Genomic DNA, 112,132 nt, shown 5'->3' on the forward strand with positions numbered 1-112,132 from the left:
TTTCACGATGATTTCCATCACCACCACCGGCTTTGGCGATATTGCCCCGGTCAGCGACCGCGCCCGCCTGATCGAGGCGGTGATCGTCACCCCGATCCGGCTGGCAGTGCTCTTCATCTTCGTCGGCACGGCCTACAACTTCATCATCAAGCGCACCTGGGAGAATTGGCGAATGCGGCGGATTCAGGAGCGGCTGACCGGCCATGTCGTGGTGCTGGGCTTTGGCGTCAGCGGATCGCAGGCCGTGGGCGAACTGATCGAGCGCGGGACTGATCCCGGCACCATCGTCGTGATGGACGGCAGCGCCGAACGCCTGGCCGAGGCCGAAGCGTTGGGCTGCAACGTGATCCAGGACGACGCCAGCCGTGACGAGGCGCTGAAGGCGGTGCGGATCGACAGTGCCGGCACCGTGTTGGTCTCGGCCGGGCGCGACGATACCTCGATCCTGATCGTGCTGACGGTGCGCCACCTCGCCCCGAACGTCCCGATCAGCGTGGTGGTGCGCAACGAGGACAACGAAATTCTCGCCCGGCAGGCCGGGGCCGACAACGTGATCAACCCGGTGCGCTTTACCGGGCTGCTGCTGGCCGGATCGGCGCAGGGCAGCCACGTGGCGGATTACCTGGCCGACCTGGCAACCGCTTCCGGGAACGTCCAGCTCGTGGAGCGTCCCGCCCTGCCCGAGGAAATCGGCCGGAGCCTGAACGAGTTGCCCCACTCCGTGCGCGGCCTGCGGATCAATCGCGGCGGGCGCGAAATCGGCTTCTGGGAAGCGGATGCGGGCCGGATCGAGGCTGGCGACGTGATCGTGGCGGTGGTGCCGACCATCGCCTGACCGGCGCTACCCCAGCAGAAAGAACACCCCGCCCATCGCCAGGTAGGCCAGCAGGAAGGCCCCGCTGTCCTTCACTGTCTCCGCGCGTGGCGTGCCGGTGCGGGACTGGCTGATCCACAGCGCAGGGATCACGAAGGCCAGCGCCAATCCGCCCGACTGCATGAAATAGAGCCACGGCTTCACCGCCAGCTTGTCCGGCCCGATCCGGGCGAGCGCGTGGCCCAGCATCGCGGCGGACAGCAGCATCCCGGCCAGCGCCGCCACCGGTGACGTCCCCCGCCGCAGCGCCAGCACGATCCCCGCCGCGACCAGCGCCGCCGCCACCACGCCCAGCCAGTTCATCGGTCCCATCACGCCTGCTCCCATTCCAGCAACGCCACATGGCCTTCGCCAGCGGCCATCCATTCGCGGGCAAAAGCGCCGAGTCCCTCGCGCACGGCCTCCACCGCCCCTGCCGGCATGGCGGGCATGGGGACGTGCGATCCCGCGCAGGCCGTTTCCGCCATCGCCAGCAGATCAGCCGCTGCGCCGCTGCCGCCGCTCCACAAGTCCGCCTCGAAACACTCGACGATCCGTTCGGCCTGCAGCAACTGCACGATTTCCGGATCCGGCAGTCCGGCCCGCTTGGCGCTGGCGTGGCCGGCCGCCTTGGCCAGTTCCTGCAGCGCTTCGGGGTGCAACCCGCCTGCAACCATGCCCCAGAATCCGCGGTCCAGCGCGAAGGCGCGCTCCACGAACCAATGGACTGCATCGTGCGGAACCGGTCCCTTGTGCGGCAGGCGCGTGTCGGCGCGGGTGCCGTCGGCGCGGGCAATCGCGATGGCATCGGCGCCGCGCCCCTTGGTGATCGCGATCTTCATGCGCGCAGCAGTAGCGAAATCCCCGCAATCCGTGTAGGGGCCGCGCCCATGGCAATCGAGATTCCTGAAGCCCGTAAGGTCGGCATGGTCAGCTTGGGCTGTCCCAAGGCGCTGGTCGACAGCGAACGCATCCTCACCCGGCTGCGCGCCGATGGCTATGCCATGAGCGCGGACTATGCCGGGGCCGACGTGGTGCTGGTCAACACGTGCGGGTTCCTCGATTCCGCCAAGGAGGAAAGCCTGGCCGCGATTGGCGAGGCGATTGCCGAGAACGGCCGCGTAATCGTGACCGGGTGCATGGGGAATGAGGCGGAGCTGATCCGTGCAAAGTTCCCCGATGTGCTGGCCGTCACCGGCGCGCACCAATACGAAGCCGTGGTCGAGGCCGTGCACGAAGCCGCGCCCCCATCACAGGGCCCATTCGTCGATCTGATCCCGCAGCCGTCGGACGCGGAGATCAAGCTGACACCGCGCCATTACAGCTACCTGAAGATTTCCGAAGGCTGCAACCACGCCTGCGCGTTCTGCATCATCCCGCAGCTGCGCGGCAAGCTGGCCAGCCGCCGGATCGACGCCGTGCTGCGCGAGGCGGAAAAGCTGGTCGCGGCGGGCACCAAGGAACTGCTGGTGATCAGCCAGGACACCTCGGCCTATGGCGTGGACGTGCGGCACGAGGAGCGCGAGTGGAAGGGCCGCAAGGTCCGCACCCACATGACTGACCTTGCCCGCGAACTCGGCCAGCTGCGCACGCCCGAAGGCCACGCGCCGTGGGTGCGGCTGCACTATGTCTATCCCTACCCGCACGTCGATGCGGTGATCCCGCTGATGGCGGAGGGGCTGATCACGCCCTATCTGGACATCCCGTTCCAGCACGCCGCGCCGAACGTCCTGAAAGCCATGAAGCGCCCCGCGAACGAAGCGAAAGTGCTCGAACGCCTGAAGGCCTGGCGCGAGATCTGCCCGGACATCACGATCCGCTCCAGCTTCGTGGTCGGCTTCCCCGGCGAGACGGAGGAAGATTTCCAGTACCTGCTCGACTGGCTGGACGAGGCGCAGCTGGACCGCGTCGGCGGCTTCCGGTTCGAACCCGTCGCGGGCGCGGCGGCGAACGATCTGCCGAACCCGGTGCCCGAAGCGGTCAAAGAAGAGCGCTATCAGCGCCTGATGGAAAAGACCGCCGCGATCAGCGCGGCCAAGCTTGCCGCGAAGGTCGGCCGCACGCTGCCCGTGATCATCGATGAAGTGGGCGAACCCGACGAGGATGGCGACATCGGCGCGACCGGGCGGTCACAGGCCGATGCCCCGGAAATCGACGGTGCGGTCTATCTGCGCAACGTCCCCGCCAGCCTGAAGGCGGGCGACATCGTGCAAGTCGAAGTGGAAGATGCCGACGCGCACGACCTGTTTGGCGTGATCGTCTGACGCCGGGGGGCGCAGGCCGCGCCCCCCGGCCCGATCAGAACATCTTGGTAAGCGTGTAGAACACCGCACCCACCGCCGCGCTGGCGGGGATGGTGATGAACCAAGCGGTCACCACCCGGCCCGCCACGCCCCAGCGCACGGCGCTGGCCTTGCGCGCGGCGCCGGTGCCGATCACCGATCCGGTGATGGCGTGGGTGGTCGATACCGGAATGCCCAGCGCGCTGGCCCCGAACACCACGATCGAACCCGCCGTCGAAGCACTGAACCCGGTGTGATGGTTCAGCTTGGTCAGCTTGGTGCCCATCGTCTTGATGATCTTCCACCCGCCCGACATCGTGCCCAGCGCGATCGCCGCATAGCAGGAAATCACGACCCATTCCGGCACGTGGAATTCACCGTTCAGGTGACCGGTGGAATAGAGCAGGACCGTGATGATCCCCATGGTCTTCTGCGCGTCGTTGCCGCCGTGGCTGATCGAATAGGCCGCCGAACTGACCAGGTGGAGCGATTTGAACACCCCTTCGGCCCGGCGCGGCTGAAAGCCCTTGAACAGCCAGCTGGTCAGCAGGACCATCAGCATGGCCAGCGCAAAGCCGATCATCGGCGACAGGAAGATCGCCACCACCGTCTTGGTCGTGCCCGAACTTTCAACCACGGTGAACCCGCCGTGCGCGATGCCCGCGCCCAGCAGCCCGCCGATCAGCGCGTGGCTGGACGAGGACGGAATGCCCTTGAGCCAGGTCACGACGTTCCAGAACATCGCCCCGACCAGCGCCCCGAACACCACTGCCGGGGTCACCGCATCCTTGTCGATGATCCCCTTGCCCACGGTTTCGGCCACGTGCAGCCCCACCAGCCAATAGGCCGCGAAGTTGCCGAACGCGGCGAACAGCACCGCCACGACCGGAGAGAGCAACCGGGTGGAGACCACGGTGGCGATGGAATTGGCCGCATCGTGCAGCCCGTTCAGAAAATCGAACGCCAGCGCGAGGGCGATCAGGCCGACGAGCAGCGGAAAGGCAAGCTCATGCATTGCCGGTATCCTTTGTCAGGCGCCCTCAGGCGTGGTCGATCACCAGGCTGTCGATTTCGTTCGCCACGTCCTCGAACGCGTCGGCGATGCGTTCCAGCCGCTTGTAGAGCTCGCGGGTGACGACGAACGCGATCGGATCGGGATTGATCTTCTGCGCCTGAAACGCAATCTTCATCCCGCTGTCGTGCAGGCCATCGACCTGCCCTTCCAGCTGGACGATCCGGCCGGTCAGCTCGTGCAGGCGGTGGCCGTTGCGCTCCACGTCGCGCAGCAGCGGCACCGCTTCGGCGATCAGGCGGCTGGCATCCAGCGACAGCTGGGCGATTTCCTTCATCGCCGGGTCGAACTGCGTGATTTCGAACAGCTCGATCGCCGACGAAGCCGCATTCATTTCATCGATGGTGTCGTCCATCGCCCCGCTCAGCGCGGTGATCGCCCCCCGGTCGAACGGAGTCAGGAACGTCTGGCGGACTTCGTGCAGGGTCTGGCGGATCACTTCGTCCGCCGCATGCTCGAAATCGTGGATCGCGCGCAGGTGGGCGCTGCGGTCCCCTTCGCCGTGAGTCAATTGCACAAGTGCTTCCGCCGCACCGACCATGCTGGCCGCATGACGTTCGAACAGCACGAAAAAGTCGCCAGACTTGGGCAGCAGGCGCTGAAACCAACCGAACATTACAGATGTTCCCCCTCAGGAATGTGACACGCCTATGACACCGAAATGACAGATTCGACAGCGCTAATCGCGCATGTCCACAATTGCCGGGTTGCGGGTTTGTCCCTAGCCTGCGCCGATGCTTCGCTTGCCCCCTGCCCTGACCCCTGTCCTGACCCTTGCCTGTGCCGCGCTGTGCCTGTCCGTACCAGCCGCCGCACAGCCCCTGACCCCGGCTGAGCGGGCCGCGATCGAACGCGCCGTTACCGGCACCTTGCGCGAAACGCGGGTACCTTCGGCGCAGGTTGCCGTGGTGCGCGATGGGCAGCTGGTGTTCGAGGGTGCGTGGGGCAAAGCGGCGGAAACGATCCCGCAGGCGCGCCCCGACCTGCCCTATCAGATCGCGTCCAATTCCAAGCAGTTCATTGCCGCGCTGCTGCTGCTGCTGGAAAACGATGGCCGGCTCTCGCTGGATGAGCCGGTCGCGCGCTGGTTGCCGGACATATCGGGGGCAGACCGGATCACGCCGCGCCAGCTCCTGTCGCACACATCGGGCCTGCCGGATTACTGGCCGCACGACTTTGCCTTTGCCGCCACGGCCGAACCGGTGACCCCGGACCAGATCATCGCCCGCTGGGGCCGCCAGCCGCTGGAATTCGAACCCGGCACGCGCTGGGAATATTCCAACACCGGCTATGTCGTGGCCGCCCGAATCGCGGAAATGGCGGGCGGTGCGCCGCTGTGGCAGCAGCTGGACCAGCGCCTGTTCGCCCCGCTGGGGATCAAGCCGCTGCCGCTGGACGACACCAACGCCGCAGGCTTTCCGCAGGGCTATCACCGCTATGCCACCGGCCCGGTCCGTCCGGCCAGGCCAGCCGCGCGCGGCTGGCTGTGGGCGGCAGGGGAACTGTCGATGACCGCAGCGGACCTGGCCCGCTGGAACATTGCCCGGATCAACCGCCAAGTGCTGCCGCCCGAGGACTGGGAGCAGATGGAAACCCCGGTGCGGCTGGCCGATGGTTCGCGCACGACATATGGCCTGGGCGTGGCGCGGCGCAGCGCGGGCGGGCGCACCCGGATCGAGCACGGCGGCGAATCGGTCGGCTTCCTGTCGCAGAACGCCGTGTGGCTGGACCAGCGCACCGCGGTCACCGTGCTGACCAATGCCGATTACGGCGGCGCGGAGAACGCGCTGACCAACCGGATCGCCGCGATTGTGCTGCCCAAGCTGCCCCCGGTCCCGGCCCGCGTGGCGGATACGGGCGGGCGGGTCGATGAGATCCGGCACGTGCTGGCCGCGCTCGCCGCCGGCCAGATCGATCCGGCGCGCTTTACCCCCAACGCGCAGTATTACTTCATCCCCGGCGCACTGGCGGATTACCGCGCCAGCCTGTCCACCCTTGGCGCGCCGCTGTCGATCAGCAGCACTCGCTCACCCTGGCTGCGCGGTGGTTTCGTCGGACGGGCCTATAGCGTGCGCTACAAGGCCCAGCGCTTTCGCCTGTCGACTTATGCCGAACCGGGCGAGAATGGCCGGTGGGAGCAGTTCATCCTTTACGCGGATTAAAGCCAGCCGATCCGCTTGAACCGCACATAGAGCCCGCCGCAGATCGCGAAGATCAGGCCGAGAACCGCCGGATAGCCCCACGGTTGACGCAACTCGGGCATATAATCGAAGTTCATGCCGTAAATCCCGGCAATCGCGGTCGGCACCGCCAGGATCGCGGCCCAGGCGGCCAGTTGCCGGGTCATTTCGCCCTGCCGGTGCTGTTCCAGCAGGCTGGCGGTTTCCACGATGCTGGCCAGCGTTTCCATCAGCCCCACCATCCGCCGCATCGTCCGCCGCACGTGGTCCTGCACGTCGCGGAACCAGACCCGCGCGGCCGGATCGATCACCGGCAGCTCGACCGTGGCGAGCCGTTCGCACATTTCCTCCATCGGGCCGACGATCCGCTGGAACCGGCGCAGCTGGCGGCGCAGGCGGAAGATGCGGCGGATGGTGGATGGTTCGGGGAACGTGTCGATCGCCCGCTCCTCCATGTCCTGCACCGCGCTTTCCAGCTTTTCCATGATCGGCTGATAGCCGTCGACGATATAGTCGAGGATCGCATGGGCGACATAGTCCGGTCCTTCGGCCAGCCGCTGCGCATCCGCTTCCAGCCGGGCGCGCAGCGCGGCGTGCGACCGGGTTGACCCGAACCGGACCGAGATCAGGAAATCCGGCCCGAGGAACAGCGCGGTCTGACCATAGGCGATCTTTTCGCCCTCCTCGATCATCGCGGTGCGCGCGACGATGAACAGGGTTGGCCCATAGGCTTCGACCTTGGGCATCTGCATCGGGTTCAGGGCGTCTTCCACTGCCAGCGGGTGCAGGCCGAACTGGCGCCGGACCAGGTCCATCTCCGCCTCGTCGGGTTCGGCCAGTCCGACCCAGTCAAACGCGCGTGCGGGCACTTTTCCGCGCGGCTGGCCGGTCAACGCCAGGGCGGTATCGACCGGCTGACCGGCGGCATAACGGCGGGCTGCGATGATTGCCATTGCATCGCAGTGCCAAACCCGCATGATGCTGGCAATCCCGCGCGTCTTGCGATACGTACGGCAATGAAACTTACAACAATGTCAATTTACCGGGGGAGAGCCCGAGCATGAATGCCATTACGCCGATCGAGGCCACTGCAACTACCGAGGAATGCCTCGACGTCCTGATCGTCGGCGCCGGGATTTCCGGCATCGGCATGGCCGTCCACTTGCGCAAGGACTGCCCCGGCAAGAGCTTCGCGATCCTCGACCGGCGCGAGCAGCTGGGCGGCACGTGGGACCTGTTCCGCTATCCCGGCATCCGGTCGGACAGTGACATGCACACGCTGGGCTTTGCCTTTGCCCCGTGGAAGCATGAGAAGTCGATCGCGGATGGCCCGGCCATCCTGGAATACCTGAACGAGATCACCGACCAGTATGACCTGCGCAGCCACATGCGCTTTGGCCAGAAGGTCGTCTCGGCCGACTGGGACAGCGAGACCGCCCGCTGGACCGTCACGACCGAGGCTGCCGACGGCACGCTGAGCCGCGTGCAAGGCCGGTTCCTGTTCCTGGGATCGGGCTACTACGATTACGACGATCCCTATGACGCCGGCTTCAAGGGGCGCGAGGACTTCAAGGGCCAGATCATCCACCCGCAGTTCTGGCCGAAGGATTTCGACTACACCGGCAAGAAGGTCGTGGTGATCGGCTCTGGCGCGACCGCGGTGACCATCGTGCCGTCGATGGCGCATGGCGGCGCGGCCCACGTCACCATGCTGCAACGCACGCCGACCTGGATGGTCAGCCGCCCCGCGCGTGACAAGTTCGCCAATACCCTGCGCAAGTTCCTGCCGGAAAAGGTCGCTTATGCGCTGACCCGCGCCAAGAACATCTTCCTGCAGGACCTGATGTTCAAGCGCGCCCGCAACGCGCCGGACAAGGTGAAGGATTTCCTAACCACCCAGCTCCGGCAGACCCTGGGCGACAACTACGATCCGCAGGCCTTCACCCCGCCCTACGATCCGTGGGACCAGCGCCTGTGCCTGGTGCCAGACGCCGATTTCTTCACCGCGATCAACGAAGGCAAGGCCTCGGTCGTCACCGACTATGTCGAATGCTTCGACGCCACGGGGATCAAGCTGCAATCCGGCAAGCATCTGGATGCCGACGTGATCGTTACCGCGACGGGCCTGAAGATGGTGTTCGCGGGCAAGATCGCGTGCAGCGTGGATGGCCAGCCGATCGATTTTTCGAAGACGTTCTATTACCGCAACTGCATGTTCTCAAACGTCCCGAACATGGCCGGAGCGTTCGGCTATCTCAACGCGTCGTGGACGCTGCGGGTGGACATCATCGGCGATTACCTGACCCGGCTGCTCAATGCGATGGACGCCAACAACGTCCAAATCGCCGTGCCCGCCCTGCCCGACGATCAGCGCCCGGATGAGGACGACGTGTTCGACTTCTCGTCCGGCTACATCCAGCGCGCCAAGCACATCATGCCGCGCAACGCGCCAACGCTGCCCTGGCGGCTCAATCAGGAATATCGCAAGGACCGGGTGGACATGCGCCAGGCTCCGATCGACGATGGCGTAATGCAATTCCGCCGCGTCCGCGCAAAAGTTGATGCATAAGTAAGCCGAAAGGCCCCTTGCGTAATGGCGCGGTTGCCGTAACGCTTGGGGCCTATGGCTGAAACCGCACGCATCTGGACCGCCGCCCTGCTTGTCATCGGGGACGAGATTCTCTCTGGCCGCACGCAGGACAAGAACGTGGCGCAAGTCGCCACCTGGCTCAACGTGCAGGGCATTCGCCTGCGCGAAGTGCGGATGGTGGCCGACGACATGGACGCCATTGTCGAAGCGGTGAACACCCTGCGCGCGCGCAACGACTACCTGTTCACCACCGGCGGCATCGGCCCGACGCACGACGACATCACCGTGGACGCCATCGCGCAGGCGCTGGGCGTGGGCGTGGTGATCCATCCCGATGCCCGCGCCATTCTCGAAGGGTATTACGCCACGCGCGGCGGGCTGAACGAGGCGCGGCTGCGCATGGCCCGCGTGCCGGACGGCGCCAGCCTGATCCCCAACCGGATGTCCGGCGCACCGGGCATCCAGCACGGCAACATCTTCATCATGGCGGGCGTGCCCAGCATCACGGCGGGCATGCTCGACGCCCTTACCGGTACGCTCGAAGGCGGCCTGCCGGTGCTCTCTGCCACGGTCGGCTGCTGGGTTGCTGAAAGCGAGATCGCCGACCTGCTGCGCGAGACGGAGCGCCTGCACGACGATTGCCAGATCGGCAGCTACCCCTTCTTCCGCGACGGGCGCGTTGGCGCGAACTTCGTGATCCGTTCGACCAGCGCGGCCATCCTCGAGGACGTCAGCGCCGCGCTCACCACGGGTCTGACCGCACTGGGCCGCGAAGCGGTGGCGGGTGGCATCTAGGGTCATTCTGGCGGCGCTGGCGCTCGGCTCTTGCGCCGCACCGCCAGCGAACGTGCTGGACCGGTTCGAGGCCACCCTCGCCGCGCAGGACAGTGCCACCGCCGCACTTGGCGCATGGTGCGCCGCACGTGGGATCGCCGCACCCGCGCGTATCAGTGCCGAGGTGCTGCCCGGCGGAATGCGCACCGACCCGGCGGACCTGCCCGCGCTGCTGCAACTGGAGGCACCGCCCGGCTATCGCCACGTCCGGCTGAGCTGCGGCGAAGCGGTCCTGTCCGAAGCCCATAACTGGTATGTGCCGCAGCGCCTGACCCCGGCCATGAACGCCGCGCTGGCCACCAGCGACGTGCCCTTTGGCAAGGTTGCCGCACCGCTGCGCTATAGCCGCCAGCGCCTGTCCAGCCAGCGCGGGGCCGGGCCGGGCTGCCCGACCGACACGATCCTGACCCACCGCGCGCTGCTGCGCCTGCCCGATGGCGCGCCGCTGGCGCTGGTGACGGAATGCTACACCCCCGCCAACCTGCGGCGCTGATGCGCGCCTGATGCACAAAACGCCAGATCCGCATAAACGAAAGGGCCGGGAAGGTTTCCCCTCCCGGCCCGTTCATTGCGCGTATCGCGGCTGGATCAGGCGCCCTGCACTTCCGTCAGGTCAACCTTGATGCCCGGGCCCATCGACGAGGACAGGCCGATCTTGCGCACGTACTTGCCCTTCGAACCCGACGGCTTCGCCTTGACGATGGCGTCGACGAACGCGTCGAAGTTGGCCTTCAGCTGTTCGTTGGTGAACGACAGCTTGCCCAGACCGCCGTGGATGATCCCGGCCTTTTCGACGCGGAATTCAACCTGGCCGCTCTTGGCCGCCTTGACGGCGTCGGCGACGTTCGGGGTCACGGTGCCCAGCTTCGGGTTCGGCATCAGGCCCTTCGGACCCAGCACCTTGCCGAGACGGCCGACCAGACCCATCATGTCCGGCGTGGCGATCACGCGGCCATAATCCAGGTTACCGGCCTGCATGTCTTCCAGCAGGTCTTCGGCGCCAACCTTGTCCGCACCGGCGGCCAGAGCGGCTTCGGCCTTGTCGCCGCGCGCGAACACGGCAACCTTGACGTCCTTGCCGGTGCCCGAGGGCAGCACGACCATGCCGCGGACCATCTGGTCGGCGTGACGCGGGTCAACGCCCAGGTTCAGCGAGACTTCCAGGCTCTCGTCGAACTTGGCGCTCTTGAGGTCCTTCAGCAGCTGGATGGCTTCTTCGACGCCATAGAGCTTCTGGTTGTCGCCCAGCTTTTCAACGAGGGCCTTCTGCTTCTTGGTCTGCTTGGCCATGTTCTCAGCCCTCCACAACCTGGAGGCCCATCGCGCGCGCGGAGCCTTCGATGATCTTGGTGGCGGCTTCAATGTCGTTGGCATTGAGGTCAGCCATCTTGGTCTGGGCGATTTCCGCCAGCTGCGAACGCTTGATCGTTCCCGCGCTGACCTTGCCCGGCTCCTTCGAACCCGACTTCAGGCCGGCGGCCTTCTTGATCAGGAACGAGGCCGGCGGCGTCTTGGTGACGAAGCTGAACGAGCGGTCCGCATAGACGGTGATCACCGTCGGGATCGGCATGCCCTTTTCCAGTTCCTGCGTCGCGGCGTTGAACGCCTTGCAGAATTCCATGATGTTGACGCCGCGCTGACCCAGCGCCGGACCGATCGGCGGCGAGGGGGTGGCGCTGCCAGCTGCGACCTGCAGCTTGATATAGCCTTCAATTTTCTTGGCCATGGGTGGCCTCCTTTCTTCCTGTTGGACCGGCTGGGCCGGCCCGCAGAGTGAGCGGTCAAACGGTGACCCGAAGGCCCCCTTCCGCACGGAATCGCCCCGGCAAGGCCAGAGCGAAGCGGCGCGCGTAGGCGAATACGCGCGCCATTGCAACTGCCGGGTTGCCCCGGCAGGTGGTTACTTGGACAGTTCGACCTGTTCGAAGTCGAGTTCGACCGGCGTGGCGCGACCGAAGATCGAGACCGACACCTTGACCCGGTTCTTGTCGAAGTCGAGTTCCTCGACCACGCCGGTGAAGCTGTTGAACGGCCCGTCGAGCACCTTGACCGAATCCCCGATCTCGTAATCGACGCTGACGTGCTTCTTCGGCTCGGCCGCGGCGGCATCGCGCGCGCCGAAATAGCGGGCGGCTTCGCGGTCGGTGATCGCCTGCGGCTTGCCGTTCGGCCCGAGGAACCCGGTGACCTTGGCGGTGTTCTTGACGAGGTGATAGACGTCGTCGTTCAGGGTCAGCTTGGCCAGCACGTAGCCGGGCATGGTCTTGCGTTCGACCTGGACCTTCTTGCCGCGCTTCACTTCGGTCACGGTTTCGGACGGAACCTCGACCGCTTCGACCAGCGCTTCAAGGCCCAGGCGCTCCGCCTCGGCCAGGATCGAATCGCGGACCTTGTTCTCGAAGCCCGAATAGGCGTGGATGATATACCAGCGAGCCATGTGTCTCTCGTAACTTTCGAAATCAGGCCAACGACAGCAGCCAGCGCACGATCGCGCCGAACAGCGAGTCCACGCCAAGGAAGAAGACGGCGAGGATCACCATCAGGATGCCCACGAAGATCGCGGTGGTGACGGTTTCCTGCCGCGTCGGCCAGACGACCTTGCGGGCTTCCGCCTGAACCTGACGCATGAATTCGCCGGGATTGAACTTGGCCATGGCTACTCAGCCCGTGCTGTTGAACGAAAAAACTCAAACCGTCCGCCGCGCCGGGAACAGCACCGCCCCGGCGCCCTCAGGAAGGGCTGCCGGGGTGGCGAATGTTCTCCGATGTCGGAAGACACTCGCGCACTTAGCTATCGCGCGGCGGTTTTGCAAGCTTGGCCAGGAAGGTGCCCTGCGCGCGCTTCACGATGACCGCGCCCTCGGGCAGGCTGACCGGATCATCCCGCCCGATATACCACAGCCAGTCCGCCTCGTGCGCGGGGCCATACTTGGCCAGTTCGATCGGCCGGCCCGGAAACCGCAACAGGCGGTGATAGGGATCGCGGTAAAAGGGGCCGCCCTGCTTGATGGTGATCATGTGCACCTTGGGCAGCGCGAAATTGGAATTGTTCAGCGCATCCAGCCGCACGATCGACCAGGCGCCGACATGCTCCTGCGGGTTATAGCCCCACTCGCTGCGCTCGGTCACGACCAGGCTGGCCACTTTCGCGCCGCGCGGCAGATCCTCGATCATGGTCAGCAGCCGCGCGGTGTGCTGCGATTCGCGGTACCAGTCCGCCGTGGTCAGCCCCAGCCGCCCCAGGAACAGCAGCGGCGCCAGCAGCAGCAGCCAGCGCGGCGTGCGCCAGGCCAGCGCCAGGCACCCCACCATCAGGCCGGTATAGATCATCCGCGCATCGACCAGGTCGCCACCGAAGATGTGGCGCGGCATCACCACCGCCAGCCCCAGCATCGCCACGGCCGCCCAGCCCAGCCGCCCGTCGAGCCGCCGGAAACACAGCGACAGGAACAGGATCGCACCGATCAGGATCGCGCTGGCATAATCCAGCCACTCGATCTGATCCTTCATCGCCTGCTTCCAGATCGTCCACTTGTAGGTCAGCGCGTTGGTGCCATAGGATGCCAGTTCCTTGGTCCCTTCCCCCGCGAACAGCGTGGTCAGGAACGGCGCCATCAGCGGCCACGGGGCCACGAAGGGGCGCCAGCTCTTTTCGCGGTGCCATTCATAGGCAAAGACCATCACGCCCAGCGCGCCCCAGCCCGACACGTGGCACAGCCACACGCCCAGCCCGATCGGCACGAACAGCGGTTCGCGCCAGCGCTTGCCTTCCAGCCGCACCCACAGCGCGAACGCGAACAGCGCGCCGGCCAGCGACAGGCCGAAGTTGAGGAAACCCAACAGCATGGCCGGGGACCAGACAAAGCACAGCGCCAGCATCGTGCCGACGCCGATCCGCCGCCGCAGCGTCCATTCGACCGCGATGATGCCAAGGCCGGTGGACAGCACGGTCAGCATGACCACGATCCGCCCCGCCGCCTCGATCCCGAACAGCTTGGCAAACGGCCAGATCAGCAGGTCCGCCCCCAGGTTGCCCATCAGGTGCCACTGGAAGCCATAATATGCCTTCAGGAACGGGCTTTCCGCGCGGTCGAGCATGATGTGGTAGCGCGCGAGGTGCGCGGCATAGTCCACCATCTGCGGATAACGTGCCACCAGCACCGGCAGGCAGGCCAGCACCGCCAGCGCGATGGCGATCCACAGGGTCTGGCGCGGGGTGAATTCGCCCGACAGCCAAGATCGGCGGCCGCCCTCCGTACTGACCTGCTCGGCAAGAGGTTCGGCGGACATCGGCTCAAATCTGGCTGGGGGGATGGGCAGCGCTGGCAGGAGTGGCAGGATTCGAACCCGCGGCCCTCGGTTTTGGAGACCGATGCTCTACCAACTGAGCTACACTCCTGCAGGCGGAAGCGGCCACTATACCGAGTTTTCACGGATGGCAAGGCGCGCCGCGCATTTATTCTCCCGGTCCGCCACCGGCTCTGCTAACCTGCCGCCGTGCACGCCCCCGTAGCCCCGCAACCGCTTGACCCGGACCTGCTGATGCTGGCCTATCGCAGCGGCGTGTTCCCGATGTCCGACGCGCGCGACGATCCGGATGTGTTCTGGGTGGAACCGCGCCAGCGCGCGATCCTGCCGCTCGATGGCCTGAACGTGTCGCGTTCGCTGGCCCGCACGTTGCGCCGGGGCAGGTTCCGCGTGACCTGCAATGCCGCCTTTGCCGAGGTCATGGCCGGATGCGCCGCCCCCCGACGCGAAACGGACGATACGTGGATCAGCGGACGGATCACCGCCAGCTACCTGCTGCTGCACCGGCTAGGACACGCACATTCGATCGAATGCTGGCAGGGCGATGAACTGGTCGGCGGGCTCTACGGCGTGGGGTTCGACCGGGTGTTCTGCGGCGAATCGATGTTCAGCCGCGTGCCGGATGCGTCAAAGGTCGCGCTGTGCTGGCTGGTCGCGGCGCTGCGCCATGCGAACGCGACGCTGCTGGACTGCCAGTTCATGACCGAACACCTTGCCTCGCTGGGCGCGGTGGAAATCAGCCAGGCGGAATATCTGGTGCGGCTGCGCGCCGCTCAGAGCGCGACGGACGGCGCGGGTGCGGCGGCGCTGGGCGATGGGGTGGGCGATGCACTGGCCGACGGCTTGGGCGTCGGCGCGGGCGTGGCGCTGCCCGATGGCTTTGCCGCGCTGCTGGCAGCGGCGGCGGCGGCGGGATCTTCCTCCTCGCCGGGGAACTTCATCGCGCAGTCCTTGACCCAGACGTCATAGACCGGGTGCTCAACCACGTTGAGCGAGGGCGAGTTCTTGAACAGCCAGCCCGAAAACACCTTGCGCCACTGCAGCGCCTGATCGGCTGAGGCCCGCTCCTCGATGAACACCTGCACGAAGGCACCGGTTTCAGGCGGGCTTTCCCACGGCAGCGTGCGTTCGCAACTGGCGAGACGGACGATCACGTTGCCCACGCGGCGCGATTCGCCCGGCTTCATCACCAGGTCCTGGGTCAGGTTGTTGCGCTTGTTGAGCAGGCCGATCGTGGCCACCCGGTCCCTCACCGGGGTGCCATATTCGCTTTCCACCACCGGCGCGGCAGCCTGATCGGCCACGGCCTTGGGAATGTCGGTGGGGGCAGGCTGCGCATCGTCGCTACCGCCCGAACAGGCGGCCAGCAAAAGCAATCCGACAGGGGCCAGCGCCCGCTTCACGCCTCAGGCGTCCGGGGTCCAGGCTTCGTAGTCGCCGGTTGCCGCCGCGCGCTTGCCGCCGCGCTCCAGCGCGCCCTGCGGGCGATAGGCAGCCTGCGTGCCGGTAGCGTTGGGCGTGAAATCCGCTTCCCAGATACGCGGCGGGGGCAGGAAGCTTTCAGGCACGCCGTCATAGCTGCCGTGCAGCCAGCCGTGCCATTCGGCCGGGACTCGGCTGGCGTCGTTGGCGCCGTTGTAGATCACCCAGCGACGCTCGCTGCCGCCAAAGGGCTGGCCCGCGGCGCGGCGCTTCTTGGCGCGATAATACTTGTTGCCCTGCGCGTCGGTGCCGACGTGTTCGCCGGTGAACGCGCTGTTGAGCATGGTGCCGATGGTGGCGCCGTCCCACCAGGTGAAGATCTTGCCGAGGATTCCCATGCGCGCCGCCTAGCCCAATTGCGGCGCGGGGGAAAGGGGCCGGTGCAGGCTTTTCCGCGCCCGGTGCATCACCAGTTGACCTTGTCGCCCGGCATTAGCCCCAGCTCTGCCGCACGGCCCCCGTTCAGTTCCAGCACCGCGATCACCAGCCCGACCGAGCGCAGCGGGCTTTCGTCATAGGGCACGGCATTGGCGGCAATGTTGCTGATCCGTCCGTCCACGCCCACGAAGATCAGGTCCAGCGGGATCACCGTGTTGCGCATCCAGAAGCTGGCGCCGCGGGGCGGGTTCATCGGGAACAGCATCCCCTCGTCCGCGCCCATGGCCGTGCGGAACATCAGCCCGCGGGCCTGTTCCTGCCCCGTGCGAGCCAGTTCGACGCGAAAATTGTGGACCCGGTCGCCACTGGTGACGGTTAGCGGCACAACCGCCAGCCCCGATACCGGGTGCACGGACGGTGCGGCCTGGGTCGATCCCGGCGCGGCTTCGGACGCGTTGGGGGAACAACCCGTCAATGCCAGGCCCGTCAATGCCAGGATTTTGGCCGCGATCAGGCACTTGCGCATCATTCTTCACCATCCAGTTCCGCCGCCCAGCGTTCGGCGGCCGCGATGCTGGGGGCATTGACCAATTCGCGCGCGCTGTCCAGCGGGTGCCCGGCCCGCAGCATTGCCGCCAGCTGCTTTTCCCGCAGCGCCCGGTCCGCGCCGTCCGGCCCGAACGGCCCGATCCGCCGCTTGCGGGCCAGCGCCAGCGCGGCGCGGCGCTGTTCGGCAGGGGCCGCGCGCACTTCCGCCCGTACGTCCTCGGCAATGCCGGCCGCGTCCAGCGCCTGCCCGATCCGCCGCACGCCATAGCCGCGCCGCAGCAGGCTGCCGGTGCGGGCGCGGGCGAACACGGCATCGTCAATATAGCCCGCCGCCACGAACCGCGCGACGATCTCTGCCACCGGGGCCGCGCCCTCCCCGTCCCAGCCGCGCTCGCGCAACTTGCGGCGCAGATAACCCTCCAGCTTGGCCGCGCTGGTGGCAAAGCGGGCGACATAGGCCAGCGCCAGCTCCTCCAGCCGGGGGGCGTCAAGCGGCCGGGGATTGCGGCGGGTCTGGGTCATGGTTGGCCTTATTCGTGCCATAGTATGCGGCAAATGGGGAGGCTGGACCGCGAAGTTTGAGGGTTTCGCGCAGGACTTGAACATGGGAGCGATGCTGAAATGCAGCACAAATCCCTGAAAAACAAACGGGTTAACGCACGATGATTGATGCCGCCACAACCGTGACGAATGCATCCGGCCAACTGGTCCCCACGCCGAACGAGGACGATCATCCGCGCCGGTTCGCCGATTTCGCCACCTTTGGCGAAGCGCTGGACTATGCCGCGCAGGGCAAGCGCGGGTTCAACTTCCACGATCCGCGCGGCAACCTGGCCCGGGTCTATCCTTTCAGCGAGTTGCGCAGCGATGCGCTGACCATGGCCTATCGCCTGATCGCCCACGGCGTGAAGAAGGATGACCGCATCGCGATGGTCGCCGAAACCGGGCCGGAATTCGCCGCCCTTTTCTGCGGCGCGATCTATGCCGGGGCCTGGCCGGTGCCGCTGCCGCTGCCGACCAGCTTTGGCGGCAAGGACAGCTATATCGACCAGCTGGCCGTCCAGTTGCAGAGCAGCGATCCCAAGATCCTGTTCTATCCCGCCGAGATCGCTGAAATGGCCGGAGCGGCCGCCGCGCGTCAGGGATGCGAAGGGATCACCTGGCAGGACTTCGCCATGGCCCCCGCGCCGGAATGCACGTTGCCCGCTGCCCACCCGGACGACATCTGCTACCTGCAGTATTCCAGCGGCTCGACCCGGTTCCCGCATGGCGTGGCCGTGACCCACGCATCGCTGCTCAACAACCTGGCCGGGCACAGCCACGGGATGAAGATCCAGCAGTCGGACCGCTGCGTCAGCTGGCTGCCGTGGTATCACGACATGGGCCTGGTCGGCTGCTTCCTGTCGCTGATCGCCAACCAGATTTCGGCCGACTACCTGAAGACCGAGGATTTTGCCCGCCGCCCGCTGGCCTGGCTGGACATGGTCAGCCGCAACCCCGGCACGACCTGCAGCTATTCGCCGACCTTCGGCTATGACATCTGCGCCCGGCGCATTTCCAGCCAGAGCAACGTGGCCGAACGGTTCGACCTGTCGCGCTGGCGGATCGCCGGCAACGGCGCCGACATGATCCGCCCGGACGTGATGCAGAGCTTCGTCAACGCCTTTGCCTATGCCGGGTTCAAGGCCAGCGCGTTCCTGCCCAGCTATGGACTGGCCGAGGCGACGCTGGCGGTCACCCTGATGCCGCCGGGCGAAGGCATCCGCGTCGAGCTGGTCGAGGAAGAGCGCCTGTCCGGCACCCCGCGCGACCTGTCGCGTCCGGCCCGCTATCGCGCCATCGTCAACTGCGGCAAGGCCGTGAAGGATATGGAGCTGGCCATTCGCGGCGAACATGGCGAAAGCCTGCCCGATCATCACATCGGCAAGGTGTGGTGCAAGGGGCCGTCGGTGATGCACTCCTACTTCCGCGACCCCGAAAGCACTGCCGCGTGCCTGGTCGATGGCTGGCTGGATACCGGCGACATGGGCTACATGGTCGATGGCTATCTGTTCATCGTCGGCCGCGCCAAGGACATGATCATTATCAACGGCAAGAACCACTGGCCGCAGGACATCGAATGGGCGGTGGAACAGCTGCCCGGCTTCCACCAGGGCGACATTGCCGCGTTCTCGGTCGAAAACGACAGCGGCGAGGAAGTTCCCGCCGTGCTGGTGCATTGCCGGGTCAGCGATCCGGCCGAGCGGGTCAAGCTGCATGACCAGATCAAGGACAAGGTCCGCTCGATCACGGGCATGAACTGCGTCGTCGAACTGGTGCCGCCGCGCACCCTGCCCCGTACCTCGTCGGGCAAGCTCAGCCGCGCCAAGGCCAAGAAGCTGTACCTTTCGGGCGAAATCGCGCCGTTCCAGCTGGCGGCCTGAACCGTCCCCATCACCACGACCGCCGGCGCTGAACGGAAAGGTAAAGCCGTTCACCGCCGCGTCGTCTCGGGTGAGCCCGGTTAAGCCCTGTTTGCCGTACCTGTTAATCCGGAAGTCAGCAAAACTGGCGCCTTCCGGGCCTGACCGTCGGCGTTGATGCCCTGCATCGGCCGGTGGTCCGGGTGACGCAAAGCGGCAGTTCCAGGATTTTTCCTGCCCCGTCGCGGCGCGTCGACAACGCAGGAGAAAAACAATGATCAAGCTCTTGTCCGCCACTGCCGCGATTACGCTGGGTGCCGGGATCGCGGTCGCGCAAACCACCACTGAAACCCCCGAAGCTGCTGTCGGCACTGGCATCGGCGCAGATGTCAGCGTCATGGCCAAGGCCCAGCGCGATGGCGAAAGCCGGGGCATTGGCACCGAGGTTTCGGCCATGGCCCAGGCACGCAACGCCGTCCGTGCCGAACAGCGGGGCGACGATGTTGCCGAAGACGCCGAAGACGGCACCGAGACGCGTGGCAAGGCCGCCCTCGCCGCCGATGTCGCTGCCGCCCGCGGCGAAAACCTCGCGGTGCGGGTCAACGCCGGAGCCGTCGCCGATCTGCGCGCCGCCCGCACCGGAGCGGCAGACGCCCGCGCGACGGGTACGGCCGCGCGCGAATCCGCCGCATCGGTCCGCACCGCCGCCATGGATGCGCGCGCAAATGCCAGCGCGGTGCGCGATTCGGCCAAGGCCATCCGCGAAACCGTGCAGGCCGTGCGCCCCGGGCGCGGCGGCTGACACCGGACGCGCAGTAGCGGAACGGAGCCGGGCGCAGACGGCTCCGTTCCCGTGCGCTCGCATTCAAACAGGGAGAATTTCCATGCGCCATGCCTTGCGCCCCACCTTCGCCGCCGTCTGCGCCGCGTGCGCCGGACTTGCAGCGGCCTCACCCGCACTCGCCCAGTCAGAACTGGCCGCCGATCCCGCCCCCGATACCCAGCTGTCCTTCACCACCGGCCTGGATTTCTCCGAAGGGGACTATGGCGCTCCGCTCGACACCAGAATCCTGGTCGTTCCGTTTTCGGCCCGGCTGAAAACCGGCGACGTCCGGATCACTGCCAGCGTGCCGTGGCTGCGGATCGACGGGGCCAACATCGTCGGTGGCGGGGCTGGCACCCCGATCGTGATCGATCCGGCCGCGCCGCGTTCCGTGCGCAGCGGACTGGGCGATGTTTCGCTGGGTCTGGCCTATGTCATTCCCGAGGACCGGCTGGGTATCGGCATCGATCTTTCCGGCCGGATCAAGCTGCCCACTGCCTCTGCCGCCAAAGGCCTGGGCACCGGCAAGGCCGACTTTTCGGGATCGGTGGAACTGTCGAGAACATTCGGCACCGTCACGCCGTTTGCCAGCGTCGGATATCGCCTGCCGGGCGATCCCGACGGGTTCGACCTCAAGAACACGCTGTTCGCCTCTGCCGGGTTCAGTGTTGCCGCTGGCAAGACGGTGCTCATCGCGTCCTACGATTACCGCGAAAGCCCCACCACGCTGGCGCAGGACAGCCATGAGTTGTTCGGCGCAATCAGTGTGCCGGTTTTGTCCAGGCTCGACCTTACGTTCTACGGATCGGGCGGGTTGAGCAAAGGCGCCCCCGATTACGGCGTGGGCGCGATGCTGACGCTGAAGGCTTTCTGAATCGCGGGCGGCAGGCGGGGGCCGTGCGGTCCCGGCTTGCCGCCCGTGTCTTATCCCGCTAATACAGCTTGCACTGCCGCGCATGTCACCCCATGTTGCAGCAAGAACCTGATTACCGGGAAGAACCAATGGCCACCACGCCCACTGCGACCGAGACCCCCACGATCACGCTGACCCCGCCCGATCCGGTGCCGGTGGTCGCGCCCGAACAGGCCGTCGGGCTGGTGCCCGTCGCGCCGGAAGCGAAATCGAAGCTGGACGCCAAGGTCGAGGCGTTCATTGCCGACCTCGTCGCTTCGGATGCCAACTCGCCCGAATTCGGCCAGAAGGTCGATCAGATCACCAACATGGGCCGCAAGGAAATCATGGCGGCGGCGGGGATGTCGAACCGCTTTCTCGACCGCCCGGTCCGCGCGATGGACAAGGACAACGGCGTGGGCGCCGACCTGGCCGAGCTGCGCCGCACGGTCGAGGAGCTTGATCCCGGCCGCAAGGGCAAGCTTTCTTCGGGGCGCAAGATCCTGGGCATCATCCCGTTCGGCAACAGCCTGAAGAAGTATTTCGACAGCTACCAGTCCAGCCAGGGCCACATTCAGGCGATCCTCGCGCGGCTCTCGTCCGGCAAGGACGAGCTGCTGATGGACAACGCCGCGATCGACGTCGAACGGCAGAAGCTGTGGGAAGCGATGGGCGCGCTGGAGCAGATGATCCACATCAGCCGCAGCCTTGACCAGCGGCTGGAGGACAAGGCCGCCGATCTGGACGCGACCGACCCGGCCAAAGCCAAGGCGATCCGCGAAACCGCGCTGTTCTATGTCCGCCAGCGCACGCAGGACCTGCTGACGCAGATGGCGGTAACGGTGCAGGGCTATCTCGCGCTCGATCTGGTCAAGAAGAACAACGTCGAACTGGTCAAGGGCGTAGACCGCGCCAGCACCACCACCGTCGGCGCGCTGCGCACGGCGGTGACCGTGGCGCAGGCGATGACCAACCAGCGGCTGGTGCTGCAACAGATCACCGCGCTGAATGAAACGACCGCCAACATCATCGATTCCACCGGCACGCTGCTGCGCGACCAGACCGGCAAGATCCACGAACAGGCCGCGTCCAGCACGATCCCGCTGGAAACGCTGCAACGCGCATTCCAGAACATCTATGACACAATGGACAACATCGACACCTTCAAGCTGAAGGCGCTGGATTCGATGAAGCAGACGGTCACCACGCTGACCAGCGAAGTCGAAAAGTCGAAAGGCTATATCGCCCGCGCCGAGGGGGCCGCGCAGGCTGCCAAGACGGCGGACAAGCCCAGCCTGTTGAGCCTGGAGGGCTGACTTGGCCGGAGAATCCACCAACTCTGACCTGATCCTGCGGCAGGCCCGCGCTGCACTGGTCAACCAGCGCGCGGGCGGGCGGCGCGCCGGGTCGATCGGCCAGCGCTCGGCCGCGCTGAAGCGCGAATACCGCCTGCGCAAGCTGATCCGCACCGGCATCGCGGTAACCGGCATCCTCTTCGCGGCCATGGTTGCCGGGTTGGTGATCGACGGGATCGGCGTGGTCGGCGTGATCGTCACCGCGCTGGCGATCTTCACCGCGATTGCGCTGTTCAGCACGTTTCCCAAGCTGAAAGTACCCGAAATGCGCGACCTGAGCGGGGGCGACGTGAAGTCGCTGGTCGGCCGCACGGAGCTGTGGCTGGAAAGCCAGCGCCCCGCCCTGCCCGCGCCCGCCGTCCAGCTGGTGGACCAGATCGGCGTGCAGCTGGATGCGCTGGGCCTGCAGCTGGACGGACTGGATGACAAGCAACCCGCCGCGGTCGAAGTGCGCAAGCTGGTGGGCGAGCACCTGCCCGGCCTCGTCAACACCTACACCAGCATCCCGCGCCATTTGCGCACCGAGCCGCGCGGCGGCCGCACCCCGGACGAGCAACTGACCGAAAGCCTGGGCAAGATCAGCGTCGAGATCGATAGCGTGACTCGCCAGCTGGCTGCCGGCGCAATCGACAACCTGGCGATCCAGACCCGTTATCTTGACTACAAGTACGGTGCGGCGCTGGACGAAGGCGAAAAGACCCCCTGATGCGTCTCACCGTTCCCCACACCCTTGGCCGCGAGGCCGCCGTCGCCCGCATCCGCGCGCGCGAGCACGAAATCGCCGACATCATGCCCAGCATGGCGAAAGTCACCACCGCGTGGTCCGGGGAGGACCGGCTGGACCTGCGGGTGGAGGCGATGGGCAAGACCATCCATGGCGCAGTTGAAGTGGGTGACGAAACGGTCAGCTTCGAATTCGATCTGCCCGCCGCCCTGTCCTTCGCCGAACCGATGATCCGCGCGGCGGTCGAACCGAGAGCGCAAAAGCTGCTCGCCTGATTCCTCCCCCTTGGGGAAGGAAGTCAGAGATCGCGCTCCAGCTCCAGCAGGCTGCGCGGGATGCGCAACTGGGAAGACGCCACCCGCGTTTCGGCCAAGAACAGCATCAGCGCCCACATCAGCAGGCCGATCGCGATCAGGAACAGGCCAGCCGCCGCGAATTGCAGTCGCACCGCCACGAATTCTTCGAGGAACAGCACCGCCACGGTCACGCCGATCGTCAACCCGCTCAGCACCATCAGAAAGATCGCGCGCGTGATCAGGTGGATGCGCCGGGCGATGGCGCGCATTTCGATCACCACGGCATCGTGATCCGGACCACTCGTGGCGGTATGCCGTTCCTGCAAGTGGCGTGACCGGTCCACAATCCGGCCCAGCCGGGTCGACAGCAGGTTCATGATGTTGCCAATCGCCACCAGCACGAAAACCGGGGCAAGCGCGAGCTGGATGGTCTGGGCGATCATGCCCCTTGCATAGGGGCGAACCGTGCCCAGATTCAATGCCCGAACACCCTCACGGAAAACGACCCGCCATGTCCGCACGAATTGCCAAGCCACTGCTTCTTGCCACCCTCGCCGGAGCCGCCCTGCTGTTATCGGGCTGTGCCGCGCTGGGGCCCAAGCACCCGGTCGGCAACGCGGCTGTGCCGCAGCCGGCCAAGGCGGTGGAACTGCCCCGCTATCTGGGGCGGTGGTATGAAATCGCCCGCTATGACCAGTCCTTCCAGAAGGGCTGCGAAGCGGTCAGTGCGGACTATGCCCTGCGGGAAGACGGCAAGATCAGCGTGCGCAATTCCTGCCGCAAGGCCGACGGCAAGGTTTCCGTCGCGAACGGCAAGGCCAAGATCGTGGACGCCGCCTCCAACGCGAAGCTGAAGGTCAGCTTCTTCGGCCCGTTCTATGGCGATTACTGGGTGCTCGACCGCGCGGACGACTATGCGTGGGCCATCGTTGGCGAACCTTCCGGTCGCTATCTGTGGCTGCTCGCGCGCGAGGCGACCCCCGCCCCCGACAAGGTCGAGGCGCTGATCGCCCGCGCCCGCGCGCTGGGTTATGATACGTCGCTGCTGATCCGCACGCGCCAGCCGTAAGGCCAATCAACGCCCGGCGCTCAGCGCCCGCTGGTCAGCAGCGTATCCACCACCGACGGATCGGCCAGCGTCGAGGTATCGCCGAGGTTCGAGGTGTCCCCTTCGGCGATCTTGCGCAGGATGCGGCGCATGATCTTGCCCGAGCGGGTCTTGGGCAGCGCGGGGGCGAAGTGGATCACGTCCGGCGTGGCGATGGGGCCGATTTCCTTGCGCACCCATTGCACCAGCTCCTTGCGGGTGTCCTCGCTCGGCTCCTCGTTGGCGTTGAGCGTGACATAGGCATAGATGCCCTGCCCCTTGATCTCGTGCGGCATCCCCACCACCGCCGCTTCGGCCACGCGGGCATGGGCGACCAGTGCGGATTCGACTTCGGCGGTGCCCATGCGGTGACCGGACACGTTGATCACATCATCGACGCGGCCCGTGATCCAGTAATAGCCGTCCTCGTCGCGGCGGCAGCCGTCGCCGGTGAAATACTTGCCGCGATAAGTGGTGAAATAGGTCTGGAAGAACCGCTCGGCATCGCCCCATACCCCGCGCATCTGTCCGGGCCAGCTTTGCGTGAGGCAGAGATTCCCCTCGGTCGCACCGTCCAGCACTGCGCCATCGGCATCGACGATCTGCGGCACCACCCCGAACATCGGCCTGGAGGCGGAACCGGGCTTCAGATCGGTCGCGCCCGGCAGCGGCGTGATCATCGCCCCGCCGGTTTCGGTCTGCCACCAGGTGTCGACAATCGGGCAGCGTTCATCGCCGACCACGCGCCAGTACCATTCCCAGGCTTCGGGATTGATCGGCTCACCCACCGATCCCAGCAGGCGCAGGCTCTTGCGGCTGGTGCGTTTTACCCAGTCATCGCCTTCGCGCATCAACGCGCGCAGTGCGGTCGGCGCGCCGTAAAAGATGTTGACCTGATGGCGGTCGACGATTTCCCAGAAGCGGCTGTGATCGGGATAGTTCGGCACGCCCTCGAACATCACCGTGGTCGCCCCGTTTGCCAGCGGGCCATAGACGACATAGCTGTGGCCGGTGACCCAGCCCACGTCCGCCGCGCACCAGTAGATTTCGCCGGGGCGGTAATCGAACACGTAGTGGTGTGTCATCGCTGCCCAGGTGAGGTAGCCGCCGGTGGTGTGCAGCACCCCCTTGGGCTTGCCGGTGGAGCCGGAGGTATAGAGGATGAACAGCGGGTCTTCCGCGTTCATTTCCTCGGCCGGGCAATCGGCGGACACGCTCTCGCGGTGATCGTGCCACCAGTGATCGCGCCCGTCGGCCATCGTCACAGCGTTGCCGACATGGCGCACGACCAGCACCGAGCTGACCGACGGGCAATGCTCCAGCGCGGCATCGACGTTGGCCTTCAGCGGCACCTGCTTGCCGCCGCGCATCCCGGCGTCGGCGGTGATGACGATGCTGCTGTCGCAGTCCTGGATTCGGCCCGCCAGCGCTTCCGGGCTGAAACCGCCGAACACGATGGAGTGGATCGCCCCGATCCGCGCGCAAGCCAGCATTGCCACCGCCGCTTCGGGGATCATCGGCAGATAGATCGTGATCCGGTCCCCCCGCCGCGCGCCCAGCGCCTTCAGCGTGTTGGCAAAGCGGCAGACATCGGCGTGGAGCTGGCGATAGGTCAGGCGGCGCTGGTGCTCGCTGTTGTCGCCTTCCCAGATGATCGCGACAGTATCGCCACGCTCGGCCAGATGGCGGTCAAGGCAATTGGCCGAAACGTTCAGCGTACCATCGGAAAACCACTCGATCCCGAAGTTGGCCTCGTCGAAACTGCACTGGCTGAGCTTGGTCCACGGCTTGATCCAGTCCAGCCGATCCGACTGTTCGCGCCAGAACGCTTCCGGCTCCGCGATGGAGCGGCGATACTGCTCCGCATAGGCGGCTGCATCTACGTAGGCGCGGCTGGCCCATTCGGCGGGGACGGGATGCAGGGTGGCCATGTGGTCCTCTCTCGGATTCGTGCTTTGGCCCAGTTAGGAACCGGAGGGCGCGCCAGTCAATCTTAAGACCCGTCAATCGTACCAGCGTTGCCGCCAGCCATACGTGGAGGCCACGGGGTTGCCTTGCGCGTCAGTCGCGGGCTTGAAGCGGAAGCGTTGCAGCGCCAGCGTGCACGTGATCGCATTGGCCTGCGCGTCCTTGCTGGGACGATGGATGCGGCAGGCGGTGGGCTTGCCCTCGGCGCTGACGGTGATGGCGATGATGACGTAATCGTCCTTGCGCAAGTCGCGCGTGTCGCGGGGATAGTCCTTGGCGGAATTGATCTCGCCCGCGATCTTTTCGACCTTGCGGGTAAGCCCCCCACCCGTGCCCGTGCCGCCTGTCCCGCTGCCGGTGCCGCTGCCCTGACCGCCCGCGCCGGTTCCGGCCCCGGCATCCTTCGCGCCGGACGAATTGGCGCTGCCGGTGCTGGCCGCCTTGGGCGCAGGGGTTTTGGCAATGTCCACCTTGGGCTTGTCGGCCTTCACCTCGCGCGCAACAGCCTTCTTGCCTGCTTCGGCAGCGGCTCCGGCGGGCTCCGGCTCCTTGCTCGGCTGCGGCGCGGGCGGCGGGGTCACCACCGTTACCGAGAACGTGGAGAGTACCGTCCGGGTCACTTGCGCGGTGAAATCGGGCGCGAACGCGCGGATCAGGCCCAGCAGCGCCGCCACGTGCAGCACCACCACCAGCACGACCACCCCCAGCCGGGTGCTGCGCGCGGTGGACAGGTCTGCCGGTTCATCCCCCATCGCTCAGTGGTGCCGCTTGCCGTGCTTTTCGCGGCGGAAATGGGTGTAGCTGTCCAGCACCTTGCGCATCGCCTCGACCGCCTTCTGCCGTTCCCGCTCGTCCTCGATCCGCGAGAGTTCGCGCTTCAGGCCGGTGACGAATTCGGCGTAGCTGTTCTGCCAGTCGCGCCCCAGCGCCTCGGTCAGGTCGGTGCGCCCGGTCTTGATCCGCCGCGCCGGGGCGGCGGGCGGCAGGACATAGCTTTCGCCGATTTCCGGGGTGACGATGGTGCCGCCCAGTTCGCGCGACTGGGCGAGCTGGCGCAAGGCTTCCAGCGCGCCCTGCTCGCCGTGGACCAGAAACAGGCTGCCCGCGATGGGCGCGCGGGCACTGATCCAGTCGAGCAGTTCGCCCTGATCGGCATGCGCGGAATAGCTGTCGATCCGGCGGATCGTGGCGCGGACCATCACGTCCTCGCCCGAAATGCGCACCCGCCCCGCCCCTTCCAGAATGACCCGGCCCAGCGATCCCGCCGCCTGATAGCCGACGAACAGCACCGTCGCCTCGCGCTTGTGCAGGTTGTGGACCAGGTGGTGGCGGATGCGGCCCGCCTCGCACATCCCCGACGCCGCCATGATGATCGCACCGGACACGGAATTGAGCCGGATCGATTCCTGCACGCTCTCGACGAAGTGAAACCCCGGCTGCTTGAAGGTCTGCTCGCGCGTGAAATCCTGCAGCTCCGCCGCGTGCTTTTCGAACACCCGGGTCGCCTGGCTGGCCAGCGGGCTGTCGATGAACACCGGCACGTTGGGGATTGCGCCCGCGTGCATCAGCTCCGCGATGTCCAGCAGCAGTTCCTGCGTGCGTTCCAGCGCAAATGTGGGGATCACCAGATTGCCGCCCCGCGCCAGCGCGCCGCGGATTTCCGCTTCCAGCACCTTGCGCCGCCCGGCAATTGTCATCGGTTCGCGCGCGCGGTCGCCATAAGTGCTTTCGCAGAGCACGTGGTCGAACCCCGACGGGCCTTCGGGGTCGGCATGGAAGGCCTTGTTGTCTGGCCCCAGATCGCCCGAACACAGCACCCGCACGCCGCCCGCTTCCAGTTCGACCGAGGCCGAACCCAGGATATGCCCCGCATTCCACAGCCGCGCCCGGATGCCGGGGACGGGTTCGAACCACTCCTCCAGCTCCACCGGGCAGGCCTGCCCCCAGGCGGCGATGGCGTCAGCCTCGGTATAGAGCGGGTCGAACGGGTCTTCGCCCGCACGGTCGCGGCGGCGGTTGCGCCGCGCGGTGTCGGCCTCCTGGATGCGGCCCGCGTCGGCCAGCATGTATTCCAGCAGGTCGGCAGTCGGCTGGGTGCACCAGATCCGCCCGGTGAAGCCTTCCGCCACCAGCCGCGGCAGCAGGCCGGAGTGGTCGATGTGGGCATGGGTCAGGATCACCGCGTCGACCTTGGCCGGATTGAACCCGAACGCGCCGGCGTTCAGCCCCTCCAGCGTGCGCGAGCCCTGGAACAGCCCGCAGTCGACCAGAATGCGCCGGTCCCCCAGCGTGAATTCATGGCAGGAACCGGTCACGGTGCGCGCGGCCCCGTGCAGCGTCAGGGTCAGGTCCTTGGTCATGCCCGCAGACTGCTCCTCTTGGCAGCCGGGAGCAAGCCTGCATCCGGTCAGGCGGCGCGCAGGCCCGATACCGCCTTGGCCCCGCGATCCTGCGCGGACAGCCCGTCGAACACCGCATCGATGATCCGCGCCAGCTTGTCGGTGGTCAGCTTGGGCATGATCAGTTCCATGGCCGCGATGTTGACGTAGACATTGACCATCTGGTTCACGAGGCTGAGCGCCTCGTCGACTGACAGGCCGGCGAAATGGCCCTCGCCCATTGCCTCGCCGATGATCTCCGCCAGGTAGTGATCGCCAAGATCGACATAGCTGCGGATCAGTTCAAAGTGTTCCTTGCCCAGTTCCACGTGCAGCGCGAAGGCGACGGGATCTGCTTCCCACTCCGCCTTCATCAGCGCAAAGCGGCGGGCAAAGAATTCGTACATCTTGCGGCGCGGCGGCAGGTCGCTGGCGACGACTTGTTCCATGATGTCCAGCTTGGGCTGGAACCAGCGCCCGGCCACGGCCTCGATCAAGGCCTCCTTGCTGTCGAAGTAGCGGTAGAGGTTGGCGGGCGACATGTTCGCGCGGGCGGCCACTTCCGCCACGGTCAGGGCAGCGGAGCCGCGTTCGTCGATCATGGCCATGACCAGATCGATCAACTGCTCCCGTCCGGCTTCGATATCGCTCTGCGGACGCGCCATTGATCCAACTCCCGGGTTGTCTTTCCGGTAAATATAAACGTGAAGGCCTGGAATTCAAGAAACTGTCTTATTCGCACAATACGCAACGGTGCCGCCCCATTGCCCCGCGCATCTGGCCGACCTAGGAACGCGTCATGATCGAATCCCTTCCGCGCCGCCGCCATCTTGCCCGCCTGCTGCCCGTGCTGCTGCTGCCCGCGCTGGCGGCCTGCGGCGCGCAGGGGCGCGTTGCCTCGACCGCCCCCGCCGCTGCACCGGTCACCGTGGGGATCATCGCGCTGAACGACTTTCACGGCGCGCTGGAGCCGCCGCGCACGGCGGTGCTGGTGCCCGATGGCAAGGGCGATGCCCGCCCGGTTCCAGCGGGCGGCGCAGCCTGGCTGGCAAGCGCGGTGGATTCGCTGCGCGCGCAGTATCAGCATTCCGCCACCGTCGCGGCGGGCGACCTGATCAGCGCGTCGCAGATCGCCTCGTCGCTGTTCCTCGATGAGCCGGCGATCGGGGTGATGAACCGCATCGGGCTGGATTTCAACGCGGTCGGCAACCACGAATTCGATCACGGCACGGATGAGCTGCTGCGCAAGCAAAGCGGCGGCTGCGCCCAGCATACCGCGCGCAAGCCGTGCCAGGTCGAACCGTTTCCCGGCGCGAAGTTCCGGTTCCTGTCGGCCAGCACCTACAAGGCGGATGGCACCACGCTGTTCCCGGCATCGGGCCTGCGCAGCTATGGCAAGGGCAAGCGCCGGGTCGAGGTGGGCTTCATCGGCCTGACGCTGAAGGGAACACCCAGCCTGGTTGCCCCCGAAGGCATTCGCGGGCTGACCTTTGGCGACGAGGCCAGCGCGATCAACGCCGAAGCCGCGCGGCTGCGGCGCGGCGGCGCGGACGCGGTGGTCGTGATGATCCACCAGGGCGGCTATACCAGCGGCTTGCCCAACCCCGACGGGTGCGCAAACCTGACCGGCGAAATCCGCCCGATCCTCGACCGGCTGGAAGGCGGGGTCGATGTCGTCGTGTCAGGCCACAGCCACTGGGCCTATGTCTGCGAATATGGCGCGATTAATCCGGAGCGGCCCGTCCTGCTGACCAGCGCCGGGGTCTATGGCCAGCTGGTGACCGACATCACGCTGGAAATCGACCCCAAACAGGGCCGCGTCGTGGCCCGCCGCGCCCGCAACGTGGTGGTGCAGAGCGATCCTTATGTTTCGCCGCGCGGCCCGGTGGAAACCGCCGCCGATCTGCCGCGCTTTACCCCCCGCCCGGATGTGGCTGCCTATGTCGGCAAGTATGTCGATGCGGCCAGGGACTATGCCCAGCGCCCGGTCGGACGGCTGGGCGGCCCCGTCGCGCGCGGCGAAGTGGCGGGTATCGGCAACCAGGGCGGATCGCTGGGCAACCTGATCGCCGATGCCCAGCTCGCCGCAACCACCGGAGCCGGGGCGCAGATCGCGTTCATGAACCCGTTCGGCATCCGCGCCTCGCTCAATCCTGCGGCGGATGGCGCGCTGACTTTCGGGGCGATCTATGCCTCGCAGCCGTTCAACAACACGCTGGTCACCCAGTCATTGACCGGGGCCGAACTGAAGGCGGTGCTGGAACAGGGGTTCGACGATGACGGGCCGCATCAGGTGCTGGCCCCGTCGGCGGGCTTCACCTACCAGATCGATCGCAGCCGCCCGATCGGCCAGCGCATTACCGCGATGGCGCTGAACGGCCAGCCGATCGATCCCGCGGCGACCTACCGCGTCACCACCAACAGCTTTCTGGCAGGCGGCGGTGACAGCTTTACCGTGTTCACGCGCGGGCGGGATTCGGTCAGCGGGATGCCCGATATCGACGCGCTGGAAGCCTGGCTGAAGGCGGTGCCGCCGCGCCCGGTCCCCAGCGAGGAGCGCGTCACCCGCGCCGACCGCTGACCCGGCTGGGGGCAGAAACGCAGCCGGATCGCGGCGCACCTGCAACGGGTGCGGACAAACGACTCGCCTTTCCGCGCGAAACCGGCTAGGCGGCCTTCGCACTTGCGGCATAAACGGCCTATCGCGAAAGTTCAGGTCACTTGCCGTGCAAGGCTGTATACCAATCCCCTTGGACAGCTTCCTGACCTGTGCAGGCCATGCCTGCTGACTTGCGAGATATATGACTTTCAACGGAATTCCCGACGCCCTGAGCCAGGCATTGACCGGCCATGGCTATACCGCCCTGACCCCGGTCCAGTCGGCGGTGATCGAAGACGAAGCGCGCGGGCGCGACCTGGTGGTTTCTGCCCAGACCGGTTCGGGCAAGACGGTGGCCTTTGGCATCGCCATGGCCGACGAACTGCTGGCCGAAGGCGGCGTGTTGCCCCCCGCTGGCGCACCGCTGGCGCTGGTGATCGCGCCGACGCGCGAACTGGCCCTGCAGGTCGCGCGCGAGCTGGACTGGCTCTATGCCGGCACCGGCGCGAAGATTGCCGCCTGCGTTGGCGGGATGGACCCGCAGCGCGAACGCCGCACGCTGAACTATGGCGCGCATCTGGTGATCGGCACGCCCGGCCGCCTGCGCGACCACCTGGAACGCGGCGCGCTGGACCTGTCGGCCCTGCGCACCATCGTGCTGGATGAAGCGGACGAAATGCTCGACATGGGCTTCCGCGAAGACCTTGAGGAAATCCTCGACGCGACGCCGGAAGGCCGCCGCACGCTGCTGTTCTCGGCCACCATGCCAAAGCCGATCGTGGCGCTGGCCCGCCGCTACCAGAACGAGGCCGTGCGCATCTCCACTGTCGGCGAAGATCGCGGGCATGGCGACATCAGCTATCAGGCAATCACCGTTGCCCCGGCAGACATCGAATCCGCCGTGGTCAACCTGCTGCGCCTGCACGAGGCTGAAACCGCCATCCTGTTCTGCGCCACGCGCGACAACGTCCGCCGCCTGCACGCCACCTTGCAGGAACGCGGGTTTGCCGCCGTCGCGCTGTCGGGCGAGCATAGCCAGAACGAGCGCAACAACGCGCTGCAAGCCCTGCGCGACCGCCGCGCCCGCGTGTGCGTGGCGACCGACGTGGCCGCGCGCGGGATCGACCTGCCCTCGATCACGCTGGTCGTGCACGTGGAAATTCCGCGCGATGCGGAAACGCTGCAGCACCGTTCGGGCCGCACGGGCCGCGCCGGCAAGAAGGGCACCGCGGTGCTGATCGTGCCGTTCCCGCGCCGTCGCCGGGTGGAAATGATGCTGCGCGGCGCGCGCATCCCGGCCGAATGGGTTGAGGCACCGACGCCCGAAACGATCCGCGCGGCGGACCGTGAACGGCTCATGGAAAAGCTGCTGGAGCAGGTCGAGGCCGAACCCGACGATCTGGAAATCGCCCGTGCGCTGCTGGAACAGCGCAGCGCCGAAGACCTCGCCGTGGCGCTGGTCCGCTCGTATCGCGCCTCGCTGCCGCAGCCGGAAGAACTGATTGCCGGCACGCCCGACGCCCAGCGCGCCGCGCAGATGGACAAGCACCGCCCCGGCTTTGACGACGTGGTGTGGTTCAAGATGGACGTGGGTCGTCGCCAGAACGCCGATCCGCGCTGGATCCTGCCGGTGCTGTGCCGCCGCGGGCATATCACCCGCAACGAAATTGGCGCGATCCGCATCGCCGCCAATGAAACCCACTTCCAGATCCCGCGCGCCATCGCCGACCGCTTCCTGCAGGCGGTCGAGCGCACGGCCGATCAGGATGGCGAGGACGAAAGCGGCATCCGCATCATCGCGTCGGAGGAAAGCCCGCGCGAAATGGCCCGCACCAACCGCCACGCCGGTCCGCGCGAGGGCACAAGCCGCGACCGCCCGGCCCGCGATGCGTGGCCGCGCAACAATGGGCCGCGTGAGCACGCTCCTCGCGAGCGCGCACCGCGTGAACATGCGCCGCGCCCTGAGCGCCGCGAAGAATATCGCCGCGAGGAAACCCCGCGCGAGGACGCCCGCCCCGCCCCGCGCAAGCAACTCGCCGCGCGGCCGTTCAGCGAGCGTCCGCAGGGCGACCGGCCCAAGCCGCATGGCGCAAAGCCGTTCGGCAAGGGCCGCGCCGGCCCCGGCGGCAATTTCCGCAAGGGTCCACCGCGCAAGGGGCCCCGCCCCTAAGGATCAGATTGGCCGGATCGCCGTCACTTCGATGGCATCCGGCTGACCGCCGAAATCGGCGAAGTCCCCCGCCTCGCAGCCCAGCAGGGCGCGGGCGAGCGGGGCAGTGAAGGCAATCCGCCCCTCGCCCGCATCGGCCTCGTCATGGCCGACGATGTCCAGCACGCGCGGGTTGCCGTTCAGGGTAAAATCCACCCGGCACCCGAACGCGGCCACCGTGCCATCCGGAACCGGCACGAGCTGCGCCGTCGCCAGCCGCTGCTGGACATAGCGCAAGTCACGCTTCGCCGCGTTCAGCGCGGTTTCCTCGGTCTGGGTCGCCACCAGCGCCGCCAGTTCCGCCTCGCGCGACTTCAGCAAATCCAACCCGCGCGCGGTGACCAGGTTCGGTCCCGGCGGGATCGGCACCTCGAACTTCGGCTCAAGGTGCTCCTCATCCCCGTCGCGGCGAAAGGCGACGCTCATGCCGTGGCCGCCTGCGCCGCTTCCAGCGCCTCGCCCGCGTCGAGCCAGGCCAGTTCCGCCGCCTCCAGCTCCGCCGCCACCTTGCCGCGCCGGATCGACAGTTCGCCCATCTTCAACTTGGCCAGATCGGCCCGCGCACCGGCGGGATCGAACATGGCCCGATCAATCTCGCTCAGCAGCGCCTGTGTCTTGGTAAGCTGCGTCTCGGCCTCGGTCAGCTTCTTCTTGAGCGCGCGCAGTTCCTCGCGCGCCTGGGCGCTGGCGCGGCGGTCCTGCTTGCCGCCTTTCGCCTTGCCATCACCCGCAGAGGCATCCTTCGGCTGGTTCCGGCCCAGCACGAAATCGATGTAATCCTCGATACTGCCGGGATATTCCTTCGCCGTCCCGCCATCGACCAGTACCAGCCGGTCGGCGGTCAGCTCCACCATGTGCCGGTCGTGGCTGATCAGGATCACGGCGCCGGTATAGCTGTTGAGCGCCTGCACCAGCGCCTCGCGCGCATCGACATCCAGGTGGTTGGTCGGCTCGTCCAGGATCAGCAGGTGCGGCGCATCGCGCGTCACCAGCGCCAGCGCCAGCCGCGCCCGCTCTCCGCCAGACAGCGTGCCCACCTGCGCGGTCGCACGGTTGCCGGAAAAGCCGAACCGCCCCAGCTGCGCGCGCACGGCAGCGGGACTGGCCCCCTCCATCGCGCGGGTCATGTGTTCCAGCGGGGTGGCGTCTCCGGCCAGTTCCTCCACCTGATACTGCGTGAAATAGCCGATTTGCATCTTGCCCGATGCGGCCAGCGATCCTTCCATCGGGGTCAGCTGCGCGGCCAGCAGGCGGGCCAGCGTGGTCTTGCCGTTGCCATTGCGGCCCAGCAGCGCGATTCGATCATCCGGATCGATCCGCAAGTTCAGCCGCCGCAGGATCGGGGTGTCCGCCGCATAGCCGACCGAGGCCAGGTCCAGCGTGATCAGCGGCGGGCGCAGCTCGGTAGGGTTGGGGAAATCGAACGCCAGCGACGGGTCCTCGATCAGCGCGGTGATCGGCTGCATTTTGGCCAGCATCTTGGCGCGGGACTGCGCCTGCTTGGCGGTGGAGGCACGGGCGCTGTTGCGCGCGACATAGTCCTGCAGCTTCGCCCGCTGTGCATCCTGCGCGGCCTTGGCGGCGGCGAGCTGCGCCGCACGCTCGGCGCGCTGGCGTTCAAAGCTGTCGTAGCTGCCGGGGTAGAGCGTCAGCTTGCCGCCCTGCAGGTGCAGGATATGATCGACCACGTTGTTCAGCAGGTCGCGTTCGTGGCTGATGACGATCAGCGTGCCGGGATAGGACTTCAGGAAATTTTCCAGCCACAGCGTCGCTTCCAGGTCGAGGTGGTTCGACGGCTCGTCGAGCAGCAGCACGTCGGGCGCGGAAAACAGCAGCGCGGCCAGCGCGACGCGCATTTTCCAGCCGCCCGAAAAGCTGTCGAGCGGGCGGCCCTGCATCTCCTCGTCAAAGCCCAGCCCGATCAGGATGCGCGCGGCGCGCGACGGGGCGCTGTAGGCGTCGATTGCCAGCAGGCGTTCGTGAACATCCCCCAGCCGGTCGGGATCGGTGCAGGTTTCGGACTCTTCCAGCAGCGCCAGCCGTTCCACATCCGCGGCCAGCACCGTGTCGAACGGGGTGGCGGTGCCGCTGGGGGCTTCCTGCGCGATATAGCCCAGCCGCATGCCGCGCGGCATGTCGATCTCGCCCTCGTCCGGTTCGATCTCGCCGATGATCGCTTTCACCAGCGTGGACTTGCCCGCGCCGTTGCGGCCGATCAGGCCCACTTTCCCGCGCGGGGGGATCGCCGCGCTGGCGCGCTCGATGATATCGCGCCCGCCGAGGCGCACGGTAAGACCCTGGATCGTCAACATGGCCGCGCGCCTAGCAGGTGCGCGGCCAAAGCCCAAGCCGCCAGACGGAAGTCGGACGCTGTTTCAGCAACCCTGAAACAGCCGCGGCACCGGCCTGCTTCAACCTGAATACAATCAGAAGCTTTTCGGCATCCCCAGCACGTGGGTGCCGACATGGCTGAGGATCAGGTTCGTCGAAATCGGCGCGACCTGATAGAGCCGGGTTTCGCGGAACTTGCGCTCGATGTCGTATTCCTCGGCAAAGCCGAACCCGCCGTGAGTCTGGATGCACATGTCGGCGGCGAACCAACTGGCTTCGGACGCGACCATCTTCGCCATGTTCGCCTCGGTGCCGCAGGGCTGGCCGGCTTCGAACTTGGCGGCGGCATCGGCCACGACCAGCGCGGCGGCATTCATCTGGACATAGGCGCGGGCAATCGGGAACTGGATGCCCTGGTTCGATCCGATCGCCCGGCCGAACACGGAGCGTTCCTTGGCATAGGCGGCGGCGCGGTCGATGAAGAACTTGGCATCGCCGATGCACTCCGCCGCGATCAGGATGCGTTCGGCATTCATGCCCGACAGGATATAGCGAAAGCCCTTGCCCTCTTCCCCGATCAGGTTTTCAACCGGAACCTTCAGGTCGTCAAAGAACAGCTCGGTCGTCGCATGATTCAACATCGTGCGGATCGGGCGGATGGTCAGGCCATTGCCCACCGCTTCGCGCATGTCGACCAGCAGCACGCTCATCCCGTCGGACGACCGCGCGCACTCCTCGCGCGGGGTTGTCCGGCACAGCAGCACCATCAGGTCCGAATGTTCGGCCCGGCTGATCCAGATCTTCTGCCCGCTGACGACGTAATGATCGCCTTCGCGCCGGGCAAAAGTGCGGATGCGGGTGGTATCGGTGCCGGCGGTCGGCTCGGTCACGCCAAAGGCCTGCAGACGCAGCGAGCCATCGGCCACGCCCGGCAGGTACTTGGCCTTCTGCTCCACGCTGCCATGCTTCAGCAGGGTGCCCATCGTGTACATCTGCGCATGGCACGCGCCGCCATTGCAGCCAGAACGGTGGATTTCCTCAAGTATCGCGGTTGCCGCGCCCAGCCCCAGACCGGAGCCGCCGAATTCTTCGGGAATCAGGACAGAAAGGAACCCGGCCTCGGTCAGCGCGCGGACGAATTCGGTCGGATAGGTCCGGTCGCGGTCCAGTGCCTGCCAGTAGCTGCCGGGAAAATCGGCGCAGAGGCGGCGCACCGCATCGCGGATTTCAGGGAAGGTCTCATCGCTCATCGGGATCATCCTCTTAAGATTCGGTGGCCAGCGCGGCGGCCAGATCACGCAGCGCGCGGCCCAGCGCGCGGATCCCCTCCGCATCGCGCGAACCGGCAAACAGCGAGGCCGACAGACAGAACGCGATCGGCTCGCCCGGAATGACACAGGCGATGGAGCAGATGCCCGCGTGGCCGAACCCGTCATCCACAGCATACCCCGCCGCGGCGGCCGCGCCGACCTGCACCGCGTAGGCCGGGAAATCGAGCGGGCGCTGCCAGCGCAGCGCGGCATAGCGGCGGGCCAGTTCACCCTCGTCGATGCGCTGCGCCGCTGCCAGCGCGCGCCCGGTGCTGCCCCCGCCGAACGGCTGGCGCTGGCCCACGACCATGTGGATGCGGGTGGCGGAATCGCTTTCCCCCAGCGCGACCAGTTCCAGCCGCTCGCGTCGGTCCAGCCGCCACAGGCCGGTCGCGGCGTCGTGGGTCTGGGCGAACCGGTCCAGCAGCGGCTGGGCACGGGCGATCACGCGGGCCTGCGCGGTATCGAGCAGCGCGGTCAGCCCGTTCCATTCGGCAGCAAGGCGATAACGCTTGCCGTTTTCGGCCTCCAGCGCGCCTTCGGCCACCAGCGTGCGCAGCAGGTTAAGGCAGCTGGACAGCGAGAGGTCGGTCGCGCGGGTAATTTCGGAGAGGGTCAGCGCGCCGCCATTCTGCGCCATCAGGCGCAGGATCGTGAATGCCTGCGAAACGGAGCGGACGGGACCGGACATGGCCCCTTCCTATTTTTCAGGATAGTGAAATGCAATCCTGAATGATGAAAATTGGCCGACTGTTCCGCGCTCAGGCCCGCCCGGTGCTGCTAGACAGCAGCGCGGGATCGACCCCTTCGGCCTGCCACGCGGCTTTCCAGCGGGCCGAAACGGGCGTGTCGAACACGATTTCGGGCCGTCCGGTCGCGGCATACCAGCCGTGCGCCTGCATTTCGGCTTCCAGTTGCCCCGGCGCCCATCCGGCATAGCCCAGCGCGACGATCCAGCTTTCAGGCCCTTCGCCAGCAGCAATCGCCTGCAGCACATCCCGCGAAGCGGACAGCGCGCCCAGCGGTCCGGCCTGGATCGTGCCGGGCCCCTCCCATTCGGGCGAATGCAGCACGAACCCGCGCTGCGGCTCCACCGGGCCGCCTTCGTGGATCACGCGGTCCGGGGCCATGCCGGGGGCGATCCCGACATCCTCCAGCAATTCGTGCAGGCGCAAGCCGTGCTTGATGCGGCCCACACCGATGCCCAGTGCGCCATGAATGTCATGCACGCACAGCGCGATCACGGCATGGTCAAAGCGCGGATCGCCCATGCCGGGCATTGCCAGCAGCAAGCGCCCGGCCAGGTACTCGGATGTCATCATGCGCGTCAGGCTATCGCGCCCGACGCGAGTCCCCAAGAGCCATTGGCGCGGTTCGTCGCAGCTTTCAGTCGCGTGGCAGCAGATGCTTCTGGACTTTGCCCGATGCGGTGCGCGGGATGCTGTCGGTCAGCACCACGCTGGCGGGAACCTTGAACTTGGCCAGCCGCGCGGTGCAGTGCGCGATGATCTGCTCCTCGGTCAGCGTTTCGCCCGCTTTCACGATGATGAAAGCGCGCCCGACTTCGCCCCAGCGTTCGGACGGCACCCCGATCACAGCTGCTTCGGCCACTTCCGGCAGTTCCGCCAGCGCGGCCTCGACCTCAGCCGGATAGACGTTTTCCCCGCCGGAGATGTACATGTCCTTCTTGCGATCAACGAGATAGAAGAACCCGTCCGCGTCCATCATCGCGGCATCGCCGGTCTTGAACCAGCCGTCCTCGAACGCCTTGGCGGTCAGTTCCGGCTGGTTCCAGTAACCCTGCGTCACGCTGGGGCCGCGCACCCACAACTCGCCGGTTTCGCCCTGCGGAACATCGTTGCCCGCATCGTCGACGATCCGGGTCTGCACCCCGATCAGCGGCAAGCCGCAGCTGCCCGCCTTTTCCAGCAGGCGCGCCTCATCCAGCACTGGCATGGCGAAGTTCGATCCCGTCTCGCTCATCCCGAAGCCATCGGAAAAGCGGATGCCGGCCTTGGCAAAGCGTTCGACCTGCGCCTTGGGATTGGGCGCGCCGCCGGTGACATAGAGCTTCAGCCCGTGCAGCTTCTCCGGCGTGAAATCGGGATGCTGCCAGATCACGGTCGCCATCTGCGGGACCGAGAAATAGTGAGTTACCCCAAGGTCCCGGTCGGCCATGCGGGCGATGGTCCTGGCCGCATCAAACCCGGCGCTGATCCACACTGTCCCGCCGCACAGGATCGGCACGCGCGCCGCTGCAAACAGGCCCGCGGTATGGAACAGCGGCATGTCGCACAGGAACACGCTGTCGTGGCCGACCAGGCTGCCGTGGATGAAATTGGTGGGGCCCCAGAACGCGTTCGCCTCACTGATCATCACCCCCTTGGGGCGGCCGCTGGTGCCGGACGTGTAGAGCAGCGTCGTGGGCTCCTCCCACCCGCGCCGGGCGCTGGCGGGCGCGCGGGCACCGGCGCTGCCCAGCGATTCCAGATCGGCCAGCAGGTGGCGCGGCGCGGGATCGTCCGGCACGGTGAATTCGGCATCGTGGAAGATCAGGCTTGGCTCCGCATCCGCCATCAGCGCGGCGATTTCGGCCGTGGCGAGCCGCCAGTTGTAGGGCACGAAGATCGCGCCCGCGCGGGTGCAGGCATGTTGCAGCACCAGCATGTTGGGATGGTTGCGGGTCAGCGTTGCCACGCGCTTGCCGCTGGCCGCACCCAGTTGCTCCACCAGCCAGGCCGCGGCCCGGTCAACCGCGCGGTCCAGCTCCGCCCAGGTCCAGCGCCGCCCCGTCTCGCAGCAGCCCACCGCCAGCCGCGTGGGCGTGGAAACCGCGTAAGTGCGGATCGAATCGATGATGATCGACGACATAGGCGTGGCTCTCCCAGGGGTTCGGCATATGATCCGTTACAGTGACATAGCTGGAAAAATGCTATGGTCAATAACAATAGCCGTGGTAGCGTATCCGTGGAACGGACTTGCGCCGGACTCGATATTTTGTATGCATTGCCTACTAAATAACATAGAGTGAAGACAACCAGAATCGCCTTTGGAGAGAGGGATCACCATGAACGACATGACCACGATCGATCGCACCCAGCGCGCCTATTCGGCCGCCGCGCAGGCGTTCCTGGCGCGCAAGCCGGCGCTGTTCATCAACAACGAATGGGTATCCTCCAGCCACGACAAGACCATTCCGGTCGAAGACCCCTCCTCGGGCAAGATCGTCGGCCATGTGGTCGATGCCTCTGACAAGGACGTGGACCGCGCCGTGGCCGCCGCGCGCGCCGCGTTCGACGATGGCCGCTGGTCGAACCTGCCGCCGATGGTGCGCGAACGCACGATGATCCGGCTGGCCGACCTGATCGAGGCCAACGCCGACGAGCTGGCCGAGCTGGAAGCCATCGACAACGGCAAGCCCAAGACCATGGCCGGCGCGGTTGACGTGCCGGGCGCCGCCGCGCACATCCGCTTCATGGCCGGCTGGGCCAGCAAGGTCAGCGGCGAAGTGACCACGCCCTACACCATGCCCGGCGGCACGGTGTTCGGATATACCACTAAGGAGCCGGTCGGCGTTTGCGCGCAGATCGTGCCGTGGAACTTCCCGCTGCTGATGGCCTGCCTGAAGATCGCCCCGGCACTAGCCGCAGGCTGCACCACCGTGCTGAAGCCGGCCGAACAGACCAGCCTGACCGCGCTGCGACTGGCCGACCTGATCGCCGAAGCGGGCTTCCCCGCGGGCGTCGTCAACATCATCACCGGCAACGGCCACACCGCCGGGGACCGCATGGTCAAGCACCCCGATGTCGACAAGGTGGCCTTCACCGGCTCGACCGAAATCGGCAAGCTGATCAACAAGAACGCCACCGACAGCCTGAAGCGCGTGACGCTGGAACTGGGCGGGAAATCGCCGGTGGTGATCATGCCCGACGTCGATGTTGCCACCGCCGCCCCCGGCGCGGCAGGGGCGATCTTCTTCAACTCCGGCCAGGTCTGCGTCGCCGGTTCGCGGCTCTATGCCCACCGCTCGATCTTCGACCAAGTGATCGAGGGCGTTGCCGCGACCACCCCGTTCTGGGCTCCGCGCGCCAGCCTTGATCCCGAAGCGCACATGGGCCCGCTGGTGTCGAAGGAACAGTTCGACCGCGTGATGGGCTATATCGAGGCAGGCAAGCGCGACGGCGCCAGCGTGGCCGTGGGCGGCGATGCAGCTGCGGCCGACGGGGGCTATTACGTCAACCCGACCGTGCTGGTCGACGTGAACCCGCAAATGAGCGTGGTGCGCGAGGAAATCTTCGGACCCGTCGTGGTCGCCCAGCGTTTTGACGATCTGGACGAAGTGGCCAAGTCCGCCAACGACACCTGCTTCGGCCTGGGCGCGGGCATCTGGACCAAGGACGTCGCGACAATGCACAAGCTGGCGTCCAAGATCAAATCCGGCACCGTGTGGGGCAACTGCCACGCCGTGATCGACACCGCGCTGCCGTTTGGCGGCTTCAAGGAATCTGGCCTCGGCCGCGAACAGGGCCGTCAGGGCATCGAAGCCTACATGGAAACCAAGACGGTCATCATCCAGCTGTAATCCGGCGCGCGGGGCGGCGCTAACGCTGCCCCGCGCGGTTCGGCCCGCCATTTTCAAGGAGCACACCCGTGGCAATCGACCTGTCCAAGATCAAAGCCATCGACGTTCACGTCCATGCGGAAGTCAGCTGCCACGATCCCGAAGACCCGGTAATGGGCCAGTTCTTCGATGCCGCCAGCGCCTATTTCAAGGCGCCGCGCGAACGGCCCAAGATGCCGGAAATCGCGGAAATCTATCGCGAACAGCAGATCGCGTTCTGCATGTTCACGGTCGACTGCGAAAGCGGGATCGGGGCCAAGCGGGTATCGAACTACGAAGTGGCCGAATTCGCCGCGAAGAACGACGATATCTGCATCCCCTTCGCCTCGATCGACCCTCACAAGGGCAAGCTGGGCGCGCGCGAGGCCCGCGATCTGGTCGAAAACTGCGGCGTGAAGGGCTTCAAGTTCCACCACATCATGCAGAACATCGAACCCGCCGCGCAGGTCGGGTACGCGATTTACGAGGTGATCAACGAGTACAAGCTGCCCGCGATCTTCCACACCGGCCATTCCGGCATGGGCACGGGGATGCGCGGCGGCGGCGGGGTGCGACTGAAGTATGGCCAGCCGATGCTGGTGGACGACGTCGCGGTCGATTTCCCCGACATGAAGGTGATCCTCGCCCATCCCAGCTGGCCGTGGGTCGATGAAAGCCTGTCGATGGCGCTGCACAAGGACAACGTGTTCATCGACCTGTCGGGCTGGTCGCCGAAGTATTTCCAGCCGCAGATCATCCAGTACGCCAACACCCAGCTGCGCAAAAAGATGCTGTTCGGCAGCGATTTCCCGCTGATCCACCCGCAAAAGTGGCTCGATGCGGCGCGGCAGGTGGGCTTCAAGGAAGAAGTCCTGCCCGGCATCATGAAGGACAACGCCGCGCGCCTGCTGGGTCTGGCCTGAGGCCAGCAGCATGGACTTCACCGGCCGCCATGTCGTCATTACCGGCGCGTCCACCGGGATCGGGCGGGCAACGGCGGACCGGATCGCCGCGCTGGGCGGACGGGTCACGCTGATCGCCCGGCGGGCGGCGCTGCTGGAGGACGCCTGCGCGCAGCTGGGCGCGTCTGCGCAATGGGCTGCCGCCGACGTGGGCGACAAGGCCCAACTGCTGGCCGCGCTGGACAGCGCCGCCGCGCAGAACGGACCGATCGACGCGCTGTTCCTCAACGCGGGCACCGGCGGGGCCTTCGCGCCGGTGCAGGATTATGCCGACGCCGTGTTCGATGCCGTGCTGGCAGTGAACCTGAAATCGCCGTTCTGGGCCATCGCCCATGTCCTGCCCGGCATGGTGGAACGCGGGCGCGGCAGCATCCTCGTCACCGGCAGTCTGGCCTCTGAACGCGGGATGGCGGGCAATGTCGGCTATGTCGCGTCGAAGCACGCGGTGCTGGGCCTGGCCCGCGCGGTCGCGCTGGAGGCGGCGCCGCATGGGGTGCGCTGCAATTGCATTGTCCCCGGCTTTATCGAGACGCCGATGCTGGACGCGCTGCCGCCCGATGCGCTGGCGACGATGGCCGCCGCCACGCCGCAGGGCCGCACCGGCAAGGCCGGGGAACTGGCTGACGTCGCGGCGTTCCTGCTTTCCGACGCGGCCAGCCATGTGACCGGGCAATCGCTCGCGGTCGATGGCGGAGTGCTGGGCACCTTGAGAATTTGAACCGATAAAAAGGGAAACCGGGATGGGCCTGAAATACTACCACGCCGAGCCGCTGGCGAATTCGCTGAAATCGATGGTCCCGCTCAAGGAAAAGGGGCTGGCCTATGAATCGGTCTATGTCGACCTGCACAAGTTCGAGCAGCATTCCGCGTGGTTCACCGCGATCAATCCCGAAGGCCAGGTGCCGGTGCTGGACCATGACGGCACGATCATCACCCATACCACGGTGATCAACGAATACCTGGAAGACGCCTTCCCCGATGCCCAGCCCGCCGATGGCCCGCTGCGCCCGCGTGATCCTGTTGGCGCGGCGCGGATGCGGTACTGGAACAAGTTCGTTGACGAACACGTGATGAACTATGTCTCGATGCACGGCTGGCACCGCATGGTCGGCGTGATCGCGCGCAGCATCGACAGCGGCGAGTTCGAAAAGCTGCTGGAGAACATCCCCCTGCCCGACCAGCGCAAGAAGTGGGCAACCGCGCGCTCCGGCTTTTCGGATGCGGACCTGGCGAACGCGACCGCCAAGATCGAATATGCGTTGGGCAAGGTCGAGGCGCAGCTGGGCCAGACCCGGTGGCTGGCGGGCGATGCCTATACCCTCGCCGACATCAACTTTTACTCGCACTGCGGCATGATGGTGGAGCGGATGTTCCCCGAACTGGAGGTGGCCAAGCGCTGCCCGCGCCTGATCGACTGGCGGGATCGCGTCACCGCCCGCCCCGCCGTGGCCGAAGCGCTGAAAAGCGAAGACCGCACCGCGCCGGGCCTGCGGACCTGGTCGGGCGAGGTGCGCTGAGGCGATCATGGCTGGATTTGTCCTGATCCACGGCAGCTGGCACGGTGGGTGGTGCTTTGACGAAGTTGCCGCACGCTTGCGCGCCGCCGGTCACACCGTGGTTGCCCCGACCCTGCCCGGCATGGGCGGCAACGAGGCGCAGCTGCGCGCCGTCACCCTGCAAGGGTGGGGCGATTTCGCCGCCGCCCAGTGCCGCGAACTGAAGGCGCAGCTGGGCGGCGCGCCGGTCGTGCTGGGCGGCCATTCGCGCGGCGGGATCGTGGTCAGCACCGCCGCCGAGGCCGATCCCGCGGCGATGGACGCGCTGGTCTATATCTGCGCAATGATGCTGCCCGATGGCATGAGCCGCGCCGAATTCAAGGCGCTGGAAGAACCCACCCCCGCATTCGACGCGCTGATTTCCAAGGTCCATGACGGGGCCGGGACCGTGGTCGACCCCGCGCTGGCCGGGCCGGTCTTTGCCCAGCTCTCTCCGCCCGAACTGGTCGCCGCCGCACTGCCGCGCCTGCTGGCCGAGCCGCACGGCCCGCGCAGCGAGCCCTTGCGGCTGACGGCGGAACGTTGGGGCAGCCTGCCCCGCACTTATGTCGAATGCACGCAGGACCGGACGATTCCTATCGCGAGCCAGCGGCTGATGCAGCAGATGTCCCCCGGCGCGCGCGTGGTCACGCTGGAGAGCGATCATTCCCCCTACCTGTGCTGCCCACGGGCCTTGGCGGATGCGCTGATCGCTGCGATACCCGTCTGAAAGGGCCCGTCTTAAAGGGAGAGCCAGCCATGCGTGAAGTCCGTCTCAGCCCGTCTGGCGGCTTTGACAATGCGGCGCGCGATTACCGCCACATCACGGTCCAGCCAATTGCCGCCGCGATGGGCGCGGAGGTTGTCGGGGTGGCCCTGCGGGACTTGCCCGATGCCGGGCTGGCCGAATTGCAGGACGCGCTGTGGCGGCACAAGATGGTGTTCCTGCGCCACCAGCACCTGACCCATGCCGAGCATGAGGCCTTTGCCGCCCGCTGGGGAGCATTCGCGCCCGATGCCTATACCCACGGCGTTCCCGGCCATCCCCATGTCCAGCCGGTGATCAAGGAAGCCGATCATCGCAGCAAGGGCCTGTTCGGCAGCGGCTGGCACACGGATTCGCCGTTCCTGCCGGAACCGCCGGGCGTCACCATCCTGCGCTCGGTCCAGATCCCGCCCTATGGCGGCGATACCGTGTGGGCCAATTGCGCGCTGGCCTGGCGCATGCTCAGCCCGACGATGCAGACCATGCTCGCCCCGCTGAAAGTTCGGATGAGCGCGCGCAACAACGCCTTCACGCAGAAACTGGCCGACGGCAAGGAACTGTCCTTCGCCAGCGACGAAGCCCGCGAAGCCGCGTTCACGGGCACCGGGCATCCGCTGGTCCGCACCCATCCGGTCACCGGCGAACAGGCGCTGTTCGTGGACGAGGTCTATGCCGTGGGCATCGACGGGCTGACCAGCGCCGAGGCGCGCCCGCTGCTGGAATTCCTGATCCAGCACATCACCCAGCACCACTTCACCTGCCGCCTGCGCTGGGACGAAGGCATGGTGGCGATGTGGGACAACCGCACCGCCCTGCACCTCGCCGCTAACGATTACGACGGCTATCGGCGCGAGATGTATCGCACCACACTGGCGGGGGAACGGCCGTCGTAAAGCCGCCAGCCGTTCCTGCCAGCCGGAGGTGACTTAAAGTCCGTCCAGGCCCTTGCTGACCAGGATATTGACCGAAACCCGGCGGTTCTGCGCCCGGCCTTCGGGCGTTTCGTTATCGGCCAGCGGATCGGATTCCGCCATGCCGGTGGGGGTCAGCATGCGATAGGGTTTCCAGCGGCAGGCCTGTTGCAGGTAATTGATCACCGCCGCGGCGCGCCGCTCGCTCAGCATCTGGTTGTATTCCTCGCTGCCGACCGAATCGGTGTAGCCCACGACCAGCATCAGCGCGTTGTTGATCCCGTCGGCCTGCGTGGCCGTGGCGCACAGATCAGCCTTCGCGCCCGGTGAGAGGACCGCCTTGCCGGTGTCGAAGTAGACGTTGGTCGTGCCCTTGACGTTGTACTTGTCAATATCGCCCATCCGCCCGCGCAGCGCCTCGGTCGCGGCGGTCTGCTCGGCAAAGCCCTGCGCGGTGCCGTTGCGGATCATGGTCGCGGTCTTGAAGTCGTTCTTGCGGAACGTCACCTGGCTGGCGATCAGGCCCGTGTCCGATTGCAGGGTCTTCACGGTCACCGGCAAGCCGTTGAGCAGCGCGTCCACGGTCAGCTTGCTGCCGCCGCCAAACAGCCCGCCGGCCGCCTTGACCTGGGTTGCTTCATTGAACGCGATGATCGTGCTGGTGCCGTCCTCGGCCGTGACCTGCATCCGGTCGCCGTTGCGCGCGGTGATGACGCCCTTCAGCACCGGCCCGGCCACCGGCACGGCCGCGTTGACGACGATGTTCGGATCGGACGGAGCCGCTTCCTGGGCGGAGACGCTGGCCGACACCGGCATGACGGCCATGGCGAGCAGAAACGGTGCGACCCGATTTTTCTGAATGACGCGCATTGTCTTGTTCCTTGGTTGTGCTGACGCGGGGATTGCCTGATCGGCGCAACCTTGCTGCCAGATGAACCCGCCCCGCCCGCATGGCGTTCACGCGGGCAGTGCGAGCCGGCCTTGCGGTGAAACGAGCTTGCCCGCCGCTTTGGCCGAAGCCTCAATCGCCGAAGAAGTTCAGCTCCAGCAGCACATTGTTCGGGTCGGCCGTGAAGATCTGGCGCAAGCCGATGGCTTCGACCAGGTTGACCTGATGATCCAGACCCATCCCGGCGATCCGGTCCATCACCGTGTCATAGCCAGAGCAGTTCAGCGCCACATGGTGCACCGCGCCGGTCAGCGCGCCCGGTTCGACCGCGCGGTAATAGGCGCGGGGGCCGTCGGTGCTGTTGATGTGAATGATCGCCTTGCCGCCCGCGTCATACATCCACTGCGCGTTGGCGGGAGTCAGCGGCGGCGGCGCATCGCGGCGCTCCAGATCGAGCAGCGCGGCATAGAACCGCGCCGTCTCGTCCAGCCGGTCGGTGATGATGTTGACGTGGTCGAGCGCGTTGACCTGCATGTCCGCTTCCTTTTCTCCAGCCTGACGGCCGGGCGCGGGCTGGAGCCGCGTGAGGCCTGCGTGTAACGCAGGCCGGACGCCGCATCAAATCAGCTGCGGAACACCACCGTCTTGTCCTTGTTCAGCAGGACGCGGTCGTCGAGATGCAGGCGCACCGCTTCAGCCAGCACGCGGCGTTCGATGTCACGGCCCTTGCGGACAAGGTCGTCCGGACGGTCGGCGTGGCTGATCGCTTCGACGTCCTGGTGGATGATCGGCCCTTCATCGAGGTCTGCCGTCACATAGTGCGCCGTCGCGCCGATCATCTTCACCCCGCGCGCATGGGCCTGGTGATAGGGCTTCGCGCCCTTGAAGCCCGGCAGGAAGCTGTGGTGGATGTTGATGCAGCGGCCCGAGAGGAACGCGGCCAGATCGTCCGACAGGATCTGCATGTAGCGCGCCAGCACGACCAGTTCGGCCCCGGTGTCGGTGACCACCTGCTTGATCTGCGCTTCCTGCTGCGGCTTGGTGTCTTTGGTGATCGGGAAGTGATAATAGGGCACGTCCCCCAGCAGCGAGATCGACAGCGCTTCCTTGGGATGGTTGCCGATGATGGCGACCACGTCCATGTTCAGCTCACCGATGCGGTTGCGATAGAGCAGGTCGCCCAGGCAGTGGTCGAACTTGCTGACCATCAGCACCACCTTGCGCGGGGTATCCTTGCCCCGCAGGTTCCAGGTCATGCCGTATTCCGTGGCCAGCGGTTCGAACCCGGCGCGAATCGCGCCCATGTCCGCGCTGCCCGGATCGAACGCCACGCGCATGAAGAAGTGGCCGCTGTCCTGATCGTTGAACTGCTGCGCCTCCAGAATATTTCCTCCGTTTTCAAACAGATAACCGGTAACGCGCGCGGTGATCCCGGCACGGTCGCAGCAGGACAGGGTGAGGATCTGGACCTCGGCCATCAGCAAGTCTCCCATTGTGGCGCAGCGCCATAGCCGCTCCGCTTTTCGTTTGCACCGATAGCAAAATATAGTATGCAGTGCATACAAAATTGCAAACGGCAAAATTGCACACCGCAATGCGCCAACCGGATTTCAACTGGAGAGGGAGTAGGGGCACATGGCCGCCACCAATCTTGAGCAGCTTCTGAACGAACAGGGCAACATCGTCGACATGCTGCGCAACTCGCAGCTGGGTGCCTATGTCTATCCCGTGGTCGCGCCGGAATTTTCCAACTGGCGCAGCGAACAGTGGGCCTGGCAGCACAGCGCCGTGCTGTTCGACCAGTCGCACCACATGGTGAACCTGTACATCCGCGGCAAGGACGCGCTGAAGCTGCTGTCCGACACCATGGTCAACAGCACCAAGGGCTGGACGGTCAACAAGGCCAAGCAGTACGTCCCGACCACCCCCTATGGCCACGTGATCGGCGATGGCATCATCTTCTGGGAAGAAGAGGAAAGCTTCACCTACGTCGGCCGCGCCCCCGCCAGCAACTGGCTGCGCTATCACGGCGCGACCGGCGGCTATGACGTCGAAATCGAGCTGGACGACCGTTCGCCGATGCGCCCGATGGGCAAGCCCGTCACCCGCAAGGAATGGCGCTTCCAGATCCAGGGCCCCAACGCCTGGGCCGTGATCGAAAAGCTGCACGGCGGCCCGCTGGAACAGCTCAAGTTCTTCAACATGAGCACGATGAACATCGCCGGCAAGACCGTGCGCACCCTGCGCCACGGGATGTCGGGCGCGCCGGGCCTGGAAATCTGGGGCCCCTATGCCGAGCAGGAAGAAATCCGCGCCGCGATCCTCGAAGCGGGCAAGGAATTCGGCCTGATCGCCTGCGGCAGCCGCGCTTACCCCTCGAACACGCTGGAATCGGGCTGGATCCCCTCGCCGCTCCCCGCGATCTACACCGGCGAAAAGCTGAAGGGCTTCCGCGAGTGGCTGGCCGCCGATTCGTATGAAGCGACCGGCTCGATCGGCGGTTCGTTCGTGTCGGACAACATCGAGGACTATTACCTCAACCCGTGGGAACTGGGTTACGGCGGCTTCGTGAAGTTCGACCATGACTTCCACGGCCGCGAAGCGCTCGAAGCGCTGAACCCGGCCGAGCAGCGCAAGAAGGTGACGCTGGCCTGGAACCCGGAAGACATGGCCAAGATCATGGCGTCGATGTTCAACCCGGACGGCGAAGCCTACAAGTTCTTCGACGTGCCGCTCGCGAACTATGCCTCGTCCAACTACGACCGCGTGGTCGATGCGGGCGGCAAGACGGTCGGCCTGTCGATGTTCACCGGCTTCTCCTACAACGAAAAGCAGGCGCTTTCGCTGGCCACCATCGATCCGGAAATCCCGGTCGGCACCGAACTGCGCGTTGTGTGGGGCGAAGAGAACGGCGGCACCCGCAAGACCACCGTCGAACCGCACAAGCAGATCGAGGTGCGCTGCATCGTCAGCCCCGTGCCCTACAGCCGCGTGGCGCGTGAAAACTACGCCGAAGGCTGGCGCACCGGCCGCTGAGGCCAATCAGGCCGGGCAGCCCGCGGCGCCGCAATGGCGCGCGGGCTGCCGCTGGCTTTTCAAGAGGAAGCACTGATGGCGAAACCGCTGATTCACCCCAACTGGGACAAGGCCCCCGCCGGAATCACCGACGGCTTCAGCCTGGAAATGACCGCCAAGGACATCGAATCGCTGCGCGAGGCCGCGCCGCTGATTCCGGCCGACACCCCCGTCGCCGTCACGTTCCTGCCCGGCGAAGAAGCCGAAGCCCGCATCGCCGCCACGGTCGCCGTGCGCGAACTGGGGTTTGAACCGATGCCGCACTTCTCCGCGCGGCGCATCACCTCCGAAGACGATTTCGAGGGTTACCTGAAAGCCGTGGTCGAACGCGCGGGGGTGACCCGCTGCTTCATCGTCGCGGGCGACCCGCCGGAACCGCAGGGCCCCTATTTCGACACCTCCGCCCTGATCGCGACTGGCGCGTTCGAGCGCGCGGGCATCAAGGCCATCGGCGTTGGTGGCCACCCCGAAGGGCATCCCAACATGACCGAGCAGCAATGCTGGTACGTGCTGGAAAGCAAGGTCCGCGCGATCGAATCGCGCGGCATGGCGCCGCTGGTGGTCACCCAGTTCGGGTTCGATCCCGATGCCTTCCTCACCTGGCTGAAGCAGCTGCGCATGCGCGGGCTGGACGTGCCGGTGCGGATCGGGGTGCCCGGCCCCGCCAGCATCAAGGCCCTGCTGCGCTTTGCCGCGCGCTGCGGCGTGGGCGCATCGGCCAGCGTGATGAAGAAATACGGCATCTCGCTCACCAACCTGATCGGCAGCGCCGGACCGGACAAGCTGGTCGACGCGTTCGCGCGCGGGCTGTCGGGCGAACACGGCCGGGTGCGGCTGCACTTCTATCCCTTCGGCGGCATGGTGAAGACCGTGGAATGGATCGCCGCCTATAACCGGAAGCACGGCCTTTGACCGACTACGTCCTGGTCCACGGGGCGTGGGGCGGCGGCTGGGCCTATGACCGGCTGGCGCGCGAGTTGACGACACACGGCCACCGCGTGCTGGTGGCGCAACTGACGGGCCTTGGCACCCGCGCGGCAGAGCTCAATCCGGCGATCACGCTGACCACCCACATCGACGACGTGACTGCGCAGATTGCCGATGCCGGGTTTGACCGGTTCGTGCTGTGCGGCCATTCATGGGGCGGGATGGTCATCACCGGCGTCGCCACCCGGCTGGGCGGGCGGATCGACGCGATCTGTTATATCGATGCGTTCCTGCCCGCCGATGGCCAATCCCTGTGGGACATTACCGGCCAATGGGAGCATGACTATTACATCGAGGCGCAAAAGGACGCGCCGGGGCTGGTCCTGCCCTTTCCGCCATCGCGCGGGAAGCCAGGCTATGGCCGCCACCCGCTGCTGACCCTGACCGAGCCGGTGCATTTCACCGGTGAGGAAGCGAAGATCCCCCGCCACGTCTATGTCTACGCCACCGGCTACAACCCCACCCCCTTCACCCGGTTCCGCAACCAGGTGATCGCTCAGGGCAACTGGGAACTCCACGAAGTGGGCGGCGGGCACGATGTGATGGCGGATGAGCCGGAACGCCTGCAGCAGATCGTGCTGGGCCTGAGCACCCCCGCGCGCTAATCCCGCGCACGATGCGCTTCTTCTTTTACGGCACCCTGCTGGACGGCAGCGACAACCCCGTCGCCCAGGCGATCCACGCCCTGCTGGAGCCACTTGGCCCGGCCACGGTGCGCGGTGCGCTCCATGCCATCCCCGATGCGCTGGGCTGGTTTCCCGCGCTGCTCGCGGGCGACGGGCTGGTACACGGCAAGGTCTATGCCGCGCGGCCGGGATTCAGCGCGGCCGATCTTGCCAGTATGGACGGGTATGAGGATTTCGATCCGGCAAACCCCGCCGCCTCGCTTTATCTCCGGCAGGAACTGGAATTGACCGGTGGTGGCACCGCGCAAGCCTATGTCTGGAACCGCGCGCTGCCTGCCGGGGCAGTGCCGATCGCCTCGGGTGATTTCCAGGAATGGCTGGCCAGCCGGGGAATGCCGCAATTCCGGGGTGCGCACGGCGGTTAGCGCTTGCTTTCCCGGCGATTCGCCACTAGGGGCCCGCTCTTCACAGACACGGTTTCGATGGTCCGCCTGGCTTTCAAGGGCTGCCAGGGCGGATTGGACGTGTCCCTGAACAAGGAGACTGAAATGCCCAAGCTCAAGACGAAGAGCGGCGTGAAGAAGCGCTTCAAGCTCACCGCAACCGGCAAGATTAAGCACGGCGCGGTTGGCAAGCGTCACCGCCTGATCAGCCACAACGCCAAGTACATCCGCCAGCATCGCCGCACCGACACGATCTCTGACGCAGATGCGAAGACGATCAAGAAGTGGGCGCCCTACGGGCTGAACTGAGGAGTACTGAAGTATGGCACGTGTCAAAAGGGGTGTTACCACCCGCGCCAAGCACAAGAACATTCTGGAACAGGCCAAGGGTTACCGCGGTCGCCGGAAGAACACGATCCGCGTCGCGCGTCAGGCCGTCGAAAAGGCTGGCCAGTATGCGTATCGCGACCGCAAGGTTAAGAAGCGGAGCTTCCGCGCTCTGTGGATCCAGCGCATCAACGCGGCTGTCCGCGCTGAAGGCCTGACCTATTCGCAGTTCATCCACGGCACCAAGCTGGCCGGGATCGAACTGGACCGCAAGACCATGGCCGACCTGGCCATGAACGAAGGCGGCGTGTTCAGCGCCGTGATCGCTCAGGCCAAGGCAGCTCTGCCCGCCGCCTGATCCGGTCAACCAGCTTCGGTACAAGATCAGGGCGCGTCAGGACTTTCCTGACGCGCCCTTTCTTTTTGCTTCTTCACACAAGCACTTGCCCGTTTTTGGGAACTGCGGCAGTCTTTACCTGCTGTTAACCGGTCAACTTGCGCGCCGGGTGGGTTCAAAGGGGCATTTCCGATGATGAAGCAGGTAACCGGCGATGCCGTTACGGTGCGCTTTTTCATGCCGTCGCCGGAATTAGCCCCTTATTTTACAACCTATTACCTGACCGAAGTAAAAGTTCCCGAAACGGAAGAAGTGGAGGACTGGCTTCACCCCGAATGGGCCAACGTCCGCTTCCCCCAAAGCGCGAACATGCGCGCCGCCGTCGGGTCCGACTCCCTCGCCCGCGCGCCCGACATGATCGCGACCGGGCCGACCAGCCTGGCGGGACACTTCGTTTCCGGCCCTTTCCGCAATTGGGGCATCGGCATCCAGCCGCTGGGCTGGGCACGGTTCTGCCAGGGACCGGCCGCCGATCTGGCAGACCGCTACTGCGACGGCAGCACATCCGCCGCGTTTGCCGCATTCAGGCCGCTGGCCGGCCAACTCTATGCCGGGGCACCCGACCCGGCGGGGGAAGCGGCGCGGATTGACGCGTTTCTGCTGTCGCTACTGGCAAAGCACCCCCCGGCGGAGGATGAAGCGCGCATTCGCGCGGCCCACGCAGCCCTGATGGATCATGAAATCGGCTCGGTCGGCGAACTGGCCGAGCGGCTGGGCATGTCCGCCCGGTCGCTCGAACGGCTTTCCCTGCGGGCTTTCGGCTTTTCTCCCAAGCTGCTGCTGCGCCGCCAGCGGTTCCTGCGCAGTCTGGCGCAATTCATGCTGGACCCTTCGCTGACCTGGATCAGCACGCTGGATTGGCAATATGTCGACCAGGCCCATTTCGTGCGTGATTTCAAACGCTTCATGGGCATGAGCCCCAGCCAGTACGCCGCCCGTGAACACCCGGTGCTGCGCGCCGCCGCCCGCGCCAGGGCAGCTGCGGCCGGGGCGGCCGTTCAAATTCTGCACGCACCGTGAATGGCCGCGCCGTTAACGCGCTTGCCATTCAAGACACTCTGCGTAATGCTTTAATTGGTCGCGATAATTAGGGCTTGCTTCTGTGTTATCGCAAATTGCTGTCGATGTTCGGTTCTATTCACCACCAGAGGATCTACGCCGCTACTTCACGACGTTCTATTACACCAATATTACCCTGCCTCACGGGGCGACGGTGAATGACGCATTGCAGCCGGAATGGGCCAATCTGCGCGTGTTTTCCGGGGGGACGCCAACAGCGTGGGTCGAAGGCGGGCCTGTGCTGAAGGGTTCCAGCATGGTGGTGACCGGGCCGACTTCCCGGGCGATCAATTTCGAGATCCCCGCCACGCGCATGTGGGGCATCGGCCTGCTCCCCATGGGCTGGGCCCGGTTCATGCCCCGCGCCGCGGTGATCTGCGCCAATTCGCTGACTTGCGGTCAAACCCACCCGGATTGCGAACCGTTCCGGCCACTGGCCGACACGATCTTTCAGGGGGAGCCCAGCGAAGAAGCGGAACTGGCCCGGATCGTGGCGTTTTTCCGCAAGTTCCCGCCTGCAAAGCCCGTTGATTCGGAACGGATCTCGCGGATTCATGCCGCAATCGTCGATCCCGCGATCGGCACGGTGCGCGACCTGGTGGACAAGGTCGGCATGGGCCAGCGGACGATCGAACGGGTCTGCGCCCGCGCCTTCGGCTTTTCACCCAAAGTGCTGCTGCGGCGCCAGCGCTTCATGCGCAGCCTGACGCAATACATGCTGGATCCGTCGTTGAAATGGATCGGCGCGATCGACAGCCATTACCACGACCAGGCCCAGTTCGTGCGCGACTTCCGCGAGTTCATGGGCACCACCCCGCGCGAATATGCCGCGCGCCCGCACCCGATCCTGGAACGCTTCATGCAGGAACGCATGCGGGTCCACGGCTCGGCAGTGCAGACGACCGACCGACCCGATGGAACGCTGCCCAGCAGCGTGGACGCCCCGGCCAACGCCGCCTGAAGCAAAACGCCCACCCCCTGCGCAAAAGCAGTTGGACCAGCCGCGCCGCATGGCTAAAGGCGCAGGCTCAATCTTGGCATTCAGGCGGGACGATCGAACGTGGATTACGCAGCAACCCTTGAACAGGCGCTGGCGCGCATTGCCGATGCGGCCGATCTGGACGCGCTGGAAAAGCTGCGGGTCGAACTGCTGGGCAAGCAGGGCTCGATCTCCGGCCTGCTGAAGACGCTGGGCGGGATGTCGCCGGAAGAGCGCCAGACGGTCGGCCCGCAGATCCAGGCGCTGCGCGAGGGTGCAACCAGCGCGCTGGCCACGCGCAAGGCGGCGATGGAAAGCGCCGCGCTGGAAGCCCGCCTCGCCAGCGAAAGCGTCGACCTGACCCTGCCCGCCCCTGCCGCGCCGCGCGGCACCGTCCACCCGGTCAGCCAGGTGCTGGACGAGCTGGCTGAAATCTTCGCCGACATGGGCTTTGCCGTCGCCACCGGGCCGGAGATCGAGGACGACTGGCACAACTTCACCGCGCTCAACATTCCGGAAAGCCACCCGGCCCGCGCGATGCACGACACCTTCTATTTCCCGGACAAGGATGCGCAGGATCGTTCGATGCTGCTGCGCACCCACACCAGCCCGGTGCAGATCCGCACCATGCTGGACGTGGTGAAGGCGAACCCCGGCGGCGCGCCGATCCGGATCATCGCGCCGGGCCGGGTCTATCGTTCTGACAGCGACGCCACCCACACCCCGATGTTCCACCAGGTCGAAGGGCTGGTGATCGACAAGGGCATTCACCTGGGCCACCTGAAGTGGACGCTGGAAACCTTCCTGAAGGCGTTCTTTGAACGCGACGACATCGTCCTGCGCCTGCGCCCCAGCTATTTCCCGTTCACCGAGCCTTCGGTGGAGGTGGACGTCGGCTTTGCCATCGTGAATGGAAAACGCGTGCTGGGCGGCAGCGGCGACGCGCCGGGGCACGGCTGGATGGAGCTGCTGGGCAGCGGGATGGTCAACCACCACGTGATCCGTGCGGGCGGGCTGGACCCGGACGAATGGCAGGGCTTTGCCTTTGGCATCGGCGTGGACCGGATTGCGATGCTCAAATACGGGATGGATGATTTGCGTGCGTTCTTCGATGGCGATGCCCGCTGGCTCGCCCACTATGGCTTCTCCGCGCTTGACGTGCCGACCCTGTCGGCTGGCGTCGGCACGCCGGCATAAGCGGGAGGACGACCGATGAAATTCTCGCTCTCCTGGCTCAAGGATCACCTCGACACCACCGCTTCGGTGGAGGAAATCGCCGCGAAGCTCAACGCCATCGGGCTTGAGGTCGAAGGGGTGGAGGACCCCGCTGCGAAGCTGGTGGGCTTCCGCATCGCCAAGGTGCTGACCGCCGCCCGCCACCCCGATGCCGACAAGCTGCAGGTGCTGTCGGTGGACCTGGGGGATGGCAACCCGTTGCAGGTCGTCTGCGGTGCGCCGAACGCGCGCGCCGGACTGGTCGGCGTGCTGGGCCTGCCGGGCGCGGTCGTGCCCGCCAATGGCATGGAACTGAAGAAGTCCGCGATCCGGGGCGTCGAATCCAACGGGATGATGTGCTCCACCCGCGAACTGGAACTGGGCGAGGATCACGACGGGATCATCGAGCTGCCCGCCGACGCACCGATCGGCACGGCCTTTGCCGAATACCACGGCAGCGACCCGGTGTTCGACGTGGCCATCACGCCCAACCGCCCGGACTGCATGGGCGTTTACGGCATCGCGCGTGACCTTGCGGCAGCTGGCCTTGGCACGCTGAAGCCGGTTCCGGCCAAGGCCACCCCCGGCAGCTTCCCCTGCCCGACCGAAATCCGCACCGACGATCCGGATGGCTGCCCGGCGTTCTACGGCCGCGTCATCCGGGGCGTGAAGAACGGCCCCTCCCCGGAGTGGATGCAGGCACGCCTGCTGAGTGCCGGTCAGCGCCCGATCTCGGCGCTGGTGGACATCACCAACTACGTCATGCTCGCCTATGGCCGCCCTGCGCACGCCTATGACCTTGCCAAGCTGACTGGCGCGATCTTCGCCCGCCGCGCAGTGGACGGCGAAACGGTGCTGGCGCTGAACGGCAAGGAATACACGCTCGACAGCGAAATGACCGTGATCGCCGACGATGCCGGGGTCCACGACATCGCCGGGATCATGGGCGGAGAGCATTCGGGCTGTTCGGACACGACCACCGACGTCCTGCTGGAAGTAGCCTACTTCAACTCCGCGCGGATCGGCGACACCGGCCGCAAGCTGAATCTGACGTCGGATGCACGCCAGCGGTTCGAACGCGGGGTCGATCCGGCGTTTCTGGATGCCGGACTGGACCTGCTGACTGCCCTGATCCTGGAAATCTGCGGCGGCGAAGCTTCCGAAGTCGTCCGCGCGGGGACACCGCCGACCACGCCCAAGGTGGTGGCCTATGATCCGGCCCGCTCACTGTGGCTGGGCGGCGTCACGATCCCGGACAACACCCAGCGCGCAACGCTGGCAGCGCTGGGCTTCATCGCCGACGACGCATGGAACGTGACGATCCCGACCTGGCGCCCTGACGTGGACGGCGCCGCTGACATCGTCGAGGAAGTGGTGCGTATCCACGGCATCGACAATGTCGACAGCGTCGCCCTGCCCCGCGCCGATGGCGTTGCCCGCCCGACCGCGACCCCCGCGCAAAAGCTGGAACGCCGCGTCCGCCGCGCCGCTGCCGCGCGCGGTCTGAACGAAGCCGTCACCTGGTCGTTCCTGCCGGTCCCCGAAGCCGAAGCCTTCGCCACCGGCAACGGCGGCCTGTGGGTGCTGGCCAACCCGATCAGCGAAGACATGAAGGCCATGCGCCCCTCGCTGCTGCCGGGGCTGCTCTCGGCCGTGCGCCGCAATGTTGATCGCGGCGCGGCCAGTCTGCGCCTGTTCGAACTCGGTCGTCGCTACTTGCGCGGCGATGCGGGCCACAGCGATGAACGCCTGACGCTGGGCGCGGTGCTGGCGGGCGAAAAGACCGCGCGCGGCTGGGCGACGGGCAAGGCCCAGCCCTTCGACGCGTTCGACGCCAAGGCCGAGGCACTGGCCTTGCTGGCCGAAGCGGGCGCGCCGGTCGATAACCTGCAAGTGATGGGCGAAGCCGGTCCGCAGTTCCATCCGGGCCAGTCCGGCACGCTGCGACTGGGGCCGAAGACAGTGCTGGCGCGGTTCGGGATGCTGCATCCCGCCACGCTGAAGCAGTTCGACATCGGCGTGCCGGTGGCGGCGGTGGAACTGTTCCTAGAGGCCATCCCGGGCAAGCGCGGTGCGGCGACTTTCGCGCGCAGCGCCTATGCCCCGCCCGCGCTGCAATCGGTGACGCGTGACTTCGCGTTCCTCGTCAATGCCGCACTGCCGGCGGGCGACCTTGTCCGCACCGTCAAGGGCGCGGACAAGGCCAACATCGTCGCCGTCCGCCTGTTCGATGACTTCCGCGGGGCTGGTGTGCCCGAAGGCCAGAAATCGCTGGCAGTCGAAGTCACACTGCAACCGGGCGACAAGAGCTATACCGAAGCCGACCTCAAGGCGATTGCCGAGCGCGTCACGGCCGCGGCCGCCAAGCTCGGCGCGGTGCTGCGGGGGTAAGGATCGAGTTTCGCCGGGGGCGGTGGCTCAGCCCACCTGCCCCCGGTGGAGCAGCTTCTGGTCGGCCAGGACCAGCGCCATCATCGCTTCGACCACCGGCACGCCGCGAATGCCGACGCAGGGGTCGTGGCGGCCCTTGGTGAACATTTCCGCCGCCTGGCCATCCGGGGTGATGGTCTGCTGCGGGGTCAGGATCGAGCTAGTCGGCTTGAACGCCACGCGCACGACCACCGGCTGCCCGGTGGAAATCCCGCCCGCGATGCCGCCCGCGTGATTGGCGAGAAATGCTGGGCCGCCCTCGGCCGGGCGCATCGGATCGGCGTTCTGCTCGCCCGTCAGGCGCGCGGCAGCGAAGCCGTCGCCGATTTCCACGCCCTTGACCGCGTTGATCCCCATCATCGCGCTCGCGAGTTCGGAATCGAGCTTAGCATAGAGCGGTGCGCCCCATCCGGCGGGAACGCCGGTGGCCACGCATTCGACCACCGCGCCGACCGACGATCCGGCCAGCCGCGCATCGTCCACGATCTTTTCCCAGCGCTTCGCCGCTGCCGCATCGGGGCAGAAGAATGGATTGTTGCGGATTTCACTGGCGTCGAAGTTCGCCATGTCGATCGCATCGCCACCGATCTCGGAGACATAGGCCAGGATCGTCACTTCCGGGATCACCAGCCGCGCGACCGCCCCCGCCGCGACCCGCGCCGCCGTTTCCCGCGCGCTGGACCGCCCGCCGCCGCGATAATCGCGGAAACCGTATTTCGCGTCATAGGCATAGTCCGCGTGGCCGGGACGATAGGCCTTGGCGACGTCGGAATAGTCTTTCGACCGCTGATCGACATTCTCGATCATCAGCGATATCGGCGTGCCGGTCGTCTTGCCTTCGAACACGCCGGACAGAATCCTGACCGCGTCCGGTTCCTGCCGCTGGGTCGTGAACTTCGACTGACCCGGCCGCCGCGCATCGAGGAACGGCTGGATCACGCTTTCGTCGATGGCCAGCCCCGGCGGGCACCCATCGACCACGGCGCCCAGCGCCGGCCCGTGGCTTTCGCCCCAGGTGGTGAAACGGAACAGGCGGCCAAAGGTGTTGACGGACATGGACGCCGCTTTGGCCAAAAACGGTGGACGGCGCAAGCGCGGCCCCGCTAAGCCGCGCAGATGTTCCTCGTCGTCTTTCGCAACCGCAAGCGCGCCGACATCGATGCCGCCGCGTATTCCGCCGATGCCGCCCGGATGGAGGCGCTCGCCCGCGCCCAGCCGGGCTTCGTCTCGTTCAAGGGCTATACCGCCGAAGATGGCGAGGTGATCGCCCTGTCAGAATGGGCCAGCGCCGAAGCCGCCCGCGCGTGGGGCAGCCACCCGGACCACAGCGCCACCCAATCGCGCGGGCGGGCCGAATACTATCAGGACTATACGCTCTACACCTGCGACAACCCCCGCACCCACCACTTCGAGAGGCCGCAATCGTGACCGTCACCGTCTATGGCATCCCCAACTGCGAGCTAGACAAGATAGTTGTACACGTAAAACGCCAAGGCATTGATTTAATTGATGTATTTTGAAAGTGCAATTGGGAAGTACGCCGTAAAAATCGCTAACATGTTGAGTTTCGCAAGATTTTTTGGCGGCATGCAGCGTCTGTGAGGGGCTCAACCTGCCAATCTGGTGGACGGGTATGTGGCAGTTAAAGATACAGTCTGTATGGTTGTGCGCACAGCGCAGCGAGGGTGAACACTGATGACTCTGAGAATGTTTGGTATCGCGAATTGCGACACGATCAAGCGGGCTAAGGCATGGCTCAGCGCAGAGGGCATCGCCTTCGACTTCCATGACTACAAAAAATCAGGCGCCGATCCGGCCCTGCTGCAAGCATGGGTCACGGAGCTTGGATGGGAAGTTTTGCTGAACCGTGCTGGGACAACTTTTCGCGCATTGCCGGATGCAGACAAGCAGAACATCGATACAGGCAAGGCTATTGCGCTGATGCTGGCCAACCCCTCGATGATCAAACGGCCCGTGCTCGATTTAGGAGGACGCCGTATCGTCGGCTTCAAGCCTGACGTGTATGCTGCTGAGCTGGTGTCAGCAGGAACAGAAGTCCTACGCTAGCGGCAGGCCATTCCTCTCGCGTCATTTCCGCGCTTTGCGGGTCCGCAAGGCGGCTAAACGACGGAGCCCGCTACGTGAGTAGCGGGCAGTTGGTGCGGGCACTGTACGACGCTTAAAATCGTAGGCTACAGCGCCAGCCTATTGAGCCGTTATCAGCTTGCGTCCATAACAGCACGGCGCTTGCGGCGACGGGTCATGTGCGGCTTCAGGTCTGCGTAGGAAATCCCATAGCTCTTGGCCAAATCGACAATCTGCTTGATGGCATCGGCCTGCTCGGCTTGCTTGGCAGCCTCAATCTGCTTTTCCAGCTCGGCCTTCTTGGCCATTAGCTCAGCAAGTTTGCTCATCTTGAGTTCCTTAAGGTGTTGTGGATTTGGACCTGACCATTCCCATTGTATGGTCAGGGGCTGATATGGACAATGACCTTGAGGTCAGCGCACGAAATGATGTGCTGACGAGCGTCATTTGCGCGGGTTATATTTGCCTTGCGGCTTCGCGTAGACAGGGAATTTTCCGCGAGCGAGATGATAGATCAAACGACATGCTCCATCAAAATGCTCGGTCATGAAATTCGAAATATCTTTCGAATTCATGTGCTTGAGAGACCTCTGCAAAATAAGATCGCTGTGTATCGTTAGAAAAATTTTCTCAAAGCTATCCGTCAAAGGTGCTTTCATCACCGCGTCATAGATGATGAGCTTGTTGTAAAGCCCTTCAAGATCATAGTGCCGAGTCGCAAGCTCGTACTTTCTGCGCATATCAGGACGGCGGTCATAATAGGTTAGCCGAGCAGCCTTAAACGCCTGTTCAGCCTGCTTGAGCATGTCCGGAAGATTGCCATCAAACGGAAAGAAGAAGGCTATGCCGTCCTTGAGGTCGGCAATCTGCTCTCGGGTCAGGTTTGTTGTCGGCTTCGCTTCAGTCTCAAACATATCGCTAAAGAGCCAGCGACCTTTACGCTTCCACCAATCCTCGAAACCTTCCTCCGCCACGATGCCAAAATCGATGAGGATTTCTGCCGTGTTCGGGGACGGCGCGGCCTTGGCTGCATTGCGGTGGCGCACATACAGGATGAGGAAGTGGTACCAGTAGTAGTAGATGTTAGCTGAGTAAGGTTCGCCTTTTGGCGCATTCGCCAATGGCCTTTTGTTGCTCGGCCTCCCCGGGTCAGTTTTTCCGATGTCAAAGGGCGTAATATACTGACAGCAAGAGTTTTTATCGTCCAACATCAAGGCAGCTCCCGCCCTACCAACTTTGTCCCCCCTCTCATGGGAATTGCCCAAGAGCCGGGGTAAGGATTGCTTCCAGAGCCCTCATCTCTCTCATAGATGGTCTCCCCGTCAGCTCAAGCAAAGCTGATGCGTGATCCGAGTGACACGCTTTCTGACGAAGGGAAACACATCATGAATATCGCAAATGAAATCCTCGAAACCGACATTGACGCTGCCAAGCTCAACGCCTTTGTGAGCAAGGCTCAGTCTGCTTACAAGCTGTACAAGACGGCGGCAATGGAATCCGCTGCAAACTGCTACCTGCTCTGGCACTTCGCGGCTTCCGAAGCTGCCGAAGATTTTGCCCGCGCATGGTTTGACGCGAAGTTGGACGACTACAACGCCGAAGTTGACCGCTTCAACAACGCCCTCCCCGATCTCGAAGCTCGCGTCGCTGCCTATCTCGCAGACGACAGCAAGGACATTTCCGCCGAGGAATTCGCCAAGATTGAGGTTTATCTCGGCTATTCCAAGGAGGACTGGGGCAAGGCTGCCAAGGTCAAGGCCGAAGCCCGCGAAGGCGCAAGCCCGTTCACGATTGTGGTCAAGTTCGTGTTCGAGTTCGACCGCGCTGCGGATGCCTCGAATGTTTCGCGCTATGCCAAGGTGCTGGAATACATCCACGAGCACCGTGACCAGCTCGACAGCATGACCGAAGATGCAATCATTGCGTTGCTCAAGAAGGCAGGCGGGTTTGAGGCTGCGCTCGACATTGCCCGTGGCAACGCACCGGAAAACAGCATCAGCGCAAACAACAAGGACGCCAACGCGGCGGGCAGCGACGCCGAAGCGGATGCCAAGCGCAACGAGAAGGTCTCGGCTATCAAGAAGGCCATCTCCCATGCCGTGCCCGTCGCGGACCTCAACTATGTCCCGAAGTTTGCCCGCGATGGCTATGTGTTCCTGATTGGCCGCAAGGTCGATGATCAGGTCGCAATCTACGGCGAACTGGAAGCATCTGAGAACGAAGCCAAGTCGCTGGTTCTTAAGGTCGACACTGACGTGCTTGGCGGCCTCAACCCGTTTGCTGAGTTTGCGGCCAAGGTCTGCGAAATCGGCACGATGGTGCGCGACGGTAAGAAGAGCATCTACACTGCCGACGGCACCAGCTCTGGTGAACATCTCAAGGTGGCTCGCACTTACGTGCTGCGCGATGACGAACGTGGCACCTTCGTGCAGGTTTCCGCCCGCTACACCGATACGTCGGCGGTGATCATTGCCCGACCGAAGCCCGAAATTGACATCGGCCCGATCCCGTCCGGTCAGTTCCTGATGCTGCCCACGGAGCGCCGCGAAGACGATACTGTCACCAAGACGGGTAAGGACCTCGCCAAGCAGGTCAGCAGCATCGGGGATCGCATCATGTTCGGTATGACGGCGATTGCCGGGACTGAGGATGCGCCCCTGATCTGGCAGATCGTGCCGAACGGGAAGGCAGTGGAGCAGTGCGAAAAGGAGCCTCGCTTCTGCTGGACGCTTGCCTCCAAGGAGAAGCACCAGCCTGTCTGCATCGAAAGCTTCAATGCCAAGTTCACCACCGAGCTGCGCAAGACGGCGGTGCAGAGCATCTATGAAGCTTACATCGGAAATTGGCAGAAGGCGAAGAAGGACGAGGACAAGACCTTCCTGCCCATCACGCTGTCCTACAACGGGCTCAGCCTGAGCTTCGCGCACGCCAAGCATAAGTCGTATCTTGTACCGCTTGGGGCAGAAGAGCAGCCGATGGTCACGCTGGCACTGCGGCCCCGCGACATTGCCGACCTGTTCAAGCTTCTGGCGGAACAGAACACTGACAGCTTTGTCATGAAGGCTGACCCCAACGGCCTGCTGATGGTGCGCTGGTCGGACAAGTTCGGTGAGTACGAAATCTACCTGCCGACTGTGAATGAAAAGGGCGGGCTCAAGGATCGCTGCCTGACCGTGCTTTCCTGCCTCATCTAGGCGTGAACTGACCCTGTTGGGATGCTGCCAGTCGGCATCCCAACATCACCTGAAAACTTGATTTACCCAAATTCTGGAGACCTAAAATGGACCGTGAAATCCATAACGATGCCGCTTGGCCGTTTCCCCGGTACGCAAACCACATTGAAAACGACATCACGCCCAAAGATCAGGCCATCTACGTGCCATCTGTGAGCCCTTCCCACGCACAGATGATCTATGATGGGATCATCAATGCAACGTACTGGGGCCGTGCCCTTCCCAAAGGAGTGACGGCAGCCGATCTCAACTTCCTCGATCCTGCCAACAAGCTGTTCCGCATTTCGCACGTCATGACCTCGGCTGGTCAGGCGATGAAGCAGAAGAAGCCGTGCATCATCTCGCAGCGTGATCGCGAAAACACCTTGGTCATCTGCGACAGCGGCGGCTACCAGATTGCCAGCGATAAGTTCCCGATTGAGGATGACAGTGACCGCAAGAAGGTTCTGGACTGGATCGAGGCCAATGCCGACATCTCGATGACGCTGGACGTTCCGACAGGCCCTGTCGTGAAGAACCCTACGAAGTACCGTTTCAAGTCGACCGACGAATGCCTGTCTGCCACGATGGAGCATCTTCGCTACTTCCATCGCAATCGCACGCCGGGAAAGGTTCGCTTCCTGAATGTGCTGCAAGGGAACACGCCTGCTGAAGCCGATATCTGGTACAAAACTGTGAAGCAGTACAAGTTTGAAGGCTGGGCGTTTGCGGGCCGCCTGCGGCACAATTTCTACGAGCTTTGTCGCCGCCTGCTCATCATGTGGCATGATGGTGAGCTGGAACACACGACCCACATTCATGTGCTGGGGACGAATGAGCTCGACACCGCTGTGCTGCTGACGGCGTTGCAGCGCACTCTCAAGAAGCGCACGGGTTACGACATCCGCATCTCCTACGATACCAGCACCCCATGGCGGAGCCTGCGCTTCAATCAGATGATGACGCTGCCCACGTTCGAGCCGGGTCGGATGGTCATGGGTGCTGTCGATGTTCCTGAGAACAAGCAGTTTCGTGACAGTCCGCTTCCGTGGCCGTGGCCCAGCCCGATTGGTAACAAGATGGTCATGGGCGACTATTGCGTCACCGGCTCGCTGACGAGCAGCTTGTTCCGTGACCGGCTCAGCGAAGTCCTGCTGGCACACCACAACCTCGGTGCATTGTGCTGGGCGATTGCAACGGCAAACCGCTTTTTCGACATCGCGACGATCAACAACAAGTTTCAGTATGGTCGCCCCGAGGGCTCTGCGGTCGAGGTGATCGACGAGATTTTCAAGTCGGGTCAGATGGCCACGCTGGAACGGTACAAGGACACGACCTTCAACCGGCTGCGCCATTCTCAAGACTTCGATGATGGCGACAGCGGGCGCTATTGGGACGAGTTGTTCTAACTCCTGCGCCAACCTTCGCCACGGCAAGCTGCCCGACAGCGGTGACGAGGACCGTGCCTACTGAACCATAACATAACAACCTAGCTGCACGGTTTTGCCTACGTGCAGCCACCTTGATGGCATGGTGTTTTGTTACCTTTGGCACCATGCCATCCTTATTCCACGTTGAAAGTGCAACGGACCCTTATTCGAATGTAGATGAAATCAAAGCTGGACTATGTGCTCGACAGGTAGCTCTTCACTTTCCGGCCCCATAAAGAATTTGCGCTCATTCCGGATAGGATCGATCACTAATCCAATGGAGTGCCGGTGGTTGAAAAATGATCGTTGCGTATGACGGTCCGTTCCGCTGAAAAAAGCACCGAGGTTCGGGTGGCTGTGATACCAGCCTACTACGTATTGCCCCTCTACACCTTGCTCACGAGCAGCATCCCAAACATCTGCCGACATTTCCAACGATACGCTCGTCGATGAGAAGGTGCTGGATTGAACACCTTTCTCCACTGTTACAAAGAAATCAGAAGGACAATCTTCATCTTGGAAGACTCTACCCAGTAGTAACCCGCCCATCTCCACATTGCGCTTTTCGAGATGCTCATTGACATCATCAATTACGGATCTTTGCAACACAATTACAGGCTTTGAACGGAACTTGTTAAGTACGTAAAGACACTCAAGGAAGCCCATCGAGCGGAAGCCGGCCTCGATGTCTGCCGGCATAAAATCGGGCTTCTTCTCCGTCCAGCGCATTAGGATTGTATCCTGAACCCAGTTGCGCACTTTGGGCACTTAACATCTAGCGTCTTGCCTGATGGGACAGACAAGGATGCTGCGCAATTTGGACACTTGATAATCGACTTGAGCGGCTCTGACGGAATAGACTTCCAGCTTATACTTGCTGCCTTTTCGCCCGCATCCCAGTTGACCCGGTCGGTTGGGAAAGCAGCCGGATTGGTCGCTCTTGCCTTGCGATACCATGATACCGCATTCGAGTTTGCAGGAGATGCCTCATTAAGCACCGTGGGATCATAGGTAATAATTTGCGCAATTCGCTTCACCAGAAGGTCCATACCAAAGGATGGTAGCCATTTCAGGCCAAGGCATATTCGACCAGAGGTATATACGTTAGGATGAAGGATCGGCGTTGTTATCGTTACGGATGGTTCCACGAACGGATATCGTGCTGGAAGTGAGATGACACACTTTGTCAACTTGCCGATTTCTTTTGGGTAACGTTCAGAGGGGGCAACTTTCAAATTGAAGTGTACCTCGACCTCTGAAGGAGGGCTGCCTTTAACATTGGCTAGTTGTAACAGGCCTTGAGAGGATTTTTGTAGCTGCTCTAGCTTCTGTATATCCTGCATTCGCCTTTGGTCATGCGCATTCATGGATCAGCATCCTGCAACCAACACGGGCTGCACCTCAAGGATTTGGCCATTCTGTACAAGTTCTTCGCTTAGAGCTTGCGAGGGTGAGATTGCCTTGCCTGAAGACGTGTTGACGAGGGTATAGTCTGTATCGGACGGTAGCGCCCAGTTATCTACAGCGGCTTGGATTATGTCACCGCCAACACTCGTTCGGGCCATGGTGACCTCTGCTTTGCGAGTTTGATCAGCAGTTCTGATGATCACAGTAACTTCACTCATATCTCTTCCCTCACAAATTCAAGAACCAACGTGCAATCGTCGACATTCGCCATAACGAACTTGCATGGCATGGGCATACCGCCAGCGGCACTCACTAGTTCGTCGGGCGTAAAGCTATCTCGGATATCAAGATCGACAGCGCCCGGATCGTCGGAGACCTGTGCCGGGAAATCGCTGTTAAAGTCAGAGGCCCTGCGGAACACCGACTTGTAGGCTTCGCCTATCCGATAACCCACCAAAATTGGATCACTTGCAATAAGCTGCATTGCCTGATCCAAGCCTTTTATATCTTCTGAAATTGACGGCTGAGCAGGGAATATGTTCACTTTCCCAGATATGTGGGCGCAGCAAGCGCATTCGGCATTCTTATCCATTGTTATCTTGTTGGATGTACCATTTATCGTATCTACGAATATCCTAGCGGCCTCTTTGGCCTCGCCTTCAATTGCAAGGCGTAGGCCCTCAGAGCAGGCAAAACTGGCGGCAATGGATGATGTCACTATCGTTGTCGGTATCTTCTTCTCGATGAACGAAACCTTCTTAAGGTGTCCACAGGAATATCTCTGCGAAAGCCGCTGATAGACGCTATGAGGAAGGTGGCATTCGTAGCATGCTACATGCGCCCCTGCGCTAAGGGGGAACACCTCAACCACACATGCTCTGCTGTCGATCCCGACATTAATCAAGTCCACACCAGCCAGCCTGCATAGCAGATTGCTCCTTATGCGAGCTTCGAAGTTATCAACACAGCAATAGACGGCATCAAAATTCCTGATTTGAGATAGGGAGAGTTCATCCCAGAAATCGCCATACGTGAAAGTGATGCTTACATTAGGATCAAGCTGCCTTGCCCGCTCGCATGCCACTTTAGCTTTAGGTTCTCCGACATCCTCCTCACGGAACAAGACGCTTCTGGTGAGATTGTGTATCTCAATAAGATCGAAATCGAATACGTGGATTTGACCTATCCCGAGCAGAACTAGGTTTTTAATAACTTCGTTTCCGACAGCGCCGGCCCCAATCACAATGGCCTTCGACTGGCTGACCTTAGCTTGGTCGAACCAATCGATCATATCGTGGCGAAGATAACGTTCGGTCATTTCAGCTCTCTAAGCTTGTCATATGCTAAATTGATTATTTTCAGCATTTCCTCGTTATGCTTGGCCATAAACGCATCTGCTCGGTCAGGATGGTAAGCCTTGATTAGCTTAAGATAAGAGCGCCTTATGTCAGCATTGCTAGCGCCGACTTCTACACCCAAAACCTCATGGGGAGTGAGGGCAGCAAATACCTCCAATCGACTTTGAAATCCACTATCCAGATTTTTCCACCTCACCGGCGCACCTCCAAGATCATGTTGCGCTGGGTTATGATAATCTGTGGGCCAAAACTTGGATGGTTCACGAGCAAACCGCGAACCTTTACGGTTGAACCTGCAAGACTTTTGATAAACGAGGGTCCGCCAACGGCTCCTACGCTACCCTTGAAGAACACTAATTTCAGACCCTTAGCCCATACAGCGTTTTCAAACATAACGGCGTAATCTGTACCACGACGGCTCACTTTGACACTTCTAACTGCCCCTTCGAATGTCACCACTCTGTTGAAATGCGATCTGAAGTTCGCGAGTGTTATGACTTCAGGGTTATAGTCGCGCCCGCCGCCTACACCTTGTTGCCCAGCCGTAATCGAGACGATCGAGCTAGACCCACATGCAACGCATTGCGAGCTATTTTCCTGACGAAGAACCTGGAAGCTTTCAGTGTGATAATAGACCTTGCACGATGTGCATTGGTAAAGTCCTAGGGCCTTATTTAGCGCCTCTCCCGTGAAGGCATCATGCAGGCCGACTAGATCGATAGGTCCATCATTACGATTTCCAGCGACTTCATTGAATTTTATACGAGAGCCCGCAGTAGGAGACTGCTTCGGGCGATAAACGTCTTTGGGTCGCTCTGGCTCTTTTCGGATAGGCGGTGCGCTGCTGCCGTTTGTTCGAGAATTTGATGAGCCTCCGCCCATTTGGCCGATGAGCCAAAAAACGAAAATTATACCGCCAAGGATAAGCAGTGTTTCCAACCGAAGTACCCGCTCTTTACGCCTAACGGAGTTGTTTCCACTTGATCATTCGAGACCGTCGCTTTGTTGCCGTTGCGTCGTAAGCTTGAGGTACTTGCTCGACCGGATTGTGCTCGTCATCATTTCGACGCAATCCATTGAGGTAACCGAAGTACCTGAAGCCTAAAGGTAATCCTAGGGCAATCCACCATCGTCCGGCGGGTGATCGCCCCACCCTAAAACCTCGAGTGCCCCAGCTTAACCCAGCCCCTTTCAACGCGACGCTCCTCCCGACCCAATCTCACTTTACCTTATCCTAGTCGGCTGCAGTTATTCAATGAAGGAAATTGCTGCCAGTTACATTGGGCCTCATGTCAAGAACGGCAAAACCGCGTCCGCCAAAGGTTAGGCCGCCGCGCAGCCACCTTGATGGCATGGTGCTTTGTTACCTTTGGCACCATGCCATTTTTCTTGGGTGGCTCAAGATGATTAGCCGATTTCATGCCGATCAGCGTTCGCCTTTGAGTCTCAAAATGAACGGTTTCAAAGCTTTTTCGAGGCGGATCATCGCGTCAATCTGGCTGTCCTGAAGAGCAGGCCAAAGCTCATCGGAGGAGCGGTAGCCGCCATCTGTCAAAGTCATGCTGATGCGACATGCCCGCTTACCTTCCAGCCCTTCCCACCTCAGCGGACCGCCAAAGGCCGCTTCGATTTCAGGTTTATGGCTTTCAAGTTGGTCGAACAGCGCCTTGTTCTCGTCCTCACAGCCCTTACCACGGTCAATGTAAAGCTCTGCCGTGCGGCTGTCCTGCTTGACTGAATAATTCAGGTTTAGGCCGCGAAAGCCAGAGCTTACCCCTATCCAAGAATAGTCGCCGGGGGTGATATGAGCGTGGAGACGAGACTTCGGTTTGGAACGTTCAATCAAATCGGTCCACCAGCGATTTCGGATGGCATATCGCTCGGCAAACTCCTTACGGGCCATGCCGACTTCTTTAGCTTCCTCGGATGGACCGGCAATCAGCGTCAGCAGTGGTGCGGCGGGTGAACCGGCAATACGCACAGCTTCCACTTTGACCATGTAGAAATCGGCATCCAGTGCCTGATTGAGCCAGCCAATCGCAGCAACGTGCTCGGGCCTTGGCTCCCTGACGATCCAAATGGCAGCTTTTGCCTGCATGGCCGTGAGGTAGGTGATCAGCTTACCGAGATGGTCGTGGTCACTCTTTTCCAGCTGATTTTCGATGATTAGCTTACGGCCTGATGCATCTTCGCCAACCAGATCAATGCTGAACTTTCCGGCAGCCTGCTCACGATCCACGTTGACGATTTCAAGGTCCAACGCCTCGTTCACAACGTCAATATTCTGCTCAAGCCATGCCGTGAAATCGTAGGCCTCGTGCGCCCACACCTCACGCAAAGGCACCCGTTCGAGCTTACCGATAGCCATACCGCCTCCCTCTCAATGACTGCCAAATTTAGCCAGCAAGCCTGCCAGAGTGGCACTCTCATTGATCGCTTGGTCAGAGATCAGCGCATAGCGCCATGTCTTGCCATCACCTTCGGCTACAAACTGGTTGGCATGTTTGACCCATTCCTTGGCCGCTCGCGCCTTGTCCTGCACAACCGGGTCCGTCATCTGGTTTTCGGCCTTGATCTCGACAATCAGCTTCTCGGACACTGTCTCCACTACGAAGTCTGGCTCGTACCGCTTGCCTGACTGGTACTCGATGCGGAACTGGTTGTAGCCCGGCTTGAGCCAGCGCAGCACGTCCTTCTCAAAGGCGCTGTCAATCAGCACGGCAAAGCGCCGCTCTGGGTCACTGTCAAACTTGTGGAACTGATACGGGCTCTTCGCCCCGCCTTGGAACACGAAGCTCGGCGTTGCAGAAAGTGGCGTCGCAGCCTGCGTAAGCGGTAACAGCTTAGACGCAGCGTGGCTGTAATGCTGTGGCTGCAAGGTACGGAATGACCGCGTTTTGCTGGCCTGATAATCCGCTGGCGTTTCGCGGTAATGCAGCTTCATCTGCGCGAAAATGCGCTGCGCGAGCATCTTGCCATGGGCAAGGGCGACATTCTCCACGTCCTGCTCATTGGGCAGATAGCTACGGAGGTGGTCAATCATCTGCCCCGCCAGCTTGTAGAGCAGATCAGCCTGCGTGTCGTAGTCAACCTGCGGGTAATCCATCAGGTGTTTGACCAGATAATTCTCCACCTGGCTTTCCTTCGGGCCTTCAAGCGCCCGTGCCAGCTCGCGCTGCGATTCATCACGCAGATTGCGGATCAGCAGCTTGTCTGAAATTGGCTGCAACCGCACATCGCTGATGCCGGTCAGGTCGAAATCCTCAAACCAGAAGTTCACTTCGCGGCTCGGCAGGATGACGATTTCCGGGATTTCGATGGTGTTTTCGGCAATGCTGGTGACGACAGCGGCCACGACCTTGGCGAAATCGGTGGGTGCCACGATGCCTTCGAGGGTGCCTTGCTGCGCTTGGGTCAGGCGCTGCACATCCTTGGCAATCTGTTGCTGTACCTCGGGCTTTTGCAGCTCGTTCACGCCGCCCTTCAATTGGCGCTCATACTTGTCGCGGATGATGTCGATGGTGGTTGCGACGGCCTGACGCTCCTCCTTTGTCGTGAAGATTGGAGGTTTGGGCTGGCTGTCGGATGCAGCGGGCAATTCAGAGCCTGTGCCCGTCAGGTCCGAGACAAACTTAGGCTCGACCTTGATGATCGTTTCCGGCTCGGTCGAAATATCGCCGCCGTTGCCGATCCGGTATTCCTTGATCTGGACAAGGGAGTCTGCCTCCCGTGCCTTCTTGATCACCTCATCAAATCGGTCGTGGGCAATAACGGTCAGGGTATCAACGGCCTCATTCCCGGTGCGCTCGCCATATGGGAGACGCAGACCACGCCCCAAGGTCTGTTCGGTCAGAATGTCGGAAGCCGAGGCCCGAAGCGGCACGATGGTGTAGAGGTTGGTAACGTCCCAACCCTCTTTCAGCTTGTTGACGTGAATGACGATGTCCGTGTCGCCCGCATGTTCCAGCGTCACAAGGCGCTGCATGGCCTCGTCGCTTTCCTCGCCTTTCAGGTTCGAGTGCACTTCGATGACGCGGCCCTTGTAGGCTCCGGCGAAAAAGTCATCGCTTTCGATCTGATCGCGCAGGTCTTTGGCATGTTTGGTGTCCTGCGCCACAACCAGCATGAAGGGATAAACCCGCCTGCGTCCTGTTTCGCGGGAATAGAGCTCCAGCTCATTCTTCACGTGCTCGTGATAGTGCACGCCGTCCTCAAGCATGATCCGCTCAAGCGATTGGGCATCGTAGTCCGAGGCGCGGAAATCAGCGCGGGTGGCTACGGCAGGTTCTTTCACGAAACCATCGGCCATCGCATTGCCGAGGCCATAATTATAGATGACGTTCTTGAAATCCTTGGGGCTTGCGCCAACCGTCTTGGGTGTGGCGGTCAATTCCAAGCCTAGCTTGGGATCAAGCTCGTAGATCGCATTGGCACCGGCCTTGGCCCTGTAACGGTGCGCCTCATCCATCAGCATCACAAGGTCGGGCAGCTTGGAGAGATAGTCGAAGTAGCTATCGCCCAGCGTTTCACGGAAACTGCGGATTTTGCCCGTTTCCTTGTTGATCTTGTCGACGTTGAAGATGTTGATGATGGCTTCCGAGCCGAACAGGTCTGAGCCGCGAATGCCGCGCCCTTCCTGCCATGTGTCGCCGGTTACGATGATGGGCGGCGTCTGGGCAAACTCAGCGATGCCCCGGAACACGTATTTGGGCGACGACTGCTTGGAGAAGTCATCGACCAGCTTGTTGTAGATCGTGGTGTTCGGCGCGAGAACAAAGAAGTTTTTTGAGCGCCCGGTGAGGTAAAGGAAGGCGATGAACGCCCCCATCAACCGGGTCTTGCCCACACCCGTTGCCAGCGCGAAGCAGAGCGACGGGAAATCGCGCTCAAACGACTGGACTGAGGGATATTGCCCCTGAATTTCCTTGAGCAACTCAACAAGATCGCTGGTCTGAGCGAAATCCATCTTGGCAAGCACATCGCCCAAGATGGTCAGGGCATTTTCTTGCGGCGCACGAAGGCTAAGGCGCTGTGCTATCTGGCGACGAATGCGGGTTTCGTTGACGGGTTCAGCCATTGGCGTTCTCCCCACCAAAGAGCGGCAAGCCATCGGTCGAGGGCGCTTCTTCCGGCGCTTCATCTTCAGCCATTGGCAGGTTCTGAATGTTCAGCGAGTAGTCGTCCCGGCCCCATTCGCACTTCTGCAGGATGGAGGTCGGGATTTTCACCATCGTCAGGTTCTCGAACGCATCCGCGCCTTCGTCATAGGCCTTGCAGCAAATGAGCAGGGAACGATCCGGGCCGACATCATGGGAAATCTTGGCGCAGGCGTCGTAGGTGAGGCTTTGCGTCGTGACGTAGATGAAGTCGGTTTCGGTTGATGAGCCGTGCAGCCAGTATTCCTGCGGATCAGAGGACGGCGCATAGGTGAAGCCCATATGCTTGCACATGGCTTCCGCGAGCATCGCCGGATTGTAGTCTTTGGCGATGACCCAGTTGCCGTACTTGTCTTGGCTCAGCAGCGATGGCGCGAGGGTGAAATAGCGGAAGCCGCCACCACCCTTCCAATCAACAGCCTTGCTGATGCCCCCTTGGTCGGTGCCGTCGATTACCTTTTGGAGACGAGGCAACACATGGGTGTCGGCGTGTTCCCCGATTTCCACCATGATCCAGCGCCGGCCCATTTTGTGAGCCACAGCTCCGGTTGTGCCGGAGCCTGAGAAGCTATCCAGCACTATGTCGCCCGGCAATGTCGCGGTTTCGATTATCCGTTTCAGAAGCTTCTCAGGCTTTGGAGTGGAAAAGACATTATCTATCGACGCAAGAGATGATAATTCCTTTGCCTCTTTATTGGCTTCCCGATTTTCGCCTGCGTCTTGATACGACCACCAAGTCCAGCCTACGAGACCTTGCTCGTTCTCAGCCCAGAACTTTTTGCGTTGCGGCATACCGTTGCCATCTCGACCGAAATATATTCGGTTATCACGCACAAGTTCCTCAAATTTCTCCTTGGTTGTCGCCCAATGCCTGCCACTGGGTGGTGTTAAGACCCTTCCTCCAGGGGTTATGATTTCATATTCCAAATTCGCTCGAAGATTTGGAGCATGGATAGGAACGGCCAACCAATCACCGCGAGGGTCGTTATCCCGATTCGTGTAGGTTGCCCTCTGCTTTTCATCGTTCGCAACGCGATTAAAAACCGCGATATCTGCATTTTTTGCATAAATAAGAACATGGTCGTGAGCGTTCGACAGCAAACGAGCGTCGTTGCGTCTCGTGAGAGTTTTCTGCCAAACAACATTAGCCACAAAGTTGGAACGACCGAATATTTCATCGCACATCACCTTCAGGTAATGCGCTTCGTTATCGTCAATCGTGATCCAAAGAGAGCCATCATCCGATAGGAGGCGCTTCAAGATATCCAGCCTGTCGCGCATAAAGCTCAGCCAAATAGAATGCTCCAGCCCATCGTCGTAGTGCTCGAACGCTGATCCGGTGTTGTACGGTGGATCGATGAAAACGCACTTCACCTTACCAGAGAAATCCTGCTCCAGCGCCTTAAGCGCGAGCAGGTTATCGCCCTTGATGAGCATGTTGTCGAAGATGTCGCCCTCGCGCCGCACTTTGGCGTGATAGCTCTTATCAGGGTTCTCGATCAGAATGCGCGGCTCCAGCTTCGGGCGCTCATCCTTGCCGGGCCAAGTCAGTTCAAGTTTGGTTTTCTTCGTCATAGTGCGCAGTTTTGCTTACCTCTTATAGCCAAAATCGAACAATCTATCTCACGTTTTGGCCATATCATGTTCAACTCATCACTTCTGGTGTGCCTTGCCGTCGGCCATGTTTGTGTAGATGGCGCCTATCATCCTCAGCTTGTCACCCATCTCTCATTACATGATGGACACGTAATTTGCTGACCCGCCTGCATTGGCTCGTTAATCTTCTGATTGCAGCATGGGCAACGTGGCATTTCAATGTACATTTTTCCTGCAATTTCATCATCGCAATGTGAAAGAAGAACATGGCCCGCCCCTTCGGCGTTCGCTCGCTTGGGCTGGAAAACCACCCCTTCTGTGCTCGGCGCTTCCGGCAAGGCAGCCGCCTGCGCGGAATGTAAGGCTAGAGCCTGCAAAATCGCCTGAGCTTCGAGATGTCCATTATCAGCAGCTCTAGCGAGCCAAACATTTGCCTCTAATGCGCTATCTGGGAGCGACTTGAGTGCCTTGAGCAGTTCATATAGACGAAATTGTGCATCTAAATGCTCCTGCTCGGCTGCCCGACGATACCACGTCACAGCTTCTAACCAATCCGATGCAACCCCAAGGCCATAGTCATAGGCTTGACCAGTTTGAAACTGTGCATCTGGATCGCCTTGACCTGCGGCAAGCCGATACCAGTTTAAAGCGGCTTTATCATCTTGATCGACGCCTTCGCCGTTGTCGTAGAGGACGCCTAGGTTCCACTGCGCATTGCTGTTACCTTGTTCTGCTGAAATTAGATAACATCTGAATGCTTCTGCGAGGTTCTGCGCTACACCTTCACCATTGTGATAAAGCACTCCAAGGTTGCACCAAGCGTCAGAGTTGCCTTGCTCTGCCGCCATTTTGTACCATCGAAAAGCTTCTGCATAGTCCTGTTCGACACCGTCGCCATGAGCGAAACTCATACCAAGACTGAATTGAGCGTCAGCATCACCCTGTTCGGCTAATGCGATCAGTTGGCCCATAGGATCTTTTTCTATGGATAGCGCGGCCAGTTCATCTACTGCCAACGCAATGGAATTGCTGAAAATTATATGGGATGCTTGGGGGACTTCATCAAATCTCGAATGTCTTTCGCGATTAGGTGATTTCCTGCCTCTCTTCTGTTCCTCAGTATTTCTGCGCCTAATCTCGTGGGTAATTTTATCTGTGTCGTCGTCAAAATCTTGCTCACGAACGCGATCATTTCTGGCCGACGTGATGCTCGATCTAAAGCTACCTTCACGATCATTATAAGCTTCAATGTAGCTGAGAACGGTCTGTACGATTTGATCTGCTTGATAATCGGATCGCTTGGCTCCTTTCCAGTTAACGAGCCAGTGCACGTCGAGGTGAGTTTTGAAGCGGAGTTTCGATAGAGCTCGCTTTTCTAGTTCGGCAAACTCGTCCCTGATACGTTGCCGCTCCGCTTTGAATTCCGATAACTCGAGGTCTTGCCGTGCCTCACATTCTGCAATCAGGCGGAGATAGGGGATGCCGTCATCCGACGATGCTTCGCCCATCCGACGCAAGCGCCGAAGGTCGGAAATTTGTCTATCGAGGTTTTTGAGGTGTCGATCTAGTTGATGTTCGAGTTGCAGAATGAGAGCCTCATTAGCTTTATATAAGTCGCGCATATCGGCGTCGGCCTCCCGAAGCCAACGCCTTTTCATCCACTCAACTTCCTCAGCAACAATGTCGTTGAGCTCAGCAGGTGGCACCTCCTCGCATACCCTCGGAAATGAACAGCCACATTCAGTTAGGTGAGCCGCTTGAAAGCTCTTTATGGAATTTCCATACTCATCGCAGGCAGCGAGAATTTGGTAATTGTATACCTCACCTTCGCTTTCGATAGAAAGCTCTGCTGCGACTAACCATCCCCTACGATTTTCAAACTTCCGAACATGGTTGGACGGGCCAGCATAGCTATCTAGATCAATGATGATCTCGCTAGGGTAAAGGCCAAATCCATCCAGCATTCAGCTACTCGACTACCCAGCGCATTGTTAGCAGGTTATCAAATTTGGGCTTTTGATTGAGCTGCTCAGCAAACTCGTCAAGCTTATCACTGACCTCCTTGCGCACCTGCTTGCGGCGCTCGAACTTGGATAGCTTGGTATCGTCCACATCGCCTTGCAGCTTCTTGATCTTACGGCTCAGCTCAAGCTTCTGCTCCATCGACAGGTCAGGCGAACGCTTTTGGCGTTGCAGCTCCTTGATCTCAGCTTCCATCGTATCGACCAGCGCATCAAGCTCGATCTCGATGTCCGCTGCATAGCGATCCAGCCGCTCTTCTTCGGCTTCGATCCATTCGAAGTTTTCGCGCTTCACGCGATCAGAGAAGGCGAAGAACTGCTCCGATTGTAGGGCTTCCAGCCTCGCCTCATCCGGCTTTGCGCTAACCGATCCGGCATTCTCGCCCGGAACCATGAACATCTTGTCCGCAATTTCCGAGGCAATGACCTCTCCACTGTCAGTCACGCAGGCAATCAACAGCTCTTCGCGAGGGGCATCTGGGGTGGGCATTGTCGCTTTGGAAACCCGCAGCCATCCCGACTGCCCAGACAGCGCATTCACTGCGGTCATCTGACCTGCATAGGGATACTCTTTGGGCTTGAACCGGATTGCCGCCGGCGATGAGGCGTGATCCCGTGCCTTGGCTTCGTCAACGATCTGTAAGCCAAGTCCGTCCGATACGCGGAAGAACTGCCAATCCTGCTCATCGGCCACCGGCCATGCGGTCGTGTAGGTCTGCCCATGATAGGTAAAGTGCTCACTATCGGGCTGAGGGAATGCAGCGCCATCCAGCTCTGCCTGCGCCACCATAAGCAGCCGTTGGCGGAATTCAGGTATGCTGGCTGCGAGGGCGTTTTGACGGTGATGCAGCTTTTCGACAACCGCGCTGTCCAGCTCTCCCAGCACCTTGGTCCGGGCAGCGGCCATGTCGGCATCAATACGGTCCTTGATGCTCTCGGTCAGGATGTTGAACTCGAATTCTGCCTGTTCCTCGGTCCGGCACTCTTGGACAATGCGCAGAACCTCCCGCTCAAAGTCCAGCCCGTTGACCAATGTGCCTAGCACCTCGTCGCTGGCACCGAAAACGCCGTCGAACAGGTGAAACTTTTCGCTGAGAAGCTGGTGAATACGCTGCTCAGTCTGGTTCTTGAGGTTGAGCATGTTGACCACGGTCACGTCGATCAACTGCCCATAGCGGTGACAGCGGCCAATGCGCTGTTCCACCCGTTGCGGGTTCCACGGCAGGTCGAAATTGATCAGCAGGGAGCAGAATTGCAGGTTGATACCTTCCGCACCGCTTTCCGTAGCAATGAGGATGGTCTTGTCATCACTCTTGAATGCTTCAACGATTGCAGCCTTCATGTCTGCCGTCTTGGAACCGGAAATCTTGTCAGTGCCTGCATACCGCGCCTTCCATGCGGCATAGATGGCCTTGCTCTCGGCATCCGAGTTGGAGCCATTCATCAGGACAATCTGACCGCCGTAGCCATGACGCCCAAGGAGGTCGTTCAGATACATCTGCGTCCGAACGCTCTCCGTGAAGATCACTGCCTTGCGCTTGCCGCCCTTGTTGGCGATTTCGTCGAGAACGGCAGGCAGCTGGCTGAGCAGCACCTCGCCTTTGGAGTTTTTGCCGATGGAGCGAGCTAGCTCCAGGTATGTTTCTAGCTCGGCGATCTCTGCGGCAAGCTTGGCGGGATCGATTGGCTCCTTGCCATCGTCTCCGCCGTCTTCATCGGCTTCCTCGGCCAGTTCGTCGATGATCTCGATGTCGTCGGTCAGGTCTAGCGATGCGCAGCCTTTGGCCTTGAGCCTCTCAATTAGTTTCTCAAGGTAGCTGGCAACGGCGAAGGTCGATGATCCGAGGATTTTGCGGACTTGGAGGACGACGAGCTGATTGGCCTTGTCGCCGTAGGAGATCGTGTCCTTGCGTTGCAGGAATTCCGATAGCGCCTCGTAGAGCTGAACTTCGCTGGCGGTAGGATCGAACGTGAACGTGCGGGCATTGCGCTGCTTGAAGTTGATATGCCCAGCCTGCTGCACCTGCTTGCGCAATGTGCGGTGGCAGATGGGCTTCAAGCGTTCCTTGAGTACCTCAAGAGCCGTGGCTTTTGTGCTGCTCGCAGCATACTGCGCTCGAAAGGCGTTTTCCCCGCCGAAATGGTCGTCATCGATGATCGAGACGATGCCATAGAGTTCCATAAGGGAGTTTTGCAGCGGCGTGGCAGTGAGCAAGATTTTGAAGTGGTCGCGCAGGGCATCCTTGAGGTCTTTGGCCCGCTGCGAGCCCCCTTTTTTGTAGACGTTGCGCAGGCGGTGGGCTTCGTCGAATATGACCAAATCCCATTTGACCAGCTCAAGCTCGACGGCCTTTCGGGCGGCGAACTCATAGGAAACAATGACAACGCCTTCGGCAGCCTCGAATGGGCGACGATGGCCTTCCTTGCGCATGGCATTGTAGGTCGCAGCCTCGATGATGGTGCTGCGCAGTGAAAACTTATCGAAGAGCTCCTGCTGCCATTGCTTGCGCAGCGATGCAGGCACGATCAACACGATGCGACGGCGGTGCTCAGCCCAACGCTGCGAGATTACCAGCCCAGCTTCAATGGTTTTGCCGAGGCCAACTTCGTCCGCGAGGATCACGCCCTTGGAAAGCGGCGACTTGAGGGCGAACAAGGCCGCATCGACCTGATGCGGGTTCATTTCAACTCGGGCAGACGTCAGGGAGCGGGTGAACGCATCCTCGTCCACTCCCGCCAAAGTCAGCTTATGGGCGTGATAGTGGCCCTGAACCTTAGTGAAACTGACCAAAATGCCCCCAGCGCGGAATCAATGGGACAAGCCTAGCATATTATTTTGGAACGTTTCGATGCCTTTCGACCGATGACCTCGGTGAAAGACCAACTTTACCCCGCGTTAGCCGCGTTCCTGAGCTGCTCATCCGACACATGGCAGTAGAGGGCGGTGGTTTGGATCGAGGAATGGCCCATGAGCTGCTGGATCGTGGCCATGCCAATGCCCAGCTCGTTCTTCCTCGTGGCAAACGTGCGGCGACCTGCGTGGCTGCTGGTATCAATGCCCGCTGCGCGGTAAATGGCCTTAATCCTCGTGCTCAGCGTGACGGTGCACATGTGCTTGCCCGTGCGAGAGCTGCGGATCAGGGGAGCTGCATCGGGCAGATTCTTTGAGTGACCCAAGAAAACCGTCAAAATCCGGCGCAGCTCGTCCCCAACAAACACACGCCGGGACCGATTGCCTTTGGTCTGGTGCTTGGCGAGGTGAATGATGTCCACTGCCCTGCCATCCAAGCCCCGCACATCGCCTATCGTGAGCGCGGCGATTTCGCCAACACGCATGCCGCCCATGATGCTCAGTGCCAATGCCAGCTTGTCGCGCTGCCCGTGACTGCCTGTTTCCGCAATGCGCAGCACACGACGCACCTCGTCCTTGGTGAGCACCTTCGCTTTTGCCATTTCCATCACCCCTTGATGAACTTTTCTGCTGTGCTCAGCATATTTTCATCAGAAGGGCGTTCCTACCGGAAGGGGGGCGGTGAAGACCTCATAGATCTCAGTGGGATAGCCGTGGTCGGTGAACTTTTATGTATTTCTTCACCTCAATGCCGAGTGGGAGTGCGAGCCCGTTTTCTGGTTTGCTTTGCCCATAATGGAGTATCCCGGCGCAGAGGGAGGTTTCTGGCCGGGACACAAATATGAGAATACGCTAATGTAAGGTGCGCACTGTGCCAGCACGCCACCCGCTTATTCAGGCGTGAAAAGCGGCTCTTTCTTCTGGAACTCGTGAGCCTGCTTGTCAAAGCTTTCCTTGTCTGCGTACTGGAGGTCAGCACGCCCGGTCAGCATTCCCATTTTGATGGTGCAGCGGACATACTGAGTTTCGCCAGCAGCCACCTCAACCTGCACGGAGCTGGTCTTGTTGGTTAGGATATAGCGCCCGGGCTTAACATTGAGCTCAGCATACTTGTTCCTGCCCAGCTCCACTACCTCGCGTTCTTTGTAGCGAATTGGGCAACCAAGAGCCAAGCCAACCATGGCGCCCTGCCTATACACCACGATTTTACCTGTCTGCGGCGCGGCAGCAGCGGTGACAGTTTCCGGCGCGGCAATGGGAGCTGCTTGCACAGTGGTTTCAGCCTCTTGGGCATTGGCAGTGGCACAGCAGGCAAAAGCCACGGCGGCTACGATACGCTTCATGATCATCTCCTTATGAGCCGAGCAAATGCCTCGCAGATAGCGGCAGCAGCTCAGCATTTCAGGTTGCGCGATGCACCGAAACCGTCAGGCACGCAACTAAGCACGAGCAGATAAGATTGAGACCATAGGCATGGTGGAGCAATTAATGCCGGGTGGGAGAGGTTACGTGCTTGTCAGTGGGTAAATGCAGTGCCGCAGCCCACAAGGGCGTTTTTACGAAGAGCTTTGTGCGAGCCAAGCCACGCCCTTGCCGCTGTTCGGATAACAAGCCCGCCCAGCAAAGTGGCCGCAGCACGTGAGCATAGAGCGCGAGGACGTATTCGTAGTCCACGCCACGGAAGCGGGTTTCGTCGCCGCCATAGAACAAAGAACACAGCCGAGCTTCGGTGACGCCCATTTCGGCTTCGATGTTTATGACGTTGAGGTACGTGAGCCAGTCCCTGCCAACGGCGTCGTTAAACCGGGTGTAACGGCTGTGATCCATGACGAAGAGCAGGTGATTCGTGAGCAAACGCCACAGCTCACCGGGCTTTGATCGCAATTCCTGAGCCAAAGCCGTCAAACGCAATGTTCCCCGGTAATGCCGCGCCAGTTTCGTGCTCAGCAGCAGATCGTGGACCATGACAAGTGGCGGAAAGTCCTGTTCATTGAGAACCCGATTGACGGCATAGAGCTCTGCCGCAGTGAAGTAGGGCCATGCAAATGCCTCTGCAGCCCATGTTACGAAATAACGCTTGAGCGCCTTGGAGGGTGTGAGCTCGATGGGGCCGTGGGTGTCGATAAACTCGAATGTCAGCAATGCAGCCCTGAGCACAGGGGAATGTGCAAGTGCGGCGGCGTCATCGGCAATGTATTTGAAGGGGTACATGAATCGATATGTGCCCGAGAGCAGGCCATCTGCCAATCATGCACATATGTCGGCAACGCTGTAGCGTTCATTGAGATGCTCAAGCAGCAAGGCCTCAGCTTCACGCAATGCACATAGCTGTACAAGGTCTAACGCTGCATCACGCTCCTTACATAAGCGTATCGAGCGCAGACAATTGATCGCACCCGCTATGGAAAAGTCGCGCTTCATGTGAGCCTGATATGCAGACCAGTTTTGATTCTTGCCCACATACTCCCGGCTGAACGCCTGTCGTGTAGTTGTGAGCTTAGCACTGCGTAATATGAGATAGATGTGCTCGATAAGTGATGTGTTCATATCCATATTTATATGAACGACGCTGGATCACGCTTAGGGAGCGTAAAGAAGCGTGAACCTCGTGTGATTGCCTTGTGGATATATCTGGGGATCAAATGGGGAAAGGTGATTGGATGTGGCGAAGGCACTATGGCCTATGGTGGATCATTGTGGGTTCATCATGTGCGTGTTGTGATGTTCAATGTGTGCTCATTGTGCTTCATTGTGTTTGATATGCAGGGAGTGTGTTGTTGTTTATTGTATAACGAGGATAGGCGGTGAAAACGTCCACAACCTACCTTCAATGCCAACGATATAAGCCATAACAATGCGCCATGATGATGCCTTTTGAGAGCCGTATGCCTAGCACTTCGACCCCTGACCGTTGCTGTGTTAGAACCTGATAATGTGCCTTAAAGAATGCCTATGCGGTGCCTGAGAAAGCCTTGATGAATGTGCCTAAGTTTTTTGGGAGAGAAATTGCCTGAGTGATGCCATTGAGTTTGCCATGCGCTGTCCACGCTCACGGTCTTTGTTCGCTTGAGCCCGCTGGCGTTCGTTAAATTTGTGACGGATCAGAACCGAATGAACTGGAACATTATCCAACGCAGCCTCGAACAAATCATCGGTTAGGTGATTTGCGATACGCTGGGCCTGAGCGTCATTGCAGAATGAGGTGTAAGCTCTGGGATCATCGTTGTGGTGATCGCAGTTTATAACAAGGCTATCATCTCGAAAGCGCCACATCTCCTTGGTGACATATTCCGCTATGGCCTGCTTGTCGTGAATGGGTGTGATCCAGTTGGATTTCAGTGTAGCAGTGTCAGCATCAAGCGTATTCCACAGCACGTTCAGGATGGCTGAGAATACCACAGGATCGATCATGGACTGCGCAACGAAATGCACGTGGATGCACTTTTGGCTTTTGCCGAATTCCAGAAAGCAGAGCCGATTGATGCCATAGCCTTTGTCGGCTGCTCGGCCAAAGAACACGCGGTCGGCCTTGTGAAAGAATGCTTCGAACAGCTTTATGGCCTTCTCGCGGCAGATGCGCTCGCCATCCTTGAAGGCTAACACGCCGGTCACGTCATATGGACCGTTGACGATCTTCTTGATTGAGTTTTCGGCGATCTTCTTGCCCCAATTCATATCTGCATATCCCTTTGCAGATATTTATCCTTTGGCGGCAAATCCGGCCTATAATCTGGCTCGGTTTGGGTAAAAAAGCTTGCCTTTTGGTAAAACCAATCAGGCCCATAAAATCAGGTTAGAGTTCGATTTTAACACATTATGGTCTGCAAGCCACGCGAGCTACCGAAAGGCTTAGCTGTGGCAAAAAATCTGCTGCGCAATTTTTACGCCATGCGGAGAACCGTGGCCATGGTGATCTAATCTAACCGCACCTCACGTGCGCTGTGAGGCATGTGCTTTTCGGACGTCTCTGAATGGGATAATGCCAAGGCAGACAGGAGACGCAAATGCCACAGAGGTATTTCAACGGGTCTGAATGCACTGGCGCATTGTTGGCTCAATGCCAAGGCGTGACAAACCCTGCCGTTATCGCCCAGCTTGATGAAATCATCAGTCAGGTTCGCATCATCTGCCCCGACGATGAGTTCGTTGCTCTGGAGCGTGATGATCAAGGGTGGATCTTTGTGCCCACTATCGGGACCGGAGCCAGCAAGAACCTCTGCACCGTATGGTTCGGCGCTCGGAGCGTGAACTTTGATGTGAGATCACAACAAGAGCTCGATGGCATGGCTGGCCGAAGGCGATATCCGGATGCTGCTGGGCCTACCTTTTTGCAGCGTCTGAGCGTTCGATACGCCAAGATGGCCGCAGCATGGTTGGCACGTAATACCTGAGTAGCTCAATACTCCTCAGCCAGCATGATCGTCAGCACACGGCAGGTCACTGCTGGATCGCTGGCTTCTGGTGAATGCATGAGCAGGTCGACATCATAATAGTCGAACTTGAAAAACACAGTCTGGCCCTCATGCTCGACGCTGCCGAAATCGTGCTCTCCGTATGGGTCGTTGCGTTCATTGAAATCGTTGAAAGCACGAACCTTGGCATAGAGGCCATCGAGGTCATCCATGGCTGCAATGCCCTTGGTGATCACGACCCGGCAGCCAATAAACGAAGTACGAGCAGCATCATTCAGCTCTGCAATGCGGACTGCACTCATGAGCTGATCCTCGTCCAATTGAGGAGATTGTTCCGACCGAACATAGCTTCGCCGAGCTGCTTGGCAGCCATGTCGTTTTCGGCGGTGATGACGGTATGGGTGGTGGTGCCGTTGGGGAGACGAACCCAGAGGCGATATTGCTTCATTGCCGTGCCTCCCGTTCGCGCTTGCGTTCGGCTTCCACGAATTCGGGCTTCCGCCGTGCCATAAAGATGATGCAGCCAACGCCGTGGAGGCTTTCGCAATACTGCCTTGCCTCTTCCTCGGTGTAAGCATCGACGACCACCGTATCGGTTCCTGTGGGCTGTACGCGGACCCATGCTCGGTATTGATCCATGGCCATTACCCCTTCTTGCGTTCGGCAACGGCGGCCATTGCAGCATCAAGCTCACCGGCTTTGGCGGCAGCGGCAAAGGCAGTGAGCACGGCAGAAACTTCGTCGAGTTTGTTCACGAACACGGCGTTGTTGGCGGCGTTGAGCAGCAAGGGTCGAGCGCCGTATCGGCATTGAACGTAATAGCCGTTGTCCTGCCCAACCCACCATGCTCGCACTGCCTTGGCAGGCTTGCCTTCGGCTTTGGCTGGAACTGTGAAGGTTTCGCCCTTGATCGCTGCTGCCAGCACCAGCTTTTGCTGTTCGATAGCGGCAATGATCTTGTCGCGGCGTCGTTGAATGGGATCGACCGGAGGCGCTTTGGCCAACGTCTTGAATGTGAACTTGGAAAGCGAGGACATATCAATGCCTTTCATCGTGTTGATGAAGGCAAAGTAACTTCGGCTGGATTGGCCTTCCTACCGGAAATGGCTGAAAATCAGGCCTTTCATGGCCATTTTCTTGAGTGTCCCAAGATGAATTGGCCTGCCAATGGGATGCAGGATCAGTGAGAAAATGCCGGTTTTCACGGCCAAAGCATGGGAACTAGCCAAAGCCTTCCGTTTGGCGAGAGAGGCATAGCTACAATGGTTAGCCTGTGCGGCGCTGCTGAGCTTTGCGTTGGGCCTCACGTTCCCGTGCTATGCGCTGCATATCCCTCTCTCGTTTCAAAGCGGCTCGACCGTTTTCGACGTTCCGCTTGAGCGCAGCGATGCGGGCTTGTGCCGGGTTCAGGGGTTTGGTGGTTTTGATGGTGGCAAATTCGTAGAAGCGCATACAGCTATTTAGCCTTGTCGCTACTCGTGCCTGCCAACGATGCGCCAGACGCCTACAGGGCCCGCAGACCGCAGATTTGACGCCATCTTAAGATGCTCAAACTGCCGCGCCTTAGTTTCGCGGCAGGCATGGCATTCATAGGTCAATCATAGCAATTAACCTAAGTCGGGCGAGGACAGCAGATTGGCATACTGGAGTAAGGTTTTCTCATGTTTCATGCTCGTATCAACCCCATCTGGGCCGAACATGATCCAAATGTCTTTGTCGTCTCCGAACACAAGGAAGCTTCCGCCTTCACCGAGATAGATCGTATCGACAATTCGCTTTAGTGCCGTATTCACCTTGCTTCGTGCGAGGAACCGCCTGTCGTCGTCAGGATCATTAATTTCAGCTCGAAGAGCTTCTACGATTTCAAATTGGCTTTTCTTTGTAGGCTCGGCATCTTCAGCGTTAGCCCTAATTTGCGCCTTTTCAAGCGCCTTGTTGAGTTCCTCGATCTCAGTTTCGAGAGCTAAGACGCGAGTCGCAATAGCCTTGCTGCCATCGGCCAAGGCATCAATCAAATTATCGAGTTTTTTGGTTTGGACCTCGATCTGTCGGGTGATTTCAGCCACCTGCTCTCGGTAAATGTTCGCCCGTCTGTCGCTAGCTTCCTCCTCGACGAGCAATGCGCCAATGTTGTCCAAAATGGCACCCTCGATCACCTTGTAGTCGTATAATGTGTTGTTTGAGCAGGCGTGCTTTCTCCGAGCATTGTTGCAGCGAAGGCGCTCATAGTGCCGCCTTTTGTATGTCACTCGGTCCCCGTTCTTTTTAGTATAATGAATGTTGTTTGTTCCCTTGTTTTCGTAGGCTGCATTCCCCCCACATGCGCCGCAAATGACCATCCCTGAAAGCAGGTTGGATAGACGCTTGTATGCGTGACCTCCCGTACGACTTTTTGATTTTAAAGCAGTTTGAACGCGATTGAATTTTTCCGCACTTACTGCCTGCGGAAAATAGTCGCTTGCGAGTGTTTCGCCGCCTAGCGTTATGTATTCTCCAAGGACTGCTCTCTTAGTAAGCAGGCGATGCACATATGGTTCATGCCAGCCTCCTTCGCCATCACGCTTCCGCACGGCCCAGACTGGCTCTTTGCGACTGTTTAGGATTTGAGTGATTACGGCTATTCCGATACCATCAAGGTACAGATCGTATATCTCATTGAGAACCTTTGTGCGGTACTCGTTGAGCACATAGATGCCATCTTTTTTATCGATCCATGCCGGAGCCTTGATAGCGGTTGTAGCTTTGCTTCCGTCTCTGATTTTAGCGTGGCGGTTAGCCCAAGAAGATTTTGAGCGTTCGCTTTTTTTGAATGATTCTTCGTACGAAAGCTGCGCTTTGATAATGATGGAAAACAGTTCCAACATATCGTTTCCGCTGCTGTCAGCCTTGTAAATTTGGTCGTCATGGGTCGTCGCGACGGAGACACCACATTCGTTCAGCGACCAGATAAACTGTGCGGCAAGCTTTGCGCCTTGCCTGCTGAGGCGATCGAGGTTCTCAACGACGAGGACCTTGCCGGTATGCAGTCCGTTCTTAGCCTCTTGCTCAAACTTATGCAGTTCCGAGCCTTCTACGCGGTTGTATCCGTGGAAAGCACTTTTGCCTTGATCAGAAATCTCTTGCTCAAGAAACCATCCCTTTTGCTCAATATACCTTCTGCCTTCGCTAAGCTGCCGCTCTAACGAATAGCCCTTGGCTTGCTCCATGGTACTGAAACGTGCGTACAAAATGGCTGCTTGAAACATAGAGTTGGAAACCTGTAGAGCTTGTGCGTGCTCTTGGCATGTTAAGGCAATTTTTTGTGTGTACAACTATTCCCATGAGGGACACCGTGAAGAAGGCCAGGAACTGGATGGACGCGGCGGGCATCGCCTATGTGTTCCATGACTACAAGAAAGCCGGGGCCGATGCGGGCCAGCTGGCGGCATGGTGCGCCGCCGCCGGGTGGGAGAAAGTGCTGAACCGCGCCGGGACCAAGTTCCGCAAGCTGCCCGATGCCGACAAGGACGGGCTGGACGCGAGCAAGGCCGTGGCGCTGATGGCCGCCAACCCCAGCTGCATCAAGCGGCCGATCGTGGAGCATCCCGGCGGACTGCTGGTGGGCTTCAACCCGGACGAGTGGGCAGCCGCGCTTTGCTGATGCCGGCGTGGACCGAGTTGGCCGGGGCGGCGCTGGGCCTGCTCAACGTCGTGCTGCTGGTGCGCCGGTCGGTCTGGAATTTCCCGGCGGCGATGGCGATGGTCACGCTGATCGGGATCACCCTGTTCGAGGCCCGGCTCTATGCCGAAACCGGCCTGCAGGTGTTCTTCTTCGTCGTCAACGCGTGGGGCTGGTACTTGTGGGCCGTGGCCCGCGACAGGGCAGACAACACCGTGCCGGTCGGCTGGATGAGCGACCGGGCGCGCTTCGTCTGGGCCGCGATCACGGCGGCGCTGTCGCTCTCGCTCGGCTGGTTGCTGCACCGCTTCACCAACGCCGCACTGCCGTTCGCCGATTCCGCGATTGCCGGGGCCAGCGTCACCGCGCAGATTCTGCTCTCGCTGCGGCGGGTCGAGAACTGGGTGCTGTGGATCGCGATCGATGTGCTGTCAGTCATGCTCTACATCAACCGTGAGCTGTACTTCCTGGCGGGGCTCTATGTCGTGCTGGGCGTGATGTCGGTGCTGGGCCTGCGCGAATGGCGCAACGTGGCCCGCCCGTGATCCAGCTGTGTTTCCACGGCGCGGAAAGCACGGGCAAGTCGGTGCTGGCGGACAAGCTCTCGCGCGAGCTGGGCTTGCCGTGGGTGCCGGAATATGGCCGGACCTATTGCGAGGAGCGCGGCACGGACCTGACGATGGCCGACCTCCTGGCGATTGCGGAAGGACAGCAGGCCGCAGTCGAGGCCGCGCGCATCGGCGATCCGCCGCTGCTGCTGCTCGATACCGACCAGCTGATGACCGCCGCCTGGGCCGAAATGCTGTTCGGCGAGGTGCCGGACAGCCTGATGGCCTATCCCAAGGCCGACCTCTACCTGCTGTTCAGCGCCGACGTGCCGTGGGTGGAAGACGGCACCCGACTGTTCGGCCAGACGCCCGAGCGCACCCGGTTTGCCGGGCTGGCCGAGGAGATGCTGGACCGCGCGGAGGTACCGTGGCGGCGGATTGGTGGAAACTGGACCGAACGCGAAGCCGCAGTGCGCGCGGAGATCAGCGCGCTGTTGCGGTGACGATGTAGTTCAGCGCCAGATCGCTGGAGAGGTGCAAGCCCTTCAGCGGCGAGAACGCAATCCCCTGCGGCTCGCCCATGATCAGCCCTGCCCCGTCCAGCAGATCACGCAGCTCATCTGGCGTAATGAAATCGTCCCAGTGATGCGTGCCGCGTGGAACCATGCCGATCCGTTCGGCAGCTTCCACCATCAGCCATTTCGAATGCGTAGTCCGGTTGGGGGTGGACAGCACCATCAGCCCGCCGGGGGCCAGCGTGGCCGCCAACGCACGGACAAACGCGGCCTTGTCGGCCACGTGTTCGATCACTTCCATCGAACAGACCAGATCGAACCCTGACAGCCCGAGCGCGCCGATCTCGCCGTGGCGATAGTCGATGGACAGGCCCCCGCCCGCCGCATGGGCACTCGCCGCCGCGATGTTTTCCGCTGCCGCATCGACCCCGGTCACGCTTGCGCCCAGGCGGGCCAGCGGCTCGCATAGCAGCCCGGCCCCGCAGCCAACGTCCAGCGCGCGCTTGCCCAGCAGCGGGCGAACGAGGTGCGAATCACCCGGCCAGTGCGCGTCGATGGCGCTGCGGATAAAGCCCAGCCGCACCGGGTTCAGCCGGTGCAGCATGGCCGAAGACCCCTTCGGGTCCCACCAATCCGCCGCCAGCTTGCCAAAATGCGCCGCTTCTTCGGGCCGGATCGTTGCAGGAGAGGTTGCATTGCTCATCCCCCATCTCTAACAGGGCGCGCGCCGCGCGGCGAGGGGTCGTGCGGGAAAGAATCTTGCGGAAAGGTGCGACACGCGTGGCCCGGATCGTGATGAAATTCGGCGGCACTTCGATGGCCGGCTCGGAACGCATTCGCCGCGTTGCCAACATCGTGCGCCGCCAGCAGGCTGCCGGGCACGAAGTGGCCGTGGTGGTTTCGGCCATGGCCGGGGAAACCGACCGGCTGGTAAACTTCTGCCGCGAAGCCAACCCGCTCTATGACCCGGCGGAATACGACGTCGTCGTCGCTTCGGGTGAGCAGGTCACGGCCGGCCTCCTCGCGCTGACGCTGCAGGCTCTGGGGTGCAAGGCGCGCTCGTGGCTGGGCTGGCAATTGCCGATCCACACCGACGATGCCCATGCCAAGGCGCGGATCGAAAGCATCGATTCCGAAGCACTGCTGGCCAGCATGGCCGCCGGCGAAATCGCCGTCATTCCGGGCTTTCAGGGGCTGACTGCCGACAACCGCGTGACCACGCTGGGCCGGGGTGGTTCGGACACCTCCGCCGTGGCCGTGGCTGCCGCAATCGGGGCCGACCGCTGCGACATCTACACCGATGTCGACGGCGTCTACACCACCGACCCGCGGATCGTGGCCAAGGCCCGCAAGCTCAAGAACGTGACCTACGAGGAAATGCTGGAACTCGCCAGCGTGGGCTCGAAGGTGCTGCAGACCCGCTCCGTCTCGCTCGCCATGAAGGAAAAGGTGCGGGTGCAGGTGCTCTCGTCGTTCATTGGCGACGATGCCGTCCCGGCAGACGAAATCCCCGGCACGATGATCGTCTCGGACGAGGAACTGGCCAAAATTCAAGAGGATCTGGACATGGAAAGCCAGCTGATCACCGGCATTGCCGCCGACAAGAACGAAGCCAAGATCATCCTGACCCGCGTGCCGGACCGTCCCGGCGCCGTGGCCACGATCTTCAGCCCGCTGGCCGCTGCCAACATCAACGTCGACATGATCATCCAGAACGTCGGCCGCGACAAGGGCGAGACGGACGTGACCTTCACCGTCCCCGCCGCCGACCTGCTGCGCGCGCAGACCCTGCTGGAAGCTCAGAAGGAAGCGATCGGCTACAACCGGATCATCACCGACAGCAAGGTCGCCAAGATCAGCGTCGTCGGCGTCGGCATGAAAAGCCACGCGGGCGTGGCCAGCACCATGTTCCGCGCCATGGCGGATCGCGGGATCAACATCCAGGCGATCAGCACCAGCGAAATCAAGGTCTCGGTCCTGATCGACGAGGACGAAACCGAACTGGCCGTGCGCGTCCTGCACACCGCCTACGGCCTCGACGCGGCGGACTAACGCAAACACCCCGCCCCCGGCCACACGGCCAGAGGCGGGGTCAATTGCCCGGCAGGCACCGTGATCAAACGACCTGCCAGGATTTAGGCCTCACGCCAGATCAAACCGGTCGGCGTTCATCACCTTGGTCCACGCCGCCACGAAGTCCTTCACGAACTTCGCCTTGGCGTCGTCCTGCGCATAGACTTCAGCATAGGCGCGCAGCACCGAATTCGATCCGAACACCAGATCGACACGGGTCGCCGTCCACTTGACCGCGCCGGTCTTGCGGTCACGGATTTCATAGCTGTTGCGGCCCGTCGGCACCCAGGTGTTAGCCATATCGGTCAGGTTGACGAAGAAGTCGGTGGTCAGCGCCCCTTCGCGGTCCGTGAACACCCCGTGCTTCGTCCCGCCGTGGTTGGTGCCGATCACCCGCAGCCCGCCGACCAGCACGGTCATTTCCGGCGCGGTCAGGCCCATCAGCTGCGTGCGGTCGAGCAGCAGTTCCTCCGGCTGGACCGTGTAGTGCTGCTTCAGCCAGTTGCGATAGCCATCGGCCAGCGGTTCTAGCACCTCGAACGATTCCGCATCGGTTTGCTCGGCCGTGGCATCGCCGCGACCGGGTGCGAAGGGCACCGTCACATCGAACCCGGCGGCCTTTGCGGCCTGCTCGACCCCCACGTTGCCCGCCAGCACGATCACATCGGCCAAGCTGGCGCCGGTTTCCGCCGCGATCGGCTCCAGCACGGCCAGCACGCGGGCCAGCCGTTCCGGTTCGTTCCCGGCCCAGTCCTTTTGCGGGGCAAGGCGAATGCGCGCACCGTTGGCACCGCCGCGCATGTCCGATCCCCGGAAGGTGCGGGCGCTGTCCCACGCGGTGCTGACCATGTCGGACACCGACAGGCCGCTGGCCGCAATCCGCGCTTTTACTGCCGCAACGTCATAGTCGCTGCACCCGGCGGGCACCGGGTCCTGCCAGATCAGGTCCTCCGCCGGAACGTCAGGCCCGAAATAGCGCGTCTTTGGCCCCATGTCGCGGTGGGTCAGCTTGAACCACGCGCGGGCGAACACGTCCGAGAAGTAGGCCGGATCGGCCCGGAACCGCTCCGAAATCGCGCGGTAGGCCGGGTCAACCTTCATTGCCATGTCGGCATCGGTCATGATCGGCATGGTGCGGATCGACGGATCCTCGACGTCGACCGGCTTGTCCGCATCGGCAATGCCGACCGGCTGGTACTGCCAGGCACCGGCGGGGCTTTTCACCAGTTCCCATTCGTGGCCCAGCAGCATTTCGAAATAGCCGTTGTCCCACCGGGTCGGATGCGTGGTCCACGCGCCTTCGATCCCGCTCGTCACGGTATCGCGGCCAATGCCCCGGCTGGTGTGGTTGTTCCAGCCCAGCCCCTGCTCCGCAATGTCCGCCGCTTCCGGTGCGGGGCCCAGCAGCGCGGCATCGCCGTTGCCATGCGCCTTGCCCACGGTGTGGCCACCGGCCGTCAGCGCCACGGTTTCCTCGTCATCCATCGCCATGCGGGCAAAGGTTACGCGGATATCATGCGCGGTGCGCTGCGGATCGGGCTGGCCATCGACGCCTTCGGGGTTGACGTAGATCAGCCCCATCATCACCGCGGCGAGCGGATTTTCAAGATCGCGTTCGCCTGAATAGCGGCTGCCTGCGCTGCCGGTGGGGGCAAGCCAGTTCTTTTCCGAACCCCAGTAGATGTCCTTTTCGGGGTGCCAGATATCGGGGCGGCCAAAGCCGAAGCCGAAGGTCTTCAGGCCCATCGATTCATAGGCGATGGTCCCCGCCAGCACGATCAGGTCGGCCCAGCTTACCGCATTGCCGTATTTCTTCTTGATCGGCCACAACAGCCGCCGTGCCTTGTCGAGGTTGGCGTTGTCAGGCCAGGAATTGAGCGGGGCGAACCGCTGGTTACCGGTGCCCGCGCCGCCGCGCCCGTCCGCCGTGCGGTACGAACCCGCCGCGTGCCAGGCCATGCGGATCATCAGCCCGCCATAGTGGCCCCAATCAGCCGGCCACCAATCCTGGCTGTCAGTCATCAGCGCGGTCACGTCGCGCTTGAGGGCTGCGACATCGAGGGTTTCCAGCGCCTGGCGATAATCGAAATCCGTGCCCAGCGGATCGGTCTTGCGGTCATGCTGGTGCAGGATGTCCAGGTTCAGGGCATTCGGCCACCAGGCCGTTACCGACGCATTGTTCGCGGTATTGCCGCCGTGCATGACGGGGCATTGTCCCGGATTGGTCATCGTTATCTCTCCTTTGCGGATCGGTTGCTGAAACCTGTCTACCTGGCCCTCTTAATTCGCCTAAACCGATTAAAATCGTCACAATGATCGCAATGGTCGATATATAGCCATGCGCAGCGCCTTGCGGCCACCGAATCCGCCGCCTAAAGCCCGGAAGATTTTCCAAACCGCAGGATGGACGCACCGGATGGCCCAGTATCCCAAGACCCACGCACTGATGCAACGCGGCATCGACTTTCTGGGCAGCGAACACGCTGTGCTGTGCGGGGCGATGAGCTGGGTATCGGAACGCAACCTAGTGGCCGCGATCAGCAACGCGGGCGGATTTGGCGTGATTGCCTGCGGGGCGATGACGCCCGAGTTGCTCGATACCGAAATCGCCGCAACCAAGGCGCTGACCAGCAAGCCGTTCGGCGTGAACCTGATCACCATGCACCCGATGCTGTTCGATCTGATCGCGGTCTGCGCAAAGCACGGCGTCAGCCATGTCGTGCTGGCCGGCGGCATCCCGCCCAAGGGCAGTGTAGAGGCGATCAAGGCGTTTGGCGGCAAGGTGCTGGTCTTTGCCCCCACCCTGGCGCTGGCGAAGAAGCTGCTGCGCAGCGGCGCGGATGCCCTGGTGATCGAGGGCAGCGAAGCGGGCGGGCACATCGGTCCGGTCGCGACCAGCGTGCTGGCGCAGGAATTCCTGCCCGCGCTGGCAGCGGAACACGTGGTGTTCGTGGCCGGCGGGATCGGCCGGGGCGACATGATCGCGGCATACCTCGAAATGGGCGCAAGCGGTGTGCAGCTGGGCACCCGCTTTGCCTGCGCCACCGAAAGCATCGCCCATCCGGCGTTCAAGCAGGCGTTCTTCCGCGCCAATGCCCGCGATGCTGTCGCCAGCGTGCAGGTCGACCCGCGCCTGCCAGTCATCCCGGTCCGCGCGTTGAAGAACAAGGGGACCGAGGAATTCACGGCCAAGCAGCGCGAAGTTGCGCAACTGCTGGACGAGGGCAAGATCGAGATGGGCGAGGCCCAGCTCCAGATCGAACACTTCTGGGCCGGTGCCCTGCGCCGCGCGGTAATCGATGGCGATGTGGAAAGCGGCTCGATCATGGCGGGCCAGTCGGTCGGCATGGTGACCAAGGAAGAGCCGGTTGCCGACATCATGGCCGAACTGATGGCCGAGGCAGAGGCCGCGCTGAGCCGGTAAATCGTCCCCGCTAAGGGGAGGTGGACCATCCGCAAGATGGTGGAGGAGCACCGGCCAGCAAGCCGTGCCCCTTTCTTGTTACGCATCCCCGCCCATACCCCTCCATCACGTCGTGGTCCCCCTCCCCCTCCCCATGCCGGGGAGGAATAAAAAAAGGGCCGGAGCATGAAGCTCCGGCCCGTTCAGTTTACGTTCGCAGGAGGAACGTCGGGAGGCGGGACCGAGGGAGGAGGAGAGGAGGAGACCCCGATCCCGCCAAGCTGGGTAATCAGTAGTTGTAGGCGCGTTCGCCGTGTTCACCGAGGTCGAGGCCTTCACGTTCGACTTCTTCGGAAACCCGCAGGCCGGTAAGAGCCTTGGCGACGTACATGGCGATGATCGTGCCGATCGTGGCCCACACGATGGTGGCGCCAACCGCCGCAGCCTGGGTGACCAGCTGCGCACCGATCCCGGTCGAACCGTCACCGGGGCCACCGAACGCCGGGGCATAGACCACCGCGGTGCCGAGCGCGCCGACGATGCCGCCCACGCCGTGGATGCCAAAGGCGTCGAGCGAGTCGTCATAACCCAGCTTGGGCTTGAGGATCGTGACGGCAGCGAAGCAGACCAGTGCCGAAACCGCACCCAGCAGGATGGCGCCGAGCGGGCCGGAGTTACCGGCAGCCGGCGTCACCGCCACGAGGCCGGCGATGATGCCCGAGCAGAAGCCGAGAGCCGAAGCCTTGTGACCGGCAAGCTTTTCCGCAACCATCCAGACCAGACCGGCAGCAGCGGTGGCAACGAAGGTGTTGATCATGGCCAGCGCAGCCGAACCGTTGGCTTCCAGGGCCGAACCGGCGTTGAACCCGAACCAGCCCACCCACAGCAGACCAGTGCCGATCATGGTCATGGTCAGCGAATGCGGTGCCATGATGTCCTTGCCATAGCCAACGCGCTTGCCAAGGATGATCGCCGCGACCAGCGCCGAGACACCCGCGTTGATGTGCACCACGGTGCCGCCAGCGAAGTCCAGCGCGCCCATCTCGAAGAACAGGCCACCAACCGCCCACACCATGTGCGCGATCGGGAAGTAAACGATCGTCAGCCAGACCGCTGCAAAGACCATCACGGCAGCGAACTTCATGCGTTCGACCACCGAACCCAGCACCAGCGCGACCGTGATCGCAGCGAAGGTCATCTGGAACGAAACGAACACATATTCGGGCAACTTGTACCCGTCGCTGAAGGTGTCCGCCAGGCTGTCGGGCGTGACACCGGCCAGGAACCACTTGCCCCAGGCGATGTAGGCGTTGCCTTCCGGGCCGAACGCCAGACCATAACCATAGGCAACCCAGATCACCATCGCCAGGCACGCGGCGGCGCCGATCTGGGTCATCGTGGCCAGCATGTTCTTGGTCCGGGTCAGGCCGCCATAGAACAGCGCCAGACCCGGCAGGATCATGAGCAGGACGAGCACCGTGGACGTCATCATCCACGCGGTATCACCCTTGTCGACCACAGGCGCGGCGGCCTCGGCCGCCTCCTGCGCAAATGCGGTGGTCGAGGCCATCAGCGCCGTGCTGATTGCCCCCGCACCGGAAAGAAGCTTGCGAATCATGGTGTCTTGCCTCCTGTCAGGCGCGCTCACAGCGCGGTGTCCCCGGTTTCGCCGGTGCGGATGCGCGTGGCGGAAACGAGATCGAGCACGAAGATCTTGCCATCGCCGATGGCGTCGGTGCTGGCGGCCTGCTGGATGGTTTCCACCACCTGCGGCGCAAGGTCGTCGGACGTCGCGACCTCAACCTTCACCTTGGGCAACATGTTGGTGGAGTATTCCGCCCCACGATAAATCTCGGTCTGACCCTTTTGCCGCCCAAAGCCCTTCACTTCGGTCACGGTCATCCCCGCGACGCCCAGTGCGCCGAGGGCTTCACGCACCTCGTCAAGCTTGAACGGCTTGATGATCGCGATGATGAATTTCATGCCGATCCCCTGTTCACACACCGGCACAGCGCCGGCAGGGGTTAATCAGCAATTACCGTGCCAAACCGCGTTTATGACTGTTTTTCAACGGTTACGGACAGATCAGACCGAAATTGAGGCAGGCCGGTTCGCTCGAATCCTGCGCATCTGCCTATTTTTTAGGCAGTGCTAGCTGTGCAAAAACGGGCAGGTGATCCGAACCGACCGCCGCCAGCGCGCTGTGGTGGACCCCGGTTGCGGCCACGTCCCAGTCCGGCGAAATAACGATCCGGTCGAGTAGGGCGACGGGACGGCGCGAGGGGAAGCTGCGCCCCGGCGCGAGCACCCGCCAGGGTGCGTGGAACTCGGCCAGCGCCCCGCCCCGGCGGGAAAGGCCCCATTCGTTACAATCGCCCATCAGCACCGTCGGGCAATGCCCGTCGCAGCGCGCGACGTGGGCCAGGATCGCGCGCAGCTGATGCCGACGGCGCAGGCCCGACAGGTCCAGGTGCATGCCCACCACGCGGATGCGCTGGCCTTCGACCAGCAGATCCGCCCGGATCGCCCCGCGCGGCTCCAGCACCGGCAGCGGCACAATCGCCGCCTCCGCCACCGCGACATGCCGCTTTACCAGCAGCGCGTTGCCGTGCCAGCCGATGCTGTCTGGCCGCAGGTTGAGCGGGACCGCGCGGTAATCGCCCAGATCGTCGAGCAGATCGCGCGGCAACACGCTCTCGCGGCGGCCAAACCGGCGGTCGGCCTCCTGCAGGGCCACCACGTCGGCATCGACCTCGTTCAGGATCGTCAGGATGCGATGCGGATCGCGCTTGCGATCCAGCCCCACGGCCTTGTGGATGTTATAGCTGGCGAAGGTCAGACGCACGGATGGATCAGTCAGGCGTCACATCGCCCGCGATGTAGCGGTCTGTCGCGCGGGTCGGCAGGCCATCGATGCTGCGCGTCCGGCCCGCGACCTTGGCCTCCCACTTCGCAGGATCGGCCTGCGCATGATACTTGACCAGCGTGGCGCGTTCATGGTCCAGCGTCATGACCGGCACGCCCCAGCCGCAGCTGGTCTGGACGCTTTCCACCGCGATATCGAAAATCTGCCGCGTACCGGGCAGCAGCGTGAAGTGGGCCGCCAACTCGGCCCAGTCCGGGTCCTGCGGCAGCACCGCCCGCCCCCGGCCATAGATCCGCAGGATCAGCGCGGGCTGCTCGAAATTGCACATCATCACGGTGATGCGCCCGTCCGCCGCCAGGTGCGCGTGGGTTTCGTTACCCGACCCGCCAAGGTCCAGATAGGCAACCCGCTTGGGGCTGAGCACCCGGAATGTATCCGCCAACCCCTTGGGGCTAAGGTTGATCCGCCCTTCCGCTGCCGCCGTGGCGGTGAAGAAGATCGGCTGCTTCGCGATCATCGCGATGTCGGCGTCGGTCAGGGCATCGGTGAAGTCGGACATGGCCGCAGCCTAGCGCCTTGTCCCACCCGGCGGTAGCCTTAACGCTCCTTGGTCGCGCTGAAGGTCAGGTCGGGGTTGCGTTCCTGCTGATAGCTGACGTCCCAGGCCGAGCGCGCCAGGAACACCATGTCGCCGTCGCGATCCTTGGCGCGGTTGGACTTGTTGAAGTCTGCGAACTGGCTGAGCGCGGCGTCGCTGCCCTTGACCCAGCGCGCGGTGTCGAACGGCGATGCCTCCAGCACGGCCTCGACCTTGTATTCCGCTTCCAGCCGGGAAATCAGCACTTCCAGCTGCAACTGGCCGACCACGCCGACGATCCACTGGCCGCCGATTTCAGGGTAGAACACCTGGATCACGCCTTCTTCCGACAGGTCGTCCAGCGCCTTGCGCAGCTGCTTGGTCTTGGTCGGATCCTTCAGCGCGACGCGGCGCAGGATTTCCGGTGCGAAGTTGGGCAGTCCGGTGAAGCGGACCTTGTTGTTTTCCGACAGGGTATCGCCCACCCGCAGAGTCCCGTGGTTGGGAATGCCGATGATGTCGCCCGGCTCGGCCGTGTCCGCCAGCTCGCGGTCCTGCGCAAAGAACAGGATTGGCGAATGGATCGCCACCGGCTTGCCGAGCGCCGACGGGGTCAGCTTCATGCCGCGCTTGAACGTGCCCGATACCAGCCGCATGAACGCGATCCGGTCGCGGTGCTGGGGGTCCATGTTGGCCTGGACCTTGAAGATGAAGCCGGTGACTTCCTTGTCGGTCGGCTCAATCGTGCCGCTCTCGCTGGGCTGCGGGCGCGGCGGCGGGGCATAGCGGGCAATCGCGTCGATCAGTTCGGCCACACCGAAATTCTTCAGCGCCGATCCGAAATAGACCGGGGTCATGTCGCCGTGGCGATAGGCTTCGACGTCGAAGTCGCCGTAACCGGCCTTGGCCAGTTCGATTTCCTCGGCAATGTCGGCGGGGATGTTGTCGGCCGTTGCGGGTTCACGCTTGCCCAGGAATTCGCGGCTGTCGCCTTCGGGGCGGCTGATCGTGTCGGTGGCAAAGTCCAGCACGCCCTGAAACACCCCGCCCATGCCGACCGGCCACGACATCGGCACCACGTCCAGCGCCAGCGCGTCGGCTACTTCGTCCAGCGTCTCGAACACGCTGCGGCCTTCGCGGTCGACCTTGTTGACGAAGGTGATGATCGGAACCGAGCGCAGGCGGCAGACCTCGAACAGCTTGCGGGTCTGCGGCTCGATGCCCTTCGCGGCGTCGATCACCATGATCGCGGAGTCCACCGCGGTCAGCGTGCGGTAAGTGTCTTCTGAGAAGTCCTCGTGGCCCGGCGTGTCGAGCAGGTTGAACGTGATCCCGTCCCGCTCGAAGGTCATGACGCTGGATGTGACGGAGATCCCGCGCTGCTGCTCGATCTTCATCCAGTCCGAGCGCGCCCGCCGGGCCGCACCGCGCGCCTTGACCTCGCCCGCCAGATGGATCGCCCCGCCTTGCAGCAACAGCTTTTCCGTCAGCGTGGTCTTACCCGCGTCAGGGTGCGAAATGATGGCAAAGGTGCGGCGGTTAGAAGCTGGCGAGGACATGGGGGCCGCGCATAGCGAAGGTTGCCTGCGGAGTCATCGGGCGATTGCGCCCCGACCGAGGGTGTTTCCACCCCAAGCCGTTCTTCAGCCCAACCCGTTCTTCAACAACGCGTTCGCCTTGGCAGCAACGTCGGCCAGATCGGCATCGCCGTCCATCACTCCGAAGCGCAGGCCCAGGAACACGTTCATCCCCATGATCGCCCAGGCGTGGACTTCATCCGGCCGCACCGCCAGTTCCCCCCGCCCATACGCGGCGGTCAGGCGCTCCTCGATGCGGCGCGCGGTGTTCAGATAGTGCGCGCGCCAGTCCTCCGGAGCAACGAATTCGGCTTCGTCGATGATCCGGTAGATTTCCTTGTGTTCCCGCGCGAACACCAGGAACGCGCCCAGCGCGGCGCCTTCTGCCTCAACGCCGGGGCGCGGACGCTCCGCCAGCACGGGCGCGACGTGATCGCGCACGCGGGCCGACATGTCCTGCACCAGCGCCTTGAACAGCGCCTCCTTGCTTTCGAAGTAGGTGTAGAAGCTGCCCAGCGCCACGCCCGCGCGGATGGTGATCGATACGATCGAGCTTTCGTGGAAGCCCTTTTCCCCGAATTCAGCCGCAGCGGCATCGAGGATCGCGCGCTGGGTGCGCCGGCCGCGTTCAGTGCGCGGCACGCGCGGGGCACGCTCAGGGCTTCCCGCCTCCGGCTGCGCAGCGTTCATGTCCATCCCCCGGTTGCGACGGCAGGTGTTGCCGTCTTGCCACGTTGCGGCACCGTTTCGCTGATCGGCGCCTCGGTCCAGCATAACAAAGTTGAAAGTTGGTTCAACTTTTATATAAGCGCGATAGTCCATCGCCGGAATCGCCCCTGACGGGCCTGATGGCGGTGTCCTGTCCAAGGGAGAGTAAATTCCTATGCGTACCGCAGCCCTGCTTGCCCGCACGTCGCTTGTCGCCAGTGCCATCGTCAGCCTGTCCGCCGTCCCCGCCTTCGCGCAGGACGCAGCCGCCACTGCCAGTGAAGACGACGGCGCGATCATCGTCACCGCCCGTCGCCGCGAGGAAGCGCTGATCGACGTTCCCGTCGCCATCACCGCGCTGTCCGGCGCCGAACTGGAACGCACTGGCGCGATGGACATCACCGCTCTGGCCGAAACCGTCCCCAACGTGACACTGGAAGCCAGCCGCGCAACCAACTCCACCCTCACCGCCTTTATCCGCGGCGTGGGCCAGCAGGACCCGGTTTCGGGCTTCGAACAGGGCGTCGGCATCTACCTCGACGACGTGTACCTGAACCGTCCGCAGGCCGCCGTGCTCGACATCTATGACGTCCAGCGCATCGAAGTGCTGCGCGGCCCGCAGGGCACGCTCTATGGCCGCAACACCGTTGGCGGTGCGGTCAAGTACGTCACCAAGAAGATCGACGATGTCGCCCGCCTCAACGCCCGCGCCACGTATGGCAGCTATGACCAGGCCGATGGCGTGATCAGCGCCAGCACCCCGGTCGGCGATGGCACGCTGCGCTTCGGCGGCTCGCTGGCCCGCCTGTCGCGCGGTGGCTTCGGCAAGAACCTGACCACTGGCCAGGAAAACTACAACAAGGACATCTGGGCCGGTCGCGGCACGATGGAAGTCCACTCCGACGGGTTCTTTGCCCGTCTGGCCGGTGACTACACCCATGACGCGTCCAGCGCGCGCGGCGGCCATCGCCTGATCACCAGCCTCAACACCGCCACGCCGGTGCTGTCCAACGTGTTCGACACGCGCGGCGGCCTGGTCGACCCCAAGCAGGACGTGAAGGCCTGGGGCGTTTCGCTGTTCATGGAAGGCCAGCTGAACGACACCTTCACGGTCCGCTCGATCAGCTCCTATCGCAAGGACGATTCGCTCAGCCCGATCGACTTCGACGCGCTGCCCGCCACCGATCTTGACGTTCCGGGGATCTACCGCAACTCGCAGACCAGCCAGGAACTGCAGTTGCTGATCAGCGCGGGCCGCTTCAACGGCCTGGTTGGCGCTTACTACCTCAACGCCAAGGCGCTGACCCAGTTCGACGTGCGCCTCTACACGACGCTCGCAGGCCTGACCGCGTTCACCAACGCCGATGTCGGCACCGACACGCTGGCCGGCTTCGCAGACTTCACCTACGACCTCACCGACCAGCTGAGCGTCTCGGTCGGCGGCCGCTACACCTGGGATGAGCGCACTGCGACCATCCTGCGCCAGAACTACCTGGGCGGCGGTTCGCCGGTGTTCGGCGGTGCGGGCGTGGCCTTCGGCGCGCCGGGCACCAACTTCAAGGGCAAGAGCACGTTCAAGAAGTTCACGCCCAAGGCCTCGATCAGCTTCAAGCCGACCGAAGATCACACCCTCTACGCCAGCTTCTCGCAGGGCTTCAAGGGTGGCGGCTTCGACCCGCGCGGTGCGGGTGTGAACGCGCCTGACCTGGATGGAAACGGTGTGCGCTCGGACGCCGAAGTGGCTGCGTTCCTCTCATTCAAGCCGGAAAAGGTGAACAGCTATGAAGTGGGTTACAAGGCCCAGCTGTTCGACCGCGCGCTGACCCTGGCGGTCGCGGGCTTCCGCATGGACTACACCGACGTCCAGATCCCCGGTTCGGTGGCCTGCACGGTCGGCGGCCTGCCCAGCTTCTGCGGCGTCGTGTCCAATGCCGGCAAGGCCCGGATGCAGGGCTTCGAGCTGGAAAGCCGCCTGCGCCTGGGTGGGCTGACGCTGGCTGGCTCGCTGGGCTACATTGACGCCAAGTACCTGAAGTACATCACCAACATCGCCAACACCCCGACCGACGTCGCCAAGTTCCGCAAGGTTCAGAACACGCCGGCATGGACCGGCAACGTCAATGCCCGTTACGATGTGGCGCTGGGTGAAGGCGAAGTCGGCGTGGGCGCGGGCGTTTCCTGGAAGAGCAAGACCTACCAGTTCGAAATCCCGAACCCGTATCTCGATCAGCCCAGCTATGCGCTGGTCGATGCCAGCCTGGTCTATACCGCCCCCGGCAAGCGCTGGACGCTGGGCGTGTTCGGCAAGAACCTGACCAACAAGAAGTACAAGACGTCGGGCTATACCTTCATGGCCGCCAACCCGACGACGGGTGCCCTGCTGACCGCAGCCAACGGCAACCTGATCTCGTCGCTGGGCCGCGAAGGCACGCTGACCACGTTCTATGGCAACCCGCGCCAGGTGTTCGTGACGGCGACCGTCAGCTTCTAAGTCAAACCGGAGTTTCCCCGCGCTACTCCTCCCGGCGCGGGGAAACACTCTCCGGCAAGACATGGCAACAGGGCCCCAACCGGGGCCCTGTTTGCGTTTGGGGAAGATGCCGGGGCCGTGCGGGCTGGCCGGTTGGCCTGCCCGCACGGCCCCGCGCTTACTTCAAACGACGCAGGATGATGTAGAGCGCCCCGGCGCCGCCGTGCTTGCGGTGGGCCGGACGCACCGCTGCAATCCGGCTGGCGTGCGGACCCGCGGCCAGCCAGTCCAGCACCTTTGCGCGGATCGCGCCGCGCCGTTCGCCACGGTCCGCCGCTTCGGTCGGGCGCGGCCGGCCGGTAATCAGCAAGACCACGCGCGCCCCCAGCGTAATCGCTTGCGTCAGCCCATGATCGAGGCGCGCATGGGCAGCGTCGAGTCCGTGACCGTGCAGGTCGAGTGTGAAGTCGGGATGGACTTCTGCACGGGCCAGCTTCTTCTCCCACGAACCGTCCAGCCCGTGCCGATCCAGCGGGCGGACCGGCCGCGACGCCGGGACCGCACGCTCAGGCGGCAGAGATGCCTTGGGCTCGATCAGGCGTGGCGGGCGCTTGCCAGGAGGCGGCGGCGCGGCGGCGGCCACCGGCGCGGGCGCGCTCGTGGCCGAAACGGGCGTGGATGGTCGCAGCGGTTTCACCGTGGCAGCCACGCGCGCCCACAGTTCCGCCTCCTGCGGCGAGAGCCCGCGCGGAGGCCGCATTACTTGCTGCCGGCCACAGTGCCGATCCGCGCCAGCGTGCCGCGCGGCAGCAGCAGCAGGGCATTGCCCCGACCACTCATCCCGCCGGCAATCACCCGCGCCTCATCGCCCGCGCCCCAGAAGCTGTCGATCCGGTTCGGCCCCTTGATCGCCCCGCCCGTATCCTGCGCGATCCACAGGCCATTGGCTTCCGCGCGATCCACATCCAGCCAGACCGGGGCGCCCAGCGGCACGAAAGCCGGATCTGCCGCAGCACTGCTGCGCCCGCGCACCGGCACATTGAGCGCCCCCAGCGGGCCGTCTCCGGTCAGTTCGCGGAAAAACACGAAGCTGCGGTTCTCACGCATCAGCGCTTTGCCGGCTTCCGGATTTTCCCGCACGTATTGCATGATGCCCTGCATCGATCCGGAGTATTGCCCCGGTCCGCTGCCCAGCAGGCCGCGTTCGCGCATCAGCCCGCCAATCCCGGTATAGGCATGGCCGTTCTGACCGGCGAACCCGATCCGCATGACCGTGCCGTCTGGCGCGCGGAGCCGCCCAGAGCCCTGGATCTGGAGGAAGAACATCTCCACCGGATCGGCCGCCCAGCCGATCTCCAGCCCCTTGCCGGCCAGCGCGCCGTCATAGATCTGCCCGCGATCGAAATAGGGCACGAACCGCCCGCTCTCGTCATAGCGGCCCAGCGGCTGCGAGCCATCGGGATTGGGAGCAGCATCCCCCACCCTGGCACGGACCAGATCGGGCGGGACGCGGTAGACCGGCACATCAAAGCCCGGCTGGCGCGTGCGCGTCCCGGCAATTTCCGGCTCGTAGTAACCGGTCACGAGACTGCGGCCATCGCCGACCCGGACCGTTTCGAAATAGGTATGGAAAAAGCTCTCCGGCTCCGCTTCCGGCCACTTGGCGGCGGCGGTGCAGGCCGGCACCCAATCGGCCGGGCGCGTGAGGCCGGATGAATCCGAGCGGGCGGTCAGGCGCGGGCAGCTCTCGCGGAAGGATTGCAGGGCGCCGAGCGCATCGTGGCGCGCCAGCCCGAGGTCGGTCACGGCAGGACCGGCGGCAACCCCGGCGAGCAAGGCGTTGGCAACCGGCGGAGCGGCCGGCTGTGCAAGCGGCGGCACCGGCGGCTGTCCGGGCGGAATGATCCGCCCGCAAGCCGCCAGCACGGTCAGCAAGGCAAGGGCGGCCGCATTGCGAAGCCGCGCGCGCGGCACCCGTCCGGCCATTTCCCGCTCAGCCCTCGTCGGTTTCGTCGAGCAGCCAGTCCGGCCCGGCAGCGTTGACGTTGCGGGTGAAAGTCCACATGTCGCGTGCCTCGACCGCGTCGTCGAGTGATCCGGCGATCACTGCCCCGTCGCTGTTGCGGGTCACGGCGGCAATGTCTGCGGTGAAGCGCACGGTGATGCGCGCGACCGGGGCGTCAAAGCTGGCCGCGACAATCACGGCGTCCTCGATCCGCACCAGCCGGTTGTCCAGCGTTTCGCCAGCGACTGCGCGGGCATCGATCGCGGCGGCGAACCCGGCATAGACATCGCTATCGCACAGCTGCGACAGCGCTTCCTTGTCACCGGCCCAGAACGCTTCCAGAACCATGCGATAGGCGCCCCGCGCCCCGCCCAGAAATGCCGCCACATCGAACTTGCGGTCTGCGGCCGCGATTTCGCGGATGCCGCGTTCGATCGCCGGGGCAACGCCGGGGATCAGTACGCGCGGCTGCGGTTGCAGCGCGGTGACGGTGCGGTCCGCCGGATCGGCGGCGCGGGGACGTGCGGGGGCAGCGCCCTTGTCCTCGAACCGGCCCTGAATCGGTTCCTCCTCATGCTCAGCCCGACGGCCCAGCACGGAATAGAGCCGCAGCCCAAGAAAGGCCGCAACCATGGCCAGGATCACGATCTCCACAGTGCTATCCACTTTCCAGTCCCTGCCGCGCGAATGCGGCCAATAACCCACTCTATGACCAAATAGGGAGCAATGACAGATGAACAACGCGCACTGTGCATTTTCCGTGCGATTTTTGCGCCGGGGTGTGACGTTTTCCCTGCACCGCGCCGTGCCGCCACGCGGCCAGCCTTGCCGCCCGCCGCGCCCGGTGCTAGGCGCGCCGGCAACTCGCTTAACCCAATCCTTTTCACCTGATCGAAAACGGGAACGACCAAATGGCCGACGAAGGCAGCATCATCACCGACATGGGCCTGGGCGCCCCCGTGCCGAACGGCGCAGACACGCTGCCGGCCGCCGGGATCATTTCGCAGTACGTCAAGGACCTCTCGGTCGAGAACCCGAACGCGCCCGACAGCTTCCAGTGGACCGACGCGCCGGAAATCGACGTGCAGTTCAATATCGGCGCCCGCCAGCTGAGCGAGGAAGTGAGCGAGATCGAACTGAAGATCGCGATCAAGTCGCGCGCGCAGGCCGGCACCGCGTTCATCATCGACCTGGCCTATTGCGGGCTGGTCGGCATGCGCAACCTCGACGAAGCGCAGATGCACGCGTTCACTTATGCCGAAGCGCCGCGCATCCTGTTCCCGTTCGCCCGCCGCGTGATTTCGGATGCCGTGCGCGATGCCGGTTTCCCGCCGCTGCTGCTCGAACCGATCGACTTCAACGGCATCTACCTGCAGCAGCTCGCCGCGCAGCAAGCCGAAGCCGAAGCCGCTGGTGGCGCGCCCGCCGGCAACGCGTAAGCGCCCGGCCGGGCCGCGCGCAGGACTGAACCGCGCATGAGCCTGATCAAGAACGTCAGCACGATCGGCGGCCTCACCGCGATCAGCCGCATATTCGGGTTCGCCCGCGACATGCTGCTGGCGCGGGTGCTGGGCGCGGGCGGCGTGGCCGACGCCTGGCAGCTGGCCTTCCAGTTGCCCAACATCTTTCGCCGCCTGTTCGCCGAAGGGGCCTTTGCCTCTGCCTTCGTCCCGCTGTTCAACCAGCGGGTCGGGGGCAAGGACGGCAACGACGACGCCTTTCGCTTTGCCAATGATGTGCTGGCAGTGCTGGTGCCGATCCTGCTGGGCTTTTCCGGCCTTTCCCTGATCGCGATGCCCTGGGTCATGGGCCTGTTCGCCAGCGATGCGCTAGCGGCGGATGGCGCGCGGTTCGATCTTGGCGTGGCCATGGCCCGGATCGCGTTCCCCTATCTGGCGTTCATGAGCCTGGCGACCCTGCTTGCCGCGATCCTCAATTCGATGTCGCGCTTTGCGGCGGCGGCGGCCGCACCGATCATCCTCAACCTCTGCCTCGTCGCCGCGCTAGTCGGTGGGGCGATGCTGGGCGAAGGGGAGGCCGCGAAGCACCAGACCGGGCTGTTCCTGGCGGTATCGGTATCGCTGTCCGGCCTGCTGCAATTCCTGTGGCTGTGGTTCTGGGCGCGCAAGTGCGGCTTTCACTTGAAGCTGCGCCGCCCGCGCCTGACGCCGGAAGTCGGCGCGCTGGGCCGCCTGATCCTGCCCGCCGTGCTGGGCGCGGGCGTCTATCAGATCAGCCGGTTCATCGACCTGTTCTTCCTGTCGGGCCTGCCGGACAAGAGCATCACGTTCCTGGCGATGGCCGACCGGCTCAACCAGTTGCCGCTGGGGATCATCGGCATCGCGCTGGGCACGGCGATCCTGCCTGCGCTATCGCGCTATATCGCCCAGTCCGAGGACGGCGAGGCCTTCCGCCTGCAAAGCAACGCGGTGGAACTGGCCCTGCTGCTGACCCTGCCCGCGGCCGTTGCACTCTATGTCACCGGCACCGCGATCACCCGCGCGTTCTATACCGGCGGGGCCTATACCGCCGCGGACAGCATCGCCACCGGATCGGTCGTCGCCATGCTGGTGGTCGGCCTGCCCGCCTATGTGCTGGTCAAAGTGCTGACCCCCGGCTTCTTCGCCCGGCGCGATACCAAGACCCCGGTCTATACCGCTGCGATCTCGCTGACGCTCAACGTCGTGCTCAACCTGCTGCTCGTCCCGCGTCTGGGCGTGGAAGGCCTGGCGCTCGCCGGTTCGCTCGCCGCGTGGACCAACTGCGCGATGCTCTATGCCATCCTGGCTTGGAAAGGGCATTTTCACCTGACCGGGCAGGTCGCCTGGCGGATTGCCCGTATCGTGCTGGCATCGGCGGCCATGGGCGGCGTGCTGTGGTGGCTCGTCCCGCTCGGCACCGACTGGTACGTTGGCGGCGTGCTCGAACGCATCACGTCCATCGCCGGGCTGGTGCTGGCGGGCATGATCGTGTTCTTCGGACTTGCGATTGCCTTCGGAGTGGTCAATCGCGCGACCATCGGCCAGTTGCGGCGTCGCAAGGCCTGATCAGGACAACTTGTAGGAATTCCCATGCGTATCGTTTCCGGCATCCAGCCCACGGGCAACCTTCACCTCGGCAACTACCTGGGCGCGATCCGCAACTGGGTGAAGATGCAGGACGAAGTGGCCGCCAGCGGTGGGCAGAGCCTGTATTTCCTGGCCGATCTGCATGCCATTTCGATGCCCCACGTCCCCGCCGACCTTGCCGCGAACACCCGTGAGATGGTTGCCGCGCTGGTCGCGTGCGGGATCGACCCGGACAAGTCGATCCTGTTCAACCAGACCCAGGTTCCCGCCCACGCAGAGCTGCAATGGCTGCTAAACGGCACCGCGCGGATGGGCTGGCTGAACCGCATGACCCAGTGGAAGGACAAGGCCGGCAAGAACCGCGAAGGGGCCAGCGTGGCGCTGTTCACCTATCCGGTGCTGCAGGCCGCCGACGTGCTGCTCTATCAGGCGACCCACGTGCCGGTGGGCGAGGACCAGAAGCAGCACCTCGAACTGGCGCGCGACATCGCGCAGAAGTTCAACAATGACTTCGCCACGGAAGACGCCCCGGTGTTCACCCTGCCCGAACCGATCATCCCGCCCGAAGCGGCGCGGGTGATGAGCCTGCGCGACGGCAGCGGCAAGATGTCGAAGTCCGACCCTTCGGACATGAGCCGCATCAACCTGACCGACGATGCCGACACCATCATGACCAAGGTGAAGAAGGCCAAGACCGACCCCGAGCCGCTGCCCGGCGACAAGGGCGGGCTGGACGGCCGGCCGGAAGCGGCGAACCTGGTGGGCATCTATGCCGCGATGGCGGGGTGCAACGTGGACGCGGTGCTGGCCGATTTCGGCGGTAAGGGTTTTGGCGCGTTCAAGCCGGCCTTGGGAGAATTGCTGGTGGACAAGCTGGCGCCGATCAACGCCCGCTTCGTCGAACTGCGGCAGGACCGCGCCGCGCTCGATGCGATCCTGCGCCAGGGCGCCGAACGCGCCCGCGCGCTGGCCGCACCGACGCTGGCCGCAACCTACGATGCGCTGGGGCTGGTGCGCGGCTGACGCGCATTCAATCGCCATTCAGGCACGCTGGTCTACGCCTGCCAGACTGCTAACGTTCCGCCTGCTTCGCGCGAATCGCGCTGGGGCAAGCTTGGGAGATAACGGGTCCATGTCGCACTTTAGCACTTCACCGCTTGGCTGGTTGAAGGCCCTGCTCGCGCCGCTGATGCTGGCCACGCTGGCGGCTTGCGCAACGCCGTTCAATGCCGATGTCTCGCGTTTTGCCAGCCAGTTGCCAGCGCCGCAGGGACAAACCTTTGCCGTGATCGCCGATGATCCGGCGCTGGCGGGCGGGCTGGAGTTTTCGCAATACGCCCGCCTGGTCGAAGCGCGCATGGCGCAGCTGGGCTATGCCCCGGCGGCAAGCGCAGCGGACGCCACGCTGATCGTGCGGTTCGATTACGGCGTGGACAAGGGCCGCGAGCGCGTGCGCTCGACCGGTTTTGCCGATCCCTACTGGGGCTCATGGTATTCGCCCCGCATGGGCTACTGGGGCGGGCGGCGCGGCTATTACCGGCCCTTCGGCTATGCCCGGTACGGCGCGTGGGGTTATGGCTGGTACGATCCGTGGTTCGATAACGGAGTGGAAAGCTATACCGTCTATACCAGCGGCATATCGCTGAAGATCGATCGCAAGGCCGATGGCCAGCGCCTGTTCGAAGGCAAGGCCGAAGCGGTCTCGACCTCGAACCGCCTCCAGCACCTGGTGCCCAACCTGGTCGAGGCGATGTTTACCGATTTCCCGGGTAATTCCGGGGAAACCGTGCGGATTTCTGTCGCTCCGGAGAAAAAGCGGGGCAACTGATCGGCACACCACCGAGAGTGAAAGGGCGGGGTCGGCAACGGTCCCGCCCTTTTTCGTGGAGCGTGGAAGTCACGTGTCAGGTGCGGTCGGCCCATCCGGGCCTTCCTTTGCTGTTCGCGGACGCGCATAGCGCATCACCGAAACCCTTCAGTTCCCCAGCGCGACCACGCCGCCGGTCGAACCGAACCCGCCCTCGCCGCGCGCGGTTTCATCGAGTTCGCTGACTTCCAGCCAGCTGCCTTGCGTCACCGGGGCCAACACCAGCTGCGCCACGCGGTCACCCCGGCGGATTTCGAACGCATCCGCGCCGTGGTTGATCAGGATGACTTTCAGCTCGCCGCGATAATCGCTGTCGATCGTGCCGGGGGTGTTGGGCACCGTGATGCCGTGCTTCAGCGCGAGGCCGGAACGCGGGCGGACCTGGATTTCGTATCCGGCGGGAATCGCCAGCGCGAGGCCGGTGGCGACCGCGTAGCGCGCGCCGGGGGCGATCGTCACGTCCTCGGCCGAAACGACGTCCATGCCCGCCGCCCCCGCCGTGGCATAAGCCGGGAGGTCCAGCCCTTCGCCATGCGGCAGACGCTTAACGGGGATCGGAACTGGCAGGGGGGACGAGTGCATCGGCGATCCTTTCGACAAGCGCGCGGGCGACGTCGTCCTTTGGCATTTCGGGCAGGCTTTCGACACCCTGCGCGGTGACGATATGCACGGCGTTGATGTTCCCGCCCATCACATCGCCCGACACATCGTTCGCAACGATCCAGTCCGCACCCTTGCGCTGGCGCTTTTCGGTGGCGTGCTGGATCACCTTTTCGGTTTCGGCGGCAAAGCCGACCACCAGCTTCGGTCGCTTGTCGCTGACCGAGACCATCGCCAGGATATCCGGGTTCTCGGTCAGCCGCAGCGCGGGCGGAGCGGAACCGCGCTTCTTCATCTTCTCCGCTGCCACGTCCTGCGTGCGCCAATCCGCCACGGCCGCGACCATGATCGCGACGTCCACCGGCAGCGTGCGCTTGACCGCCTCGGCCATGTCGCGCGCGGTTTCCACGTCCACGCGGTCGACCCCCACCGGGGTCGGCAAAGTGACCGGGCCTGACACCAGCGTCACCCGCGCGCCCAGCTGCGCGGCAGCGGCGGCAATCGCAAAGCCCTGTTTGCCGGACGAGCGGTTGGCAATGTAGCGCACCGGATCGATCGGCTCGTGCGTCGGGCCCGCGGTAATCAGCACATGCTTGCCAAACAGCGGCCGGTGCGGCGGGTCTTCCTCGAAATCGGGCTGAAAGGTCAACGGATCGTCGGCCAGTTGCTCGCCGAGCAGTTCTGGCAGGGGCTCCGGCTCCGACTGGCCGGACACGAGGTGATTGATCGCTTCCGCATCGGTCGGCGGCGCGGCCTTGGCATTGCCCTTCTTGGACAGCAGCAGGCCCGGCTCGGCGGGGGCGGGGGCCGGCAATTCCGGCAACGGCGGCAGATCGGGCAGATCCTTGCCAAACACGGCCGAGCTGACCGTGCTGCGCGAAATCAGGCTGGCCGACAGGCCGCCCAGATCGTGAGCGTCGGCAACCGGTCCAACCGGCGTTTCCATCAGCCCCAGCATCGCGGCAATCGCGTGCCAGACGGCATCGGGTTCGGGCAGACGGCCGGGGCCGAATTCCCCGCAGGCCATCATGCCTTCATCCGGATCGAGCACCGTCACGCCGCTGGCGACCAGCGTTGCGACGTTGCGCTGGGTCGCGGCGTGCAGCCACATCCGCACGTTCATGGCCGGCACGGCCAGCACTGGCTTGTCGGTCGCCAGCAGCAGCGTGGCCGCCAGATCGTCGGCGATGCCCGCCGCCATCTTGGCCAGCAGGTTGGCGGTGGCGGGGCAGACCACCACCAGATCGGCCTGACGGGAAAGCTGGATGTGGCCCATCTCGACCTCGGCGGTCAGATCCCACAAGGTCGTGTGCACCGGGTTCTCGCTCAGCGCCGCCAACGTCATCGCGGTGACGAACTGTGCGCCCCCTTCCGTCAGCACGCAGGTTACCTCCGCGCCATTCTTGCGGATCAGGCGGACCAGTTCGCACGACTTGTAGGCCGCAATGCCGCCGCCGACGATCAGGAGTATCCGGGGTTTCCTCATGGTGGACCGCTTGTGCAATGCCGCACCCTTTCGCGCAACAGGCTTTGCTTTCCGCATTTCCCTGCGCCACAGTGGTCAAGGTCGCGTTAACAGGGGGAGTTACCGGAAAATGCGCATCATCCTGACCGCCGTGCTGTTTCTGGCGGGGCTGTTCAACCTGTTCCTGGGGGTCAGCTTTCTGCTCGATCCGGCGCGGCTGGGCGCGGCATTCAACCTGTCACCGGTCGGCCCCGGCGGCCTGGCGGTGCTGCGCGCCGACATGACCGCGTTCTTCCTGGTGGCGGGCGGATGCCAGCTGTGGGGCGGCTGGCGGCGCAATGGCGACCTGTTGCTGGTGCCGGCACTGCTGTTCGGCATCGCCTTCACCGGCCGCGCGATCAGCGCCGCACTGGATGGCACGGCCCCCGGTTTTGCCATGCCGATGGCGGTCGAGGCGCTGCAAGTGGTGCTGGCCATCGCAGCCTGGCGCGTGCTGCCGCACCACAAGATCAGCGAAATCGCGAACTGATCAGGCTGATTTTGCCCCGCGCCAGAGCGATGCCAGCGCGCGCGGGGCAAAGGCCAGCCCCAGGAACATGACCGGGGCCACGACCGCCCCCCAGTAGAAATTATCCGGTCGTCCGGCGAGCATGAACGCCAGCCCGTATCCCAGATAGAGCAGCGTCCCGAACGCACCCGCTGCCGTGCGCCACCCGGCCCAGCCCAGCAGGGCCAGCACGATCAGCGGCCCCGCGATCCAGTGCGGGAAGAATCGCAGGTTGCTGGACAGCGCGACGTTGGACAGCCACCCGGACAGGCCGCGCATCTGCAGCCATTCGGGCGACGGCCGGTCGCTCGGCAGCACTTGCAGCGCGGTGTAGTGGTGATGGACCATGATCAGCGCCACGAACGCCGCCGCCAGCAGCCCCCACGCCGCGGTTTCCTTCCAGTCGCGCCGCCATGCCGCCATGGCGGCCAGCAGCAGCACGAACGGGAACACGTGTTCGCGGATCGCCAGCGCCAGCGCGGTCACCGCCAGCGCCGCGCCCCATTTCCGTCCCGGCCGGTGGAGGCCGAACGCCAGCGCGATCAGCATCCCGG

114 protein-coding genes, 1 tRNA gene and 1 pseudogene (2 of these 116 running past the window's edge) are annotated in these 112,132 nt (G+C 63.2%); 48 read left to right on the forward strand and 68 right to left on the reverse strand.

Features of this window, described 5'->3' with window-relative positions:
• On the forward strand, positions 1 to 835 hold the 3' portion of the coding sequence (locus tag IE113_RS05470) for a potassium channel family protein (protein WP_189539403.1). 200 nt of this gene lie to the left of the window's left edge; the window shows 835 of its 1,035 coding nt (coding positions 201-1,035); the start codon falls outside the window, past its left edge; its stop codon occupies positions 833 to 835.
• 6 nt (positions 836 to 841) lie between these two features.
• Here the strand turns inward: IE113_RS05470 and IE113_RS05475 are convergent, their stop codons facing one another.
• Positions 842 to 1,186, reverse strand: coding sequence for a DUF1761 domain-containing protein (locus IE113_RS05475; protein WP_189539404.1), 345 nt, complete (start codon positions 1,184 to 1,186; stop codon positions 842 to 844).
• The gene (locus IE113_RS05480) at positions 1,186 to 1,695 is read right to left on the reverse strand and encodes a hypothetical protein (protein ID WP_189539405.1); all 510 of its coding nucleotides are present in this window, start codon (positions 1,693 to 1,695) and stop codon (positions 1,186 to 1,188) included. The genes IE113_RS05475 and IE113_RS05480 overlap by 1 nt, the downstream gene beginning before the upstream one ends.
• 48 nt (positions 1,696 to 1,743) lie before the next feature.
• Here IE113_RS05480 and rimO point away from each other — a divergent pair, with 48 nt between their 5' ends.
• A complete protein-coding gene (gene rimO / locus IE113_RS05485) occupies positions 1,744 to 3,117 on the forward strand; it encodes a 30S ribosomal protein S12 methylthiotransferase RimO (RefSeq protein WP_189539406.1) in 1,374 nt (457 codons plus the stop codon).
• Positions 3,118 to 3,151: 34 nt separating this feature from the next.
• Here the strand turns inward: rimO and IE113_RS05490 are convergent, their stop codons facing one another.
• Positions 3,152 to 4,150, reverse strand: a complete 999-nt coding sequence (locus IE113_RS05490; RefSeq protein WP_189539407.1) for an inorganic phosphate transporter — start codon at positions 4,148 to 4,150, stop codon at positions 3,152 to 3,154.
• Positions 4,151 to 4,175: 25 nt separating this feature from the next.
• Positions 4,176 to 4,823 carry a DUF47 domain-containing protein gene (locus IE113_RS05495; protein ID WP_189539408.1) on the reverse strand — a complete coding sequence of 216 codons (648 nt, stop codon included), beginning with the start codon at positions 4,821 to 4,823 and terminating at the stop codon, positions 4,176 to 4,178.
• A gap of 118 nt (positions 4,824 to 4,941) precedes the next feature.
• Here IE113_RS05495 and IE113_RS05500 point away from each other — a divergent pair, with 118 nt between their 5' ends.
• On the forward strand, positions 4,942 to 6,369 hold the full coding sequence (locus IE113_RS05500; RefSeq protein WP_189539409.1) for a serine hydrolase domain-containing protein: 1,428 nt from the start codon (positions 4,942 to 4,944) through the stop codon (positions 6,367 to 6,369).
• Here the strand turns inward: IE113_RS05500 and IE113_RS05505 are convergent.
• Complete coding sequence (locus tag IE113_RS05505; RefSeq protein WP_189539410.1) at positions 6,366 to 7,340, reverse strand: magnesium and cobalt transport protein CorA; 975 nt, start codon at positions 7,338 to 7,340, stop codon at positions 6,366 to 6,368. The two genes, IE113_RS05500 and IE113_RS05505, sit on opposite strands and share 4 nt — an antisense overlap.
• A 107-nt stretch (positions 7,341 to 7,447) precedes the next feature.
• On the opposite strand from IE113_RS05505, the gene IE113_RS05510 reads away from it, so the two are divergent.
• Genes IE113_RS05510 through IE113_RS05520 form a run of 3 tightly spaced genes read left to right on the forward strand, consistent with a single transcriptional unit; the run spans position 7,448 to position 10,304 of the window.
• A complete protein-coding gene (locus IE113_RS05510; RefSeq protein ID WP_189539411.1) occupies positions 7,448 to 8,956 on the forward strand; it encodes a flavin-containing monooxygenase in 1,509 nt (502 codons plus the stop codon).
• 54 nt (positions 8,957 to 9,010) lie between these two features.
• Positions 9,011 to 9,772, forward strand: coding sequence for a competence/damage-inducible protein A (locus IE113_RS05515; protein ID WP_189539412.1), 762 nt, complete (start codon positions 9,011 to 9,013; stop codon positions 9,770 to 9,772).
• Positions 9,762 to 10,304 (forward strand): hypothetical protein, encoded by a 543-nt coding sequence (locus IE113_RS05520; RefSeq protein WP_189539413.1) that lies wholly within the window; start codon positions 9,762 to 9,764, stop codon positions 10,302 to 10,304. Before IE113_RS05515 ends, IE113_RS05520 begins: the two co-directional genes overlap by 11 nt.
• Before the next feature lie 95 nt (positions 10,305 to 10,399).
• Here IE113_RS05520 and rplA read toward each other — a convergent pair whose 3' ends face one another.
• From rplA to IE113_RS05550, 6 genes are all read right to left on the reverse strand, one after another.
• The gene (gene rplA, locus IE113_RS05525; RefSeq protein WP_189539414.1) at positions 10,400 to 11,101 is read right to left on the reverse strand and encodes a 50S ribosomal protein L1; all 702 of its coding nucleotides are present in this window, start codon (positions 11,099 to 11,101) and stop codon (positions 10,400 to 10,402) included.
• 4 nt (positions 11,102 to 11,105) lie between these two features.
• Positions 11,106 to 11,537, reverse strand: a complete 432-nt coding sequence (gene rplK, locus IE113_RS05530) for a 50S ribosomal protein L11 (protein ID WP_189539415.1) — start codon at positions 11,535 to 11,537, stop codon at positions 11,106 to 11,108.
• Between the two features lie 174 nt (positions 11,538 to 11,711).
• Complete coding sequence (nusG, locus tag IE113_RS05535) at positions 11,712 to 12,248, reverse strand: transcription termination/antitermination protein NusG (protein ID WP_189539416.1); 537 nt, start codon at positions 12,246 to 12,248, stop codon at positions 11,712 to 11,714.
• Positions 12,249 to 12,270: 22 nt separating this feature from the next.
• Entirely contained in the window at positions 12,271 to 12,465 is a 195-nt protein-coding gene (gene secE, locus IE113_RS05540; protein WP_189539417.1) for a preprotein translocase subunit SecE, read from the reverse strand.
• 133 nt (positions 12,466 to 12,598) lie between these two features.
• A complete protein-coding gene (locus IE113_RS05545) occupies positions 12,599 to 14,101 on the reverse strand; it encodes a hypothetical protein (RefSeq protein WP_189539418.1) in 1,503 nt (500 codons plus the stop codon).
• A gap of 33 nt (positions 14,102 to 14,134) precedes the next feature.
• Positions 14,135 to 14,210, reverse strand: a tRNA-Trp gene (locus tag IE113_RS05550).
• Positions 14,211 to 14,308: 98 nt separating this feature from the next.
• On the opposite strand from IE113_RS05550, the gene aat reads away from it, so the two are divergent.
• Positions 14,309 to 15,088: a leucyl/phenylalanyl-tRNA--protein transferase gene (gene aat / locus IE113_RS05555; protein ID WP_189539419.1), complete on the forward strand. Its 780-nt coding sequence runs from the start codon at positions 14,309 to 14,311 to the stop codon at positions 15,086 to 15,088.
• A 35-nt stretch (positions 15,089 to 15,123) separates the two neighbouring features.
• Here the strand turns inward: aat and IE113_RS16280 are convergent.
• The 4 genes and pseudogenes from IE113_RS16280 to IE113_RS05575 all read right to left on the reverse strand — a co-directional run.
• A pseudogene (locus tag IE113_RS16280) lies at positions 15,124 to 15,306 on the reverse strand (DUF2155 domain-containing protein); the annotation flags it as partial.
• 219 nt (positions 15,307 to 15,525) lie between these two features.
• Positions 15,526 to 15,939 (reverse strand): NADH:ubiquinone oxidoreductase subunit NDUFA12, encoded by a 414-nt coding sequence (locus tag IE113_RS05565; RefSeq protein WP_189539420.1) that lies wholly within the window; start codon positions 15,937 to 15,939, stop codon positions 15,526 to 15,528.
• Positions 15,940 to 16,007: 68 nt separating this feature from the next.
• Positions 16,008 to 16,508 (reverse strand): DUF192 domain-containing protein, encoded by a 501-nt coding sequence (locus IE113_RS05570; protein WP_229822152.1) that lies wholly within the window; start codon positions 16,506 to 16,508, stop codon positions 16,008 to 16,010.
• Entirely contained in the window at positions 16,505 to 17,050 is a 546-nt protein-coding gene (locus IE113_RS05575) for a regulatory protein RecX (protein ID WP_189539421.1), read from the reverse strand. The genes IE113_RS05570 and IE113_RS05575 overlap by 4 nt, the downstream gene beginning before the upstream one ends.
• A 140-nt stretch (positions 17,051 to 17,190) precedes the next feature.
• On the opposite strand from IE113_RS05575, the gene IE113_RS05580 reads away from it, so the two are divergent.
• The 6 genes from IE113_RS05580 (at position 17,191) to IE113_RS05605 (ending at position 22,999) form a co-directional block, all read left to right on the forward strand.
• The gene (locus IE113_RS05580; protein ID WP_189539422.1) at positions 17,191 to 18,951 is read left to right on the forward strand and encodes a fatty acyl-AMP ligase; all 1,761 of its coding nucleotides are present in this window, start codon (positions 17,191 to 17,193) and stop codon (positions 18,949 to 18,951) included.
• A gap of 253 nt (positions 18,952 to 19,204) precedes the next feature.
• Positions 19,205 to 19,732, forward strand: coding sequence for a hypothetical protein (locus tag IE113_RS05585; protein WP_189539423.1), 528 nt, complete (start codon positions 19,205 to 19,207; stop codon positions 19,730 to 19,732).
• A gap of 82 nt (positions 19,733 to 19,814) precedes the next feature.
• Positions 19,815 to 20,627, forward strand: coding sequence for a hypothetical protein (locus IE113_RS05590; RefSeq protein ID WP_189539424.1), 813 nt, complete (start codon positions 19,815 to 19,817; stop codon positions 20,625 to 20,627).
• A gap of 128 nt (positions 20,628 to 20,755) precedes the next feature.
• Positions 20,756 to 21,961: a toxic anion resistance protein gene (locus IE113_RS05595; protein ID WP_189539425.1), complete on the forward strand. Its 1,206-nt coding sequence runs from the start codon at positions 20,756 to 20,758 to the stop codon at positions 21,959 to 21,961.
• Between the two features lies 1 nt (position 21,962).
• Complete coding sequence (locus IE113_RS05600; RefSeq protein ID WP_189539426.1) at positions 21,963 to 22,706, forward strand: hypothetical protein; 744 nt, start codon at positions 21,963 to 21,965, stop codon at positions 22,704 to 22,706.
• Positions 22,706 to 22,999, forward strand: coding sequence for a polyhydroxyalkanoic acid system family protein (locus IE113_RS05605; protein ID WP_189539427.1), 294 nt, complete (start codon positions 22,706 to 22,708; stop codon positions 22,997 to 22,999). Before IE113_RS05600 ends, IE113_RS05605 begins: the two co-directional genes overlap by 1 nt.
• A gap of 23 nt (positions 23,000 to 23,022) precedes the next feature.
• Here the strand turns inward: IE113_RS05605 and IE113_RS05610 are convergent, their stop codons facing one another.
• Entirely contained in the window at positions 23,023 to 23,463 is a 441-nt protein-coding gene (locus IE113_RS05610) for a DUF2721 domain-containing protein (protein WP_189539428.1), read from the reverse strand.
• A 68-nt stretch (positions 23,464 to 23,531) separates the two neighbouring features.
• Between IE113_RS05610 and IE113_RS05615 the strand changes: the two genes are divergently transcribed.
• A complete protein-coding gene (locus IE113_RS05615; protein ID WP_189539429.1) occupies positions 23,532 to 24,089 on the forward strand; it encodes a lipocalin family protein in 558 nt (185 codons plus the stop codon).
• Positions 24,090 to 24,109: 20 nt separating this feature from the next.
• On the opposite strand, the gene acs is transcribed toward IE113_RS05615, so the two are convergent.
• From acs to IE113_RS05635, 4 genes are all read right to left on the reverse strand, one after another.
• Positions 24,110 to 26,038, reverse strand: a complete 1,929-nt coding sequence (gene acs, locus IE113_RS05620) for an acetate--CoA ligase (protein WP_189539430.1) — start codon at positions 26,036 to 26,038, stop codon at positions 24,110 to 24,112.
• Between the two features lie 72 nt (positions 26,039 to 26,110).
• The gene (locus IE113_RS05625; RefSeq protein ID WP_189539431.1) at positions 26,111 to 26,827 is read right to left on the reverse strand and encodes a TonB family protein; all 717 of its coding nucleotides are present in this window, start codon (positions 26,825 to 26,827) and stop codon (positions 26,111 to 26,113) included.
• Between the two features lie 3 nt (positions 26,828 to 26,830).
• Positions 26,831 to 28,435 (reverse strand): MBL fold metallo-hydrolase, encoded by a 1,605-nt coding sequence (locus tag IE113_RS05630; RefSeq protein WP_189539432.1) that lies wholly within the window; start codon positions 28,433 to 28,435, stop codon positions 26,831 to 26,833.
• Between the two features lie 47 nt (positions 28,436 to 28,482).
• Positions 28,483 to 29,118 carry a TetR/AcrR family transcriptional regulator gene (locus IE113_RS05635; protein WP_189539433.1) on the reverse strand — a complete coding sequence of 212 codons (636 nt, stop codon included), beginning with the start codon at positions 29,116 to 29,118 and terminating at the stop codon, positions 28,483 to 28,485.
• Between the two features lie 134 nt (positions 29,119 to 29,252).
• Between IE113_RS05635 and IE113_RS05640 the strand changes: the two genes are divergently transcribed.
• Together IE113_RS05640 and IE113_RS05645 are read left to right on the forward strand one after the other, a co-directional pair.
• Positions 29,253 to 31,034 (forward strand): bifunctional metallophosphatase/5'-nucleotidase, encoded by a 1,782-nt coding sequence (locus IE113_RS05640; RefSeq protein WP_189539434.1) that lies wholly within the window; start codon positions 29,253 to 29,255, stop codon positions 31,032 to 31,034.
• A 220-nt stretch (positions 31,035 to 31,254) separates the two neighbouring features.
• A complete protein-coding gene (locus tag IE113_RS05645; RefSeq protein ID WP_189539435.1) occupies positions 31,255 to 33,222 on the forward strand; it encodes a DEAD/DEAH box helicase in 1,968 nt (655 codons plus the stop codon).
• A gap of 3 nt (positions 33,223 to 33,225) precedes the next feature.
• Here the strand turns inward: IE113_RS05645 and IE113_RS05650 are convergent, their stop codons facing one another.
• From IE113_RS05650 to IE113_RS05675, 6 genes are all read right to left on the reverse strand, one after another.
• Positions 33,226 to 33,687: a GreA/GreB family elongation factor gene (locus tag IE113_RS05650; protein WP_189539436.1), complete on the reverse strand. Its 462-nt coding sequence runs from the start codon at positions 33,685 to 33,687 to the stop codon at positions 33,226 to 33,228.
• Positions 33,684 to 35,573 (reverse strand): ABC-F family ATP-binding cassette domain-containing protein, encoded by a 1,890-nt coding sequence (locus tag IE113_RS05655; RefSeq protein WP_189539437.1) that lies wholly within the window; start codon positions 35,571 to 35,573, stop codon positions 33,684 to 33,686. The genes IE113_RS05650 and IE113_RS05655 overlap by 4 nt, the downstream gene beginning before the upstream one ends.
• Positions 35,574 to 35,687: 114 nt before the next feature.
• Positions 35,688 to 36,842 carry an acyl-CoA dehydrogenase family protein gene (locus tag IE113_RS05660; RefSeq protein ID WP_189539438.1) on the reverse strand — a complete coding sequence of 385 codons (1,155 nt, stop codon included), beginning with the start codon at positions 36,840 to 36,842 and terminating at the stop codon, positions 35,688 to 35,690.
• A 13-nt stretch (positions 36,843 to 36,855) separates the two neighbouring features.
• Positions 36,856 to 37,593 carry a helix-turn-helix domain-containing protein gene (locus IE113_RS05665; protein ID WP_189539439.1) on the reverse strand — a complete coding sequence of 246 codons (738 nt, stop codon included), beginning with the start codon at positions 37,591 to 37,593 and terminating at the stop codon, positions 36,856 to 36,858.
• Between the two features lie 70 nt (positions 37,594 to 37,663).
• Positions 37,664 to 38,224, reverse strand: coding sequence for a YqgE/AlgH family protein (locus tag IE113_RS05670; protein WP_189539440.1), 561 nt, complete (start codon positions 38,222 to 38,224; stop codon positions 37,664 to 37,666).
• A gap of 64 nt (positions 38,225 to 38,288) precedes the next feature.
• A complete protein-coding gene (locus IE113_RS05675; protein WP_189539441.1) occupies positions 38,289 to 39,773 on the reverse strand; it encodes an AMP-binding protein in 1,485 nt (494 codons plus the stop codon).
• A 196-nt stretch (positions 39,774 to 39,969) separates the two neighbouring features.
• On the opposite strand from IE113_RS05675, the gene IE113_RS05680 reads away from it, so the two are divergent.
• From IE113_RS05680 to IE113_RS05705, 6 genes are all read left to right on the forward strand, one after another.
• The gene (locus IE113_RS05680) at positions 39,970 to 41,484 is read left to right on the forward strand and encodes an aldehyde dehydrogenase family protein (protein WP_189539442.1); all 1,515 of its coding nucleotides are present in this window, start codon (positions 39,970 to 39,972) and stop codon (positions 41,482 to 41,484) included.
• 68 nt (positions 41,485 to 41,552) lie between these two features.
• Positions 41,553 to 42,425 carry an amidohydrolase family protein gene (locus IE113_RS05685; RefSeq protein WP_308430042.1) on the forward strand — a complete coding sequence of 291 codons (873 nt, stop codon included), beginning with the start codon at positions 41,553 to 41,555 and terminating at the stop codon, positions 42,423 to 42,425.
• 10 nt (positions 42,426 to 42,435) lie between these two features.
• Positions 42,436 to 43,182 carry an SDR family NAD(P)-dependent oxidoreductase gene (locus tag IE113_RS05690; protein ID WP_189539443.1) on the forward strand — a complete coding sequence of 249 codons (747 nt, stop codon included), beginning with the start codon at positions 42,436 to 42,438 and terminating at the stop codon, positions 43,180 to 43,182.
• A 22-nt stretch (positions 43,183 to 43,204) separates the two neighbouring features.
• Positions 43,205 to 43,981: a glutathione S-transferase family protein gene (locus IE113_RS05695; protein WP_189539444.1), complete on the forward strand. Its 777-nt coding sequence runs from the start codon at positions 43,205 to 43,207 to the stop codon at positions 43,979 to 43,981.
• 7 nt (positions 43,982 to 43,988) lie between these two features.
• Positions 43,989 to 44,729, forward strand: coding sequence for an alpha/beta fold hydrolase (locus IE113_RS05700; protein ID WP_189539445.1), 741 nt, complete (start codon positions 43,989 to 43,991; stop codon positions 44,727 to 44,729).
• A 29-nt stretch (positions 44,730 to 44,758) separates the two neighbouring features.
• The gene (locus IE113_RS05705; RefSeq protein ID WP_189539446.1) at positions 44,759 to 45,658 is read left to right on the forward strand and encodes a TauD/TfdA dioxygenase family protein; all 900 of its coding nucleotides are present in this window, start codon (positions 44,759 to 44,761) and stop codon (positions 45,656 to 45,658) included.
• A 33-nt stretch (positions 45,659 to 45,691) separates the two neighbouring features.
• Here the strand turns inward: IE113_RS05705 and IE113_RS05710 are convergent, their stop codons facing one another.
• The 3 genes from IE113_RS05710 to purU all read right to left on the reverse strand — a co-directional run bounded on the left by IE113_RS05710 (position 45,692) and on the right by purU (position 48,043).
• On the reverse strand, positions 45,692 to 46,546 hold the full coding sequence (locus tag IE113_RS05710) for an OmpA family protein (RefSeq protein ID WP_189539447.1): 855 nt from the start codon (positions 46,544 to 46,546) through the stop codon (positions 45,692 to 45,694).
• A gap of 151 nt (positions 46,547 to 46,697) precedes the next feature.
• Positions 46,698 to 47,099, reverse strand: a complete 402-nt coding sequence (locus tag IE113_RS05715; RefSeq protein ID WP_189539448.1) for a VOC family protein — start codon at positions 47,097 to 47,099, stop codon at positions 46,698 to 46,700.
• Positions 47,100 to 47,188: 89 nt separating this feature from the next.
• Entirely contained in the window at positions 47,189 to 48,043 is an 855-nt protein-coding gene (purU, locus tag IE113_RS05720) for a formyltetrahydrofolate deformylase (protein WP_189539449.1), read from the reverse strand.
• A gap of 157 nt (positions 48,044 to 48,200) precedes the next feature.
• Between purU and ligM the strand changes: the two genes are divergently transcribed.
• The 10 genes from ligM to pheT all read left to right on the forward strand — a co-directional run bounded on the left by ligM (position 48,201) and on the right by pheT (position 58,064).
• Positions 48,201 to 49,601: a vanillate/3-O-methylgallate O-demethylase gene (gene ligM / locus IE113_RS05725; protein ID WP_189539450.1), complete on the forward strand. Its 1,401-nt coding sequence runs from the start codon at positions 48,201 to 48,203 to the stop codon at positions 49,599 to 49,601.
• A gap of 75 nt (positions 49,602 to 49,676) precedes the next feature.
• A complete protein-coding gene (locus IE113_RS05730) occupies positions 49,677 to 50,552 on the forward strand; it encodes a methylenetetrahydrofolate reductase (protein ID WP_189539451.1) in 876 nt (291 codons plus the stop codon).
• Complete coding sequence (locus tag IE113_RS05735) at positions 50,549 to 51,232, forward strand: alpha/beta fold hydrolase (RefSeq protein ID WP_189539452.1); 684 nt, start codon at positions 50,549 to 50,551, stop codon at positions 51,230 to 51,232. Before IE113_RS05730 ends, IE113_RS05735 begins: the two co-directional genes overlap by 4 nt.
• A gap of 11 nt (positions 51,233 to 51,243) precedes the next feature.
• A complete protein-coding gene (locus IE113_RS05740) occupies positions 51,244 to 51,678 on the forward strand; it encodes a gamma-glutamylcyclotransferase family protein (RefSeq protein ID WP_189539453.1) in 435 nt (144 codons plus the stop codon).
• A 123-nt stretch (positions 51,679 to 51,801) separates the two neighbouring features.
• A complete protein-coding gene (rpmI, locus tag IE113_RS05745; RefSeq protein ID WP_189539454.1) occupies positions 51,802 to 52,005 on the forward strand; it encodes a 50S ribosomal protein L35 in 204 nt (67 codons plus the stop codon).
• A gap of 13 nt (positions 52,006 to 52,018) precedes the next feature.
• Positions 52,019 to 52,381 (forward strand): 50S ribosomal protein L20, encoded by a 363-nt coding sequence (gene rplT, locus IE113_RS05750; protein ID WP_189539455.1) that lies wholly within the window; start codon positions 52,019 to 52,021, stop codon positions 52,379 to 52,381.
• A 174-nt stretch (positions 52,382 to 52,555) separates the two neighbouring features.
• Entirely contained in the window at positions 52,556 to 53,440 is an 885-nt protein-coding gene (locus IE113_RS05755) for a helix-turn-helix domain-containing protein (protein WP_189539456.1), read from the forward strand.
• A gap of 193 nt (positions 53,441 to 53,633) precedes the next feature.
• Entirely contained in the window at positions 53,634 to 54,440 is an 807-nt protein-coding gene (locus IE113_RS05760) for an AraC family transcriptional regulator (RefSeq protein WP_189539457.1), read from the forward strand.
• A gap of 99 nt (positions 54,441 to 54,539) precedes the next feature.
• Positions 54,540 to 55,655 (forward strand): phenylalanine--tRNA ligase subunit alpha, encoded by a 1,116-nt coding sequence (gene pheS, locus IE113_RS05765; protein WP_189539458.1) that lies wholly within the window; start codon positions 54,540 to 54,542, stop codon positions 55,653 to 55,655.
• A gap of 15 nt (positions 55,656 to 55,670) precedes the next feature.
• Positions 55,671 to 58,064: a phenylalanine--tRNA ligase subunit beta gene (pheT, locus tag IE113_RS05770; RefSeq protein WP_189539459.1), complete on the forward strand. Its 2,394-nt coding sequence runs from the start codon at positions 55,671 to 55,673 to the stop codon at positions 58,062 to 58,064.
• Positions 58,065 to 58,091: 27 nt separating this feature from the next.
• Here pheT and aroC read toward each other — a convergent pair whose 3' ends face one another.
• Positions 58,092 to 59,159 (reverse strand): chorismate synthase, encoded by a 1,068-nt coding sequence (gene aroC / locus IE113_RS05775; RefSeq protein ID WP_189539460.1) that lies wholly within the window; start codon positions 59,157 to 59,159, stop codon positions 58,092 to 58,094.
• Positions 59,160 to 59,219: 60 nt separating this feature from the next.
• On the opposite strand from aroC, the gene IE113_RS05780 reads away from it, so the two are divergent.
• Together IE113_RS05780 and IE113_RS05785 are read left to right on the forward strand one after the other, a co-directional pair.
• Positions 59,220 to 59,531, forward strand: coding sequence for an antibiotic biosynthesis monooxygenase family protein (locus tag IE113_RS05780; RefSeq protein ID WP_189539461.1), 312 nt, complete (start codon positions 59,220 to 59,222; stop codon positions 59,529 to 59,531).
• 267 nt (positions 59,532 to 59,798) lie between these two features.
• Positions 59,799 to 60,170: an arsenate reductase gene (locus IE113_RS05785; RefSeq protein ID WP_189539462.1), complete on the forward strand. Its 372-nt coding sequence runs from the start codon at positions 59,799 to 59,801 to the stop codon at positions 60,168 to 60,170.
• Positions 60,171 to 60,322: 152 nt separating this feature from the next.
• Here the strand turns inward: IE113_RS05785 and IE113_RS05790 are convergent, their stop codons facing one another.
• Together IE113_RS05790 and IE113_RS05795 are read right to left on the reverse strand one after the other, a co-directional pair.
• Complete coding sequence (locus tag IE113_RS05790) at positions 60,323 to 60,517, reverse strand: H-NS family nucleoid-associated regulatory protein (protein WP_189539463.1); 195 nt, start codon at positions 60,515 to 60,517, stop codon at positions 60,323 to 60,325.
• Between the two features lie 114 nt (positions 60,518 to 60,631).
• On the reverse strand, positions 60,632 to 61,399 hold the full coding sequence (locus IE113_RS05795) for a hypothetical protein (protein WP_189539464.1): 768 nt from the start codon (positions 61,397 to 61,399) through the stop codon (positions 60,632 to 60,634).
• Between the two features lie 174 nt (positions 61,400 to 61,573).
• On the opposite strand from IE113_RS05795, the gene IE113_RS05800 reads away from it, so the two are divergent.
• Together IE113_RS05800 and IE113_RS05805 are read left to right on the forward strand one after the other, a co-directional pair.
• Complete coding sequence (locus IE113_RS05800) at positions 61,574 to 63,382, forward strand: hypothetical protein (RefSeq protein ID WP_189539465.1); 1,809 nt, start codon at positions 61,574 to 61,576, stop codon at positions 63,380 to 63,382.
• 86 nt (positions 63,383 to 63,468) lie between these two features.
• Positions 63,469 to 64,809, forward strand: a complete 1,341-nt coding sequence (locus IE113_RS05805; protein ID WP_189539466.1) for a hypothetical protein — start codon at positions 63,469 to 63,471, stop codon at positions 64,807 to 64,809.
• A 204-nt stretch (positions 64,810 to 65,013) separates the two neighbouring features.
• Here IE113_RS05805 and IE113_RS05810 read toward each other — a convergent pair whose 3' ends face one another.
• The 16 genes from IE113_RS05810 to IE113_RS05880 form a co-directional block, all read right to left on the reverse strand.
• Positions 65,014 to 65,598: a M67 family metallopeptidase gene (locus tag IE113_RS05810; protein WP_229822153.1), complete on the reverse strand. Its 585-nt coding sequence runs from the start codon at positions 65,596 to 65,598 to the stop codon at positions 65,014 to 65,016.
• A complete protein-coding gene (locus IE113_RS16440) occupies positions 65,559 to 66,197 on the reverse strand; it encodes a ubiquitin-conjugating enzyme E2 (protein WP_189539468.1) in 639 nt (212 codons plus the stop codon). Before IE113_RS16440 ends, IE113_RS05810 begins: the two co-directional genes overlap by 40 nt.
• A gap of 3 nt (positions 66,198 to 66,200) precedes the next feature.
• The gene (locus IE113_RS05820) at positions 66,201 to 66,455 is read right to left on the reverse strand and encodes a hypothetical protein (protein ID WP_189539469.1); all 255 of its coding nucleotides are present in this window, start codon (positions 66,453 to 66,455) and stop codon (positions 66,201 to 66,203) included.
• The gene (locus tag IE113_RS05825; protein ID WP_189539470.1) at positions 66,452 to 67,555 is read right to left on the reverse strand and encodes a HesA/MoeB/ThiF family protein; all 1,104 of its coding nucleotides are present in this window, start codon (positions 67,553 to 67,555) and stop codon (positions 66,452 to 66,454) included. The genes IE113_RS05820 and IE113_RS05825 overlap by 4 nt, the downstream gene beginning before the upstream one ends.
• Positions 67,552 to 67,791, reverse strand: coding sequence for a J domain-containing protein (locus IE113_RS05830; RefSeq protein WP_229822154.1), 240 nt, complete (start codon positions 67,789 to 67,791; stop codon positions 67,552 to 67,554). The genes IE113_RS05825 and IE113_RS05830 overlap by 4 nt, the downstream gene beginning before the upstream one ends.
• A complete protein-coding gene (locus IE113_RS05835) occupies positions 67,788 to 68,534 on the reverse strand; it encodes a hypothetical protein (protein ID WP_189539471.1) in 747 nt (248 codons plus the stop codon). Before IE113_RS05835 ends, IE113_RS05830 begins: the two co-directional genes overlap by 4 nt.
• Before the next feature lie 487 nt (positions 68,535 to 69,021).
• Positions 69,022 to 69,963, reverse strand: a complete 942-nt coding sequence (locus tag IE113_RS05840) for a DUF4268 domain-containing protein (protein ID WP_189539472.1) — start codon at positions 69,961 to 69,963, stop codon at positions 69,022 to 69,024.
• A 12-nt stretch (positions 69,964 to 69,975) separates the two neighbouring features.
• A complete protein-coding gene (locus IE113_RS05845; protein WP_189539473.1) occupies positions 69,976 to 72,672 on the reverse strand; it encodes a DEAD/DEAH box helicase family protein in 2,697 nt (898 codons plus the stop codon).
• On the reverse strand, positions 72,665 to 74,326 hold the full coding sequence (locus tag IE113_RS05850; protein WP_189539474.1) for a site-specific DNA-methyltransferase: 1,662 nt from the start codon (positions 74,324 to 74,326) through the stop codon (positions 72,665 to 72,667). Before IE113_RS05850 ends, IE113_RS05845 begins: the two co-directional genes overlap by 8 nt.
• A gap of 134 nt (positions 74,327 to 74,460) precedes the next feature.
• Complete coding sequence (locus IE113_RS05855; RefSeq protein ID WP_189539475.1) at positions 74,461 to 76,311, reverse strand: tetratricopeptide repeat protein; 1,851 nt, start codon at positions 76,309 to 76,311, stop codon at positions 74,461 to 74,463.
• A gap of 4 nt (positions 76,312 to 76,315) precedes the next feature.
• Positions 76,316 to 79,159: an SNF2-related protein gene (locus tag IE113_RS05860; protein ID WP_229822155.1), complete on the reverse strand. Its 2,844-nt coding sequence runs from the start codon at positions 79,157 to 79,159 to the stop codon at positions 76,316 to 76,318.
• Positions 79,160 to 79,254: 95 nt separating this feature from the next.
• A complete protein-coding gene (locus IE113_RS05865; protein ID WP_189539476.1) occupies positions 79,255 to 79,821 on the reverse strand; it encodes a tyrosine-type recombinase/integrase in 567 nt (188 codons plus the stop codon).
• A gap of 288 nt (positions 79,822 to 80,109) precedes the next feature.
• On the reverse strand, positions 80,110 to 80,562 hold the full coding sequence (locus IE113_RS05870; protein ID WP_189539477.1) for a DUF2846 domain-containing protein: 453 nt from the start codon (positions 80,560 to 80,562) through the stop codon (positions 80,110 to 80,112).
• A 142-nt stretch (positions 80,563 to 80,704) separates the two neighbouring features.
• On the reverse strand, positions 80,705 to 81,430 hold the full coding sequence (locus IE113_RS05875; RefSeq protein ID WP_189539478.1) for a hypothetical protein: 726 nt from the start codon (positions 81,428 to 81,430) through the stop codon (positions 80,705 to 80,707).
• 36 nt (positions 81,431 to 81,466) lie between these two features.
• The gene (locus tag IE113_RS16510) at positions 81,467 to 81,772 is read right to left on the reverse strand and encodes a DUF6626 family protein (protein WP_505822852.1); all 306 of its coding nucleotides are present in this window, start codon (positions 81,770 to 81,772) and stop codon (positions 81,467 to 81,469) included.
• Between the two features lie 432 nt (positions 81,773 to 82,204).
• A complete protein-coding gene (locus IE113_RS05880) occupies positions 82,205 to 82,894 on the reverse strand; it encodes a hypothetical protein (RefSeq protein ID WP_189539479.1) in 690 nt (229 codons plus the stop codon).
• 329 nt (positions 82,895 to 83,223) lie between these two features.
• On the opposite strand from IE113_RS05880, the gene IE113_RS05885 reads away from it, so the two are divergent.
• Positions 83,224 to 83,610 carry a hypothetical protein gene (locus IE113_RS05885; protein WP_189539480.1) on the forward strand — a complete coding sequence of 129 codons (387 nt, stop codon included), beginning with the start codon at positions 83,224 to 83,226 and terminating at the stop codon, positions 83,608 to 83,610.
• A 5-nt stretch (positions 83,611 to 83,615) separates the two neighbouring features.
• On the opposite strand, the gene IE113_RS05890 is transcribed toward IE113_RS05885, so the two are convergent.
• The 6 genes from IE113_RS05890 to IE113_RS05915 form a co-directional block, all read right to left on the reverse strand.
• Complete coding sequence (locus tag IE113_RS05890) at positions 83,616 to 83,933, reverse strand: DUF3768 domain-containing protein (protein ID WP_189539481.1); 318 nt, start codon at positions 83,931 to 83,933, stop codon at positions 83,616 to 83,618.
• Positions 83,930 to 84,079: a hypothetical protein gene (locus IE113_RS05895; protein ID WP_189539482.1), complete on the reverse strand. Its 150-nt coding sequence runs from the start codon at positions 84,077 to 84,079 to the stop codon at positions 83,930 to 83,932. The genes IE113_RS05890 and IE113_RS05895 overlap by 4 nt, the downstream gene beginning before the upstream one ends.
• Positions 84,076 to 84,219: a hypothetical protein gene (locus IE113_RS05900; protein ID WP_189539483.1), complete on the reverse strand. Its 144-nt coding sequence runs from the start codon at positions 84,217 to 84,219 to the stop codon at positions 84,076 to 84,078. Before IE113_RS05900 ends, IE113_RS05895 begins: the two co-directional genes overlap by 4 nt.
• Positions 84,220 to 84,275: 56 nt before the next feature.
• Positions 84,276 to 84,683, reverse strand: coding sequence for a hypothetical protein (locus tag IE113_RS05905; protein ID WP_229822156.1), 408 nt, complete (start codon positions 84,681 to 84,683; stop codon positions 84,276 to 84,278).
• 214 nt (positions 84,684 to 84,897) lie between these two features.
• Entirely contained in the window at positions 84,898 to 85,083 is a 186-nt protein-coding gene (locus IE113_RS05910) for a hypothetical protein (RefSeq protein WP_189539484.1), read from the reverse strand.
• Positions 85,084 to 85,238: 155 nt separating this feature from the next.
• The gene (locus IE113_RS05915; RefSeq protein ID WP_268248094.1) at positions 85,239 to 86,876 is read right to left on the reverse strand and encodes a recombinase family protein; all 1,638 of its coding nucleotides are present in this window, start codon (positions 86,874 to 86,876) and stop codon (positions 85,239 to 85,241) included.
• A 74-nt stretch (positions 86,877 to 86,950) separates the two neighbouring features.
• Here IE113_RS05915 and IE113_RS05920 point away from each other — a divergent pair, with 74 nt between their 5' ends.
• The 3 genes from IE113_RS05920 to IE113_RS05930 are packed head-to-tail and all read left to right on the forward strand — an operon-like array spanning position 86,951 to position 88,340.
• Entirely contained in the window at positions 86,951 to 87,271 is a 321-nt protein-coding gene (locus IE113_RS05920; protein WP_373297842.1) for an arsenate reductase, read from the forward strand.
• The gene (pnuC, locus tag IE113_RS05925; RefSeq protein ID WP_189539487.1) at positions 87,271 to 87,834 is read left to right on the forward strand and encodes a nicotinamide riboside transporter PnuC; all 564 of its coding nucleotides are present in this window, start codon (positions 87,271 to 87,273) and stop codon (positions 87,832 to 87,834) included. Before IE113_RS05920 ends, pnuC begins: the two co-directional genes overlap by 1 nt.
• Positions 87,810 to 88,340, forward strand: coding sequence for an AAA family ATPase (locus IE113_RS05930; RefSeq protein ID WP_229822158.1), 531 nt, complete (start codon positions 87,810 to 87,812; stop codon positions 88,338 to 88,340). The genes pnuC and IE113_RS05930 overlap by 25 nt, the downstream gene beginning before the upstream one ends.
• On the opposite strand, the gene ubiG is transcribed toward IE113_RS05930, so the two are convergent.
• The gene (gene ubiG / locus IE113_RS05935) at positions 88,321 to 89,055 is read right to left on the reverse strand and encodes a bifunctional 2-polyprenyl-6-hydroxyphenol methylase/3-demethylubiquinol 3-O-methyltransferase UbiG (RefSeq protein WP_189539488.1); all 735 of its coding nucleotides are present in this window, start codon (positions 89,053 to 89,055) and stop codon (positions 88,321 to 88,323) included. The genes IE113_RS05930 and ubiG overlap by 20 nt on opposite strands.
• Before the next feature lie 77 nt (positions 89,056 to 89,132).
• Between ubiG and IE113_RS05940 the strand changes: the two genes are divergently transcribed.
• The gene (locus IE113_RS05940; RefSeq protein WP_444544207.1) at positions 89,133 to 90,404 is read left to right on the forward strand and encodes an aspartate kinase; all 1,272 of its coding nucleotides are present in this window, start codon (positions 89,133 to 89,135) and stop codon (positions 90,402 to 90,404) included.
• A 90-nt stretch (positions 90,405 to 90,494) separates the two neighbouring features.
• Here IE113_RS05940 and katG read toward each other — a convergent pair whose 3' ends face one another.
• Positions 90,495 to 92,654: a catalase/peroxidase HPI gene (katG, locus tag IE113_RS05945; protein ID WP_189539490.1), complete on the reverse strand. Its 2,160-nt coding sequence runs from the start codon at positions 92,652 to 92,654 to the stop codon at positions 90,495 to 90,497.
• A gap of 187 nt (positions 92,655 to 92,841) precedes the next feature.
• On the opposite strand from katG, the gene IE113_RS05950 reads away from it, so the two are divergent.
• Positions 92,842 to 93,849, forward strand: coding sequence for an NAD(P)H-dependent flavin oxidoreductase (locus IE113_RS05950; RefSeq protein WP_189539491.1), 1,008 nt, complete (start codon positions 92,842 to 92,844; stop codon positions 93,847 to 93,849).
• 268 nt (positions 93,850 to 94,117) lie between these two features.
• Here the strand turns inward: IE113_RS05950 and IE113_RS05955 are convergent, their stop codons facing one another.
• From IE113_RS05955 to IE113_RS05980, 6 genes are all read right to left on the reverse strand, one after another.
• The gene (locus IE113_RS05955) at positions 94,118 to 95,446 is read right to left on the reverse strand and encodes an ammonium transporter (protein ID WP_189539492.1); all 1,329 of its coding nucleotides are present in this window, start codon (positions 95,444 to 95,446) and stop codon (positions 94,118 to 94,120) included.
• 26 nt (positions 95,447 to 95,472) lie between these two features.
• Positions 95,473 to 95,811, reverse strand: a complete 339-nt coding sequence (locus IE113_RS05960; RefSeq protein WP_189539493.1) for a P-II family nitrogen regulator — start codon at positions 95,809 to 95,811, stop codon at positions 95,473 to 95,475.
• 151 nt (positions 95,812 to 95,962) lie between these two features.
• Entirely contained in the window at positions 95,963 to 96,673 is a 711-nt protein-coding gene (locus IE113_RS05965; protein ID WP_189539494.1) for an endonuclease/exonuclease/phosphatase family protein, read from the reverse strand.
• A gap of 7 nt (positions 96,674 to 96,680) precedes the next feature.
• Complete coding sequence (locus IE113_RS05970) at positions 96,681 to 97,253, reverse strand: pyridoxamine 5'-phosphate oxidase family protein (protein ID WP_189539495.1); 573 nt, start codon at positions 97,251 to 97,253, stop codon at positions 96,681 to 96,683.
• A gap of 38 nt (positions 97,254 to 97,291) precedes the next feature.
• Positions 97,292 to 98,830 (reverse strand): peptide chain release factor 3, encoded by a 1,539-nt coding sequence (locus IE113_RS05975; RefSeq protein ID WP_189539496.1) that lies wholly within the window; start codon positions 98,828 to 98,830, stop codon positions 97,292 to 97,294.
• 84 nt (positions 98,831 to 98,914) lie between these two features.
• Positions 98,915 to 99,544: a TetR/AcrR family transcriptional regulator gene (locus IE113_RS05980; RefSeq protein ID WP_373297843.1), complete on the reverse strand. Its 630-nt coding sequence runs from the start codon at positions 99,542 to 99,544 to the stop codon at positions 98,915 to 98,917.
• 187 nt (positions 99,545 to 99,731) lie between these two features.
• Here IE113_RS05980 and IE113_RS05985 point away from each other — a divergent pair, with 187 nt between their 5' ends.
• Positions 99,732 to 102,047, forward strand: a complete 2,316-nt coding sequence (locus tag IE113_RS05985; RefSeq protein WP_189539498.1) for a TonB-dependent receptor — start codon at positions 99,732 to 99,734, stop codon at positions 102,045 to 102,047.
• A 157-nt stretch (positions 102,048 to 102,204) separates the two neighbouring features.
• On the opposite strand, the gene IE113_RS05990 is transcribed toward IE113_RS05985, so the two are convergent.
• The 3 genes from IE113_RS05990 to IE113_RS06000 are packed head-to-tail and all read right to left on the reverse strand — an operon-like array spanning position 102,205 to position 104,664.
• A complete protein-coding gene (locus IE113_RS05990) occupies positions 102,205 to 102,786 on the reverse strand; it encodes a Smr/MutS family protein (RefSeq protein ID WP_189539499.1) in 582 nt (193 codons plus the stop codon).
• Positions 102,786 to 104,012 (reverse strand): murein transglycosylase A, encoded by a 1,227-nt coding sequence (gene mltA, locus IE113_RS05995; RefSeq protein ID WP_189539500.1) that lies wholly within the window; start codon positions 104,010 to 104,012, stop codon positions 102,786 to 102,788. The genes IE113_RS05990 and mltA overlap by 1 nt, the downstream gene beginning before the upstream one ends.
• Before the next feature lie 7 nt (positions 104,013 to 104,019).
• Positions 104,020 to 104,664: a Tim44/TimA family putative adaptor protein gene (locus IE113_RS06000; protein ID WP_189539679.1), complete on the reverse strand. Its 645-nt coding sequence runs from the start codon at positions 104,662 to 104,664 to the stop codon at positions 104,020 to 104,022.
• Between the two features lie 278 nt (positions 104,665 to 104,942).
• On the opposite strand from IE113_RS06000, the gene secB reads away from it, so the two are divergent.
• From secB to IE113_RS06020, 4 genes are all read left to right on the forward strand, one after another.
• Complete coding sequence (gene secB / locus IE113_RS06005) at positions 104,943 to 105,470, forward strand: protein-export chaperone SecB (RefSeq protein WP_189539501.1); 528 nt, start codon at positions 104,943 to 104,945, stop codon at positions 105,468 to 105,470.
• Between the two features lie 36 nt (positions 105,471 to 105,506).
• Positions 105,507 to 107,078, forward strand: coding sequence for a murein biosynthesis integral membrane protein MurJ (gene murJ / locus IE113_RS06010; RefSeq protein ID WP_189539502.1), 1,572 nt, complete (start codon positions 105,507 to 105,509; stop codon positions 107,076 to 107,078).
• Between the two features lie 24 nt (positions 107,079 to 107,102).
• Positions 107,103 to 108,122: a tryptophan--tRNA ligase gene (gene trpS / locus IE113_RS06015; RefSeq protein ID WP_189539503.1), complete on the forward strand. Its 1,020-nt coding sequence runs from the start codon at positions 107,103 to 107,105 to the stop codon at positions 108,120 to 108,122.
• A 109-nt stretch (positions 108,123 to 108,231) separates the two neighbouring features.
• The gene (locus IE113_RS06020; RefSeq protein WP_189539504.1) at positions 108,232 to 108,927 is read left to right on the forward strand and encodes a DUF4136 domain-containing protein; all 696 of its coding nucleotides are present in this window, start codon (positions 108,232 to 108,234) and stop codon (positions 108,925 to 108,927) included.
• Between the two features lie 147 nt (positions 108,928 to 109,074).
• Here the strand turns inward: IE113_RS06020 and dut are convergent, their stop codons facing one another.
• Together dut and IE113_RS06030 are read right to left on the reverse strand one after the other, a co-directional pair.
• Positions 109,075 to 109,548 carry a dUTP diphosphatase gene (gene dut, locus IE113_RS06025; protein WP_189539505.1) on the reverse strand — a complete coding sequence of 158 codons (474 nt, stop codon included), beginning with the start codon at positions 109,546 to 109,548 and terminating at the stop codon, positions 109,075 to 109,077.
• Positions 109,511 to 111,052, reverse strand: coding sequence for a bifunctional phosphopantothenoylcysteine decarboxylase/phosphopantothenate synthase (locus IE113_RS06030; RefSeq protein ID WP_189539506.1), 1,542 nt, complete (start codon positions 111,050 to 111,052; stop codon positions 109,511 to 109,513). The genes dut and IE113_RS06030 overlap by 38 nt, the downstream gene beginning before the upstream one ends.
• A gap of 109 nt (positions 111,053 to 111,161) precedes the next feature.
• On the opposite strand from IE113_RS06030, the gene IE113_RS06035 reads away from it, so the two are divergent.
• Positions 111,162 to 111,560, forward strand: a complete 399-nt coding sequence (locus IE113_RS06035; protein ID WP_189539507.1) for a hypothetical protein — start codon at positions 111,162 to 111,164, stop codon at positions 111,558 to 111,560.
• Here the strand turns inward: IE113_RS06035 and IE113_RS06040 are convergent, their stop codons facing one another.
• Positions 111,561 to 112,132, reverse strand: the 3' portion of a protein-coding gene (locus tag IE113_RS06040; RefSeq protein ID WP_229822159.1) for a glycosyltransferase family protein. Its footprint extends 544 nt past the window's final position; only the last 572 of its 1,116 coding nucleotides appear in the window; its start codon lies off the right edge, out of view — the gene reads right to left on this strand; its stop codon occupies positions 111,561 to 111,563.

Origin of the sequence: Novosphingobium arvoryzae (assembly GCF_014652615.1) — a bacterium.
GTDB classification, from domain to species: Bacteria; Pseudomonadota; Alphaproteobacteria; order Sphingomonadales; family Sphingomonadaceae; genus Novosphingobium; species Novosphingobium arvoryzae.

Coding starts and splice junctions, on each gene's coding strand:
- IE113_RS05475 (WP_189539404.1), bottom strand. CDS start 1,186: ATGGGACCGATGAACTGGCTGGGCGTGGTGGCGGCGGCGCTGGTCGCG.
- IE113_RS05480 (WP_189539405.1), bottom strand. CDS start 1,695: ATGAAGATCGCGATCACCAAGGGGCGCGGCGCCGATGCCATCGCGATT.
- rimO (WP_189539406.1), top strand. CDS start 1,744: ATGGCAATCGAGATTCCTGAAGCCCGTAAGGTCGGCATGGTCAGCTTG.
- IE113_RS05490 (WP_189539407.1), bottom strand. CDS start 4,150: ATGCATGAGCTTGCCTTTCCGCTGCTCGTCGGCCTGATCGCCCTCGCG.
- IE113_RS05495 (WP_189539408.1), bottom strand. CDS start 4,823: ATGTTCGGTTGGTTTCAGCGCCTGCTGCCCAAGTCTGGCGACTTTTTC.
- IE113_RS05500 (WP_189539409.1), top strand. CDS start 4,942: ATGCTTCGCTTGCCCCCTGCCCTGACCCCTGTCCTGACCCTTGCCTGT.
- IE113_RS05505 (WP_189539410.1), bottom strand. CDS start 7,340: ATGGCAATCATCGCAGCCCGCCGTTATGCCGCCGGTCAGCCGGTCGAT.
- IE113_RS05510 (WP_189539411.1), top strand. CDS start 7,448: ATGAATGCCATTACGCCGATCGAGGCCACTGCAACTACCGAGGAATGC.
- IE113_RS05515 (WP_189539412.1), top strand. CDS start 9,011: ATGGCTGAAACCGCACGCATCTGGACCGCCGCCCTGCTTGTCATCGGG.
- rplA (WP_189539414.1), bottom strand. CDS start 11,101: ATGGCCAAGCAGACCAAGAAGCAGAAGGCCCTCGTTGAAAAGCTGGGC.
- rplK (WP_189539415.1), bottom strand. CDS start 11,537: ATGGCCAAGAAAATTGAAGGCTATATCAAGCTGCAGGTCGCAGCTGGC.
- nusG (WP_189539416.1), bottom strand. CDS start 12,248: ATGGCTCGCTGGTATATCATCCACGCCTATTCGGGCTTCGAGAACAAG.
- secE (WP_189539417.1), bottom strand. CDS start 12,465: ATGGCCAAGTTCAATCCCGGCGAATTCATGCGTCAGGTTCAGGCGGAA.
- IE113_RS05545 (WP_189539418.1), bottom strand. CDS start 14,101: ATGTCCGCCGAACCTCTTGCCGAGCAGGTCAGTACGGAGGGCGGCCGC.
- IE113_RS05565 (WP_189539420.1), bottom strand. CDS start 15,939: ATGGGAATCCTCGGCAAGATCTTCACCTGGTGGGACGGCGCCACCATC.
- IE113_RS05570 (WP_229822152.1), bottom strand. CDS start 16,508: ATGATGCGCAAGTGCCTGATCGCGGCCAAAATCCTGGCATTGACGGGC.
- IE113_RS05575 (WP_189539421.1), bottom strand. CDS start 17,050: ATGACCCAGACCCGCCGCAATCCCCGGCCGCTTGACGCCCCCCGGCTG.
- IE113_RS05580 (WP_189539422.1), top strand. CDS start 17,191: ATGATTGATGCCGCCACAACCGTGACGAATGCATCCGGCCAACTGGTC.
- IE113_RS05585 (WP_189539423.1), top strand. CDS start 19,205: ATGATCAAGCTCTTGTCCGCCACTGCCGCGATTACGCTGGGTGCCGGG.
- IE113_RS05590 (WP_189539424.1), top strand. CDS start 19,815: ATGCGCCATGCCTTGCGCCCCACCTTCGCCGCCGTCTGCGCCGCGTGC.
- IE113_RS05595 (WP_189539425.1), top strand. CDS start 20,756: ATGGCCACCACGCCCACTGCGACCGAGACCCCCACGATCACGCTGACC.
- IE113_RS05605 (WP_189539427.1), top strand. CDS start 22,706: ATGCGTCTCACCGTTCCCCACACCCTTGGCCGCGAGGCCGCCGTCGCC.
- IE113_RS05610 (WP_189539428.1), bottom strand. CDS start 23,463: ATGATCGCCCAGACCATCCAGCTCGCGCTTGCCCCGGTTTTCGTGCTG.
- IE113_RS05615 (WP_189539429.1), top strand. CDS start 23,532: ATGTCCGCACGAATTGCCAAGCCACTGCTTCTTGCCACCCTCGCCGGA.
- acs (WP_189539430.1), bottom strand. CDS start 26,038: ATGGCCACCCTGCATCCCGTCCCCGCCGAATGGGCCAGCCGCGCCTAC.
- IE113_RS05625 (WP_189539431.1), bottom strand. CDS start 26,827: ATGGGGGATGAACCGGCAGACCTGTCCACCGCGCGCAGCACCCGGCTG.
- IE113_RS05630 (WP_189539432.1), bottom strand. CDS start 28,435: ATGACCAAGGACCTGACCCTGACGCTGCACGGGGCCGCGCGCACCGTG.
- IE113_RS05635 (WP_189539433.1), bottom strand. CDS start 29,118: ATGGCGCGTCCGCAGAGCGATATCGAAGCCGGACGGGAGCAGTTGATC.
- IE113_RS05640 (WP_189539434.1), top strand. CDS start 29,253: ATGATCGAATCCCTTCCGCGCCGCCGCCATCTTGCCCGCCTGCTGCCC.
- IE113_RS05645 (WP_189539435.1), top strand. CDS start 31,255: ATGACTTTCAACGGAATTCCCGACGCCCTGAGCCAGGCATTGACCGGC.
- IE113_RS05650 (WP_189539436.1), bottom strand. CDS start 33,687: ATGAGCGTCGCCTTTCGCCGCGACGGGGATGAGGAGCACCTTGAGCCG.
- IE113_RS05655 (WP_189539437.1), bottom strand. CDS start 35,573: ATGTTGACGATCCAGGGTCTTACCGTGCGCCTCGGCGGGCGCGATATC.
- IE113_RS05660 (WP_189539438.1), bottom strand. CDS start 36,842: ATGAGCGATGAGACCTTCCCTGAAATCCGCGATGCGGTGCGCCGCCTC.
- IE113_RS05665 (WP_189539439.1), bottom strand. CDS start 37,593: ATGTCCGGTCCCGTCCGCTCCGTTTCGCAGGCATTCACGATCCTGCGC.
- IE113_RS05670 (WP_189539440.1), bottom strand. CDS start 38,224: ATGATGACATCCGAGTACCTGGCCGGGCGCTTGCTGCTGGCAATGCCC.
- IE113_RS05675 (WP_189539441.1), bottom strand. CDS start 39,773: ATGTCGTCGATCATCATCGATTCGATCCGCACTTACGCGGTTTCCACG.
- IE113_RS05680 (WP_189539442.1), top strand. CDS start 39,970: ATGAACGACATGACCACGATCGATCGCACCCAGCGCGCCTATTCGGCC.
- IE113_RS05690 (WP_189539443.1), top strand. CDS start 42,436: ATGGACTTCACCGGCCGCCATGTCGTCATTACCGGCGCGTCCACCGGG.
- IE113_RS05695 (WP_189539444.1), top strand. CDS start 43,205: ATGGGCCTGAAATACTACCACGCCGAGCCGCTGGCGAATTCGCTGAAA.
- IE113_RS05700 (WP_189539445.1), top strand. CDS start 43,989: ATGGCTGGATTTGTCCTGATCCACGGCAGCTGGCACGGTGGGTGGTGC.
- IE113_RS05705 (WP_189539446.1), top strand. CDS start 44,759: ATGCGTGAAGTCCGTCTCAGCCCGTCTGGCGGCTTTGACAATGCGGCG.
- IE113_RS05710 (WP_189539447.1), bottom strand. CDS start 46,546: ATGCGCGTCATTCAGAAAAATCGGGTCGCACCGTTTCTGCTCGCCATG.
- IE113_RS05715 (WP_189539448.1), bottom strand. CDS start 47,099: ATGCAGGTCAACGCGCTCGACCACGTCAACATCATCACCGACCGGCTG.
- purU (WP_189539449.1), bottom strand. CDS start 48,043: ATGGCCGAGGTCCAGATCCTCACCCTGTCCTGCTGCGACCGTGCCGGG.
- ligM (WP_189539450.1), top strand. CDS start 48,201: ATGGCCGCCACCAATCTTGAGCAGCTTCTGAACGAACAGGGCAACATC.
- IE113_RS05730 (WP_189539451.1), top strand. CDS start 49,677: ATGGCGAAACCGCTGATTCACCCCAACTGGGACAAGGCCCCCGCCGGA.
- IE113_RS05740 (WP_189539453.1), top strand. CDS start 51,244: ATGCGCTTCTTCTTTTACGGCACCCTGCTGGACGGCAGCGACAACCCC.
- rpmI (WP_189539454.1), top strand. CDS start 51,802: ATGCCCAAGCTCAAGACGAAGAGCGGCGTGAAGAAGCGCTTCAAGCTC.
- rplT (WP_189539455.1), top strand. CDS start 52,019: ATGGCACGTGTCAAAAGGGGTGTTACCACCCGCGCCAAGCACAAGAAC.
- IE113_RS05755 (WP_189539456.1), top strand. CDS start 52,556: ATGAAGCAGGTAACCGGCGATGCCGTTACGGTGCGCTTTTTCATGCCG.
- pheT (WP_189539459.1), top strand. CDS start 55,671: ATGAAATTCTCGCTCTCCTGGCTCAAGGATCACCTCGACACCACCGCT.
- aroC (WP_189539460.1), bottom strand. CDS start 59,159: ATGTCCGTCAACACCTTTGGCCGCCTGTTCCGTTTCACCACCTGGGGC.
- IE113_RS05780 (WP_189539461.1), top strand. CDS start 59,220: ATGTTCCTCGTCGTCTTTCGCAACCGCAAGCGCGCCGACATCGATGCC.
- IE113_RS05785 (WP_189539462.1), top strand. CDS start 59,799: ATGACTCTGAGAATGTTTGGTATCGCGAATTGCGACACGATCAAGCGG.
- IE113_RS05790 (WP_189539463.1), bottom strand. CDS start 60,517: ATGAGCAAACTTGCTGAGCTAATGGCCAAGAAGGCCGAGCTGGAAAAG.
- IE113_RS05795 (WP_189539464.1), bottom strand. CDS start 61,399: ATGTTGGACGATAAAAACTCTTGCTGTCAGTATATTACGCCCTTTGAC.
- IE113_RS05800 (WP_189539465.1), top strand. CDS start 61,574: ATGAATATCGCAAATGAAATCCTCGAAACCGACATTGACGCTGCCAAG.
- IE113_RS05805 (WP_189539466.1), top strand. CDS start 63,469: ATGGACCGTGAAATCCATAACGATGCCGCTTGGCCGTTTCCCCGGTAC.
- IE113_RS16440 (WP_189539468.1), bottom strand. CDS start 66,197: ATGAATGCGCATGACCAAAGGCGAATGCAGGATATACAGAAGCTAGAG.
- IE113_RS05820 (WP_189539469.1), bottom strand. CDS start 66,455: ATGAGTGAAGTTACTGTGATCATCAGAACTGCTGATCAAACTCGCAAA.
- IE113_RS05825 (WP_189539470.1), bottom strand. CDS start 67,555: ATGACCGAACGTTATCTTCGCCACGATATGATCGATTGGTTCGACCAA.
- IE113_RS05840 (WP_189539472.1), bottom strand. CDS start 69,963: ATGGCTATCGGTAAGCTCGAACGGGTGCCTTTGCGTGAGGTGTGGGCG.
- IE113_RS05845 (WP_189539473.1), bottom strand. CDS start 72,672: ATGGCTGAACCCGTCAACGAAACCCGCATTCGTCGCCAGATAGCACAG.
- IE113_RS05850 (WP_189539474.1), bottom strand. CDS start 74,326: ATGACGAAGAAAACCAAACTTGAACTGACTTGGCCCGGCAAGGATGAG.
- IE113_RS05855 (WP_189539475.1), bottom strand. CDS start 76,311: ATGCTGGATGGATTTGGCCTTTACCCTAGCGAGATCATCATTGATCTA.
- IE113_RS05865 (WP_189539476.1), bottom strand. CDS start 79,821: ATGGCAAAAGCGAAGGTGCTCACCAAGGACGAGGTGCGTCGTGTGCTG.
- IE113_RS05870 (WP_189539477.1), bottom strand. CDS start 80,562: ATGAAGCGTATCGTAGCCGCCGTGGCTTTTGCCTGCTGTGCCACTGCC.
- IE113_RS05875 (WP_189539478.1), bottom strand. CDS start 81,430: ATGTACCCCTTCAAATACATTGCCGATGACGCCGCCGCACTTGCACAT.
- IE113_RS16510 (WP_505822852.1), bottom strand. CDS start 81,772: ATGGATATGAACACATCACTTATCGAGCACATCTATCTCATATTACGC.
- IE113_RS05880 (WP_189539479.1), bottom strand. CDS start 82,894: ATGAATTGGGGCAAGAAGATCGCCGAAAACTCAATCAAGAAGATCGTC.
- IE113_RS05885 (WP_189539480.1), top strand. CDS start 83,224: ATGCCACAGAGGTATTTCAACGGGTCTGAATGCACTGGCGCATTGTTG.
- IE113_RS05890 (WP_189539481.1), bottom strand. CDS start 83,933: ATGAGTGCAGTCCGCATTGCAGAGCTGAATGATGCTGCTCGTACTTCG.
- IE113_RS05895 (WP_189539482.1), bottom strand. CDS start 84,079: ATGAAGCAATATCGCCTCTGGGTTCGTCTCCCCAACGGCACCACCACC.
- IE113_RS05905 (WP_229822156.1), bottom strand. CDS start 84,683: ATGAAAGGCATTGATATGTCCTCGCTTTCCAAGTTCACATTCAAGACG.
- IE113_RS05910 (WP_189539484.1), bottom strand. CDS start 85,083: ATGCGCTTCTACGAATTTGCCACCATCAAAACCACCAAACCCCTGAAC.
- IE113_RS05915 (WP_268248094.1), bottom strand. CDS start 86,876: ATGTTTCAAGCAGCCATTTTGTACGCACGTTTCAGTACCATGGAGCAA.
- IE113_RS05920 (WP_373297842.1), top strand. CDS start 86,951: ATGAGGGACACCGTGAAGAAGGCCAGGAACTGGATGGACGCGGCGGGC.
- pnuC (WP_189539487.1), top strand. CDS start 87,271: ATGCCGGCGTGGACCGAGTTGGCCGGGGCGGCGCTGGGCCTGCTCAAC.
- IE113_RS05930 (WP_229822158.1), top strand. CDS start 87,810: ATGGCGCAACGTGGCCCGCCCGTGATCCAGCTGTGTTTCCACGGCGCG.
- ubiG (WP_189539488.1), bottom strand. CDS start 89,055: ATGAGCAATGCAACCTCTCCTGCAACGATCCGGCCCGAAGAAGCGGCG.
- katG (WP_189539490.1), bottom strand. CDS start 92,654: ATGACCAATCCGGGACAATGCCCCGTCATGCACGGCGGCAATACCGCG.
- IE113_RS05950 (WP_189539491.1), top strand. CDS start 92,842: ATGGCCCAGTATCCCAAGACCCACGCACTGATGCAACGCGGCATCGAC.
- IE113_RS05955 (WP_189539492.1), bottom strand. CDS start 95,446: ATGATTCGCAAGCTTCTTTCCGGTGCGGGGGCAATCAGCACGGCGCTG.
- IE113_RS05960 (WP_189539493.1), bottom strand. CDS start 95,811: ATGAAATTCATCATCGCGATCATCAAGCCGTTCAAGCTTGACGAGGTG.
- IE113_RS05970 (WP_189539495.1), bottom strand. CDS start 97,253: ATGTCCGACTTCACCGATGCCCTGACCGACGCCGACATCGCGATGATC.
- IE113_RS05975 (WP_189539496.1), bottom strand. CDS start 98,830: ATGTCCTCGCCAGCTTCTAACCGCCGCACCTTTGCCATCATTTCGCAC.
- IE113_RS05980 (WP_373297843.1), bottom strand. CDS start 99,544: ATGGACATGAACGCTGCGCAGCCGGAGGCGGGAAGCCCTGAGCGTGCC.
- IE113_RS05985 (WP_189539498.1), top strand. CDS start 99,732: ATGCGTACCGCAGCCCTGCTTGCCCGCACGTCGCTTGTCGCCAGTGCC.
- IE113_RS05990 (WP_189539499.1), bottom strand. CDS start 102,786: ATGCGGCCTCCGCGCGGGCTCTCGCCGCAGGAGGCGGAACTGTGGGCG.
- mltA (WP_189539500.1), bottom strand. CDS start 104,012: ATGGCCGGACGGGTGCCGCGCGCGCGGCTTCGCAATGCGGCCGCCCTT.
- IE113_RS06000 (WP_189539679.1), bottom strand. CDS start 104,664: ATGGTTGCGGCCTTTCTTGGGCTGCGGCTCTATTCCGTGCTGGGCCGT.
- secB (WP_189539501.1), top strand. CDS start 104,943: ATGGCCGACGAAGGCAGCATCATCACCGACATGGGCCTGGGCGCCCCC.
- murJ (WP_189539502.1), top strand. CDS start 105,507: ATGAGCCTGATCAAGAACGTCAGCACGATCGGCGGCCTCACCGCGATC.
- trpS (WP_189539503.1), top strand. CDS start 107,103: ATGCGTATCGTTTCCGGCATCCAGCCCACGGGCAACCTTCACCTCGGC.
- IE113_RS06020 (WP_189539504.1), top strand. CDS start 108,232: ATGTCGCACTTTAGCACTTCACCGCTTGGCTGGTTGAAGGCCCTGCTC.
- dut (WP_189539505.1), bottom strand. CDS start 109,548: ATGCACTCGTCCCCCCTGCCAGTTCCGATCCCCGTTAAGCGTCTGCCG.
- IE113_RS06030 (WP_189539506.1), bottom strand. CDS start 111,052: ATGAGGAAACCCCGGATACTCCTGATCGTCGGCGGCGGCATTGCGGCC.
- IE113_RS06035 (WP_189539507.1), top strand. CDS start 111,162: ATGCGCATCATCCTGACCGCCGTGCTGTTTCTGGCGGGGCTGTTCAAC.